Source organism: Leptolyngbya sp. UWPOB_LEPTO1 (assembly GCF_017302695.1).
GTDB classification, from domain to species: Bacteria; Cyanobacteriota; Cyanobacteriia; order Leptolyngbyales; family Leptolyngbyaceae; genus Leptolyngbya; species Leptolyngbya boryana.
The window spans coordinates 461,374-576,716 of the sequence record NZ_JAFLCJ010000001.1 but is presented as its reverse complement, the minus strand read 5'-3'; the positions used below and the strand labels follow the sequence as shown (position 1 = coordinate 576,716).

The window sequence follows — 115,343 nt, the reverse complement described above, 5'->3', positions numbered from 1 at the left end:
TCTAGAATCGCAAGATCAAAAGGACTGTGTAGACTATCTCACCTTGAAGCTACAAGACCTCTCTGTTCCAGAAATTGATGAGATTCTAGGGCTTACGCCTCGCAAGCGTGACTATCTCCAACAGCGCTTTAAGTACCACGTCGAAAAGTTCGTCACGTCTGGCAATTGGAAGCTGGTGCATGAATGGTTAGGTGCAGATTTAGATCAAAATTTGGGCTTGTCTCCGAATCAGTGGGAAATGTTTCTCGATACGCTTTCAGACGAGCAACAACAGTTGTTGCAATTAAAGCGATCGGGTGTGAGTGACCAAGAGATTGTGCAGATCCTCAAATGCACAACCAAGCAGCTTCAGAAGCGATGGGGAGCATTGCTTGATGTCGCGAGACAACAACGCAATCAAGCCAAGTAAGCTGCTCGTTCAAGTTTGGTCTAGTTCAAGTTTGGTAGTGCGATGGGATGGAATGTCAACCATCCCATTTTTTTGCTTTAGCGACAGGTACTGGGTGCTTTGCGAGGTCCGATATTGATGCGATTGAACTCAGACAAGTTTAGGGTAGAAGAACTAAACGCATTTCCCGCATTTGACCAAGTGCCTAGTTTCAGATATCCTGGCGGATCAAACGGTTTATTTTGCCGCGATCGTCCCTCTGCATCTGAAAATCGCACAGGCAGATTTACCACTCCTGAGATGGTATTTCCTTTCACAGTTCCGGTCATACATATTGCTAGATCATCAGGGCGGGCAAAGATTCCAACAATTCGATTGCCTGCTTTAGTAAACAGAAAAGTAAAACTTCCGGGTCTGAGCTGCTTGTCAGTAACATTCATCGAAGGCGCACCGTTCCAGTATCGATATGAGCCATCGACGAGATCAGCGATCGCTGCACCTGGCTGAGGCGTGCTTGATTGAGGTGGACTTGATTGAGGCTTATCTGCTCCAACTGATCGGCAAACGAGCAAATCGTTAAACGGCTTAAACCCTTCGGGGTCAGAAAATCCGCGCAGTTCAGTAAAGAAGGTCGGATTACTCAACATTTGCTGCCGAACAGCGGGAATCGTAGAGTTGTAGAAAATCATTTTACGCGTTTGTTCGATCGTCACGGGCTGACCTACACCTACTGGAGAGGGCAAATTCGTGTAAGTGACTGCTACATTTCCGTCTGAAGTAGACTCTAGTGTGAACAATGCCCGCATGGCTAACGGACTAGGCTGACCTTCGCGAGATTGAATTTGGCACTGAGTCGTGACAGCAGCTTGAGCCGGGGTAGATAGAGCGATCGCAATGATTCCTGAAAGGAAAACACTAACCTTGAAAAAATTTGACATGAATGATGATGGATGATCAAAAACCTCTGTGATAGTAAGAGATTCTAAGATCGATGTGTTGAAATTGATAAATCTCAACACATGCAATTCCAGCTTATCAATGTGCATGTCCAGCTTTTGGGGCTTGCTATCTATGCACCTAAATTAAGGCTTAGGCGTGCCTTTCAACGCTTCTTGAGCCGAGATGCCATCGCCTTGAAAGCCGAAATACGAGAGAACTGCAGCAGCCTCCGCACGGGTTACAGGGCGTTTCGGTTGAAACAGAGTCGTGTAAGCAAATGCTCGGCGGATATTCGCTTGATCGCCATTCTGAAAGTCAGCATAGATAGCTCTCAATGCTTTTGCATCAATTTTGTTCGCATCTTGGAAGCCCCAGGATTGCTTGACAGATTCGATCGTGGCATTGGGCAAAACTTGACGAGTATCGACCGGAATCTTCCACAAAATCAAATCCTCGCGCGTCAGTGGTGCATCGGGACGAAACAGACTTGCGGTTGAATCGCCAGACAAAGAGCTTGGAATCAATCCTGCTTCAGCTAAGCCTTGAATTGAAGCAAAGTCAGGATCTTTTGTGGGAACGTCTTTAAAAGCAGGCGTTGAGGATTCAACTGCTAACCGAATTTGACGAGCAGGACGAGTGCTGTAAATGCGGTTATTCGCAGCAACGAGCCATCGCGCATAGACCCGTCGAGTCACATTTTTGTTTGGTTCAAATACAGTTGATTCATTGGCTTTTGCTGAATTGCTATGCGTGAGAATCCCTAATTCAGCCGTCTCTTTGACCGCTTGGCGGAGGGCTTGTGGTGCTTTATCGAGATCTGAGAAGGAACTAGAAGAATCAACAGTCGGAGCCGGAGTGGCAGAGGGAGTCGGACTCGGCTCTGTCGTTGTTTCAGGGGAAGGAGTTGGAGAGTCAGAAGGCGAAGGACTCGGAGAAGCTTGTGGGCTAGGCGAACTGTTTGTCAGGCGCGGATCTGCGGACAACGCATCCCGAACTGAATTCGCAGCGGGTGTGTTAGAACAACTCGCGAACAAACATAAGCTTACAAGTCCAAGCGTAATCTTTTGCAACGACAGCACGATCGATTAAATCCATGACCACGTTTCAACACTAGCGCAAACTGCGATCGATGTGGGGATGATCTCTATTCGCGATCGTCATCCAAGATTTTTTGTAAGCGCGATCGCTCCAAAACGTAATAGTCTGAAAGTCCCGTGCGCGCTGCTTCGATCTCTTGAGATTCTTCAGAAAAGATCTCAAATTTTTTGATCCACCAATCGAATGCACTGGGAAATTTTACCTTTTCTTGAGCAGCTTGCAAGAGTTCTAACGCTCGCTCTCGAGTCGGGCTAGCATCGCGATCGCAGCCTGCTTCTTCAGGATGTAAGATTGCACAGGCTTGTTCTCTTAATTTCTGACGAATTTCGGAAGAAGAGAGTCTTAAACAATCCGGTGAGATATCACCGAGCAACAGTCCGCGATCGGTATAGAGGAAAATGCGAATATTGCCAACTTCAAATGCGGCATTGGTAACAGTACAGAGAAGCAGTTTGGGGCAAGAAGGCAGCTTCCGGTCTAGTCGAATTTTCATATAGAAGAGAAGGGCAAAACGATGAGAGGCTTCTAATTCTTTTAACTTAGCGGATTTAGTTTAGGAGATTGGATTTATTTTGCAAAACTCCATATTAAAAACTGTTCATTTAGATTCAGATTTTTTTATTTTCTGGCGTTTGTCTGACATTTTTGCCCTATGATCTCTCTGACGATCGATTAAAATTTCTGTCCAATTGCCCGATGCCTGACATAATACGTGACGGAATATCGTGTATTTAAGGATACTAAGTAGGTATGCAACCTGTCTCTCGATCGGATGTGCTTTATGTAATCGATCACTGCTGGATGGTCGAAGATCCAGTGATAGATGAATATGCGTATCGATTCCGATTGATTCAAGATCGGCATTGGGCAGAGTTTAATCAAGCGTTTGCCTGTACAGATGAAACTCAGTACGAAGATATGGCGCGGCATCTAGATCAAATTCGTGAAGAACGCGATCGAGCCGAAGAGATTTTGTATTGGTTATTTCTGGATTCAGAATTGCGTCGGCAGGGGAAGACTGTGCCGGATTTGTGGGAAGCACAGCAGGCGCAGGCATAGGCGTTTTCGGGAATTGGGGAGATTTTGAAAATTTAGTTGAGAATTAGGGCTGATTTGGGTGTAGCCTTTCTCGGATTTGATGGATGATCGGATGTTTGCCGTGCTGTTGCTCTAGGTGGTTGAGCAGTGAGATCAGGTCTACAGTGAGCGGAACTCCGAGTTTTAGGTGGTCTAAAATCGATTTCTGAGCGAAAACAGTTTGCGGAGTTCCTTCTAGGGCGAGGGTTCCTCGATCGAGCACAATCACCCAATCTGCCCAGCGATAAACCCACTCTAGATCATGCGTTGCCATCAGAATGGTTGTGCCATTGGCATGAATGGTTTCTAAAGTCTGCGCGAGCATTCGAGTGTGGAGTGGATCGAGATAAGCTGTTGGCTCATCTAGTAGCAATAACTCAGGCTTGAGAACCATGACATCTGCTAGGGAAACTCGCTTTTTCTGCCCTAGGCTCAAGTGATGAATCGGATGATGAGCGAGTTCGGTTAAACCAAATTCGGCTAGAGATTTCGCGATCGCAGGTTCGATCTCTGATTCTGTCCAGCCTAAGTTACACAATCCATATGAAATATCTTCTGCAACGGTTGATGCGATCAACTGCTGTTCGGGGTTTTGAAAGACTAAGCCTACTTTTTGCCGAAGTTCGATCAGCGATCGGCGATCGTAACTCAACGTCTGACCTTTCCAAGCAATCGTGCCGCGTTGTGGCTTGTATAAACCATTTGCCAGGAGAAACAATGTGGTTTTACCACAGCCATTTTGCCCAATCAAAGCCGTTCGTTTTGCGGTCGGAATCTCTACCGTCAAGCCCTGAATCACAGGGCTTTTGGTTCCGGGATACGTATATTCGACTTGATCAAAGGCTAACGACATAGGCTGATAAGAAGCAATATGAGACATCCTAAACTAGCTTCGATCGCATAGCGTCGAGAAGGGCGATAGGTTCGTGGCGAATAGACTCGAAATTCCCCATTAAACCCTCTTGCTGCAGTGGATAAAACGAATTGTTGATAGTTCTCCATTGTTTTACGAAAAAGCTGACTGATCAGCAGACTCAAGCTATAAAACCAGCGTCGGACACTGCGATAACCATTGCGCGAATGTTGAGCAATCCAAAGTTCACGAGCAGTTGAGAGCAAAATAAAGATGAATCGGTACATCAGCATCAGCAGTTCTGTGAGTACCTCTGGACATCTGATTTGTTTGAGAACTTGTAATATTTCTGTAAATGGGGTTGTGAATAAGACGAAATATAAGCACGAGACTGTCGAAAGTGTCCGAGTCAAGATGACGACAGCTTGTAAAATCCCTTGCTGGCTCAAATAAAAGTAAGTCGATCCAAGTGAGAAACCCAAAACTGCATCGCTTGCCGAGCGATCCGCAATCCCCAGGATCAAGGCTGGAATACTGATCAACCAAAACCCGATCGCAAGACTGAGCAACCGTAAATAGATACGACAAGGAATTTGAGCATAGATGACAATCCAAATTCCTAGCCAGACTGCGATCGCGATCTGAATGATTGGAGTTGCAATCAGAGCAATCAACAGTACGATCGTTGCAAATAGTAATTTATGTTGCGGTGGTAGTTGTCGTAATCGATTGCGATGAGAAAGCGTATCCAGCCAAAGGTGCATGGTTTTATTTACCTTGCGATCGCCCTTTATACAGCCCGATGACATATCCAAGCACACCTGCACCCAATGCTGCTTGCGATGCAAAGAGTAAACTTGCAACTTCTGTACTCGCAGGCTCAAACATGGGCTTAAACCAGGGTTCATAAGTCGGATGGCTCTCTTCGATCAGTTGTTGTGCCTGTCCATCTGCTCCATTAAACTCTGCTCGCACAAACACCAAAGGAGCCACAGTGAGGAGAATGACTGCGATCGCAAGGAACCAATTCTGTCGCGTCGATGATTGTCTCATGTCTTCATTAAGTTTAAGGTTTCCAATTCAGTCCGATTGTAGGTCTGTAGCCAATTCCAGACTAAGACCGTGAGTAAGCCCTCGCTAATGGCTAAGGGAATTTGAGTCAGCGCAAAAATTCCAGCAAACTTTAGAAATGCAGCCCATACTCCACCCGTTGCCGCCGGAAACGCCAATGCCAACTGGATCGAAGTTGTGACATAGGTTAAAAGATTCGCGAATGCTGAAGCTAGGAAAATTGCAGCTTTTTGATTCCCAGTTCTCAGCACTAAATGATAAATACCGTATGCGACGAAAGGTCCCACGATCGCCATTGAAAACAAATTGGCTCCGAGCGTTGTCAAGCCTCCATGCGCTAACAAAACGGCTTGAAACAGCAGCACCAATCCCCCTAAAACGGTCATTACCGCAGGTCCAAATAAAATTGCGCCGAGTCCAGTTCCCGTGGGATGCGAGCAGCTTCCTGTCACGGAAGGAAGCTTTAACGCAGATAAGACAAATGTGAATGCGCCAGCTAATGCTAAGAGCAGTTTCAATTCAGGATTTTGGCGTGTAATCCGCGTCAGCGATCGCAGTCCAAACGCAAAGAACGGCAGCGAGATCGCCCACCAAAATGCTGCCCACTGAACAGGCAAAAAACCCTCTGCAATGTGCATTGCTTGGGCTGGAGTTGCTGATCCCAATACTAAATACAAACTCAGCCCTGCCATTGCAGCAAGGCTCATCCATTTCCGAGTCCTCATTCTGTACCTCGCAGAACTAACAACCGTAAAGCTGGTGGGCATTCTGGCTTAGCGAAATCTCGCTTTACAGTTGCGGGACAGCGGCAGCTTTGCACTACACTTTCCCCAATCCAACTTTATTTAAGGTGTGACTCACTGTATCACTATTAGTCGAGTTTTTTGGTAGAGTTTTGTCGAGATGTAGAAATCTTTTAATCTATGACTCCAGAGGTAGACCATCCTGTAACTGGGCTGATAATGTACAAGCACAGGAGTTGCCAGTCGCCTTATGTTAGAGCCATCTACCTTAAAATCGCCGCTGAAGCCCAATTGTTTACCTGTCTTTTTTGCATCCTCATCTTTATTTCCTGATCTTCCAACGTTCCAGCAAGCAAGTAGAACGCTCACGTTCGATCAAGCACGACTGACAACAGACTTACAACCCCCTTCGGGCAACACGCAAGTGACTAGTGCGATCGCTCAATTGCCCCCTGATTTCTCGAATTCCCTAAACCGAGAAATTGTCACGAGCGGTTTAACCGCTTCCAGCGGCGATCAAACAGATTCGGTTCAATCTGCTCAAGATATCGTTGTCTCCATCAGCAGGTTGGTCAAAGAGATCTCAGGCACAGTTCCATTCGCAGATGGCACAATCGACGTCGATCTTTCAACTTCAGCAGGAGCAGTCCAAGGCTCGATCGAGTTTGGTAATGGGGCACTTATATCTAATTTAACAACGCCTTTTGGAAGTTATTTTTCATCGATCGACTTCAAATCCTCTGATCAATATCCATTCAATTTCAACGGCACTCCAGGCATTGTCAATCTAGACGATGGTTTAGTCATCTTGGATTTCCAGCCTGAAATTCAAGATGACGAAATCGCAATTCCAATTAATGCACTCAGCGGCAATGTCACCTTCAACGATGGACAAGCGATTCTGAATATTCCAACTCCTTTTGAAGCATTTGCAACAAATTTTGATCTATCAGCATTAGTCAAACCTAGCACCCTGCAAGTTTCAGGAACTGTGACTATGCAAGATGGAACGCCTCCGATCGAGATGACGGGCGATTTCGGCATCATTCAGACCACGCTTGACGTTCCAAAATTAGTTCAAAACGCTGGCTCAATCTTTGCAACCGTAGGAGGCACGATTCAGATGACGAATGATGCGATCGTCTACGATTTCAAGACCTCCATTTCGTAAGGCATTGAATTTAGCAAATTCTATCAATAGAAAACGAGGAATGTTGTTTGTAGCTCTATTCGCTAAATTCTTAAAGAGAGATTAAAAACAGCGTAAATGATTATGGTGAATTTGAAAAAAACGATAGGAGTCTTCCTCGTGAGCGTTTCCCTCTTAATCGGAGGTGCTGCACTTACAAGTTGTGGCAGTGGACAATCTGAGACTGAGGCAAAAGAAGAGTCATCCAAGGAGCAAGAAGCCTCAAATCAATCTGAAGATGGCGATGAAAAGCGCCAAGAAGACAAAGCTAAGGATAATGATAGCGATGATGAGAAAGATGGCGAGAAATCCAACGCTCGCAACAACAACGATCGAGAGAATGATCAAGAAGATCGCAAAGAGAGCAAAGATAAAGACGACGGTTAATCTATTGCTCACATGAATACAATAGTAGGAGTATAGAGCAATCAGTGATGATGCACGAACCCCTACTATTTTGCTTGGGTACAGTTGTCTGGATACAAATTGGATCGAATTCTCCTCAACCGTTGCTTATGAATCCGTATCCATTCCTAAGCGCTTCTGAATTTGCTTGATCGCTTTGTACATCTCAGACAAGTGGCTATAGACAGCAGACGATCGTAGAAAAATTCGATGATCGACCGCAGGATAACCCGATACTGTTTGTCCTGCCGCCACGCTGGCATGAACTCCAGTTTTTGCAGAGGCAACCGAACCATCGCCCATCCGGCTCTCATTGCCCACACCGACCTGTCCTGCCAAAATCACGCGATTGCCCAGTACAGATCCCCCGGCAATCCCAACTTGAGCGGCAAATGCACAAGCCTCTCCAGTTTTGACTCCATGCCCAACCTGCACACAGTTATCAATCTTTGTATTACGCCCAATTCGAGTCTCACCGACAGAAGGGCGATCGATCGAAGAATTGCACCCTACTTCAACGCCATCTTCGAGCACGGTACAGCCCGATTGCTCCATTTTCAGCCAGCCTTCACGAGTCGGCACAAAGCCAAACCCTTCTGAGCCAATCACTGCTCCTGCATGAATCACACAGTCTGCACCGATTTGAGCGCGTTCGTGAATCACACAATTGGCATGGAGAACTGTACGATCGCCAATTATCACGTCTGGGTAAATGACAACACCCGGATGAATAACAACATCATTGCCAATTGTCACGTTGGCTTCAATCACAACATGCGCGCCAATCGCAACGTTTTGACCAATCTGAGCAGACGGATCAATGATTGCAGATGGATGAATCGTCGCGGCAGGTTTGTAAGGTTGGTAGAAAAGCGCGATCGCTTGAGCAAACGCATAGCGCGGATTGCCTACAATGATCCAAGCTAAACCGCGTTCTTTCGCGATCGCTAGTAATTCCTCATTTGCAGGCAAAATCACCGCAGCAGCTTGGGTTTCTCGAAGCTGCTTTGCAAATTTCAGGCTTTCAGAATAGGTCAGCGTATTCGGCTTACTATCAAGTACTGCGGAAACTCCTGAAATTTCTAGATCAGGTGTTTCGCTACTACTCTTCACGGATTGCCCTAACTTTTCTACCAGATCCTTAAACAGCATTTACTCCTCCACTCGGTTTAAAAAAGCAGCACATTCAACATGAGCCGTCTGCGGGAAAAAGTCCGCAGGCTGAACTCGTATCAGTTGATAGGCATCATCTGCACATAACAATTTCAGATCTCGTGCTAATGTCGCAGCATTACAACTGACGTAAACAATTTGCTTAGGTTTCTGTTGTCGAAGCGTCTCCAAAACAGTTGCATCACATCCTTTACGAGGTGGATCGAGCATGACTAAATCCGGGTGAATCTCAAGCGATTGTAAAACTTTTTCAACCGCTCCCACTTCAAATCTGACGTTCTCGATTCCATTCAAACTTGCGTTCTGTTGAGCTTGTTCAATCGCTTCCGGTTGAATTTCTAATCCGATCGCAGTTTTGACACGTTGTGCGATCGGTAAAGTCATTGTTCCAATTCCACAATAAGCATCAACAAATGTTTCGTCACCTTGTAAGTTTAACTGTTCTAAAACAATGTTTAACAAAGCTTCAGTTTGCTCAGTATGGACTTGAAAGAAAGTATCGGGTCGGATGTGGAACGTCAGATTTGCGAATCGTTCTGAGAGGAAAGGCTGACCTGCGATGCAATGTGTCTCTGAACCAAAAATGGCATTCGTGCGATCGCGCTGTACATTCAGCGACACACCGACTAAATTCTCATAGCGTTGCAGCCATTCCTGAGCCTGAGCTTCTAAGTTCGGCAAGTCTGGATCAGCCGTAATCAACGTCAGCAAGATTTCACCTGTGCGCTGCCCAATTCTTAAGGCTAAATGCCGCAATTGACCGCGATGATATTTCTCATCATAGATTCGCCATCCCTGCTGCTGAATGTCCTGTTTGACTTCAGCCAGTAAAGGATTCAATCGCTCATCCTGAATCGGGCACTGATTCAGATTTACAATCTGATGCGTGCCTTTTTGATAGTATCCCGCTTGAACTTGTCGCGTGTTGGAACTTCCGAGCGGATAAGTCGATTTGTTGCGATAGTGCAGAGGTTCGCTCACATTCAGAACGGGATCAACTGCAATGTTACGAAATCCGCCAATTCGCTCTAATGCCTGAACGACCTGATTCCGTTTCGCCTCTCGTTGATAGTCATAATCGACATGCTGCCACTGACAGCCGCCGCACTTGTCAGCAACAATACATCCGGGTCGAATCCGATGGGGCGAAGCTTCGAGGAGTTTGTATAACTTCGCATGAGCAAGATTCGGCTTGACGTGCATCAATCGGACTAAAGCGCGATCGCCGGTGACCGTATCGGGCACAAAGACGACGCGTGAGCCTGCGCGACCTACTCCATCACCGCGATCGCTCAAATCGGTAATCGTGACTTCCAGCAATTCACCTTGCCGCCATTCCGTAGTGTTATCGCTGAATGATGTGTCTAATTGTGTGGGCACAGTAATGTCTCGCTAATATTCTCTTAAGTGTCGCTTCTCTTTCTGTCCTATGACTGATTTCACAACCGTTCTTCAATTTATCAGCGATTTTGAACAATCTCACCCTGATGCTTCGACTTACGAGATTACAAATCGTTTACGCGGCTATACGAAGCCGAGCTATACGACGAAAGTCTGGACGGTTGTGACAGGGTTTGAGCAAGCATTTATTGAAGGTAAACTCAATCAAGATGTGATCTTAGCAGGTGAAAACATCGATTTTGGACATTTCATTGCGTCTTTGTCGGATCAAATCAATCAGCCAGGGCTGCAATGGTCAGATTTGACGCGCTGGACAGGAGATCATACCTCTTGGGCGGGTGATATTGGGTCTTCGATCGAGACGTATCGCGCCACTCCAGAAAAGTTCAAAGGCTTAGGGGATGCGCTCGATCGGTTTGCTTCAGAGTCAGATTATGCGGCAGATGTTGCTGCTTGGGTGGTTGGCGCAATGCTCAATGGAAATTCCAAGATGCTTTTATCTGAAGCGATGCAGAAATATCATGCTCAGCCTTATTCGGAGCATGTAAGAACATTCATTCAGCGCAGATTTAATGGCATCCTAGATGGTCAGAGAATTACGAATCCTGCCAAGATTGAAGCTGAAATTCGCAGTGCTACGTTTGCGTATTTAGAATTGTCTCAGAATGCAAGTTTTCTCAAGAAATTGATGAAATCGTTTACACAAAAACTACGATCGACAAATTTAGAACGCGATTTACTCAGCGCAGATTTGCTACAAGGTTCGCTGCACTTTATGGCTCACCTCATTCGCAACGCTGATCTAGCACCTTTGAAGTTCAAACCTTATCAGCAACCTCAAGCTCCTTGGCTCGGAGTGGTGAACTATGAAGTGACGATCGACAATCCGAAGTAGGTTACTCTCTAACCCCACTAGCCCCAACTGTAGAGGTGCTAGAGGTGCGTTCATACAGGTTCCATCCGACCGCGACACTCTGTCATTAAATCCAGGCTCGTTCATATTGCACGGGATAGACTTTTTCCTGACCTAGTTCTTTTGCTGCTTGAAGTGCCCAATAGGGATTCCGCAAGAATTCCCGCCCTATCAAGACAACATCTGCTTGACCTGCACGGATAATATAATCTGCTAGTTCAGCAGAGGTGATCAATCCCACTGCACCCGTTTGAATTTTGGCTTCTCGACGAATTCGTTCAGCAAAGGGCACTTGGTAGCCCGGAGATAGAGGGATTTTCACGCCAGGGATCGTTCCACCCGAAGAACAGTCAATCACATCAACGCCAAGAGATTTGATCTTATCGCTCAGAGAAATGCTTTGTTCAATGTCCATCCTTGCTCTGCCCAATCGGTTGCTGAGATGCGAACCCAGAGCGAATCGCGTTCTGGTACAATCTCCCGCACTGCTCGAACGACCTCTTGGAGAAATCGAGTGCGATTTTCAAAGCTGCCACCATACTCATCTTGTCGTTGATTCACCAAAGGCGAGAGAAATTGATGCAGTAAATACCCATGTGCTGCGTGAATTTCAATGACTCGAAATCCAGCTTCTACTGATCGACGCGCGGCTTGAGCAAATGCCTCAGTCGTTTGCTGAATTTCTTCGACAGTCAAGGCTTCTGGTGTTGGATGCTTGGGACTAAATGCAACGGCACTACTCGATACAATCGGTCGCCATCCTCCCTGAGACTCATCGATCGCATGTCCCCCTTTGCTCGGTTTTGCAGTACTTGCTTTTCTGCCTGCATGGGCGAGTTGAATGCCTGCAACCGCACCACAGTTATGAATACTCGTGACAATTTTTGCTAAAGCTTCAATCTGATCATCTGACCAAATTCCTAAATCTTCGGGGCTAATGCGTCCCTGGGGTTCGATCGCGGCTGCTTCAGTAAACACTAATCCTGCTCCACCAACAGCACGACTTGTTAAATGAACCCAGTGCCAATCATTGGCATATCCATCAATGCTGGAGTATTGGCACATGGGGGAGACGACAATGCGATTGCGGAGAGTGACATCTCGAAGGGTAAGGGGTTCAAACAAATGCGACATTGAGATATTCCTAACGATCAACGCTGATCAAATCTTAGAAAATTTCCACGATCGTAGTGATCTAAGATTCTCAAAGTTCCCCAAAATGGGGAATTTAGGGGGCGGAGTTCTGCCCCTTTACAAATTGATTGGCTATGAGTTCTGTCTTTTCTTCAGGTATTGCCGAATCGAACTGACTACGCTTCTCAAGATTTCTTCTGGAGATGTCGAATTGCTTGACCGACTCGTAATTTTTAGTCATGCGATCGACATCTCCCACCGCTGCACCTCGCAGCAGAACGCTCGATGGTCAGACATTGAGTGCAAACCGACTTAAGGAGCCGGATTGGGATATTGCGTGTAAACTTCCTCAATGTCTTTGAGAATGTCTGGAGTTAGATCAACTTTGATGCTATCGATATTTTCTCGAAGTTGGTCTAGGGTTGTTGCACCGATAATAGTACTGCTCACAAACCAACGACTCCGAACAAATGCTAACGCTAATGCTGTCGGACTAAGGTTGTGACATTTTGCAACCTCAGCATAAGCCGCAACCGCTTCCTTGACTCTAGGTTTAAGATAACGCTGTCCAAACTGCTCAAACAAGGTAATTCGAGTCGTTCCAGGATCGCCTTGTAAATACTTTCCAGACAAAAATCCAAATGCTAAAGGACTATAAGCTAGTAAACCCACATTCTCGCGGTACGAAGCTTCTGCCAATGCAGAATCAAAGACCCGATTCAATAAGTTGTAAGCATTTTGAATCGACACCACTTTCGGTAATCCTAATTGTTGAGCAAGATAGCTAAACGTTGTAATGCCCCAAGGGGTTTCGTTGCTCAGTCCCAAGTAGCGAATTTTTCCAGCCTTGATCAGATCTGCAAATACTTCCAACTGTTCAGCAATGGGAACTGTTTCCCGCTCTTGCTTGGGATCAAAAATGGTTTGTCCAAATTGTGGCACATAGCGATCGGGCCAATGAATTTGGTACAGATCGACATAATCAGTTTGGAGCCGCTTGAGGCTATCGTCGATCGCTTGTTTTACACTATCGCGATCGACTTTGTTCACCCCCTCACGTACCCATTTGAACCGTCGTCCTGCACCAATCACTTTCGTGGCGACAATCACTTTGTCTCTTTGCTGGTGTTTTAGCCACTCACCAATGTAAGTTTCAGTCACGCCATGGGTTTCAGCACGTGGTGGAACAGGATACATTTCTGCGGCATCAATAAAATTAATGCCACGATCGAGAGCGTAATCAAGTTGTTGATGGGCTTCTTCGATTGTATTTTGCTGCCCAAAGGTCATCGTACCTAGGCAAATTTCAGAAACTTTGAGGTTACTTTCACCAAGGGAATTGTATTGCATAAATTCTAGTTGTGACTTGAAGGAATAATCAAATAAAGCTTGATCGGTTTGACCAAATTAACGGAATTTGCTCAGCAAAAACTAACATTTGGCGATTTTATGAAATACTACGGTGAGTCGGCCGATTCACCGTAGTATTATAGCGAAGAAATCACACAAAGATAGCATCTACTCAAAAATAGACCTGATACCGAATTGAAGAATGTTTGCGACAAATGCCGTGCGAATGGAATTCGCGGCTACACAAACGAAGTCCGCGCAGCATTTAGCAACGCTAAAGAGCGAAGGTCTCCACAGGTTTTATATCTTCAGAGTTAAGCTGATAATGCTCTCTCTTACTATGCACGTGACATAGCACAAGTCTTTTCAAGCATTCATATCTATGTATATCTATGATCGACGCTCTAATCTGAGTTAGTTCGGTAATTGGCTATAATCCTAATTAGTTATAAAATTACCCTAATTGATTGCTGAATTACCCTATGCCAAAAACTAAACCATCAAAAGCAGATCCAGCGATTCTTGCTGCTGTTGCCGACTATTTCAAAGTCTTGTCAGAGATGAGTCGGCTTCAGATTCTGACTTGTTTGCGATCGGGCGCGATGAATGTGATGGAAATCTCCGAAGCAACAGGTTTAGGGCAGGCGAATTTATCAAAGCATCTCAAAGTGCTCTATCAAGCCGGAATCTTATCGCGGGAGGCGAAAGGTACAAGTGCCTACTACGAAATCGCTGATCCAATGATTTTTGAGTTTTGCGAGCTAGCGTGCGATCGCATCAGTGAACGAGTCCAACAGCAAGCGGCAAGCTTAAAGAGTTTACGGAATAAAACCTCTATTTTTTAATCTGCAATTCACTGCTTGCAACAGCCTTCCATTCCTGAATAATCAAAGGTGAAACTGAGAGACGAACCGACTCGTCTTGAAGCGTTGGGATTGAAAGTTTGAGTGGGATTTCTGCCTGCATCTGAGGGAATACAGCCTGTAAATCGTATTGACCAACATTCGGTTCGGGATGAGTTTTATCGGTAAAAATTGCTTGATCATTTGCGTGAGCAGTCAAATTTGCGCCCAAAGAATTTGTGAGCATCAAAGGCTGAGAGTGATCAATGTTGGCAATTCCCGGAAACCCCACAAGCCTGAGATCAAAACTGGTTTGACCATTGGGATAACTGCGTTGAAATGCGATCGCTTGCCAGCGATTTCCATGCTGGTCTTGCAGCAATTGTCGAGATTGGATCACACTTTGTCCCGGTGCTTCTTCTAACTGCCGAATCTCTGCCCTTGCAGGTGAACTCATCAATACTCCTAATCCTAGTGAGATCACCATTACCCAGGTACTCAGCAATGACCAGAAAAAGAATTCTCGGATGGGGGATTTCATTCAGGCTCTCCTAAAAACTCTGGCAAGAAAGCGTCCTGGTTAGAGGACGCTCGTTGATGAAGGAAGATCAGACTAACTCTGGATGGTCGGGGCTATCAGTGCTAGCGGTTGAGCTGCACCTGATGCTAAATCAAGCGGAAAATTGTGAGCATTGCGCTCGTGCATCACTTCAATCCCAACATTTGCTCGATTGAGCAAATCTGCCCAAGTCTCGATCGTTCGCCCTTGACTATCGAGAATCGAACTATTGAAGTTAAACCCATTGAGATTAAACGCCATGGTGCTAATTCCCAGAGCAGCAAACCAAATTCCCATCACTGGAAAAGCAGCAAGCACGAAGTGTAGCCAGCGCGAATTGTTGAAGCTCGCATACTGGAAGATCAATCGCCCAAAATACCCGTGTGCTGCGATGATATTGTAGGTTTCTTCTTCTTGTCCAAACTTATAGCCATAGTTCTGAGATTCCGTTTCTGCTGTTTCGCGAATCAAAGAAGATGTCACTAACGAACCATGCATTGCGCTAAATAATGCACCTCCAAAGACCCCGATCACCCCTAGCATGTGAAACGGGTGCATGAGAATGTTATGTTCAGCCGTGAACACAATCATAAAGTTGAACGTTCCTGAAATGCCGAGCATCAAACCATCAGAAAAGCTTCCTTGTCCGATGGGGTAAATCAGGAGTACAGAGGTTGCTGCTGCGACTGGAGCAGAGAATGCAACTGGAATCCAAGGACGCATTCCTAGGCGATAGCTCAATTCCCATTGCCGCCCCATGTAGGCGAAAATCGCAATCAGGAAGTGAAAGACAATCAATTCATAAGGACCACCATTGTAGAGCCATTCATCCAATGAAGCGGCTTCCCAAATGGGATAAAAATGTAAGCCAATTGCCGCAGAAGTTGGCACAACGGTCGCTGTAATAATGTTATTTCCGTAGAGCAATGACCCAGAAACGGGTTCTCGAATGCCATCAATATCTACCGGAGGAGCCGCAATCATCGCAAGAATAAATACGATCGCGGCGGTCAGCGCAGTCGGAATCAACAACACCCCAAACCAACCAATATAAAGCCGATTCTCGGTACTCGTAATCCAATCACAGAAGCGATCCCAGAGGGGGACACGATCACGTCTTTGCAATAGCGTTGTCATGAGTTGATAAATCCGTATGGATGAGTAAAATACAAAGTAGTCTGAATAATCAGCTATCTAACTTAATAGCTAGACAGTTATAAAATGTCAAGCCCATTTGTTGATTTTTTCGAGAGTATAGTCATGCTCGAAGAAACATCGTATCTGGGGTGGGCTGTATTCCAGCACTCACAGCATAAGATGAAGAATGAAACTACGATCGAGGAAGAGTGAACGCGATGAAAGTAGATGAGCTACTCAAACGATATAACACTGGAGAACGCAACTTTCAGCGCATTGCTTTACAGGATGCTGAACTAACCAATGCGAACTTGAGCCGAGCCGATTTTAGTCATGCAGATCTACGTCAGACGCGACTCGGCAAAATTAACTTTCATCAAGCTTGTCTGCGCGAAGCAAACTTAAGTGAAGCAATTCTTTGGGGAACTGATTTAAGTGAAGCAGATTTATATCGAGTCAGTTTACGTGAGGCTGATCTCACGGGAGCCAAGTTAGTTCACGCTCGATTAGATGAAGCCAATTTAGTGAAAGCGAGTTTATGCGGTGCAAATCTCACTCATGCCAAGCTCTCACACGCATTGTTAATTGAAGCGGATCTTCGTCCTAGTTCTGACCAGCGAACGGATCTCGGATTTGCAGTGTTGAGTGGTGCAGATTTGAGCTATGCCGATTTGGGGGCTGTGGTACTTCATCATGCGGATCTAGATGGTGCGAAGCTATGTCGAGCAAATTTGAGTCGCAGATTGCTCTGGGGAGATTTGATTACGGACTTGAGTGCATCAAGTTTGCGCGGGGCTGATTTAAGTTATGCGAACTTGAGCGGCGCAAACCTATGCAATGCGAATTTGCAAGGTGCAGATCTGACGGGAACCGATTTGACCGATGCAGATTTGCAAGGCGCAATTATGCCCGATGGAAGTGTGCATGATTAGAGCCTTTCTAGCTCGTTTGATGATTTAACGCTTTGTATTAAGTTTTGAAACAGTTTTGTAGTTAGTCAGTTTAATAACCATAGAGTGATTAAAGCAACTCACTACCCCTGCTATGGCTAGAAATACTCTTTTGCAATCCACTTCTTTGACAAACTCTCTGCCCCCTGTAGACTCACGGCAGAGAGCAAAACAATTTGTCCAGAACCTACAAGATGAAATTTGTGCTGCACTAGAGCAACTAGATGGAGAAGCAAAATTTCAAGAAGACCATTGGGAACGCACCGAAGGCGGCGAGGGAAGGACTCGCGTGATTCGCGATGGGCGAGTGTTTGAACAAGGTGGCGTGAACTTTTCTGAGGTTTGGGGTGAAAGTTTGCCCCCCTCTATTCTGGCACAGCGTCCAGAGGCTGCTGGACAGCCTTTCTTCGCCACTGGAATCTCAATGGTACTGCATCCTCGCAACCCTTATGTTCCGACTGTTCACCTCAACTATCGCTACTTTGAAGCAGGTTCGATTTGGTGGTTTGGCGGCGGTGCAGATTTAACACCGTACTATCCTTTCGCAGAAGATGCCATTCACTTCCATCAAACCCTAAAAAATGCCTGCGATGCCCATCATCCGGCTTACTATCCTGCCTTCAAACTGTGGTGTGACGAGTATTTTTACTTGCGTCATCGTCAAGAGCAGCGAGGTATTGGCGGCATCTTCTTCGATTACCAGGATGGTAATGGATCGCTTTATGTTGGATCACAATCAGAGTCACTCGCTGCACAATATAGTCAGCAAGTTGGTTCTGTTCCTCGGACTTGGGAAGAACTTTTTGCCTTCGTTCAAAGCTGTGGGAATGCGTTTCTTCCTGCTTACTTACCGATTGCACAAAAACGCCAATCAATGAACTATGGCGATCGCGAACGCAATTTCCAACTTTACCGCCGAGGACGCTATGCCGAATTTAATTTGGTCTACGATCGTGGCACTGTATTCGGCTTGCAAACGAATGGACGGACTGAATCGATTCTCATGTCATTGCCACCCCTGGCTCGATGGGAATATGCCTACGAGTCGGAACCGGGTAGCCCAGAAGCTGAACTGACCGAAGTCTTTCTCAAGCCGCAAGATTGGGCAAATCAAGCACCAGAATCGACGCTGGCACAAAAGCGACTCCAAGCCCAGCAACTTCGATTTAAGTTTGCTCATCAGCTTCGGGATGTTTATCATCAGTTTTTTGATGAGCTAGCACAAGCAGACTTACCAGACGGCGAAATTGCACATCTGAGCCAGGAACTTCTGCGATCGCGTCAAGAAGGACTGAAAAATCTGATTACTGTCGATGAACTCAATCGCTATAGCAATCTCTATCCAGAAGATGTCTAAGCGCTAAGCTTAATGCAAAAGATCATGGAGTGATGAGCATTCCATGATTCTGCTGCCATTCTTTACTGGCTAGTGATGCAGTGAATTAATGAGTTCTGAACGAGCTGTTCGCTATCCAGCGATCTCAGCACTGCTACAAGCTTCAGTAACGTCATAGGAATGGCTCTAATTGACTGATAGTGTGGTTGAGGAAGAACGTTATGTCATCTGAATCTTTATTGTCAAGGTCTAATCCGCCTTTGAATTGGGGAACCGTCGCATTTTTTGCCCTGATTCATGCCCTTGCACTGCTAGCACCTTGGTTCTTTTCATGGTCAGCTTTGGGGACAATGCTAGTGCTTCATTGGTTCTTTGGCAGCATTGGGATTTGTCTGGGGTATCATCGCTTGTTGAGCCATCGAAGTTTTCAAGTTCCGAAAGGGTTGGAATATGCGATCGCACTGATTGGTGCTTTAGCTTTACAAGGCGGACCAATTTTTTGGGTAGCTGGGCATCGCTTACATCATGCTCATACAGAAGATGAAGAGAAAGATCCTTACTCTGCTCGGCGAGGCTTCTGGTGGAGTCATATGCTGTGGATCTTCTATCCTCATGCTGAGTTTTTTGACTATGAGCAATATAAACGCTTTGCGCCAGATCTCGCGCGCGATCCATTCTATCGCTGGTTGAATCGTTACTTTGTTCTCCTACAGCTTCCGCTCGGACTCTTGCTCTATATGATTGGCGGTTGGTCGTTCGTGATTTATGGCATGTTTGTCAGAGCGGTGCTGCTCTGGCATAGTACTTGGTTTATTAATTCTGTGACGCATGTTTGGGGATATCGATCGTTTGATATTCCCGATGGCTCTCGAAATTTATGGTGGGCAGCAATTCTGACCTATGGTGAAGGGTGGCATAACAATCATCATGCTTATCCTCATGTAGCGAAAGCAGGATGGCGCTGGTGGGAAATCGATGTAACGTGGTGGGCAATTTGGCTGCTTAGACAGGTTGGGTTAGCTCAAAAAGTTATCCTACCCCCATAGCTGCGGGAAATTCTTCCTCACAGGCTCCTTATGTCCCTCTTCTGTTCCTCTGGGAATGAAAAAATTGACGAAAATTAAATAGGTCTGCTGAGTCTGACTTTCGGGGGTGAGTTCTTACACGGATAGGGTTAGGCTATAGGTTCAGCCCATCGCGCCCTTTGATGCCTTGATTGATTGTCGATTTCAAGTCAGAATCAGTCAAAAAGATTAAGTAACCCGAAAGAATTGCCTTAACTAAAAACGCCATAACATCGGATGGATGTAAATCGGAAGTGTTAAGAAGTGTTTTGATTGCGGGGCGTATGACAACAGGTAGACGCTTTTCGTCGTGAGAACCCATACACTCAAACTTTACAAAAGCCGAAGAAAGCGACATAAGGGGACTAGGAGGTTTGCGATGGTACAACCGATAGACGTTCAGCAACTACAGCAGCGGTATGAAAGTGGCGATCGCGACTTTAGTAACGTCGATCTCGCAGAAGCAGATTTATCAGGGGTGAATCTCAGCAATGCCGTGTTCGCAGGTGCTAACTTAGAAGGCGCGAGCCTAAGAAATGCGACCTTGATCAATACTGACTTCAGCAGCACCGACCTGAGTGGGGCAGACCTAGCGGGAGCCGATTTGACAGGGGCAAATCTCAGCAATGCCATGCTAGGAGGCACGATTTTAGAAGGCGCATTGCTCGATCGTGCGGATTTGAGCAATGCCGATCTCGAAGTAGCAAATCTCATTCAAGCGACTTTAACCCAGGCAGATCTCAATCAAGCCATACTGAGTGGTGCAAACTTAGAGGCTGCGGATTTGAGTGAAGCAGACCTCGCCAATGCTGAACTAGAGCAAGCAAATCTAACCGATGCGGCTCTAGAGAATGCTAACCTGAGCGGCGCAGACCTCAAAGACACGACGCTCAAGGGCACGATGCTAGAAGGCGATGATCCTAGCCTCGCAACCTGAATGCAATTGTGATTTCAATGTGCTCTCTCGAGCAGTTCTCGAAATGAGAATTCTTGAGGTAAGCCCTTGAGAGAAAGAGTGGCTTACCTCGGAGGATAAGTGATGCTTAGAAGCCCCTCGCAGCGCTTTTCGCCGAAACCGCACGAAGATCATAGCGATCGAGGTTCATCACCTTGTTCCACGCTGCCACGAAGTCCTGCACAAATTTCGGTTGCGAGTCCTCCGCGCCATAGACTTCTGCAAGCGCGCGAAGCTGAGAATTTGACCCAAAGATAAGGTCAACGCGGGTCGCAGTCCATTTGGGTTCACCCGTTTTGCGATCGCTCCCCTCGAACTCATACTCATCTTCAGAAGTCGCCTTCCATGTCGTGCCTAAGTCGAGCAGGTTGACGAAGAAGTCATTAGTCAACGTCTCGGGTCGATGGGTGAAGACACCCTGTTTGGCTCCTCCAAAGTTCGCCCCCAAGACGCGCAAGCCGCCCAAGAGAGCCGTCATCTGAGGGGCTGATAGAGACAACAATTGTGCTCGATCGACCAGCAACTCTTCGGGCGATTCGCTGTGGTTGCCGCTAGAGTAGTTGCGAAACCCGTCTGCCGTTGGCTCGAGCACAGCGAAGGACTCGACATCTGTTTTCTCTTGCACCGCATCCGTGCGTCCCGGCTGGAAGGGAACCGTTACGTCGTGACCCGCATTTTTTGCAGCTTGTTCAATGCCTGCACATCCGCCCAGAACGATCAAGTCAGCAAGCGAAACCCGCTTGCCGCCAGACTGCGAGGTGTTGAACTCCCGTTGGATCGCTTCTAACGTTTGGATTACTGTTGCCAATTGGGCGGGTTCATTGACTTTCCAATCCTTCTGCGGCGCGAGACGAATGCGCCCTCCGTTCGCTCCACCCCGCATATCAGAGCAGCGAAACGTTGATGCTGATGCCCAAGCCGTTGAAACCAGTTGGGAAACAGATAGTCCCGAAGCCAGAATCTTGCCTTTGAGAGTGGCAATGTCCGACTCATTGATCAATTCATGGTCAACTGTGGGGATAGGATCTTGCCACAAGAATTCTTCCTCAGGAACTTCTGAACCGAGATAACGCGATCGTGGTCCCATGTCGCGGTGTGTCAACTTGAACCATGCTTTGGCGAACGCATCTGCAAACTCATTCGGGTTCTCATAGTAACGCCGCGAAATCGGCTCATAGGTAGGATCCATCCTCATTGCCATGTCGGCTGTGGTCATCATGGGAGCATGCCGTTTTGATGGATCATGTGCATCCGGCACTGTATTTGCACCAGCACCATTCTTAGGCACCCATTGATGCGCGCCAGCGGGACTCTTTGTCAATTCCCACTCATAGTTAAATAGGTTCTCGAAGTAGTTGTTATCCCACTGAGTCGGATGAGTAGTCCATGCACCTTCGATCCCACTGGTGATTGCATCGACACCGATACCTGTGTTGAAGGTGCTCTTCCAGCCCAGTCCCTGATCGATGATAGTCGCACCTCCAGGTTCAGCACCAACATGCGATGGATCGCCCGCACCGTGACATTTGCCAAAGGTATGTCCGCCCGCTACCAGCGCGACTGTCTCTGCATCATTCATCGCCATCCGACCAAAGGTCTCGCGAATATCGCGACCTGAACCCACTGGATCAGGCTCGCCGTCTGGTCCTTCCGGGTTCACATAGATCAGACCCATCTGAACAGCGGCAAGGGGATTCAGCAGAACTCGATCGTCTTGGTAACGCTCATTGCCGAGCCAAGCTTTCTCAGACCCCCAGTAGATGTCTTCCTCGGGCTGCCAGACATCCACGCGCCCGCCAGCAAAGCCCAACGTTTTGAAGCCCATCGACTCCAGAGCGCAGTTGCCCGCAAAGACCATGAGATCAGCCCACGAGATTTTCTTGCCATATTTCTGCTTAATCGGCCAAAGCAACATGCGCGCCTTATCGAGGTTGGCATTGTCTGGCCAACTATTGAGCGGCTCAAAGCGCTGACTACCCGAGCCTGCGCCACCCCGACCATCGCCAATCCGATACGTACCTGCGCTGTGCCAAGCCATTCGGATGAAGAGCGGTCCATAATGACCGTAATCGGCTGGCCACCAGTCCTGAGAGGTCGTCATCAGCTCGTAGATATCTGCTCTAAGGGCAGCTAAATCAAGGCTCTTGAACTCCTCCGCGTAGTTGAATTCCTCACCCATAGGATTTGCCTGGGGGGTATGCTGATGGAGGATGCTCAGATTCAAATAATTCGGCCACCACTCTCGGTTTGTCGGTACATGACGAGGTTGAAGTTTCTGACCTCGACCCATAAATGGGCATCCACTTTCGCTGCTCATAGTGTTTTCCTCCTGAGGTGTGTGAATAGATTTTTTTGATGAATTGCCAGTGTTGTAGACAAATAGCACAGATGTAATTACTGGGATAATAGATGAGAAATATAATTGGAGAAGAATATAATTAACGTCATGATTCGAGACGATAGATAGTAATTTGAAGCCATTGTTTACATGAATAGCTAAAGAGCTAGCTTACCTGTGCTTTAGTTGAGCGCAGATACTACTCCGTTAAGTAGCGTTAAGACTCTCTACAAGTAGGAATAGAACTAAAGCGCAAGCAGAACATGACCTTCAAAGATGCAAAGAAGTTTGAAGATGGGACGATTCGGTATTAAGTTTCTAATGCTTCTATCTCAGCTTTTGGCGTTGCTGAATGATGGCATGAATTCTGCCCTCATCCCCTAACCCCTTCTCCCAATTTGGGAGAAGGGGAACTAGAATTCTGGCTCCCTCTCCCAATTTGGGAGAGGGTTAGGGTGAGGGCTGCAACCGATTCAAACGAAGAAAACATACTGTGATTCAGCAACGCCCAACTTTTTTGCTGCAACTCTTGGCTTGGGCACATCAAAGCTGGACGATCGAGCAAGCTTATCAGCACCTAAAGGAAGAACTAGGACTGGATCACTTTGTAGGGCGATCTTGGAGAGGGTTGAATCATCTAGTCCTGTGCTTCATGGCATATTGCTTTGGGTCAAGACGCAGGGATTTACGCAAGAGGGCTATTTTTCTCCGCCTTAACACGCGCAGCATAGGCAGCGATGCGATCGACTAGCCCCGGCGCGATGAGTTTTACCCACGGAATTGCTTTGCCTTTCAAGGTCATCAAATGCTCTCGTTTCCGTTTTTCCATTGCACCCACAATTTGCCGCACACATTCCTCTACAGACATTGTGCCTTGTTCTTCATCGCGAGGACTCTGCCCTAGTAGTTGCCCCTTCCCATCGAAAGCACGTTCTCGAATGTCAGTTGCAACAAATCCCGGAGATACTACTAATACATCGACACCACTCCCTTGCAGTTCAATTCGGAGTGTATCGAAAAAACCTTGCATTGCATGTTTACTCGCAACATACCCTGTGCGAGTCGGAACGCCTGTTTTACCGCAAAGAGAAGAGATCGCAACTAAAAGTCCTTGACTGTGTTTGAGATGAGGTAAAGCAGAATGCGTACAATACACAGCTCCTAGATAGTTCACTCGCATAATCTGATCAAAAGTTGTCAGATCCGTGACTTCCTCAAACCGACAAATCATCGAGATGCCAGCATTGTTAATCAGACCATCAATCTGTCCAAATCTTGCGATCGCAGATTCAATCAGTTTTTGACAGGCTTCCGGTTGAGTCACATCGGTCGGGACTGCTATTGCTTGCCCTCCCTGTGCCATACACAACGCAACCGTTTCTTCTAAAGCGGCTGAATTCCGAGCAGCAAGCACCAAATTTGCGCCCTTTTGAGCGAGGGAGCGCGCTAGCTCTTTCCCAATTCCCGCCGATGCTCCGGTCAGAATGATCGTTTTGTTCTGGAAATTCACGGTTTATGCCCCAAGATTGTGCGATGGCGAGGATCACTCGCCACAGTTTTCACTTGCTCAAACCCAACAGATTCTAGAGCCGCTTCAACATTAAACGTGTAGTAATCATCTGACCAAGGCTCAGTACTTTTCATCAGCGTAAAGAGTACAGGCGGTAGATTCTGAATGACTGGAGACTGGGGATTGTTATCGACAATCGCCAGATGCCCGCCCGGACGCAGTAATCGCAGTGCTTCTTGAAAAATCACGATCGTCGCATATCGCGGCAACTCATGCAGCACAAACTGGATCGTGATCAAATCCAATGAGCAATCGGGCAACTCGGTTGCTTCAGCATTGGCATGAATCCATTGACTGATCTCGCGATCGCCATCCCGATACTGAGCGACTGCCAGCATATAAGGGGATAAATCTAGCCCAACCGTGCGAACTTGCTGCTGCTGCCGATTCTGATAGAACCGATGTAAAGCTATAGTAGACAGTCCAATCGAGCAACCGATGTCGAGAATGTCTTGCACAGGCTGTTGAATATTTTGATCAAGTACCTGATGGAAGCTCCCCCGCAGTCGAGCTTGAGCTTCCTCCCACGTCAGCGGTTCATCCTTCCAGACTCGGAGTGCCATCGCATGAGTCGCAGGTTCTGCCTCAAACGCAGCTTGCCAGCATAGATTCCCGTGCTCGTAAGCATGAAATGGAACTTGATAATAATCAGGATAGCTGACCTTCTGATTTGTAAGTTGAGCAGCAGATTGTTCAATTTCAGCCGCCGCAAATTCTTCAACTCGTTTCCGCCAGGGCACACCGTTTCGTTCAGCCGTTTTAATCAAGACTTGGCGCGCCTGCTGTTTCATCACCGCGTAAACAGGCTGAGTCTGAATCAACAAATTGACACAGCGCGAGAGAAAATCATCGCCAGCCCAGGCAGGCTTACTTTGGAGAGTCATGGTCTTCGAGGTCGTAACGTCCACTCTCAATTAAACCGCAAAGCGCGATGCTGCAATATTAAGCCTCACAAACGAGCTTCAGATCCGGAGTGTCTACGGTGACAAACCGTTTGCGGAGTTTATGAATTGCCGCGATCGCATGTTGATGTTTCGCCTGATCGCCTTGTACCGAAAACAACCAAGCGGCCTCTTTCAAATCCCGAATCGCTCCAGTTTTATCACTCACTTTACTACGAGCTAGCCCTCGATGAAAGTAAGCCACAGCATTCATTGCATCAATACAAATCATGGCAGTAAAATCATCGATCGCACCGAGCGTATTCTCAAATTTCATCCGTGCCAAGCCTCTTTGAAAATAGGCATTCAGACAAGCCGGATCGACTTGAATTGCATAGCTAAAATCATCGATCGCGTTATTTTTCTCACCCATGTGTGCCCAAATGACACCCCGATTACAGTAAGCAATACAGTTGCCCGAATGACTAATCACAGCCCGATTCAAATCTGCGATCGCTTCTGCGTAATTCCCCAATTCAAACTTAATCAGCGCCCGATTGTTATAAGCAATGTAATGGTTTGAATCGAGTTCAACGACTTTAGAATAGTCTTCGATCGCACCTTGAAAATCGCCCATCTCATACCGGGTGATCGCTCGATTCAAATGCGACGTTACATCTTTTGCATCGAGCATCGGCTTGTTAAAGCGATCGACTAATCCCTGAATCACCGTTTGATTTTCAGTCCGAATGCCAAATGCAACTTCAGGAAAGGCAACGCTAGCGGTCGGAATTGGTTGAATTCCAACCACGCCATAGCTGGAATCACAAACCAGGAAATTTTCATTCGTGCCTAAAATCTTAAAATGAAATTGCTCAGAATAATCGCGCTTGAGTTGGGTAAGCTGTTGCAGAATTTGCTTAATATAGCTCTTGGAGGTTGAAGGAGCTTCGCGATCGGAGATCAGTTTTGCTTGTTGCATCGCTTGCCGATCTCCCAAATGTCCCCAACCAATATCAAGCTGTCCTCCCCGATTGAGAAAGTCTTGAAAGCTTTGCATCAGTTCTGCATCTAGCGTTGCCTGGTCGGGGTAAGGGAATACCACAATCACACGAGACTGAGCCGAACTTAATGCTTCTTGTAGCACAGCGCGAGTATTTGAAAACGGATCAGATTGTGCCTGAGATAGGTTAAACATCAATTCATACTCAGATTTTGGCGTATTCACCAGGTCTGAAAGCTGAGCTTCAGTGACTTCTAAACGGGAAGTGAGATACTTCATCTGATTTTGCAATGCTTTTGCATCCAACATTTCAGGCAAACGACCCATCCATTCAGCAAGCTGTTTCTGTTGGCGATCGAGACTGCGGGTATGCTGCTGAACGCTTTCAAATTGCTCTTGCAAATGGCTCAAATGCCCATTGAGCATGGTTTCCATTTCGGTATGCATATCTTTGAGATTTGCACTTTCTTCTAACCGCGCTTCGAGTTGAGCGACGGTATTCTGCAACTGCTCAAGATTGATATTGCTCCCAGGCGAAGCCGGATGTCCGGTTGTCATCCAAGACGATAAAGTTTCCATCTGCTTTCGCATAATGGTATTTACCGATCGCATCGGAACGACTGTTTGCTCTAAAGCTTGATGTTGATGGCGGATTTTTTCAATTTCTGCCATCAGCTTTGCTATATCTCGCCGAGATACCAAATCTCCGACAATTTTGACGAGTCCATCTACTTCTTGCTTTAAAGCAGTCGCATCAAAAGGCGAGGGCAAGCTATTCAACCGCCGATGAATTTGATGAATTTCATCTTGCATCAGCCGCGGAATTACTTGCTTCTGACTGGTCGAAACCTCGCTGAGTTTCGACGCTAATTGCTCCACTTCGGTGCGTAATTCGGCAATCTCACTTTCGGCACTTTCGACGCGATTTGTGGTCACTAACCGATTCAAATACTGCGAAACGGTTGCCATCGATTCTGCTAGCTGAGAGTACTTCGTCTTCAGGTACTCTAATTCTTTTTCAAGCTGTTCATGATCCCGACTTTCGATCGCGCTCAATCGGCTGGAGACATTGTGCTGTAATTGAGCGATCGCGTTATCGTGCCTCTGCTGAATTGTTTTGCGAACGCTGGCAAGATCAACAAAGGTGGGCAGTGTTCGCACTTGCTGATCTAAAGCTTTGATATCATCGGAGAAGCGCTGGTCAAGATGAGCAATGTTACGATTTGCCGCGTTTAGGGTTTCTTTATCAAGACGACGGCGATTTGCAACGTTCAGAAGTAACAGAAAAGACACGGGAGCAGCAGTGAACGCTAATTGTTGAGATGCGATCGATGCGATCGCTCCAACTCCTGAGCCAACTAACGTTAAGGATTCAGCTAGGTTCAACCATTTTCCGTTCTTCATTGTTTTCGCCCCTGAACAAATCACTGAGTAATTAAAAGCACATCTTGATATTGTTCTCTACAGTCGCATCTTCGACGAATCAGGAAATTGATTACAAAATTCTTATGGCACTTAAGGCTCTAATTTTTGACGTGGACGGAACGCTGGCTGACACCGAACGGGATGGACATCGCATTGCGTTCAATCGTGCCTTCGCGGATTTTGGCTTGGATTGGAATTGGTCGATCGACCTGTATCACGATCTCCTCGAAGTTGCAGGAGGCAAAGAGCGCATTCAGCATTATGTGAAAACGTATGATGTGCTATCTCCTGAAGCGGATCTCAAAGCGTTTGCGGCACAGCTTCATGCTGCGAAGACTGGGCATTATCAAACGCTGGTCAAAGAAGGGCTGATTCCATTACGTCCCGGTGTCCAGCGCTTGATTCAAGAGGCAAAAGACGCAGGCGTGAGATTAGCGATCGCGACAACGAGCCAATTTGAGAATGTGATTGCCCTGCTCGAAACAACGCTTGCGCCCGATAGCCCGAATTGGTTTGAAGTGATTGCAGCAGGGGACATTGTGCCTCAGAAAAAGCCCGCACCTGATATTTATCTGTATGCGTTGGAGCAATTGAATTTAGAGCCTGAAGACTGTATTGCGATCGAAGATTCCTATCCAGGCTTACAAGCGGCTCTGCAAGCTAATCTCAAAACGGTGATCACGATGAATGATTACACCTGCCGCCACGATTTTTCTGGGGCTGCACTTGTCGTTGATCAATTGGGAGAACCGGATCAGCCTTGTTCTCTCATTTCTGGAAGCGTGGACAAGTTCTCCTACTTATCTCTAAAGACTCTCCAAGCGATTTAGCACTCCAACGGATTGAAGCAGTGGGAGTGCTAAATCGCTGATTGCTTTTACCAGTTTCGCCAGCCGCCGATCGCGGGTTTTTCTGACCGCTCACTGATTAACTTCTGATACTCTTGCGAACTCGCCCAGCGATCGATTTCCCGTGCTCGCAAAACTGGAACCGGATGCGATAGTTGCGCCGTCTGCAACTGCTTCAACATCTCTCCAATCTCCGTCTTGCTCACCTCGTCGTAAGCCCGCGCTTGAGCGATAAAGGCATCGAGATTCAACTGATTCGCCAACTTGGGCGATCCTCCCGTCAGCTTCATCATCACCGACATCGTAATTCTCGGATCTTGAGTCGCAAGCAAGGCTGCACGATCGCAAGTAAACTCCGCACAGCGCACCCAATTCATAATCTGCGCTTGCAATCCTTGGGTCAAAACGCCTCCCATCGGCAACTGACCTGCCGCCAAAATCAGCAGATTTGCCAACGTCAAATAAACGCTGTGATCGCACTTCAGATGCCCTAATTCATGCGCGATCACGGCTTGAATCTCTTCAAGTGTGAGCAGATCAATCAGCGATGTGTGCATCACAATAAACGGTTGCTTCCCTCTCATCGCGAAGGTATAAGCATTCGGTACAGGATGTTGACGCACATAAAGCTGCGGCACGTCTAAATCTAAAACTTTACAAGCTTCAACCAAAAGCTGGTGCAACTCAGGGAGTTGCTGCTCGCTCACCAAAATGCTGGAGGCAATATTTTCAAGATAAAAAAATTGTTCCGCCACATTCCCCAACAGAGCGCGAATTGCCAGATCCAATCCGGGCAACTGTTTCAACGCTTGGGTCGCCTCTAAATCTAGAGGGTGACGGAACTGATCAGCTTTTAGCCCAATCAGGGCTGACTTTGAGAATGACATGTTCAGGCGTACAGAATCTCTCAAAGCCAGTATAACGAAAACGCCTGAACTTAGAGGGTGACTTTCATGGGAGCGCTGACAACAGAAGTATCGAGCGCACGCTGGATTTTTGCACCCAGTCCTCGCAGTTTCGCCTCAATGTTGTCATACCCACGATCGAGGTGATTCAACCCTTTTACAGTCGTCATGCCATTCGCTGCCAAGCCCGCAATTACTAAGGCGGCAGAAGCTCTCAGATCTGTACCTTGGACAGGCGCACCAGACAGTTGAGGCACACCGCGCACGATCGCAATATTGCCTTTTAAGCGAATATCTGCGCCCATGCGATTCAGTTCTGCCACATGCTGAAGCCGATTCTCAAACAGCGTCTCTGTAATCATGCTGTCTCCCTCGGCTAAGGTCAGCAATGACATAAACGGAGCTTGCAGATCTGTAGGAAATCCAGGGAAAGGCAAGGTTTCAATATCCGTACCCCGGAACGTTTTGGCAGGCAACACTCGAACACAATCGGGAGCATCAATTGCCACATGAATTCCGATTTCGCTGAGTTTCGCGATCGCTGCACTCAAATGATCCGGCACAACAGGAGATAAGCTAATTTCCGATCGCGTAATTGCACCCGCCATCAAGAACGTTCCCGCCTCAATCCGATCCGGGACAACCGAATAATCAATTTCGTGCAATTTGGGAACGCCGTTGATCACAATCCGGTTAGTTCCTGCACCTTGAATCTTTGCACCCATCGCATTACAGAAATTCGCCAAATCGACGACTTCCGGCTCTTGAGCGGCATTTTCAATAATTGTTTCGCCTTCTGCTAAGGTCGCTGCCATCATGATATTCTCGGTTGCACCCACGCTTGGGAAATCGAGATAAATCCGTGCGCCTGTCAAGCGTTTGCGATTTCCACGCACGTACGCATTGACAACCCCATGTTCGATGATGACTTCTGCACCTAGGGCTTGTAAGCCTTTTACGTGCAAATCAACGGGACGATCGCCGATCGAGCATCCACCCGGCAACGGCACTTGAGCAACGCCTAAACGCGCCAGCAAGGGACCAATGACAAAGAAGCTTGCCCGGAGTTTGCTAACGATTTCGTAAGGCGCTTTGGATTGGTTAATATCAGAAGCATCCAAATCAAGAATGCCAGCTTCTTGATCGTGGATTACTTTAACGCCCAAGGCTGACAAAATCTCGCCAATGCGAGTGATATCAAGCAGCGAAGGGACATTTCGTAACCGACAAGTTCCTGAGCAAAGAATCGACCCAGCCATGAGGACAAGGGCGGAATTTTTAGCCCCGCTGATCTTGACGTGTCCACTCAGGGGTTGTTGTCCCCAAATGTGTAGTACAGAGTGACTTTCTTCAGGTGAAGAATCTTGAGACAAATTGGGCGCGAGAGTAATGGGTCTGTCCTCCTGGGTCGGCATGTTGAAATTTACGCTAAGATTTGGGACTTCAAAGTTGGTTTAGATTCTACCGGAAAGCAGGAAATTGTCCAGCATCACTCTGCACTGCCCCGCATTCCACGTCGCCCGTTTTGCGTAAACTCAGAAAAAATCAATTTCCAAAAAGATTGACAATTTCAATGCGATCCACGATACTTGGAGATCGCGACCGATAAATGCGGGACTGGCGGAATTGGTAGACGCGCTAGATTCAGGTTCTAGTGTTCGCAAGGACTTCCGGGTTCAAGTCCCGGGTTCCGCATCTAAGATAAGTGGGCTGTTCTCTTCGGAGGCAGCCCATTTTTGATATCATCCCAAGAATTTAATCTCCGGCAAATTACGGGAAATTGATCAATATATACTTATCAATTCACTGGAGTCTATGGATGAAATTTAATCGATCGAGCAGTCTATAACTGCCCCGAAATTGGTTGACAGGTATTACTTCCCAGCGTCGGTTGGATGGGAATCGGCTCGTCTCGTTGCAAGATCTGATTATCGGTCCCTAAAGCCCGTACATCGCAGATACCCGTCGCTCCAGATCCGACCAGCAGTAGCATTCCATTCGTGCCTGTATCTCGGAGAACCTTACCGTTATCAAAGACAACCTCGACGGCTGCAACATCGGGAGAAAAAATTTCACCATAGAACACCGTATGGCGCTCTTTAACGTTGGGATGAGTCCGTCCGACGTGGTATCGAATCAGTTTTTGCTGTTTTCCAGCGGTGGGTTTGTCAGGATTCTGATTGAAGGAACTGCCCGTCGATTTTAGGCTCCATTCCATGCCATTGCGTTTGACAACTCGATAACTGAGGGCAGGCTGAACTGAAGCTTCTTTTTGCAACGATTTGGCTTCACTCGGACAATTTCCACGCGACAAAGCTACAATGCCTTTTTCCCATTTTCGCACTGTCAAGACCTGAAAATCCTTTGCTTCAGCTTTGGATGAGCCAGGACAACTAAATGGGCGACGTAGCATTTCTTCAGGCGTTGCAGCCACGATCGAGACTGTGTATCCAACGGTTCCAAGACAAATCAGACCCACTATGCCCATCAGCCAGCGACGATTCATGTTCTTCGGTTCCTTGCGGTGACAAAAAGTTGATGAATTTCCTTTCGATAGTTTGCACTGTTTCTAAATGTTCAGACTCCCCCTACAGCGGGGTTTTTCAGCATGGTTACACTGTAGCTGCTAAAAGTTGATTTGCACGATCAATATTTTCTCGAATCGATTTTGCTGAAGTATGAAGTGCTGTTAACTCAGAATCTGTGAGATTGAGTTCGATGATTTTCTCGATGCCACCGCATCCTAATCGGCAAGGAACCCCAATGAAGACCTCGTTCAGTCCATATTCTCCTTGAAGGTACGCGGCGATCGGTAACAGGCGAGATTTGTTGTACAAAATTGCTTCAACCATCGCACAAGCTGAAGATGCAGGTGCGTAGAATGCGCTTCCGGTCTGCATTAACTCAACGATTTCTGCACCGCCATTACGGGTGCGTTCGATGAGTTTGTCGATCGTGGTTTCGGGTAAAAGTTCTGTAATTGGAATTCCATTGACAGTCGAATATCGAGGCAATGGAACCATGAGATCGCCATGCCCGCCTAGGACGGTGGCATTAATGTCTGACACTGAGACATTCAGTTCCATTGCGATAAAGGTTTGAAACCGAGCGGAATCGAGAACGCCTGCCATGCCCATGACTTGTTGAGGCGGCAGATCGCTCACTGCCCAAGCGAGATGCGTCATGACATCGAGTGGATTCGTAACGACGATAATCACCGCATGAGGAGAATGTGCGATCGCTTGTTTCACTACATCGCGCACGATTTTGGCATTGGTTAAAAGCAAATCGTCTCGGCTCATCCCGGGCTTGCGCGGCAGTCCGGCTGTAATCACAATGACATCGGAATTCGCTGTGTCGAGATAGTCGTTGGTTCCAAAAATGTGGCGATCGTGTCGTTCTACCCCACGCGCTTCCATCAAATCGAGCGCTAATCCCTGCGGACGACCCCGAACTACATCAAGTAGGACAACATCTGCTAAATTTTTCTCTGCAACTCGCTGAGCTAATGCACTCCCAACATTGCCTGAGCCAACGATCGAAACGCGGAATTGGGAGCAGGTTGGAAAAGAAGAAGACATGAAAATTGCCGCCAGTGCTTCTTGATTTCATCTTAGCGCTGTCGATCAAGAAACTAGCGGCACAATGGGAATCCTTTAAGAATCGCGCCTATTTGAAGGATTCAAGCTGGTCTTGACGCAGCCAAATATTAGGAGTGGGCACTTTGCCAAATTTGACGAAAGCATAATCGCCCTTCAAATCGACGACTTCACCCTGGGTTTCAAAGATATAGCTAGGGAAGCGCGGATCGCTGGCTTTTGCTTCGACGCTGTTTTCTAATTTCTCACGCACAACGCGCACCATCTCGCCTTTCTTAATTGGCATACCTTACCTCAGTGTTCTCTAACGGATCATTATGTTGCAAAAGCTGAATTGATTATGATGCAAGTTTGTAAGGATTTCCATAGAGAACCTTCGTATTCATCAAGTCGTTTTTTGTATAGAGCCGTCTCCCGCTTTGGGTAGACGAATTCTTACCGAGAAAATTTTTAGTTTTACGGGAGGTCATTCGCACGATCGAGGTCATGCATGAGTTCATCGAACAAGCTAGAGCCAGTCGAATCTTCTCCAGAATCTTCTCTTGAGTCACACCCGAAACGATTGCCAGTTCGCGCGATCGCGCTATTGCTAAGTTTGATCTTTTTTGGCTTTCTGGGGTATCAGGCTGAGCTTGTCTTACCGATGCGACCGCCGAATCTCGGCAGTACTTACACTCCAGTGACTCAAGCGCCGCCCAGTAGTCTCGGTTCCTACGATGTCTTGGGTCACGTGGTCAGCGCATCCGATGCAGAACAACTGCTGCAAACCGAAGCCGGAAAAGAACAACTCTCCCCAGAACAAGGTGCAGTCGAGATTAATCAAGACTTGCTGATGCTCGGACGAGATACCTTCTATCGCGAAACCTTTGGCAATGAGCGCTTTCTGACCGATGTAGTAGGAGCGTTAGATGGACCAATTAATTTAGCAAGTATTACAAAAGCGATCGTCAAACTCGCAGGACAACCCACCACGAATTTACAAGTTGCAGTTGATCGAGATGTCACTCTCGGTGGGCGAGAATTCAAAGCAGGGACCTTGTTGAATACGGGGTTAGATATTCCGGCTCGATCGCTTTTACCGCTCGGAATGCGGACTGAATTATCTCAAGGTAAAGTCCGAGTTGGAATTACCTGTGCGTTTTGTCATGCAGCAGTCGATCGTCAAACAGGCAAAATTCTAGAAGGTGCGCCTAACAATGATTTGGACACGGGGCTAATTCTGGCATCTGCATCAAATTCAGCAGCAATGTTCCGACATACAGGTATCAATCCGACTCAGTTGCAATTCGGCGATCGACGTTACATCAATGCTCAAGGCAACGAAGCTCAGCTACCCGATGCGAAAGCAGTAGAAGATGCGGTAGATGCAGATTTTCTCAGTTGGGCACCCGGTAATTTCGACTCAACGGGAACCATGACGAATAATCCTTCTCAAAATCCTTCGTCTTATACATTTGAGGCTTATCCTTACGGTTGGAGCGGACATTCAGCGATTGGCTGGTTTCACGGACTCACGACGCTCAATAGCAATGTTCATGCAACCAATTCTGATACGACGACTGGAGCAGATGGGAGTCAGGCATCACTTGGGATTGATAAAGAGACCTATCTCGGCATTCTGCTGCAAAATGCTTCAAATCCGAAATTTCGTCTACCCGATGGTGTGAATCCGGCTGAATTTTTCGATCAAATTGATCCAACTCCCGGCGAACCTGCAATCAATGAAGTGATTCGGATGCCTGGTTATCCGAAAGGCTCACCATTTATGTTAGATGGCTTAATGGCAAGTTCTCCAGGGTTGCCTGTAGGTCAACAACTGAATGCGATGTCTGCTTGGCAAAATACCTTAGCTCCACCTCCCTACTCTGAAGCTCAAAATTTACAGCAGTTGCAGCAAGGCGCAAAAGTCTTCGATCGAGCAGGCTGTGCAGAATGTCACAGTGGGCGAATGTTCACGAATCACCGGGTCATTTCTCAGCAAGAAGTCAAAACTCAGCCTTCGCGTGCTCCTGCTTTGAAAGTCTTTGCCAAAAGCTTCGTTGCACCTAAAACGTATCCCAATGGGGAATCCGTTCCCCTGCCTGAGAATCCATCTGTTTTGCCTGTTCCAACGGATATTACGCCAAAGTCTGATCAACAAAGAGCATTTGCGCTGAATGATTCATCTGGAGGGTATAAAGTTCCTAGCTTGATTGGCTTAGCAGTCACTGCTCCTTATCTGCATGATGGTGGAGTCGCAGCGAGTTCAGAAGCATTGCAGCCTGACGTGACCGGAGCTTATCAAATTACTCAAGCTGATCAAATTGGGATGGCAGGAACATTGATGCAGCATGTTTTGCCTGATCCAGCGGCAAGCTTGCGGATGTTAGTCGATCGCAATTTACGCAAACCGATGATTGAGGCAAATCGGGCAAATGCTGATTTAGTGCGATCGAACATAGATGGTAGTGGACATGAGTATTGGATTGATCAAGCTGCGGGATTCACCCCAGAGGAGCAGACTGCTGCGATTGAGTTCATGCTTTCGTTAGATGATGATCCCCAAGTCCTTCTTAACTGATGAGAATTCGATGCACCTCAAGTCAATTGGTTTAGTCCTAATCTTTCATTAGCAAGAGGAACGGTCTATTTTCGCTCGTTACAGTAAGCCTGCAAGAGTGGTTGAAACGCATCCACCGTGTCCTCGCTCTGTTTTATTCCGGGGGCGGGTGAATGCAAGGAACGATACGTTTCAAAAATCCTCTGAAATTCATCCTAATCCCGTTTCTCCTAACATTATGACTCCCAATCAAGTTACTCAAAGGAAGATTCGCTATGCTGTTGTCGGCTTGGGTTGGTTTGCTCAAGCTTCCGCACTTCCCGCTTTTGCTCATGCTGAAAATTCTGAACTCGTAGCTTTGGTTTCAGACGACCCAACAAAGCGAGAAGAAATTGCTAAACAATATGGAGTTCAGCATACCTATGCTTATGATCAGTACGAAGACTGCCTAAACAGTGGTGAAGTGGATGCCGTCTATATCGCATTGCCCAATCATCTGCACTGTGAGTATACGGTGCGTGCTGCAAATGCAGGCATCCACGTCCTTTGTGAGAAGCCGATGGCAGTGACAGAAGACGAGTGTCAACAAATGATTGATGCGTGCGATCGCAATCAAGTCAAGCTGATGATTGCTTACCGTCTGCATCTCGAAGAAGCGAATATGCAGGCAGTCGAAATTCTCAAGTCTGGGCAAATTGGCGAACCACGCATCTTTAACTCTGTGTTTACTCAGCAAGTAAATGCGGGAAATATTCGCGTTCAGAAAGCAGTTGGTGGCGGCACGCTAGATGATATTGGCATCTACTGTATCAATGCGGCTCGCTATCTCTTTCAGGCAGATCCGATCGAGGTTTTTGCAACAGCAGCTAGTAAAGACGAACCTCGTTTTCGAGATGTTGCAGAGATGTCGAGTGCAATTTTGCGTTTCCCAGACGATCAACTCGCTTCGTTTACGGTCAGCTTTGGTGCAGCAAAAACTTCGAGTTATCAAGTGGTCGGGACAAAAGGCGATTTGCGAATTGACCCAGGTTATTCAGGGCAAGGTGAGATGAAGCATATTTTAACGATCGACAACGAAATCCAAACTCAAACGTTTGAAGGTCACGATCAGCTTGCAGCTGAGTTTGTTTACTTCTCAGATTGCATCTTACAGAACAAAGAGCCAGAACCTTCAGGTCAAGAAGGGTTGATTGATATTCGGATCATTCAAGCGCTCTATGATTCGATTCAATCCGGTCGCTTTGTTCAGCTTCCCACAATGCAGCGAGAGCAGCGCCCTGGGCTACATCAATCGATTCAGCGCCCGCCGCTTGAGAAGCAACCTGAACTCGTCAATGCCGCTGATCCATCGGGTCAATCTTAATTGCACAGTTCGGAGTGGGGACAGGGAGCAATCTGAGTTTGGATTCTTCCCGTCTCTCCGTCAGATTTACTAGCGCTTCCTGTCTTTACCTCTCAGCGAATCTGTCTAATTTGCCGAGTTTCCTCTAGAATGCTCTCTACATCTTCCTCACTCAATCGCCGCACATAATTGACTTTGATCTCTTCGAGTAAATCTGTTGCTAAAGACTGAAGCTCTTGCAGCGATCGCTGATCTTGTAATTCTGTTGCTAGATTTTGACCAAAACTTTTCACGAGTTGACTGATCAATTCACCACCTTTTTTATCTTCTAGTGCCAGCACGATCGCATCATAAACCCCGCTTGTGACCTCTGCTACGAGTCTCTCATTGATCTGACGCGGTAGATCCCCTACTAATGGCATTGCTTTCAAGCCTTGATAAGCAGGCGACTGGCTGAGAATCATATCAACATTATGTCTCAGCACTGCTTCTAGCTCAGGCTTGATCTTTGGCAAAACATTGTAGACGGTCGTTTTGACTAAATGCGTTGCAAGCTCTTGAACCTCATCGCGCTGATTGAGATCAATGTAAGGACGATTCACAGATTGAATCAGCCAGCGTGAAATCTCACCGCGCGCGATCGCATCTTGAAAGCGATCGATAACCTGTATGACAACGACTTCTGCCATATCTTCAGAAATGTTCGCGACAAAGCCTTGACTTGCTTGAGTCCGCACCCGCGCAAGGTTAACCATCCCGGACTGATCCAACCGAACCACAGTCGGGATCACCCGTAACCATCTGAGAAAAGGCAACAGCAAAAAGATGTCATACCATCGCCATAGCATTGCATCTAACCAAGACAAACTTTGATAGCGACGGCTGAGATAGAACGTTCGAGCAATGAATTCTAAAGCGAAAATTCCAACGAATGGTGCATCAATGAGCCAAAACCAATCAACAAATTCGCCATTCTCTCCAATGGGTCGATAGTAGTTCACAGCGATTAAAGGACGAATCTCTTGATTGAAAAACTTCTGTTCTGTGGCTACGCCTCGCTGTGCTAAATTTTCCTGACTCCAGAATGTTGCAAACGCTTGCTTTGCCGATTCTCCTCGACGCTGACCAAACACATGCTCTCGCATACGATTCTTGATTCGTTCAAGCGTGCCGCTTTTATTCGCAACGGCAAAAGGATTCGTGCTCACAAGTTCTGAACTGCGATCGCGCAAATCTTGCAATCGAGTTTGTACCTGCACACTTTCTAATCCAAACTGTTGAAGTTCTTGCTCTAAAGTGTCTACCGTACTTAGATAGGCTTCCGTATCGCGATGCGGCTCGATTCCCTTTATCGGATCATAGAGGCGGGTGACGGCTGGAAAGTTGCGAAACCAGAAATCCCGCCAAGGAATATACGCAAAGTCAAAGGCAACAAGTCCCAAATTTACAAGTGCCAACCCTGCCATCGCTCTCTCAAACCAGAGATTTCGACGAGGTGGGAAACGAGAAGGAGACGATCGCATAAAATTCCAACCAGCATTCACCTTCTGAATTTTAAGCGCGATCGCTTCACAATGATAAAGACAGCAACATTTCCGTAAAAATACTCCCGCTGCTATTTCAACTTGGCTGATATTAGGTTTTAGTGTTGTGGAGACTTCAGCACGTTGAATCCCTTGAAAATCTTGAATAAAGGTAGAGCAACCTGACCTAAACGGCTCTGAGTAGAGATAATCTGTTTCGGTTTCTGTACATACTTTAGGGGACTTCCCCATAAGAAGCCAGTGTTATTACGGATAATTTATTAGTTCTTCACAGGTGGATTTGAAAAATACGGACGTATCTGACCACGTTTTCAGATAGTTCCGGCATTATTCATCACTCTGAAGAATGAAATATAGAGTGAAAATGGCTCAAACCCTCGAAAATTCGTTTTTTCTTTTCGATCGGCTTAAATCAGTACGGGTATTCGTATTTTCACGGAGATGCGACAGTCTTTACAGACTTGAATATAAAGCTTCAATGAAGTTTTATATTGTTTACGGATCGCAACGCTGCTTATCGAATATTTAAACCTCCTGAGTTTTAGCCGAAAGGCTTATCCTAGAAAAGGACTGTTGACGCGCACTTTTTTCATATGACTGAACACTCTCCAATTCACGTTATCGGCGGTGGCTTAGCAGGCACAGAAGCTGCTTGGCAAATTGCTCAAGCAGGCGTTCCTGTTGTGCTGCACGAAATGCGTCCAACGCGCCAAAGTCCGGCTCATCATTCTGAGTATTTGGCAGAATTGGTGTGCAGCAATTCCTTTGGAGCGCAGGCAACCGATCGCGCTTCGGGACTCTTACACGAAGAATTACGGAGATTGGGGTCGATCGTCATTCAGAAAGCCGATGCTCATCAAGTTCCGGCAGGTGGAGCGTTAGCGGTCGATCGCGGAATTTTTAGCCAGGATTTGACTGAAACGCTCTCGGCTCATCCGCTGATCGAATTGCGGCGTGAGGAAATTACGGAGATTCCCAAAGACGGAATCGTGGTACTGACGACCGGACCTTTAACAACCGATGCACTAGCTGAAGATTTGCGCCAATTCACAGGCATGGCGTACATGAGTTTCTTCGATGCAGCTAGTCCGATCGTGGTGGGTGAATCGATCGATTTTGAAACGGCATTTTTGGCATCGCGCTACGATCGCGGCGAAGCTGCTTATCTAAACTGTCCGATGAGTAAAGAGCAATATCTGCATTTTTGGCAGGAACTTTGTCAGGCAGAACAGGCAGAATTGAAAGATTTTGAGCGCGAAACGGCGAAGTTTTTTGAGGCATGTTTACCGATCGAGGAAATGGCGCGTCGAGGTGAAGATACGATGCGCTACGGCCCATTGAAACCTGTGGGATTGTTCGATGCGCGATTAGGTGACTTTCGAGATCCCGAAAATCGAGAAAAACGCCCGTATGCAGTGGTGCAACTGCGGCAAGAAGATAAAGCGGGGCAACTCTGGAACATGGTCGGGTTTCAGACCAATCTGAAATGGGGCGAACAAAAGCGAGTCTTTAAGCTGATTCCTGGCTTAGAGAATGCCGAGTTTGTTCGCATGGGTGTAATGCACCGCAATACGTTTATCAATTCACCAGAATTGCTATTGCCAACGTTGCAGTTTAAATCGCGATCGACGTTACTCGCAGCCGGACAAATCAGTGGAACCGAAGGCTATACTGCCGCTTGTGCAGGCGGTTGGCTCGCTGGAACTAATGCCGCTCGAATTGCTTTAGGGCTAGCTCCTTTAGCCTTACCTGTAACGACCATGATGGGAGCGTTGTTTGATTTTATTAGTTCTGCTTCTCCCAAGCATTTCCAGCCAATGCCACCCAACTTTGGTATCTTACCGGAGCTACCCAAGAAGATTCGCAACAAGCAAGAGCGGTATGGACAATATCGCGATCGCGCTTTTGCTGATCTCGATCAGTGGAGCGGAGTTGTGAACAACGTCAGCGCGATCGCAAGCTGATTGCTTTTGTCACACCTCGATCGTGCTAGACGGTAACAGGATATTCGTCATCGATCGAGGTGTGAAAGAAGAAGCGACATCCGCCATTTGTAAAAGGCGCATGACTGGATCCGGGTTGAGAGCGAATGTAATCGCCCGCTCCGTAGACTTCATTGCCAATCACCAGATCGCCTTCCATCATAAAGATTTCTTCGGTCGCGGCATGGCGATGCCAAGGATAGCAAACCCCCGGTTCTGCCTTCAAAAAGCCAACGAGTTCGCGCGTTGCTTCATCTCGATGCACGATCGCAATCATCACACCTGGAGTAGGATGAGGTTGCCAGTCTAATTCCTGAGCACGAATTGCGAGATGAGGCGCAGAAGGCGTAGATTGTGGAACAGGGATAGTCTCTAATGGTGGAGAGTCTAGACCAAGGCGATCGAATAAGCGATCTTTCAGCTTGTCTGACATTGGTAAGACTGGAGTACTATAAGGCAGTGCAGTAGCAGCAGATTCGTAACTTAACAGTTCTTCTGCTAAATCAGGACATTCGGCAATCTGCTGCTCGACCCACGCTCTTTCCTGCTCACCTAGTAGATCTAAAACGTAGAGGGGAGCTAGTTCACAAAAGCAGTAGTTTTCGGTGTCCATGTTCTCGATCGCCTTTCGTCGTCCATTTACGCTTACAAGTATTCGCTTGAACCCAGAGCAGACTTTAACTTGCTTAATCCTAACCGAATTCTCGTTTTTACAGTTCCCAATGCTAATCCAGTGTGAGCCGCAATTTCACCTTGGGATAATCCCTGGTAGTAAGCAAGCTCAAGAACAAGTCGTTGCTCTTTCGGTAAGGTTTGCAAGGCGATTATGACTTGGCTACGTCGCTCTTTTATTGATGCCTCCTCAAATAGATCTACGCAATCTGCCTTCGGTTGGATCTCTACGGCTTCGATTGATACGACTGCGGTGGAGTTCGATCGTTTCAGTTTGCGAAGTCGATCGAGAATGCGGCTGCGTGCAAGCGTAAATAGCCAAGTATCAGCTTTTCCTTTTTGGACATCATAGCGCTCCGCGATGCGCCACACTTGCGCGAACACATCTAGCACCGCTTCTTCACTTTCTTCGGCTGAACGCAAGCTTTTGAACGCTAGCCCATAAATGATTCGGGCATAGCGATCGTAAAGTAGGGACAAGGCGGTTTGATCGCGCTGAGCAATCTGGGTCAGCAACGCCACATCATCTACCGCAGAAGAAGGCTTCATCCCAATTTTCTTATCGGAATTATATTTGGCAAGTATACTGATCTTCTTGCTCAGCTAGAAGAAATCTTTTCAAGTCTCAATATTTCAGCCCCTCAGCTTTCGAGAACAATTTCGACGGTTCTACGTTTTCCGAAGCTAGCAATTCTGTTTGAAGCCGTTGTGCCAATCCTTTCCCACCTTGCTGCATGATGATGTTGTGGTTCCACTCCAGCAGGGGACGAGCAATGACTGCGAGAGCATTCATCCAGCGTTTTGTCGTGCGAACTGTCCAAGTGTAGTAGATTTCTGTGCCGCGATCGAGCGTTGTAAGTTCCCATAATCCGCGTCCTTCTACATCTCCGATCGCGATCGCTTCCATTACGATCGGAGCTTCGAGTCGAATCACACGAGTATTAAAGGTCAGTGTATAAGAGAGCGGTGTTTTCCAGACAAATCGCTGAACGGTTCCCACTCCATTTGAATCTCCTGCTTCGAGATCAACAACAGAGTCAACTGCATCCCACCAAAGATGCCAGGATTTAGTGTTGAGAATCTCTTCCCAAACCTGTTCGATGGGTGCAGCAATGAGCCAGCGAGTCACAAATTGATATTCTGCCATCGTGTTTTTGGAGTTAATGTTTCAAAGCGTGAGCAGTTTGTGTGAGATGACCATTTTCTATCCTTAAGCTTTCCACAGTGAATCGCGCTGTGTCTGGGTGTAAAATCACAGTTTCTAGAAGCTGCATCGCCTGTTTTACAAGCATTGCTTCGGATGTGTGATGCACGATCGTAAAAAACAAGCGATCGTTGAGCGTTGCGACTCCACAGACTCGTTCTTGCTCAAATCCTGACAAGACGATCGGCCCATAAATCGCGCTCAAAAATAGATTGCCATACTGCTGAGGAATTGATAAGCGTCCTAGATTTGTCACCATCACATCAGATGCGTACTGTTTTCTAAACAAGTGATTCACAAATTCAGGGCTAGGATTAGCACAGATCAGGGCTGTGTGTTGCTGCACGAGTTGTTGTACAGATTGCTGTACATTCTTCGCTTGCTGCATCAAATCCAAATTCAGCGATCGTACAAGTTGCCAGAATTGAGTTTGGTGAGTAATCGTGTACGCCGTCCGACCAGAAGAGATATACAATCCACACTCTGGCAGGTTAGCAAAATAGGGACGGAGATTAATTGGAGATAAACAATGAAGCAGTTGTTTAGAATCGCAATGCTGTGCAATCGTCAATAACCAGGCAGCACAAATTGCAGCATGAACAGTTGTTGCTTCCTGACGACAGTATTGGATCAATTGAGTTGTTATTTCCGGAGAGAACTGTCCTGCACTGACTTGGAGTGAAGAATTTCTAGACAAACTATCATTCTGTCTGGGTTTCATGCTCTGCCAGAACTGTTGCCAGTAGACCATTCCAGTTGCTAGAACTTCCTGAACGTTAGAAATCGGTTGGTGATCAGGTAATAACGATTCTAAAGAAGGTGGAACAGAATGATTGAGGACGGCTTGCTGAGGACACGCTAGTAGGGACAGAATTTCCTCAATCAGTTTTACCGTGGTCATTCCATCCGCGATCGCATGGTGACAGACAACGATCAGGTCGGAAATTTCTGGAGAATACAACCACACAATCCGAATCAGTGGCGCTTCTGCCCAATCAAAAGGCTCTGTCAGTTCTCTCGCTGCTTCTGTTTGCCAGTGTGTTTCTCCCGATCGCGCAATCATTCGATAGGGAATCGCGTTCGAGTGTTCGACAAAATGGGGTGTAGTATTCTGCTCTAATGAAATTTTGACGCGCAGTAAGGGATGACGCTGCTGTAATTGCTCCAGCGCATAGGTGAGAGCAGCAGAATCAATGGTTCCTCGAACTTGAGCCGTTATAGCAAAATGGAATGGAATCACGCGATCGCGCAACCATAGCAGTTGTTCCAGTGCGCCTAACCGTCGGTAAGCAGATGGCATTATTGTTTCTCCTGGAGTTGAGCCAACATTGTAGATGGATTCCAGTAGGCTTTTAGGGTCTGAATCATGCCATCGGCATTAATTTCAAACACATCAATGCCTTCAAAGTGAACCTCAGCCCCATTTTTACTAATACCGTGACCTTTCCACTTAACGGCTGCTGCTTGACCATTGATTGAAACAAACTCTTCGGTCAATTCGACAGACAGGAACAGATCGACGATCGCTTGAAGAAATTGACGAACTTCGTCACGGCTTTTCAAAATCGGTGCTTCAGCGGGATCTTGATGAATGCAAGTTTCAGCAAAACAATCTGCCATTGAATCTGCTTTATGAGGAGAACGACTCGCTGCAAAATACTGCTGAACAATCGTCTGAACCATTTGAGGTGAAACTGTAGTGGAATTAGACATGAGGAATTGAGTAAATGTTGAATCTCCTCTAATTACGCAGCATGAAGTGAGTTGGATCTGTTTGAATGACTTTAAATTTGCGATCGCCAAATTGCTACCAGTTGGTACAGATGCTTTTATCAGGCAAGTGACCTTCATTGAACTTAATTTTTTTACTTCACAGATCCAACTATGAGGATCAGGCGTAATCAGGATCAACAGAGCAATCCGATAGAGGACAACTCAATATGTTGACGAATACGAAATCTCCAGCTTACGACCTCTTTTCACCCGAAGCGCTTGCCAATCCCTACGAACTTTACAAGCAAATGCGGGAAAGCGATCCAGTCTACTACTCAGAATCGCTAGGCTACTGGATCTTAACTCGCTATCAAGATGTAGAAGCAGCTCTCAAAGATGAACGATTGAGTGCCGATCGTCGTTCTCTGTTCATTCATCAAATCGGCGATCTCGACATTCGCTTAATTCAGAATTTCTTGCAGTTGATCGGCAATATGATGATCGAGAAAGATCCGCCAGAGCATAGCCGTATGCGAAAACTCGCGAATCAAGGCTTTACTACTCGTGCTTTAGAAAGTTGGAGAAGCATCATTCAGCAAACGACCGATCGTTTACTGGATCAAGTTCAAACCCAAGGTTACATGGATATTGTGGACGACCTTTCAGTACCTTTACCTGCACTGATTATTGCTGAAATCTTTGGTGTGCCAGAATGCGATCGCGCAAATTTGATCCAGTGGGCAGCCGATATCGGAACCTTATGGGGTGCTCCTAGTGGTCAAAATATCGAGAAATTGGCGCGAAAGGCGGATGCTGCTGCAATTCAATTTACCAATCTGATTCAACATTTAATTGAAGAACGTCGTCGCCAGCCAGGAACCGACCTCATCAGTTTGCTCACGATCGCTTATGAAGCTCAAGGATTAGACTTTGCAGAATTGCCTTCACTTTGTATCCTGATTCTCAATGCTGGACATCTCACCACGACTGATTTAATCCCCAATGGAGTAGCCGCTTTGCTCACCCATCCAGAGCAACTGCAAAAGCTCATTGCTCACCCAGAATTGATGCAGTCTGCTGTAGAAGAAATGATTCGCTACGATTCCCCGGCACCGTTTGTATTTCGCATTGCAAAAGAGGAGATAGTCATTTCCGACACGACGATTCCAGCAGGAAGTGTTGTTGCTTTAGGATTGGGAGCAGCAAACCATGATCCAGCTAAATTTACTCATCCTGATCAGTTTGACATTGCCCGCACTCCTAACGAACATTTAGGATTTGGCCCCGGAGTTCACTACTGTCTTGGAGCCGTACTCGCCCGAATGGAGCTAGCAATTTGCTTTACAACATTGCTGAAACGAATGCCAAATCTACGATTTGATGTCGATCGACAAGCAATTCCTCGCCACACCAGCCTTGTTTTCAAAGGATTTGAATCCCTCCCCATTCTCTTCTAGTGCCCTACTCCCCCATTCCCCTACTCCCCCATCTTCCCCAAGTTAGGCTACAAAAAATCCCAGGTACGCTCGAATGGTGTACCTGGGATACTTCAGTTTTCAATTCAACTAAACGACTTCAACTTCAACTTGAGGCTGAGGTTGCTGAGGCTGGAATTGGAACAATGAGTAAACTACATCTCGACGAATGTTGATCATCATTTCCAAGAACAGCTCATATCCTTCGCTCTTGTACTCGATCAACGGGTCTTTCTGACCGTATCCTCGCAATCCGACCGACTCACGCAAGCCATCCATTGCTTGGAGGTGTTCACGCCAGAGGGTATCAATTCGATTCAGAATAAAGAACCGCTCTGCCTGACGCATCAATCCAGGCTGCACCGAATCTACTTCTGCCTCTTTCAAGTCATAAGCAATTCGTGCCTGCTCATGTAAGAATGCCTTCATTTCGCTCAAGGTCATGTCTGCCAAATCTTCTGGCTGCATGTCCTGAAGCAAGTAAACAAACTCTTGCACCTTGCTGACAAGCTTGTCTAGCTCCCATTCTTCCGGCGGTAGCTCTGGATTGATATAGGCTTCCACAATGTCATCCATTGTACGTTCAGCATATTCAATCACTTTCTCTTTCAGGTCTTGCCCTTCAAGAACCCGACGGCGTTCAGCGTAGATAGCACGACGCTGATTGTTCATCACTTCGTCATACTCAAAGACTTGCTTCCGAATGTCGTAGTAGTAAGTCTCGACTTTCTTCTGCGCACCTTCGAGCGATCGCGTAAGCATCTTCGACTCGATCGGCATATCTTCTTCCACGCGGAAAGCATTCATCATGCCTGCAACGCGATCGCCGCCAAAAATCCGCAGCAAGTTATCTTGCAAACTTAGGAAGAACTTGGTCGAACCCGGGTCACCTTGCCGTCCTGCCCGTCCTCGCAACTGGTTGTCAATCCGGCGCGATTCATGACGTTCTGTCCCGATGACATGCAGCCCCCCGAGTTGAACCACTTCTTCGTGTTCGCGATCGGTAAAGGCATCGTACTCGGAGCGAATCAGCTTGTAGACTTCTCGCAGCTTTTGAATTACCAGATCAGTCGTCGGAGCTTTTTCCGCCGCCGTTGCAATCTTATCTTCTGCTTCGAGTTCCGGCAAACTGCGCTCACCATATTGCTGAACTGCAACATGTACCGCATCTTTGAGAGCTTGCTCTGTCTCTGCCGAAAGTTCGACCGGATAGATATCCGATTTGGCTTTCCAAGTTTTGATCTTGGTTGCCAGCCCAAATCCTTGACCGCCACCGCGCTGATCTTGGGCAAAACCCATGCCCGAAAAATCTTCGTCATCTTCAGGCTCAACAATGCGCGGCATGAAGTACTCACGAATCTTCAGACGTGCCATATAGTCTGAGTTTCCACCCAGAATAATGTCTGTTCCGCGTCCTGCCATGTTGGTCGCGATTGTCACTTTGCCCTTGCGACCTGCTTGAGCAATGATTTCTGATTCTCGCTCGACGTTCTCAGGTTTCGCGTTCAGCAAGTTATGGGGCACATTCAACTCTTGCAGCAGTTGAGAGAGCAATTCAGATTTCTCAACGCTGGTCGTTCCAACCAGAACCGGACGACCTGTGCGGTGCATCTCATCACATTCGAGTGCGATCGCGCTCCACTTTCCGGTAATGCCCAAAACAAACAGCCCGTTTTCACCTTCTGGCACCCCTTGGCGAATCATCCGGTAAACTTCGTAGCTATTCGTCACGGTGATCATGCCGGGATGTTTTGCCTGCCGCAGAATTTCTTTGGCTTGCTCTTGGCTTTGGGGTAATCCTGGGCAAAGATTATGGGCAAGACCCTGTTTATCGAGCAGTTGAGACAAATTACTCAACGCTTCCAAGTTCATCACCCAAATCAAGACGGGGCGACCTTGCTCAGATTTCTCGGCGGCTTCGCGCGTAAAGACGGTTAAATCCCCGGCTTCGGTTTTGTACACCACATCTGATAAATCCACCCGACGGCGTTCCCGGTTGGTTGGAATTTGGGTGACTTCTAGCTTGTAAATCTTCTCAAGTTCAGCTTCTTCGGTCTTCGCCGTTCCGGTCATGCCTGCAAGTTTCGGATACAGCAGGAAGAAGTTTTGATAGGTGATCGTCGCGAGTGTTTGCGTTTCGTTTTGGATGTCCACGCCTTCTTTTGCTTCGATCGCTTGGTGCAAGCCATCACTCCAACGGCGACCCGGCATGACGCGACCTGTAAATTCATCGACGATCACGATCTCGCCGCTACGGACGATGTAGTTCACATCATTGATAAACAGTTCTTTTGCTTTAATCGCATTAAAAACGTAGTGCGCCCAAGGATCATTCGGATCAAAGAGATCCGATACACCGAGCAGTTTTTCTGCTTCGATAAAGCCTTCATCGGTGAGAAGAATGTTGCGCTGTTTCTCATCAACTTCGTAATGATCATCGCGTTTGAGCGATCGCGCGACATCTGCCGCCTGCAAATATTTCTCAGTCGGACGTTCAACCTGACCAGAGATGATCAGCGGAGTCCGAGCTTCATCGATCAGCACCGAGTCCACTTCGTCAATCACGCAGAAGTTAAAGGGGCGCTGTACAACTTCTTCCATCGAAGTTGCCATGTTATCGCGCAAGTAATCGAAGCCCAATTCGCTGTTGGTGGCGTAGGTGACATCGCAGGCGTAGTTTTTCTGACGTTCCGCCGGAGCCATGTTTTGCTGAATCAGACCCACGCTCAAGCCCAAAAAGCGGTGCACCTGCCCCATCCATTCCGCGTCTCGTTTTGCCAGGTAATCGTTCACCGTGACGACATGAACGCCTTTACCAGAGAGTGCATTCAGGTAAGCTGGCAGCGTCGAAACTAGAGTTTTTCCTTCACCCGTTTTCATTTCTGCGATTTGTCCATCATGCAGCACCATGCCGCCGATTAACTGCACATCGAAGTGCCGCATCCCCAAAACGCGCTTTCCAGCTTCCCGCACGACTGCAAAGGCTTCTGGCAGAATATCGTCGAGAATCTGCTTCTCCTCGTCGAGATTTCTTGCCTTGGCGAGTCGCGCTCTAAATTCAGCAGTCTTGCCTCTCAGTTCTTCATCTGAAAGTGGCTCAATCTCCTCTTCCAAAAGCTTGATGTCATTAACGAGTGGCTTATATTTTTTGAGCTTACGCGCATTGGGATCGCCCAGAATAGATTTAAACATGACGGGGGAAAATCAGAGATCGCTGAATGTGGGTATGGGTTCGTATCGAGACAAGAGACGCATTTTAACGTTTCCGTATCGATTTTAATCAAAGGTATTCCAATCCTATCACCCAGAACGAAACCTGAACGGGCAAGGGGATCGGGGGAAAGCCGAACCAGTAGGTATTGTAATTCAATTCACTCGATCGACTGCAAATCTAGATAAGCAGCGAGAATACGTTGAACTTGCTGCATCTGTTCTGGCTTGACTTGCCAGAACAGGGATTTTTGAATTTCTGTTCCAACCGAAGATTCAAACGTTACAAACCACCAGATGCTTCCCAATCGGTAATGGCTGCTTGTTGCCATTCCTCCTCCCAGTTCCCCTTTAGTTCATCCAGTGCAAGAGAGGCTTCGACTAAGGCTTGCTGTTCCTGTTCCCTGCGCCAGTGTTGCAGAAGGGATTCAATGAGTTGGCTTCGATCTTCTACATGCTGATCGATATCAGCAATCAAATCGTCAGGTAAAGAGACGGAGACTTTCATGCAGAACTTTCCGGAGAACGCCGACTATTACTTTTTTACTACAGTGAGAGTATGGTTCAATCCTTACGGAGCGTTCTCCCAGTCAGCGCTGAGCTTGCGGAAATTATATTGATTTGTTCCAGGATGGCAGGTAATACAGGTTGAAAGATTGAGCGGTTTCGGAAGCTCGACTTTGGGGTGAAGGATTTTGAAGGCTTTAGATTCGTTGACGCGGTAGGGAATGCGTTCGCCTTCGACGACTTGACGCGAGAAGGTTCTCAGATAGCGCCAGACGAGCGATCGCGTTGGATCGACAAGCGGAGTCAGCGTCGCGCCGTAATGCTGGGAATCTTGCAGCAAGTCGCGCCAGGTTTGAGTCGGGAAAATCGCAGGTGGAATGCCGATATGACAGGTGGCGCAATTTTGTAAATAAGCGTCTTGTGCGAGTTTAAGATTGCCAGTCACAGCATCGACTGTGCCAATCTCGGCTGGCGCATTGGAGACAGGGGGGGATTCCATTGCTTGAGAAAAACCCCATCCTAAAATCAGACTCCAAATCAACAGAATTCCGATTAAAATCACAGGAGATCGTCTGCGAATCCGACGGCGCTTAGGTGAATTTGACATGCGAAGACCTTTACTGCATTGAGTCCGATGAAAGGGTGACTTAAAACAAGATTAAATTGTTTCTGAGTACTCACCTTTCACAGAATAGTTTTTAAAGTGACAAATTTGTGACTGTTACTTTTTGCCAATTCCGATACAACAAAGTTTCAACTCAGAATTTAGGACATCAGGATGGATTGCAGTCAGGTTCAGTTTTGCGATCGCAAAACTCAGATCGATCTCCAACAACTTCAAGAATTATTTCAACTTAGTGCATTTTGGGCGCGCGATCGCAAAGTCGAAGATTTAGCGATCGCCATTAAGCATAGCGACCCGGTGATTTCGGCTTGGGATGGCGATCGGTTGATTGGATTTGCCAGGGCGACTTCGGACGGAATTTATCGCGCTACGATTTGGGATGTGGTCGTACATCCGGACTATCAAGGCGCAGGATTGGGACGAAAATTAGTCCAGACGGTGCTGAGCCATCCGCAGGTGTCGAACGTAGAACGGCTTTATCTGATGACGACGAATCAGCAGGAATTTTATAAGCGCATCGGATTTGAGGTGAATCAGACAACAACAATGGTGTATTTCAATCAGCCCTTGTCGTTACCAAGTTCTGCCATTTCAGTTGAAGTCGAATGCGATATTGGGTGATTGAATCATTCAAGCCAAAAAAATTGCCCAACGGTTAGACTCGATCGTTGGGCAATTTTCTAGCATCAATTTACAATCCGTAGACTAGCTTGCGCTACCTTCAACACCTGCGCTGTAAACATTGTCATCGGGATGACCTTTGCGATGCCAGCTTCCATCTTCACCTTTCTCAAAACCTTGCTTGACACTGTTCCAAGCTACCTGCATCGCAGCCTCACGGCTCAAACCATCACTTTGAGAGTTCTTGAACGCTGCCATAAAGACTTGATCAGCACCGTCCAGTAACTTATCGGTTACTTCAGAGGGCAAGCTTTCGTTTTGCTCATCAACATCATCTCGCCCTGCTGCCATCTTATCCGCAGTTGATTTCGGTTCAGCAAGTGAGGCTTGATCTTCACCGCTACTGACCGTATTCACCTGCTCAAGCTGTTTATCTTCTGCATCGATTTGCGGATTGGCTTGAGTCCGTTCGCTTCCTGTTGGCATATGAATAACTCCTAGAATATTAAATCTGGAACTATCCTAGTCCTGTCCCACCGCTGAGGCATCTTTCAAAAGAAAGCTTCGGTGATCTATCGGGATGAGGATGCTAGCAGAATGTAGCCTGCGCGATCGCGCAATTCTACCTGTTCCCCAAGGGTGAGTTCTCCATATAGAACTTTCTCAATTTTAGGGAGGGCAACTTTCACGGGAACTGTGCCAACATTCACTGCAATGATCACGGTTTGATCCTCCAGCGATCGCTCAAACACATAAGTCGTTCCCTCGGCATGAAGCACTTGATAAGTTCCGGTTCTCAAGGCTGGATAGGCATGACGAATTGCAATCAATTGACGATGGACTTTATCAATATCTAAGTTCCAATTTTCCTCAGTTGGAAACCCCCGACGAGAATCTGGATCAATGCCACCCGGTAAGCCAACTTCATCCCCATAGTAAATACTAGGTGCGCCCGGAAAGGTCATCAGTAAGAGTGTACAAAGTTCAACACTCGCATGATCACCTCCTGCAATAGTGAGTAATCGTGCAGTGTCATGGCTGGCGAGTAAATTGAGTTGCGTAAGCTGAATTTCCCAGGGATAAAGTTCGAGTAAGCTCTGCATTTTCTGAGCGTACTCACCTGCGAATAGAGGCGGATACGGGTGATAATCGCGATCTTGAACTTGCTCTAAAACAACGCGATCACCTGCTGCAAATGCGATCGTTGGACCTGCAAACAAGTAATTCATCACGCCATCAAACTGAGTTCCATCGAGCCATTCGCGCGAATCACCCCACACTTCACCAACAATGTAAGCTTCTGGATTAATCGCTTTGACGCGATCGCGAAACTCCTGCCAAAATCCGGGAGCCTTAACCTCGAAGGGGACATCTAAACGCCAACCATCAATCCCGAATTCGATCCAATATTCAGCAATCTCCATGATGTATTCGCGCACGGCTGGATTGTCATGATTAAACACAGGCAGCGCCCGATTTCCTGCCCATCCTTCATAGTTTGCCGGAAACTCGCCCGTGTAAGGATGCAGCGGAAATTCGTGAATCTTGAACCAATCGAGCCAGGGAGAATTGCTCCCATTTTCTAGAACGTCATGAAAAAAGAAGAAGCCGCGACTGGAGTGATTAAACACACCATCTAGCACGACTTTAATATCGCGATCGTGCGCTGCATCTAGTAAATCGCGAAACGCCTCATTGCCACCGAGCATCGGGTCAACCCGATAGTAATCGTGCGTATGATAGCGATGATTACTAGCAGACTGAAAGATCGGCGTAAAGTAAATCGCATTCACGCCCAAGTCTTGAATGTAATCCAACCGTTCCATTACGCCCCATAAGTCTCCCCCTTTGTAACCTTGCAGTGTTGGGGTCGCATCCCAGTCTTCCCAGGGCATCTGCTTGAGGAGTTTCTTATACGGCTGAGTCGCCCGGGAAAAGCGATCGGGAAAAATCTGATAAAAAATTGCGTGCTTCACCCAATCCGGCGTTTGAATCTGCATAACTTCTATGGATCACATCACTTAGTAGCGTAATGATCCCCACGCAGATCGCGCTCTAACTATTGACAGAATATTACAATCCTCTTGCGGAAACCTGAAAACCGTAGTGTATAATACAAACATAAACGTTCATCTCTGGTAACTAGAGACGGAAGTAAGGAGTTCTCCTGAAGGAACGCGCCTCAAACTCACTTCATTCTTACTTTTCGAGGCGGTTATGAGACTGATTTACCGTGGTGTTGAATACGAATACGACCCAACCCAACCGCGAACCAATCCGGTCGATCGCGTTTTTAGTTCTCGCGAGCCGATTACATTGACCTATCGCGGCAATCGCTACCAAATGGATCCGACTCAACCTGCCCAACCTGCCGAAGCGCGCCGTCCGCATGAGTTAATTTATCGCGGCGTGCGATACTGGGTTGGCGCATCGGGGGATCGACCAGTGACCTCTAGATTGAATACGATCGCCAACTTGGCTGCAACCCACCACGCGAACTTGCAACGCAATTTGCAGCACCGCATCGAAGTTGCACGTCAAAATGGCGATTACAATCTCCTCTCTCTGCTTGAAGCAGAACGCAATCAGCTTGTCTAGGTCGCTCGTTTTAACTTCGCTGAACGAGTGCTAGACGATTCACTTCAGGTGTTCACTTTTCACGCAGCCCGGAGTCTCAACAATGAGACTCCTTTTTTATGAAAAAGCTGCATATGATACTGACACAATCTCACAATTGTGAATAAATCTACCCCAAAAAAAGCCCTGTGTGATTTACGCTAGAACTTCTAGCGTTTTTTGCGAGGGGCGTATGCCGAAATGGACAGTCACTACAGAATTTACGTTCAATGCCGCACATTGGATTCGGGATTATGACGGACCCTGTGGGCGTATGCATGGACATACTTACACGGTGAGAATTAGCGCGATCGCATCTCAACTTCATGCCTCTGAATTCTGTCCCCATCCGGTCATGGTGGCTGACTTTAGAACCTTAAAATGGGCGAAAAAAGATGTGCTCAAAGGTGGCTTGGATCATTGTGTATTAAATGAAGTTTTGCCAGAAGGATACGAAACGACGGCTGAAATGATCGCCAAATACATTTACGACAAAACCAAGAAAGACCTTCCATCTGAAATTAAGCTCAAAGTTGCAGTATCAGAAACCCCAAATTCTTGGGCAGAGTACGAAGATGATTAGCACAGAAGCACAGACTTTACCGATTGTGGAGACGTTTCACTCTGTCCAAGGAGAGGGCGCTTGGACAGGAACCAGTGCGTTGTTTATTCGATTAGGCGGTTGTGATGTTGGTTGCTGGTTCTGTGACACGAAAGAATCTTGGGTCGCAAAACGACATCCCCGTCAATCCATTCAAGAACTCGTGAACCTGGCGATCGAGGTGAAAAGCGCGATCGTCGTGATTACCGGAGGCGAACCTTTAATGCACGACTTAACTGAATTAACCAAAGCATTAAAAGACGAGGGATTAAGGCTCCATCTCGAAACCTCTGGCGCACATCCATTCAGCGGGACGTTTGATTGGGTGACGCTTTCACCGAAGCAATTTAAGCCGCCGCATGAGAGCGTTTATGCTCATGTGGATGAGTTGAAAGTTGTGATTACTCAGGCAGCAGATTTTGAATGGGCAGAACAGCAATCTCAGCAAGTCAGCGATCGAGCAATGCGTTACCTGCAACCCGAATGGAGCAGTCAAGAAAGCACAAGTTTAATTTTTGAATACGTAAAGCAGCAGCCAAAATGGCGAATGGGATTGCAGACTCATAAGTTACTCGGAGTCAATTAGCAAGGCGCGAAGATCCGAAAGATAAAATTGATTGACTTGTCACGTACTATCCAACATGCTATAAAAAATCCTGGATAGTACGAAATATATCCAGGATTAGTCATATAGTCTCCTAGTAGCCGTTGAATGACGATTTGACTTTTTTCAGTCAAACAATACAAGCTACTAGGAGTATGCTTTACTCTACAGTGACACTTTTCGCTAAATTTCGGGGCTGATCCACATCTAAACCGCGTCGTGCTGCAATGTGATACGCCAATAACTGCAACGGAATCACCGTTAAGATCGGCGATAGGATCTCATCGACATGAGGCACTGGAATCAGTGTGTCAAATGTATCTGCTGCTTCCTGCTCATCCATTGGGGTAACACCAATCAAGCGAGCATCCCGCGCCCGTGCTTCTTGAGCATTCGACAACACTTTCTCAAACACAGTTCCTGGCATTGCGATCGTGACAACCGGAACCTTAGCATCTAATAATGCGATCGGTCCATGTTTCATCTCACCCGCTGGATAGCCTTCTGCGTGAATGTAGCTGATCTCTTTCAATTTCAGCGCCCCTTCTAACGCGATCGGGAAATTGATGCCTCGTCCGAGGAAAATGAAATCCTGTGTTTCTGCGAAATCATGCGCTAGTTCTTCGATATAGCGCTCTTGGCTTTCTAGAATCAATTCAATCTGAGCAGGGAGCTGCCGCAATCCGTCAAGCAACTGTTCTAAAGCTTCAGATGATCTTGCTTGGCGGCGGTACGTCAGATCGATCGCCAAACTATAAAATGCCATGACTTGTGCTACAAAAGTCTTTGTAGCAGCTACGCCAATCTCAATCCCTGCATGAGTCTCAATGATATTGGGAACGAGATGACCCAGTGAGCTTTCAGGACGATTTGTAATCCCCAAGAGTCTCGCCTCAAAGCCTGAACTTAACGTCGATCGACGTTCTTGTTCCATTGCTAACGCTGCTAAGGTATCAGCCGTTTCGCCGGATTGAGTCACCCCGATCGTCAACGTATTTTTAGTTAACGGCGATGCCGAATAGCGGTACTCAGACGCATAGTGTACTGAGGTGGGAATGCCTGCTAATTGTTCGAGCAAGTATTTTCCGACTAAGCCTGCGTGCCAACTGGTTCCACAAGCAATGATCTGAACTTGTTGTAAATCATCCAACACAGCATCCGAAAGTCCAATCTTCGTTGGAGAAGAAGCTTTCGCCGCACTCCATTCTGTGTCAAAGTAAGCCTCTAAACAGGCGCGAACTACACCAGGCTGTTCGTAAATTTCTTTCAGCATGTAGTGTTTGAAGCCTTGCTTCTCCACCATGACGGGATTGACATCCAGGGTGCGGGGTTTCTTCTTCAAGCGTTGTCCTTCAAAGCTGTAAATTTCCACCCCGATCGGTGTCATTCTTGCTAATTCCCCGTTCTCCAGATTCAACACGGCACGGGTGTAGGGAATTAATGCAGGCGTATCAGACGCACAGTAGAATTCACCTTGCCCAAAGCCGAGAACGACGGGAGCCTGTTGACGGGCGACGATAATTTCATCGGGATAATCGGCGCAAATCACTGCGATCGCAAAGGCTCCTTGCAGCTTATTCACAACTGATCGAACGGCTTCGAGCAAGGGAAATTCGGCAGATTTTTCCGCTTTACTCAATTCTTCTGCGATGAGGTGCGGCACGACTTCGGTATCTGTTTCCGAGCGAAACTCACAGCCGCGTGCTTTTAGTTCTTCGCGCAATTCGCGATAATTTTCGATAATGCCATTTTGAATCACCGCAATCCGCTGTTGCATATCCATGTGTGGATGGGCGTTATATTCTTCGGGTTTCCCGTGAGTTGCCCAGCGTGTATGCGCGATTCCGGTACGAGCGGGATTGGTTTCGCCTGCTAATTTTTCTTCAAGATTGTGCAGTTTCCCTTTTGCCCGTACACAGTGAATTTCGCCCTCTAAAATCGTTGCGATTCCGGCAGAATCGTAGCCGCGATATTCTAATTTGCGAAGCCCTTCCAGCAGAATTCCACTGGCTTCTTGTGTCCCGATGTAGCCGACAATTCCGCACATATGACGTTCGCTCCTAAATGAATCGTGACGTTACCCGATAATTTATCCTGAGTTTTGTTAAGATACCAGCCAAATAACAGACTTTTCGCATTTCAGGGGTGATTTTATAAAGGCGGACGATCGCAACAGTTCAGTATATTCCGCAGAAAAATCGAATGTGTCCCAAGCAGTATTGGATGTCTGCATCAGGCTTCTGCCTATTTCACACCAAAGATTTGATCTGCGTAGCAAATTTCATCGCGAGCAAAGAATATTTCATCTGTTGGGGCAAGAGGATGCTGGAGCGATCGCGAATCGTTTACATGACGACCTTAGATGAAGTGCGGCAAGTTCTTGCATCTGAGTACGCTGATCGAGAACCCAGAGATGCCTGACCCTTGGGTGCGAATGCTCAACAGCAAGCGAGGGTTGCATCTGGTGGTGTTGTATCTCAATCTGGGCGATTGGCGCATTCCGTGGAGTGTTCGGGTTTGGCGCGGCAAGGGTCAGACCAGTCTCGCTCAATTGGCATGTAAGTTACTCGCAACTGTGCCAACGGCTTTAGCTCTAGATGCGCCTGTGATTGTACTAGCTGACACGGAGTTCGGCACGATTGAGTTTCTCCAAGCGGTGCAGCGTCGAGGATGAAGAACAGTTGTCGGTGTGCGCTGCACCCGGAATCTGATTGCTTACCTCTTGGTGTATTGGGTTTACTATCTACCTGGTGATGTTGTAGCAAAAAACCATGCTGAGTTTTTGGCTCTCGAAGAAGCTCACTGGTGAAGAAGCACTCCGATTGGCGTGATCTTTAGTTTAGAAATACGCTCTTAATCTCAGTCTTCTTCAATTCCGGAATCGTCAAGTTTGTTATTCATGCAACAAAGCCGTTTTCTCATCAAGTTCTCAGCAATTGCTCGAACTCGGCGAGATACTGTTGCGCGATTTTCTCGTAGCTATATTGCGCTGCCTTTTGTGCTGCGTCTCTAGCAATTTTGCAGGTGCTCGACCAATTCGAGAACGCGGTCTCTAAAGTTAGCGCTAATTGATCGGCAGGCTGAGAACTTTGGTGATCAAAGATATAGCCTGTGTGCTTGTGTTCAATAAAGTCCTGAAAACAAGCTAAGTTGGAGACGATCGGGACTAATCCACATGCCATCGCTTCTAGGGGCGCAACACCGAAAGACTCACCTTTCTCAGCAAGTGAAGGATAGCAAAATAAATCTGCGGCTCGATAGGTCTCTGAAAGTTGATGGGGGTCGAAGATCGGACCGACAAATTTGATTTTGAGTCCGATCGCTTTCTGTTTGAGTGTGGCTAAGTAGTTCTCTCCACCACCGCCTTGATTGCCTTGTGCAGGACCGATAATTTTTAGCTTGACATCGGGAAATCGCTTGGAAAACTTGGCAAATGCATCAATAAGCAAGTGAATTCCCTTCTCTGGGTGAAGTCTACCGACATAAAGCAGGACCTTTTCGGAACGTTCGATCGAGGAAATTGAAGGGTAGAAAACAGAAGTGTCGATCGCATTCGGAATCACCCGCATTCGATCCGTAATAGCAGGATATTGCCTAGCAACGGCGGTTTGGATCGGACGCGATACGACTGCAAACTGATCCACATACTGATAGAGTCGAAATTGCCCTTTAGGAAAACGAGCGACATTAACAACGACCTTATCTACTAAAGGATGGAATTGAGCAAAAGCAGGGAGCCAAAAATCGTTGATCACCAACACATCTGTTCGAGGCAACATTGGCGTTGTGGTAATCGCATAGACCAAATCTTTGACGAGATCTAGCCAGATGTTCGGACTCTGAGGAAATCCACCCCGTCGCACATATTGAACCCTATTGATGACTTCATAATCGGGCTGTTCAGGATGACTCCGACAAAGCATCGTCACTTGATGCCCAGAAGCGGCAAATTGCTCGGCTAACCCTTGCCAAAATCGAGGAACAGCTCCGCCTTGAATAGCGGGAACGGGAAACCAAGGACCCATCGCGATCGCAATTTTCATAAAAACACCCAGGTTGCTTTTTGATCTTGGTTAATCGAATCGAATACTTTCCACAGGAATTCCACCCTGCATGATCCAGCGGTAGACGGCGGACATGGTTTGAGCGATCGAACTCCAGGCATAGTTTTTTGTGACTAATGCCCGTCCGTTGAGTCCCATCGAGCGACGGTCTGAATCGGAAAGTTGCATTCCTTCAGTTAATGCCTGAGTTAATGGCTCAGTCTGATTTTCAATCCACCACCCACAGTTAGCGCGGTGCAAGTCTTGCCAAGGTGTACCGTGGGTTGTGATCACTGGAACGGCGTAGGACAAGGCTTCTGCCACTGCAATGCCAAAATTCTCAGAGTGAGAAGGTAGTACAAATAATTCTGAATTGCCTAATGCGGCTGCTTTTTGATCACCTGACAACATTCCTGTAAACGTAACGCGGGACTGAAGATTTAGCTTTGTAGTGAGCGCAATCAGTTCCGCTTGATAGCCAATCAAATCTGGACCTGCAATCACGAGTTGCCACTCTGGAAATTGTGCTTCCAACTGATGCCAAACCTGAAGGAGTCGATCAAGTCCCTTTTTCGGATGCAGTCGCGAGAGAAAGAGGAGCCAGCGTTTGTTTGCTAAGGTTGGAAACTGTGTGGTGAGTACAGCTTTCGTTGGAATCTGTTCGAGATTTGGAATCGATACGCCGTTGGGGATTAATGCGATCGGTTGTTGAAATCCTAGTTGTCGAATCGCTTGCACTTCCATCTCAGATGTGGCATGAAACAGGGTGGCTCGCTCTAAGTTTTCTCGCTCATAGAGCCACCATGCGACTCGTTTTCGCAGTCCACTCCACTGAAGCGCCCAAGGCTCTAACATTCCCCGTGGCGAAATTACGAGCGGTAGATCATAACGCTGAGCAGCTTGACGGGCGTAGCGGTTAGGAAACATCCACACCCCATGATTGTGAATCAGGTTGAGGTCTTGTGCGGCTAATTTATGCAAGGCACGATCGGCGATCGGATGAAATCCTCGACCATGTCTTGTGAGAAAGGTGGCTGGATAACTATGAAACTGAACTCCAAAAGGTTGGAGTTGTGAACCATGCTCAGGATAGTGGAGGGTCCAGAGATGCGGCTCGATTGTGGTTTGGCTCAGAGCTTCGGTCAGATTGGTGACTGAGAGAGCAGGTCCACCAATGTTTTGATTAATACAAGCAATCACATGACACACTTTCAGAGCTTGAGGGTCAAGTGATTGATGTGCTTTGGCTTGATCGAGCAGTGCCGCCGGGAATTCATCGGACATCTACTTACATTCTCTGAAACAAGGGGCTACTTAGAAGTACAATTTGTTGATCGCGAATCAGGACAGATTGAACTGCCATTTTGGATTGATCGTTGAAAGCATATCTGAAAGGTGTAAAAAGCTTCCTCGCTCCGTTCTATTTCGGAGGCGGGAATGCAATAAACGCTATTTACACCCTCTAAGACATCAGTAAATCAGTCAGCGTGGCTTGAAATTTCTTGAACCCAAATGTCTCAATCACATGCTGTCGGAGTAGATGAGGCTCATATAGAAGCGGGTTTGGATAGTGTTTTTGTAAGATTTGAGTGAGTGTTGCTGCAATTGTGCTGATGTCTTCTGGATCGACTAACGCCCCTAATTTACCTTGGCAAAGTGCATCGATCGAGCCGTCTTGATTTCCGCCCAACACAGGTTTTCCACAAGCCATCGCTTCTAGATAGACAATTCCAAATCCTTCTCGCTTACTGGGCATCGCAAATACATCACAGAGGTTGTAGTAATCACACAACTCTTGATCAGGGACGAAACCTGCCAGCGTGACACAGTTTTGCAGATTTAGGTCTGAGATTAATTGTTCAATTCTTGATCGATCGCTACCCTGACCGACAATCATGTAATGAACATGCGGAATTGCTTGACGAATCAGAGGCAGTGCTGCGAAAACTTGGTCATAGCCTTTGTAGCGTTCTTGAGGAGCTAATCGACAGACCGTGAGAATGATCGGCTGATCCGGCTGTAACTGATATTTTTTTAATAGATGAATTGGTTTCTCACTGATTTGAAAGCGATCGCTATCGAAAGTATTGGGCAGTACAACGACTTTTTTCGGATCTAATCCTTGTTCTTGAATCAAGCGATCGCCTGTGTAGCGACTCACTGCCAGAATGCGATCAGCGTGGTGCAAAGCAGTTCTGAGTGCAGGTTTGTTAATATCCCAAGCTTCGATACCATGCGCGACTGTCCAATAAGGAACATTTGCGAGGCGTTTTAGCACGTTGGCAGCAAGGGTAAAGTTGAGATGCGTGGTAATCACTAAATCGGGACGGTGTTGAATGCCATACTTCAGCAGTTGAGCCGAAAATAGCAGAGTTCGCAATGAAGTGGGATAGTGACCTGCACAATGCCATTGGGGTTGCGAAGATAGAGGTAAATTTGCGATCGCATCATTTTTGAGAAAAATCTCTAGCTGGGTGGGTGGAATACTCTGCTGTAAAGCAGCGAGAAAGTAAGCGGAGTAAGATTGAATTCCTCCTTTGGATGTAAACAATTCAGGAATCCACAGGTGCAATTGGGTGTTAGAGTGTAGCATCTTCAGGTCATTCCTATGTTTCAGGAAGCAGTGTAGTCATGGCAGTCTGCAAGCCAGCAGTTGCAGTTTCATAGCAATATTGAGTAATCCGAGTCCTGCTATTTTTGCCCCAGGTTTTAAGGCGATCGCGATCCGAAAATGCTTCCTGTAAACATTCAGCCAACGCTTGGACATCTCCTGCCGGAAACATCAACCCTGTTTCAAACGGAGTCACTAAGTCTTGAGCACAGCCGACATGAGAACTGACAATCACTGGACATTCAAGGCACATCGCTTCATTGACCGCAAGACCCCACGTTTCCCAAGCACCATAGCTCGGTAACACCATCACATCTGCGATCGCATAAGTTCGCGGCATCTGACTTTGATTCTGAAACGGTGCAAAGTAAATATTCGGGTGACTTGCAGCAGTTGTTTTCAGTTCGGCTTCTAGCGATCCTGCTCCCACAAACAAGAGCGCAACTTGAGAAAGGTTGGCTTTGAGAAAGGCGTGTAGAAGATCGAGCGGACGTTTTTTTGGTTCAAACTTTCCGGCAAACAGAATGACTGAATGATCCAGTGGAATCCCTAACTGTCGTTTCCAATCGATTGCTTGATTTTGGGCGGCTTGTGAAATGAAGCGATCATTGTCGATCGCATGAGGTGAGAAAAATAATCGCTCTGGAGCAACCCGATGAAACCGAAAGTACTCATAGTTTGCTTTCCCCACATACAAACAAGCTGCGAACCGACGATAGATCGTGGAGATGATCTGTCGTCTCACAGTTGCTTTCAGCCCAGTTGCGGGGATCAATCGATGCGAGTCGCCGCGAAACAAAAGCGGTGTATCTGTCCAACTCCACAAGAATCGATACAAACTGGCATGGTTATAGTTCATCAGCAATACTGTATCCGGTTGGTATTGCTTCACTTGCGCGAGTAAAGATGGATTTTGTAAGCCCCAAAAATGATGGGTTCCTGGATCAGAACTGATATTCGGCACAAACTCATACTCATAGCCTGAGAGCAATGGAATATCCCACTGAATTGCCTGCTGAAATCCTTGATCCAGCGTTTTAGTGACACCAAAATCCCATAGATAAAACACTCGAACAGCAAACACTGTACTAAGGTGCCGAAACCAAGGAGCGTAGTACTGAATGGGGTGAGAAGTAATAATCGCGAGGCGTTTCATTCGAGTCTTGAAGCCTCCAGAAATGCCACGATCGCAGAAGGTGGAACGCGATAGTTTTCCATAAAGACGATCGCAATTCCTAACAGAAGATAGCTCGCTTGTGCCAATGCTGCTAGATAAGTTCCCGCCGTCCATTCGGTTTGAAAAGCAAACGTCACTAACAGAATTGTAAAGAGCGATCGGATGGATAAGAGTGGTGCATTAATGCTTAATTGTGTTGCCTTTCCATAGAATGCGCCTAACACGATCGCGAGTCCTGCACAGCCGAGCAAGCCAAAATTACCGTAAGCCTCTGCTAACAATCCCCAAGAAATCGAAGTCACTTGGGTTGCTTCCTCGGTTTGTAGTCCATAGTGAACGCTTAGCATATGAGTTCCTTCCTGACTCCGAATGCGATTTTCAACAAAGATTCGAGGAACTAGAATCTGAGGAATAATCGCGTAAGTTGCACCATTGAGATAAGGCAGCTTTTCTGGACTTAGATTTTGTGCGAGCAGCAGCATGTGGATGACGCTGGCACGCTGTGTAAACGATCGCTCTTCCTCAGTTTCCTGCTTTTCCCGCTTCTGAACAAATTTCCAAGAATAATCAATCCATTCCCCATATAAGGCTGGATATTCCCAAGGGACCACGTTCGGCTGAACATCCGAAAACCAGTATTTTCCTCGCATATCTGCTTTGCCATAGTTCAGAAACGTCAGCAACGCAAAGAAAACCGCGATCGCAATGATCGGCACTTTTTTTCGTCCGATCGTGTAAGCTGAGATCGCGATCATGGAAATTGAAGCCGTTCCAATTAAGAGAAAGCTCAACGCATCGGTCAAAACAAAGCTTAAAATTAGCCCGATTAAGAGCGTGATTTGCCGTCGAGACAGCGACTGAGCGCCGAAACGATAACACAGCACAAAGGTAGAAATTGCAGTCAGTCCTAACGTTGAATTCCGAATAATCGAAAAGAGCGGACCTGTAATCGTGATCCATCCTGCCGCATTACAGATATTAAAGACAACGCTAGAGGCAAGAGCAACGAGAAAAAACTGATCTCCTTTCCGAACTCCTAAAGCACGATAGTAGCTCGGTTGTGGGGGAATAGCCGTGACAAATCGATACCACACCCAAGTGCCAAGTAAAAGCGTTCCTGCAACGGTTACAGCAGCAAATAGATGGCTCTGAGGCGTATACGTGATCACAACCGGATGATTGCTAATCAATGGAAAAGCATAAGTCCAAACAAAGGTCAGAGCGAACATCGGAAAGACTGGCATTCCTAACACTCGACCCGAACACCACAAGTAGAACGGGATCAATGAGACGATCGTAATCAAGATGGCACTCGCCTGGCTCCAGATCGATCCGGTCTGCACTCCATAAATTTCATACAATAAAATCGCGATCGCACCACACCAAAACACACTCAGCAGTTGGTCGTGGCGTTGGCGAGAGAGTTGGATGGGAAAAGATTCGAGAGCAGCTTGGGTCATGAGGGCACTGGAGTAGGTAGAAGACAACGATCGAAGATGGCACATTGTTGCCGCGTCATTTCTTTAGCGGTGTAAGGTGCAAACGCAGACCAATCTGTAGCGGGCTGAAACGAACGAGGTAAAGCGATCAAAGTATTGAGTGCTTGTGCGATCGCAGGTTGCAACTGTTCGCAAGTGGTTTGGGCATTAAAGGTCACGGCTTGTCCTGCTTGGGTCGATCGCAGAATCGAAACGACGGAACTTGCCTCGTGAAAGATCGCCAGAATCGGCTTACGAGCGAGAATGCAGGGATAAAGCTTAGAGGCGGTATAGCTCGGATCGTCTGAGCCAATCAGCACAATTGTATCGCTGTCTACTAACGTTTGGAGTGCTTCAAAGTAGGGAATTCGTTCCGTATGTTCTCGAACTAAATCACTGATACCAAGTTCCTGAGCAATCGGCTCGATCGTTTTCTCAGCCCGATCATCGGTTGCGTAGCTTGTTCCGACAAAGTGAAGTTGAATTGATTTCCAGACTTCAGGATTGCGATCGCGTTCTTGTCGAATGGTGGAAAAGAGCGATCGGAGTGAGAATGCCATGTCTGCTCCACCGCGTCCCACATAAACCCAATGCCGTTTCCCATCCTTAGGATCAAAGATACGCTGCTTGATTCCCAAAGTCGGTAATTGTTCAAAATCCGCTTCTGGTGCACCAAACGGGAGCACGGTAAACTGGTCATCTCTCAGCCATGAATAGCGTTGTTTCAAGGTTTGAGGATAGGCAGCCGAAACGCTAATCACATGACTCACCTGGCGCATGGCTCTAGGTTCTAGAGTCTTCGCAACCGTTTGAGCAAATCCGTATTTGAATCGTCCACCGGGGCGCTTGGTAGTGGGAGCATTCTGATAATAGTTACTGCGCCAAGGATCTTGAAAATCTAGAACATAAGGAACACCAAATCTTCGTCGCCATCGGGCTGCAAGTCCCATGGTTAAAAATACGGTCGTGGAGAAATAGATCAGGTCAAATTTCTGTTCCTTGATTAAGCGATCGCCCATTTGCAGAAAATACGGCAAGCATCGCCATCCAATATTTCCCAGTCCGACTCGTTGTGTGAGCTTAATCGGAAGTGCTGGCGTCTGCGTAATGGGTATCGTTTCTGGCACTGTTCTCAGCAACCACGGATCTTTTGTTCCTCCGATCGTTTCTGTTTCGACGGTTAAAATCCACGGGTTCCAGCCAAAAGCCTCAAAATACGGCAAAGACATTCTAATCCGCTGATGATCTGGCGCATTAAAGGGCGGAAAATGAGGGCTGACTATTAGAACTCGACGAGCCAAAGCATATCTCCATCACGGAAAACACCACCTATAGATACGGCGGATATGCAGCTTGATCAGGAATAAATTTATACTTAATGCTCTCATTCTGAATGAGACTTTTCTTCGCTATCTTTAATCTCAGCATTGCTGTTTCTGTCTCAAGTTCTTGAACTGAATCTGTTTTTGATAAAGCTGTTCATACTGAGTGACGATCGCAGGTGCAGCAAAGCATTGTTCGACTCGTTGACGGCACTTTGATCGATCTAGCTTTGAAACTTGTGCGATCGCATCACATGCTGCATCGATTGAATCGATCAAAAAGCCATCTATTCCTGGACGCACAATCTCCGGGAGTGCCCCCCGTGGACAAGAAATCACAGGAGTTCCACAGGCTAAAGCTTCGGTAAATACAATTCCAAAAGGTTCATCCCACTCGATCGGGACGATCATCGCGGCTGCCTGACCAAGCAATTCGTTTTTCTGCTGGTCATTTACCGCACCGACATACTCAATCCCGTCTTTACCTAAATGCGGCTCAATCTCTTCGCGCCAGTACTGTCCTGCTTCTCCAGTTGTGCTGTAGTTTCCAGCAATCAGTAAACGACGATTCGATCTCCGAGCCGCCTCGATCGCCGTATGTGCTCCTTTAATTCGTTCAATTCGACTCAAAAACACAAGCGGCGCATCTTCATCCACAGTAGGACGAAAGGTATATTTCTCGAGTTCTACACAGTTGTGAATCGGATGCCAGATGCCCCCAGAAGCGCGACCTGCTCGACAAATATACTCACTACAGCCTGTGAAGGTCAGCGATTCTCCAGCCAGTTTAACTGCCCAACTCGTGGTTCGTGCACTGGGATAGCGCTGATACGACATAATTTTGGGAATCGTCGATCGTAGTAGTGGGAGTAGGTAGAGAATGCGCGAAAAGCTATGAATGAGATCCGGTTGAAAGTCACGAATCGCTGATTTGAGCAGCAAAGTATTCTGAATCGCATCTAATTTGTCCTGCGATCGTTGCCCTTTCCAGACAAATTGTCGATCGGCAAGCGTGTTTGAATCTCGGTGCGCGACTAATCCAACCGTATGTCCACGCTGTTTGAGTTGCGTAATCAACAAATCAACAATTCGCTCAATTCCTCCATACAGTGTGGGTGGAACTGGAAGCTCAGGGTCAGCCGTTAGTAAAATTCTCATTGCAAAACTCTGTGAACGCCCCGGCTAGGATGATAAACCAGCAACTCGTCAGCACTCTCTAGCGGTTTATCCCCAATGACCTGAAATTGATATCCTATCGCCGTTAATAACTCGCGGCACTGTTGCTGAATCTCATCACCGTGGGTTGCTAATACGATCGTAGGATGTGCTTGCTCTAGAATCGTTCTCATTCCCTGTAATGCAGCAACTTCCGCACCTTCAACATCCATTTTGATGTAATCAGGCAGAGGAATTTCGCCTTGATTCAGTAAACTATCTAGACTGATAGTTCTGACTTGTAAGCTACCTTGTGCAGCTAAATGTCCATGAAAACTACTTGCAGCTAGATCAAATGATGCAACTCCATCGGTATCAGAAATGGCAGCCTCAATCACGGTGACATTCTGAATCTGATTCATCTTTAAGTGCTGTTTCAAATAGTGTAAGTTCTTCGGCATCGGCTCGAATGCAAAGACACGACCGGATGAACCTACGAGCGCCGAAGCTAACAGGGTGTGGAATCCTACATGCGCACCCAAGTCAAACACAATACTGCCTGCCGCAATCGTCTGTTCTAACAATTGCTGCTTATCGTATTCGTAACTTCCCAACCAGCAACCATGCTGACTCGATCCAACTGTCCAGCGTTTGCCTTTGAGCTTGCCTTGTAAAATCGTCATTTGCATCTCTTTAGGCAACCACTGTAACGGCGATCGTAGCAGTTTACCAAGAGGAGATTGATAGGAAATTCCAGAAAAGTTCATAGCAGTGCTCGGTGGACAACAGATAAAAAGCGATGCTGTTCGATCTCCCAGTTATAGTGGCTTTGCCCTAACTGCCAAGCCTGCTGACGAGCTTGAGTCAAGTGATCCCGGTTCGATAGCCAGTGATCGAGCGTGTTCGCGATTTTGGTTGGATTATGGACATCTATTAATACAGAGGCAGATCCGAGTCGTCGGGATAATTCTAGCTGTGCTTGCGTTATGCTCATTAGCACGGGTAACCCTGCTAACAGATAGGTAAAAATTTTGTTAGTCAGACACAAATCGCGATTGCGAGGAGTGGTCAGTTCTAGCGACAAACCAATGTCATGTTGTGCAGCAAGTTTGATCATGTCTGGAGGGGGAGCAGACGGAAGAAAGTGAATGCGATCGCACAAGTTCATGGTCTCTGCTAACTGCATCAGTTGATCTCGATAGCCATTGGCGAGAATTCCACGCAAATGTAGCTCGACAGGCGTTTGCATCTGTCCCATTGCCTGCACAATCGCTTCAATGCCACGCCCTGCTCCGATCGTCTGCGAGAACCAATAGAGAGAAGGAACGGGTCTGGACTGTTTTGGTGACGAATCCGGGGCTTCAGATAAAGGAAAAACGTTTAAGATCGGCTCCATCTCAACCCCGTATCGTTTTACATAGGCATCTGCGATCCTGGGTGAAGCTGCGGTGAGATGATCACAGTGAGGCAATAAAGTGCGTTCAATGTGATCGCGAATTTGAATTTCTGCCTGGTTTTCGGGAGTATCTTCTAGTTCGCCCGTGTGAAAATCTTCCGCATCAAATCCAAAACGAGCCTTGTGATGTCTAGCCGCGATCGCAACCGCAGGAAGAGCCGCTAAACAATGAGCGATATAGAGATCAGCGGGTTCTGCCATTGCCGCTTTTGCAAGTCGATCGCTCATTGGACTATGCGCCCAGACTGCCCAAGTCAGATGAGGCATTTTCTGAACAATCTTGCGAGCTAGTTCTTGGCGAATTCGACGGCTGGAATAGTCGATGAGAGATCCAAGTCCGACTTGTACCCAAGACCACTCTGCCTTAGATAAGATTGCGGCATCTAATGGGCGGACTTCTGCCATGTAATTTCCCGCCACGACTCGCACCTGATACCCTGCCGTATGAAGACTATTTGCTTCTTTTACCAATCGAGGATTAGAGCCAACATGACCAGGACTGACTAAACACACTCGCTTCATAGCGTAAATCCTGCGGCACTCAACCCATCTCGTAAGTTCTCAATCAGCGATCGACGATAATCTGACCATTGCCATTTTTCGGCAGTCTCCAAAGCAGCTTGGCGCATTGCTTGCAGTTCTGAACGATGAGTCATACACCAGTTCAATGTTTCTGCCAGCGCGTCAGGATCACCTGCGGGAACAATTAGTCCATTCACTCCCTGTTGAATCAAATCTGCTGCACCTGCTCGATCGGTCGTAATCACAGGTAAGCCTTGAGCAAATGCTTCGGTCACAACCATTCCAAATCCATCGCAGAGTGTGGGGAAAACAAGGACATCCGCTTGGCGATATCGTTCGTAAAGCACTGTGCGCGGTACGGTTCCAGAAAGGTGGACAGAGTCAGGAAGATCAGCTGTTAAGGTAGCAGGTAATCCCATTGATCCCAAAACTTGGAGCTGAGCGTGCTGGGGTTGTAGTTGTTGCCATGCCTGAAGTAAATAATGTGCTCCTTTGCGGATACTGAAGGTTCCTGCCCATAAAAACTGTATCGGAGTAGACTGCGATCGTGGTTCTTTCACTGCCGCTAAGTTTACAGGTGGTGCACCATAAGGAACGACTCGAACTTTTGTCACATCCAATCCAGCTGCAGCATAAGACGCTTTCGTAAATTCAGAATTTGCAATCACGACATCTGCAAGCTCCCATTCTCGTCTACGTCGCTGTGTGCGTTCTGCCTGGCGCTGTCTCACATATTTGCGGTAGGGAGTTTCTAGTTCGGGATAGCGCTGAAGTTCCTGAGAAAGTAGATTTTCGACAAATTCATGTTCTGGTGCTGGAACATCATAGATACAAGCAATTCCCTTTTGTTTTGATGCCTCAAATGTCGCAAGGCAAGCCGTTTCATATCCATAAACTGCCTGACTCGAGCGCACTGTTTCTTGAGCAACCCAATGATCGTAAGCATTCAGCCCACGATGAAAAAACCAATCGCTGACTCGTCGATCGCGATCCACTCGACCGATACATAGTTGCAAAATTTCGTACCAAGGATTGTCTTTGACTAGAGTCAGCGGAAACTCTGTGATGGCTCTGCGAGAGAGTTGTTTTGCGAGATCGAAGTGAATACGATCGCTCAAGGTTGTCAATGTTCTGGTCAGACCGCGATCCGGGCGATAAACGATCGTCGTTGCGAATTGACTGAGAAGATTTGCTTCATAGAGTGCTCGTCCCACTTGTTGCACAAATGGTGTGGGAGCGGGATGGGCGAGAGTAATGGTGTTGAGAGCAGCAGTCATGTTCAACAGATCAGCAGTGGGGTGAGTTTTTTGCGAATCATGGGCTGTAGAATTCGCTCTAGTAGAATCGACAACCCGATCGAGAGTCCGAACCAAATAATCAATCGCAGCAAATAGCTCCAGAGCGTTCCTTGAATGGGAAAGAATTGCTGAATTGCTTCCATCACAGGTAAATGAATGACATAAAACGCATAAGAAATTTGTCCAATTGGAGCAAAGATTTTCAGAATAGTAGGAGAAATTCGGACTCGCCAAAGCACAATCGCGAGTAGCGAAATGACTGCCAGTAAAATCCAAAAATCTTGCTGAAACAGACGACCTCTCAGAATGATTGGAATCAGATTAGTGATCGGAACCAATAAACAAATCAATTGCAGCCACTTAAATCCGGGAAATTCTCGACGTGCAACGCCCGCAATTAGCAATAGACAAATTGGCAACCATCCAACCGTCGCTAAGTTGACACGCCCAATGTGGGAATTAGACCACCCTAAAACTTGAAACAAAATTCCAAAGGGTCGAACGTGGAAAAATGCGATAAACAAACAGAGATAACTGAATAGAGGAATTTGCTTTTGATCAGAAGACGGTTCGACTTTCCAAGCCAGCCACAAGCCCACGAGCCAAAACAAGAACCCGGTCGAGAAACTTGCTAGAATTTGTATCCCAAACGCTGAAGATGGAATCAGCCATCCGAGTAAGCACAATCCAGTAGCGATCGCAAAAACTGTAATCACTTTCGGTCTCAGCCACCAAATGAGGAGAAAGAGTAAGTAAAATACGACTTCATAACTCAAGCTCCACAATGCACCGTTTCCAGTAATGACAGGGACGGTAAGCCCTTGTAGGAAGAGCGCATTGCCAAGGATGGTTCCCCAACTATCTCCAGTTGCAAAGGGAATCGAACAGACGATCGCGATCCAATAAATTGGTACGAGTCGAATCGTGCGACGGATAAGATAGCGAATCATTTCCTGACGCGAGAAATCAGCCGTTGTGGTTAAACCAATGACGTATCCAGAAAGTACAAAAAAGAGTAAAACACAGGCTGGACCTGGATTAAGATATCCCCAAAGGCGATTGGGCTGAAATCCTGGATCAAGCTCTGGACCGAGCACATGATAAAACCCAACAGCAAGCGCAGCATATCCTCGTAACCCTTCAAGTGCCCAATCAAAAGCGCGACGGATGCGATTCGATGAATCAGGCACAAATGGACTGAAAAGCTGGAATTCCTTTAAGCTTGGGTTAGTAATCATAAGCGCGACTTTGGCTGAACGTAGGTGAATGAGAAATGTCATACCAAATCGATTTTTAAGTGCGACAGATCTTTGACCTCCCCCAACCCCTCCTTAGCAAGGAGGGGAGCCAGAAATCCCACGTTGGCAAGGGGGAGTGCCGTAGGCAGGGGGGCAAGAATCTGTGGCGATGAAAGATCAAATTCGTATCAGTCAATGCCCTGATTTCGTGACTTTGGATAAAAGCGTTCCGATTTGTCGATGAATCTGCCGTTGTAGTTGTCCTTTTCGATGACGGCTCAAATATCGAGCGATGATCAATCGTTGCTGCCAGCTTCGCCAGAAATACGATCGCTGAGGACAGGTCTGTTGGATCGATTGGATTAGCTTCCCGATCGCATGAACTCGAATGGCTGGATCAAACCAAGTCTCCCAGGCTTTTCGAGCCAGTACACCCGTTGTTTGAGCTTCGGGTTCGTATTGAGCCAGAAGCTGTGGAAGTTGATGAATCTGACGTTCATCGATGCGTAGTGAAAACTTCTCCCAATTGCACCCTTCAGGAAAGACCCAACCTTTTGCAAGAATGACTGGCACTCGACCTGCCTGCATGGTTTCAAACAGTCGGTAAGAAGAGACTCCATTCCCTCTTGGACAGAGAACAAAGCGACTTCGCAAGAGTAGCTTCGCATATTCAATCTGTAAATCTTGATGTCGATCGTCGGTTAATAGTCTATCCCAAAGATTCAGACTCTTCTGAATGAACACATCCGATCGCTGAAAGTCGATTTCAAACAATCTGGCTCGAATCGGTGACGAAATCGACCCGACAAAACTAACGAGCAAATCAGGCTGAATATCATTGCGCTGAACATGCTCCTCAATGTAGGGATTCGTAGCAGAGGAATAGCAAAACGATCGATGTTCTCGCGAGTCAAAATCCCGTTGATGCAGTGAAGCGTATAGTCCTGGCAGGATTGGGAGCGGAAAATCTTTATCATCCCAGAGAACACAGCGATCGGGGAATTTTTTGACCAGTAGGTGTTTTCTCAGATTCAGATAGCAATGAGAACTTAGCGGATCAAATCCTGCAACATGAATCACAAACAGGAAGACGTTCGCCTCCGCTGGACAAGAAACAATCTGATGCTGAGATCCTCCTGATCGAGTCTGCTGCTGGAGCGATTCGATGAACTGTATCACTTTCTGTTGTTGCCAAGCTTCTGGGCAATGATCAGTCGGAAAGAAAATGTTCATAGCACACCACACTCAATGCTCTTAGGGGTGGAATCGCTGACTTCTTGAGCGCGTTGAGCCGTTTGCTCATCTAGAAACTGCCAAATTTCTGGATGTACCTTAATCGCGTTGAGACTGCGAAATGTTTCGATGGGATGCTTGAGACTTGATGCAATTAGAAACAGCCAATCCGCGAATGTGGCATAGCGCAGCAGGTTACGACACTTTTTGCAGAGAAAGGCAGCAAAAAATAAACCGTTCGTCGATCGGGCAGGCTTCGATCGAGCTGCTTGCCAAACTTGCTGAATAAACTCTGGCTCAGTCTGCGTATGTTTGAAGAAACTCGCAGTCAAAAGAGTTTGAACTTGTGCCCATTCCGTCAATTGACTGGCTCGTGCTGTACTCTGAGTTATTGCGAAATTCGCGCATACTTTGGAAACGAGCAAAATCGGAAAGCGGAATGTTCTTTCCCGCACCGCTTCAATCGGCGCAAAGGGTGTCGTCTCAGGAATCGTATAATCAGCCGCAGACTGCGATCGCATCATCATTGCACCATTAGAGTGAAGTGCGCCTCGAACCTGCTGCATCTGTCCCCAATCAAATAACTGAATGACAGAGGACTCAGCCCAAACCGTTTGTTGAGTATCAAGCCAAGTGCCGTCTTCGCACTCTTGCCAGAGCCGCATATTTGTCCAAGCAATTTGTACGCTCGGATTCTGCCCAAAAGCAGCGAGAAGTGTTTCTAGAAAATCAGGCTCCCACCAGTTATCGTCTTCTAGTAATGAAACAAAAGGCTCCGCAACAGGTTGAAAAACCAGATTAAACGTGCGTGTTGCTCCCAGATTCTCAGCGTGATCCACGATCGTGATTCTAGGATCAGAGATCGATTCAACGAGTTGACGTGGGAAAGGGTTAGTCGGGTCATCATTGTGCAGTTCACAAACCCAATCGGTGACGGTTTGCGCTAGTAGGCTTTCTAGTGCACGTGGCAGTAAGTGATCTCTACGGTAAGTGAGTAGATAGATTCGACAACGTGCCATTTAGCTCACCTTTTGATAGATGCGATTGTGTCCCATGTTGAGAATGTTGACTAGCCCAAGTGAGGGAATGATTTCGCAAGCTCTAGAGACAGGCTCATGCCCTTTCCAAAAAGCGGTTCCAGGCAGGTAGTAGGAAGCATCGTCCATTACTAGAAATCCGCCTGGTGCAAGCTTAGGGGCATAGTTTTGAATATCCGACTCCACGCCATCAAAGGTATGATCTCCATCCACATAGATCACTGAAAACTGCTCTTCTTTCAGCGTTTCGAGAATTTCAGGATCATTCGAGTAGCCCCTGAGCAAATGAACGGTGTCAAAATCGAGATCAAAGGTCTGAAAGAGTTGAGCGATCATGGCATGATAGTTCTCTTCAGGATAAAAGTTTCCAGCTTTCAGTTCTTCTGCAAAACGAGGATTGACCAGAGCTTTCCAGCGGCGACTCCACTTAGATTTTGGCAGTGGATTGCCTTCGAGCGGTGAGACAGCAGAAATCTCAAGTGACCAACCTTGCTGGCGAGCAATCAGCGCCCATAATGAAACAATTTGCCCTTTGAATACACCAATTTCTAAGAATCTAGGAGTTTCAACCTGATTGATCCAGTGCGATAAGATCAGATACCACATATAGTGAAATGCTGGTCCTCCATAGCCTAATTCGTAAGTTTCAATGTGGCGACGATGCTCAACGAGGAAGGGAATCTTCTCGAATTGCTGAGCAAAATCTTGATAAAGGGCATCGTTGCATTCAGCAGTATTGGTATAAGCTGCGATTCGAGTGGAGAGTGAGTCCATTAGTAACATGAGCAATTTAAGCAGGGTGATGTGACCGGAGCCTCTGAGTTTTTTTGACTGACGAATACCCCCAACGATAGATTTGGGATTGAATGCGTTTCGCTTGCTTCCAGCCTACAAATCGAGAGAGTAGCTGAAATGATAAAGTACCGGGTGGAGCAAGGGTCGAGCCACCGTGTCGTTCGACATGAACGATCGCATTTTGCTGAATATCGGGCGCATCAGGATAAATCTCATAGACAAATCGCTGAAACAGATCAGCACAGACTTTTCGCGATCGCGGACTATTTTCGTGAGCTAAAAGATTGTGGGTGCCTAATGTCAGGGCATGAAAAGCAGACTGCCAAGCCGCATACGATTTTGAACCACTCAAACTTTGAGGATTTCCAGACCGATAGTATGTTTTTGCACCCCAACAGAATTTAACGCCTTCGCTGGCGAGAACAATGCGGCTGAAGTAATCGAAGTCATTGATTAGCGATAAGCTTTCTGTCCATTGACCTGCTCGATCGGCGATCGATCTCGGAATCAACCAAGCTGCACCGTGCATCATATAATGTCCATCCCAAACACAGAGCAGCCAATCGACCGGAGCCATGTCTGCCCACGGCGGCTGAGGTGTAAATTTAGCTTCTGATAGAGTGTGATAAAACCGCGTCCATTCTCCTGCTGCCACATAGGGGGAGTTGCTATCTCCAAGAAGTTGAATTTGCCGCTCGATCTTATCGGGAGCCAGTAAGTCATCTGCATCTAGGTACTGGATAAAGTCACCCTGAGCCGCTTCGAGTGCTCGATTCTCAGAGGCACTTTGCCCTTGATTCGATTGGTGAATGATTTTGACAATCTTCGACTCGTATTGTTTCGCGATCGCCAATGTATTGTCTTGAGAGCCATCATCGACAACAATGATTTCGAGATTGTCCCAGGTTTGTGCGAGAGCAGAATCGAGTGTTTCTGCTAAGTATTCTTCGGCGTTATAAGCAGGAATCAGAATCGAAACGAGCGGTTTCATGGGAGTTATGCAGGTGAGACAGAGTAGCGGCGTTTGAGTCGTTCGTACCAACAATTAGGGCTATACGTCGCGTTTTTATCGATCTGATTTTGTCGCCAAATTTCATTCCATAAATGGAGTGCATAGCTCTTATGAGTCACTCGCCCTGGGTTGGTATAGGGACGAACGATCGGGCGAATTTGAGCTTTAACGGCTTTAACAAATGTTTGTGGAGTGAGAACAGAATCGTGGCGAACAATCTTGTCAACAGCTCTCCAACTAATCGGACAAAAAGCTTTAGAAGAAACAATAGCATCTTCATAGTGCAATTCGCGAATTGAAGTTTGTAGCAAAATGGGACCAATATCGCCATATCCAATCTCGTTTGCTTCTTTCTCTTCGCATTTTTCAATCAGGTAGGCTAGCAGGCTACTGCCAGTAGGAGCTTTCAAAACGCAAGTATTCGCGCAATCTCCCCACTGTGCCTCGTAGCTTGATGAAATAACATGCGCGGGCGAAAAATCGAAAAACTTGAGGCAGATGACATCTGTGTCAGCCCACCATCCACCTTTTTGGTACAGCAGATGGAAGCGAAACAGATCAGCAAAGCCTGCATAACTGCCCTTACCAAAGCCAGATTGATAAGTGAAAATGCGATCTCCAGACAAAATCTCGCGCCCATCTTTCACGATCGTGCCTTTTGGGATATTTTTAACAGGCTCATAAGTATAGAGGTGATACTCATGACCGTTCTGAAGAAAGGACTGAATTGAAAGCTGTTCCATTGTAGAAAGCTCTCCTCCAATCCATAACCCTTGAATGACTTTATTTGTATCTTTCATAGTGCAGCAATATGTTTCCAGGCATAACGGAAGTACCAAGGCTTAGAGTCTGCAACATAGTGGTGTAAGACCGCTTGGGGATCGATCGCTTCTTCGCGATCGGGTTTCACAATGTAGTCCTGTATGGGTGCGATCGTGCAAGATTTTCCCGCCATCAGCATTGCGACTAAGGCTTGTTCCTGGTAGTAATGTGTTCCCTGCTGTTCAATCAGTGTTTTGCACCAAAACTCTAGCTGCTCCCAGTCGATCTCATTGCTGTTTAGCCCACAGATGCCAACATTGAGTTGATCCGCGATCGTGGCTTGAGCGAGTTCGGTCATGAGTGTTTTGGAGTAGCCATACGATGGCTCAATATCAATCATATGACATGGATGCTGCGGAGATTGTAGCCAGTCTGTCAGTAAAGTTGGAGAGCGAAAGAACAACATATCTGAATCTAAAACGAGCTTCCAGCCAGTTGAACCTGCGTGGATGTCTGTGATCTTCCGCATGTGGGGATAGTTCGATCGTCGCTCTCGTAGAGAAGGAAATTTCGCAATCGGCAGATAGGATTCAATGCGGTCTTCAATTTCTGAATGCAAGATAATTTGGACATTCGGAAAAATGCGGTGCAGTTCGTCTTGGTAAGCTTGTGCTAAAGAACCATCATCATGAATCACAGGACGAAGCGGAATCGGACTATATTGCGCCATTGAATAGGCACAGAAACAAGTCTGATACCAAAATTTTTTGCCTGTGAGAAAGTGAATATCAAACGCTGGAGCAGTCGAAATTGGTAAGGGTTTTAAACTATAGGCTGCTCTCTCCATCTGCGTTCTGGCTTTGTTGTTGATTGCACGATCGAGGAGTCCTTCACGCATGAGCGAGGTCACAAAACCTTTGGGTGCGTAGTACAGGCGATAGAACAACACACCCAGTTTTAACTGTTTTGAGAATTGGCGCGAATTTTGATTGGGGGTGCTGGTCATCATGGAAGTTAGAGATTCGAGAGAGGTTGCATGAGCGTGTTGAGTGTTTGACGATCGAGGGTTTGAATCTTGGAATAGTCTGGTCGTTGAATCCGCCTGAGTAGTCTTGCTGTATTTTCGATGCCAATGAGTTTGGCGAGCTTTTGGAAAAGACGACTGCCTAAATTCTCGATCGAGGTTGGTGGCGCAGTTTTCCAGATTTCTAAAACTTTTGATTCAAACTCAGCATGAAAATTTCGCGGCAGTTTGCGCCATGACACGAGAGCAGACTCACCAATCTGTCTGCGGACGGGTAAAGTAGACTCTTCATTGGGACAATGCTTGAGAAAGATCAGTGTCATCAATAATGAAGCAATTCCGGTCGCTTCCCAACAATTTGAGTAGCGATCTTGCTCATGCTGAATGTAGATCGTGTAAGGCTGATCGACTTTGACGATTTTGGCAGGATAAATCATCAGATTGTAGTAAATCCAAATGTCTCCAACCGGGGATAACGATCGCTGTGGTGGCACGATCGGATTGGCAAAGTGCTGGGTGATGTACTCTCTCCGAAAAATCAGATTGCCTGGAGTGGGTTGGATTTTCAGATAGAGTTCAACCGGATCAGGAGTAAACGGGAGCGATCGCTCACCTATGATCGAGAGTGTAGACTGCTCAGCATTGATGGTTGCGACACATTCATCCGAGTAGCAAACATCTGCTTGATGCTCCTCAAGACAAGCAATTTGAACCCGAAACTTGTCTGGATGAACCTGATCATCCGAATCAATGAAAAACACATATTTGCCGATCGCATGAGCTAACCCATGATTTCGAGCGATTAGCGATCCCTGATTCGATTGGCGAAGGAAGCGTACTGGAAAATCGATCGTACCGGATAGCTGTTCTTCTAAAGGTTCTGCTGAGCCATCATCAACCACAATGATTTCGGCTCTGAGGGTTTGCAAGGCTTGATTGAGACTACAAAGCGTCTGTCGCAGCAGTTCTGCTCGATTGTAGGCAGGAATGATTAATGATAAATCAAGCATCATGGTCTTTCCGGGGGGCGAGGATAGCAACATCAGTTTAGAAGCTTGGTTGATTCAGTCAGGCAGTAGGCTTTGTCCTTCAAAAGCTCCACACGCTCCTTGCCAGCGAATGTACTCAATCGGACTTTTCCAAGGTTGATAAGACACAAATGCTTTAAGTTGTCTGAGAAACACGCTCCAGCGCGAAATCTTGCGCCAAGGTCGAATCTGATGTGCATCCAGCACTTGTATCCACGATTTCGCGATCGACCGATTTAATCGTGCTAAGTACGCTTTTGTTAATCGATTGGCAGAGATGAGATGGGTGAGTTCGAGTTGCGGAAAATACCCCACGCCCCAGCCCAGATTGATCAACGTGAGATTGATATCACAGTCTCCGCCTGACTGTAAGCTGCGTCCGGTACGATCGAGTGCCAATCGAGCAGGACTATCAACAATGGTCTGAACATATTGGAGTGCGGCTGTTCTCTGGAGTGCCATTCCTGCCCCGATCGGCGCAAAATCTGGATGCTGCTTTGTGTCTCCGGTTTTGGGGTCATAGAAGTAAACTTGTTCTGTTTCTCCTAAGTCGCGGAGTGCTAAACATCCCCAAAATGCTTTAACCCAAGGTTCTGGTTCGATTTCAAATTCTGGCAGCGACTTGCCACCGATCGCGCCGAGTGTGAAATGCGCTTGAAAAATGTCAACAATTTGGTTGAGATAGTTCGCCTCTAGCACATTGTCATCATCGACAAAGACGAGATACTGTCCTCGACTTGCTTGAATTCCAGCCAGTCTGGCGCGGGTGAGTCCAAGCTGATTTTCCTGAATAATGCGGACATTTGGATGCCAATCTGTATCGATCTCGATCGGGCAATCGGAAGCATTATCAACAATCAGAAGTTCCCACTGAGTATTCGGCAGAGACTGCGATCGCAATCCCGCGATCGTACGCTCAAGTCGTGCGAGATTCGGATTATGCGTGGGAATGATGACTGAAATCAGGGGATTCATGCTCGTGTCCTCACGACTTTTACAGGAACACCTACTGCGATCGAATAAGGTGGCAAATCTTTCGTCACAACTGCTCCTGCCCCTACGACACAACCATTTCCAATCGTTACACCTCCTAACACGGTCACACCCGCACCGAGCCAAACATCTTCCCCGATCGTGGTTGGCAGATGGACATCCGATTCCCAACGAATTCTGCGCGATCGATCAGGAATCGTATGATTAGAAGAGAGAATGCGACAGTGCATCGCGATCAGTGAATCCTTTCCGATTGTTACGCCGCCATGCCCATAAATGACCGTATATGGCCCAATGAAGACGTTTTCGGAAATCGTGATTCTGCCTCCCCAAGCGTGTAGTAATACGCCCTGCTCTAACTGTACCTGCTGAGCGAGTTGAATTTGTCCGCGTGCTCCATTGGCGGATCCTAGCTTCGCTTTCACTTGCTCTTTGATGAGACAAGAAGGATGTACTTCAACCCCGACCTGACCAAGGTGAAGTTGCTGCCAAAGCGCTGAGAGCTTATCTTGCTGGTTGAGAAGTCGTTGAAGCATAGGGAAATACTCGATTAAATTGAACTGCCTCTGAGCAACTTGCGAGCTTTGCTACCCAACCCTAAGCGAAATCGCATCTGCGTAACTAAGTCAGGCTGACAAATCAGGGGTGTGTTTTGCCAAGGAGTCTTCTTCAAAAACTTGCGGTAGTCGTCCTTGAATGGATGAGTGCAGTAGAAATGCCAGGGTTTAGCACTGCCGCCTCCAACAAAATGCACGATTGCAGGTTCAGCGATCGCAGTTGCACTCTGAAACAATTTATAGAGTGCTTGCGGGCGCTGGTGGAACTCTTCGCTGTAGAGAAAGGGTTGAGCATTCCAAAGTAAATCTAGCGGCATCCAGTGATCGTGCAGCAGAATGTTGAGAACATCTTGATCCCACCAAGTAATTCGATCTGAACTTTGGCGAATGATCTCACAACCCCGATCGAACACTCGAAGGTTGCGCCAAGCCTCAAGATTGATTAACAATAATCCTGCATTAAAATACAGCGAATTTCTTGGAAGACCAATTTGCTCAGGATATTCATCCATGCCTGCCGCGATCGTTGCCGCATGGCTAAATGCATGGATATCTTTGTCCCAAAGTTCATCAATGGATTTGCGAACAATCATATCAACATCGAGAAAGAGAACTTTCTGAAGGGTCTGAGGCAGAACTTCGGGAATGAACAGACGAAAGTAAGTTGCGAGGGAAATATGGTGCGTCACAGGAGCATCTCCTAACGCAGTTCTATCGATTTGAATTAGCTCATATTCTTGCTTTTGATCTTGCAAAAACTGTTCAAGCCGCTCCCAAATACTCATCTCCAGTCCATCTGTGATCAGAAAGACTCTGAATTGTCGCTTCGGATTGTGATGAAACAGCGATGCCAACATGACTGCACAATGTTGGGCGTAGTGATTGTCGATCGTGCAAACAATGTTAATGGGAGATGGAAGAGTTGAAAGGTGCATAAACATCAAATGAAGTTATTGGTGATCAAGCGCAGACTAATTTTCCTAAATGCATTCACTTGCCGCCGCAACCGTTGAGTGATGTCCGTCCACCAAGAAGAGTCGCGTCGATCGAATGATGCTAACAAGGGGTTAGAAGCAGGAAGAGTTAACGCTTTAGGACAAACTAGAGACTGTTTCGTTGATGCTTTCTGCTGAAGTGTGAAGAAAAGGTCTGCCCAATCAGATGCACAGGAATCATTAGCGTAGGAACTCACCACTTTAGCGCGAGCGGCTTGAGAAAGACGTTCCCAACATCCCGCCTCAGTGGCAATATGTCTAATTGCCGCAATAAACTCCTCTTCTCGATTGTTCACGAGCAGCCCAGTCACATCATGTTCAACTAATTCTGTAATGCCACTGCGGATGTTGAGACAGACTGGAACCACTCCACAAGCCATTGCTTCCATCAGTGCCACAGGTAGCCCTTCATAATCTGATAACAATACCAGAACATGGGCTTTTGCTAGTACGTCTTGAATTTTTGAATTATCTACAAAGTCGCCTAGACAGATCGGTAGTCCTTTTCCCTCAGAGGAAAGAAGGGCTTGAACATTTGCTTTTGCAGGTCCCTCTCCGAAAATAAGTGCCTCTGTGTTGGGAACTGAGCGCAACGCGCGACATAGAGCGGAAGTCAGTTTTGAAATCTGCTTCTGTTCCTCAACTAAGCGTCCAAGGTAGATAAGGCGGAGGCTATTAGTCGGTTTTTGAGCTATAACAGAGGGTACTGGAACACCGCAGGGAATTTTGATAACTACACTCGTGGTGCGTCCTGAATTCAAAACGGTTTGTGTCAGGAAATCCGAAACGCAGACCACTGCGGAAAGTTGATAAACTTCTTCACCAAAGATGAACTCCTGGGTTACTCCTGTATAAAAATCATCGTCGGAATGTAAAACGCCAACGGTCGGGATACCTGCTTCCTTAACCCATCGACTAGCATACAATGCTCCTACAATGAGGTTTGGGACAAAAATATCTGGTGGGTTTTGCTTCAGCTTTGACAGAATCCAACGAACTTGCTGCGGTGTTGTAGATTGAAAGGGAAATGAGTGACAGGTGAAACCTTGCTTTCTCAGTGCCGACAAACAGGGACAGTCCGCAGGCAATGGGCTATTTATAAAGAATAAAACCTCTGATTCAATTCCTAATGTTCTTAGAGTAGGCAAAAGCCTTCTAAGCCAGGAATTTGGTCCCCCGGTAAACGTAGGCGCATCATATGTGCAGAAAGTAACTTTCATAGAGCCATACACTCCTCAGCAGTAGAAAGCTGTGCGTCTCTACTAATCTTTTTGTATACAGCTAGGATTGAATGACCAGGAATGAATGGAGCGCATAGTGGAAGAATCTTTAATGACGGACTACGCAGAACTGATACGCCTATACGCGCAACTCTTTGAACCACTCGATGATTTGGCAGTTTTGCTAATAGTTGCTGTGTTTGCAGGTAGTAATACCAGGCATATGTCGTTAGAGGCTCAGTATAAATTTTCTCTAAGTTTAATGGGAAGACGTTTTCGAGATTTTGTAAAGCTGCTTTGCCCCATAATCCCATATGATGGGGCGGCATATTCGTAATCCAGACTGATTCATGCCGAACAAATGAGTCATTGTTAGGAACACAAATGATCAGCTTTCCACCGACTCTTAGCGCATCCACAGAAGCTTGAATAAAAGATCTAACGTGACTAATATGCTCTGCAACCTGGAAAGAGCAGACCACATCATAATGCCCAGATTGTAGGACAGAACATTCCTGAATCGTCTGATTCCGCATATCTAATCCTATGTTCTGTGCAGATTGGATCGCTTGTTCGTTGAGTTCAAGTCCTGTTGCTGTAATCCCCCTTTCTTTCAGATGTCGAAGGAAAGCGCCCCGTCCACTTCCCACTTCTAGCACACGATCACTATTGCTAATCAGCTTGCTGGCTAAATTGAATTCCCATTTCCAATCTACATAGTACCAAGGGATATCTTGCAAGGCTTCGTAGAAGTTGCTGTCGCCTTCTAGATTGAATGGATAGTAAAAACGATAGCCAGTGTCTAAGCAGCGATAAATTTCTATGTGCTGTAAATTTGTGAAATATTTCTCTACATTGATATTGAGCTGATCCTGGTAAGTTGCAATGATGAGTTCACAATCTATTGTTCTCTCTAGAATTACATTGTCTGTACCTGTGATGGGACTTTTGATCGCGATCGTTATGCTCATTTTTAATCCTCAAGTTAGATTGAGATAGCTAAACCTTCATCCCTAGGAACTAAAGCTCCATTGACATGTGGGGAATACAGGACCGACCAGCGCAGAGGGTAACTGATTCACATCTGCCATATTGATGACCTCTAGCGTTAGGCAGTCTTGCTGATGAAAGAAGTCCTTTCTTCCATCGCCAAACCATAGTGAGATTCGATAAGTGCCATTCAGCAGCTTAGGAGATTGGATAGATGCCTTGACGATGCCGGATTTGCTGGGAGTTGTAGGCTGAGTGGGTGGAGATACAACAGGGTTACAGCCGAGGATTGGATTACCCAAATAGTCAGAGATGACAAACCCTAGAGAAGGAAGAGTAATTTCACGATCAAGCTCGTACTCAGCAGTAATTTCAATGACTTTGCCGACTTGATCCGCTGTTGCTCTCCGTACCGGGCTATTTTTGAAGATGGCTACATTAGATTCAATCTGACCCATGTAGTATTGTATCGCTTGAGTAATGCTGGCTGTTTCGATTAAATTCCCGTGCTTTAGAAAAATACCTTTATTGCAAAGCTTCTCAACTGTTGCCATATTGTGACTTACAAAGACCACAGTGCGTCCTGAATTCTTTGAGACATCTTCCATTTTTCCAAGACACTTTTGTTGAAATGTTGAATCACCAACTGCGAGAACTTCATCAACAATCAGCACTTCAGGCTCTAAATGAGCCGCAACTGCAAAAGCTAAGCGAACATACATTCCAGAAGAGTATCGTTTCACAGGCGTGTCGATGAACCGCTCTACTTCTGCAAACGCAACAATTTCGTCAAACTTCCGATTAATCTCTGCTTTACTCATTCCCAAGATTGCACCGTTGAGGAAAATGTTTTCTCGTCCGGTCAATTCAGGATGAAAGCCCGTGCCAACTTCTAGTAAGCTCGCGACTCTGCCTTTGATCCGAATTTCACCATGAGTTGGGGCAGTAATGCGGCTGAGAATTTTCAGCAAAGTTGATTTTCCGGCTCCATTGCGTCCGATGATCCCAACCCGATCGCCTTGTTGAACCTCAAACGACACATCTTTCAGCGCCCAAAACTCTTCTAGTTGACCGCCATTTGGCTTTGAAGCAGAGCGCCGAAAAGGATTAGACAGTCGTTGGGTCAGAGCATCCCGAAACGTGCTGGCTTTTTCTTGATGTGAGAGCGTGTACTTCTTCCCTAAATTTTCAACACGAATGATCGGATGGCTCATATCAGATTAAACAATGTCCACAAAGGTTTGCTCGATTTTGCGGAAGTACCAAATGCCGCTGAAGAGTATAAGCGTGACTAGGATGAGCGAGAGCACAAATCCAACAGGCTCGATCGCACTATCACCGCCTAGAATTGCCCATCGAAACCCATCAATGACTCCGACCATCGGATTGAGAGAATACAGCAGTCGCCATTGTTCTGGAATCACGCTCGACTTGAAGCCGACTGGGGAGAGGTAAAGTCCGAACTGAATGATAAAGGGCACGACAAAGCGCAAATCGCGGTATCTCACAATCAGTGCCGCCAGCCAAAGCCCTGCTCCTGTCGCTGCCGCAAACGCGATCGCAATAAATAACGGGAGAGTCAGAATTCGCCAACTTGGAACAAAGTTATACCAAGCCATTAGCCCTAATAAAATGATCCCGGAGATCAGAAAGTCTACAAAACTAACAATCACAGACGCGATCGGCACTAGGAGTCGGGGAAAGTACACCTTTGAGAGCAGGTGAGCGCTGCCGACGAGACTATTGCTACAGTCACCCAGGGCGCTTGAGAAGAATTGCCACGGTAACATACCCGCAAAGACGAGAATTGGGTAAGGGACACCATCTGACGGAAGTTTGGCAACTCCGCTGAAGATGACGGTAAAAACAACCATTGTCATAAAGGGGCGGATCAGTGCCCAGGCAACGCCGATCGCGGTTTGCTTGTATCGCACCAGTAGATCCCGCCACGCAAGGAAATATAAGAGTTCTCGGTAACGCCAAAGGTCTTGCCAATATTGACGTTCGACTCGATTTGCGGAAATCACTAACTCGGCTGGGGGCGGACTACTCATAGATTCAGAAGGGATCACAGCACGGGTATGCCATTTCTCTTTCTTATACAGGAGGCGATAGGCAAGTCAGGAGAAATTTCGGAGAAAATCGTGTATTCTTTGTAAAAGATTAATGAATTGAATGGGGCAATTACGGAGGCTTTGCCTTACAGTGTTGGTATAAAGTTTGCGTGAAGTTCGATTTTACACGTGAGCTTCTGGCACATACTGATATACAGTATTTCAGGATATGTGATATGGGTGTCAGCTACATAGATACGCTGTAATTATACTGAATCGGTTTTTGCGGAACTGCGATCGCATCGCGGTTTCACGCTCAGGGTGATGCTAGGCGAATGACCTCTGCTCATTGCATCTATTCAGCAGGGACGTTCACGCAGATGCAATTTAATGATCATCACTTAGGGCAAGTTATGTCTTTCAATTTGTCAACTTCAATTCAGCGATTCGGGCTGGCTGCGGCTGGAACTGCGATCGCGACGCTTGGCTCGATCGGTTCTGCTCAAGCATTCTCAGTTACTGAGCTGAGCGCTGCTAATGGTCTTCCCAACCTTGTGGATGCAGGTCAAACTGTAAACACAGCCCGCACCCTTCCAACCCCAGATCCTAACAATTCAATCACGGGAGCAATTCTGGCAAACGGAAATATCGTTTCTGGCGTAAGAAGAGAAGATGGTGCTGACCTGTATCGATTTGTCGTTTCTAGTCTGAATCAGCTTTTTACGGCATCTGTTGCCCCGACTGGAAGTTTCTCAGGCAGTATTTCTTTTGGAAGTTTCAATGTTAATGTTCCAACGATCAATGTTGGGCTTACTGATCCGAGAATCTATCTCTTTAGAGCATTGAATAGTGGACAAGTGGAACGGGTTGCTGGAGGCGCAAATGCAATCTCGCAAACCTTGATTACCGCTGGAACTTACTTTTTGGGAATTGCAGGTCCAAATTATGTTCCGACATTCGGAAATGGCGCAAGCGGCGTTTTAGGTTGGACGGGCACGCGCACAACAGGCGCTTACATTGCTAATTTCAATTTGGCTCCTGCTCCGAATCCTGTGCCTGAACCATTCACGATGTTGGGGGGTGCTGCTGCTTTGGGTGTCGGTGGCATGATGCAGCGGAAGCGCAAAAAGCGTCAATTGGTAGCCCAGAAAGTGGACTAACTCGATTGAATCATTGCGATCGCTTCAACTATTTGCGATCGCACATCAGGGTGTTCTATCAGGCGAATAACAGATCGACGATCGTGTTCCAAACTTTGCAGCACGATCGCGATCCTATTGCGGGTTCATCCTGATGTTATCTTGGTTTGGGGAAATCTCATGAGGGTTACGTTAAAGCGATCGTTAATGTCGATCGCGCTGTCTCTATTTACGATCGGCAATCTCAGTTCATTCACTGCGTTAACTGCTGTATTAGCAGGCATTGGGATTCTCAGCACACTGCAAAGTGCGTCTGCACAAACAATTAGTGGAGATGGCTACACGGCAACTAGGTTGACCTATAGCTTTGAAGATATTTCTTCAACTGGTACTGGTATCTTAGCGAATCAGGACAATAACACTAGTTCGATTAAGCTGCCATTTGTCTTTAGGTTCTTCAACGTCAACTACAACACACAAACAGACCTCTTCATAAGTACAAATGGATTGCTATCTTTTGGTAGCGCATATCCAAATGCAAATAATGAGAGCTTGACTAGCTTATCTACACCTATTCCACCTACAATCGCAGTACTGTGGGATGACTTGACATTTAACACAGCCACTAATCCCGATGCAAACCGAGTCTACTATCAGACACTTGGCTCAGGAAATAGCGAAAGACTTGTCATTCAATGGGATAAGGCAGGAGTTGTAGGTGAAACTGGAACGAATAAGTTGATTACATTTCAGGCAATTCTCTACAAGAACGATGACAAAATCCGGTTCAATTACTTGGATACACTTGTGAGTCCTGGTTCACCTGCTAATGCTGCGGGTCTAGCGACTGTTGGAATCAGTCATGGTCAAGTCGGCGGACAAAGGCTTCAGTGGTCTTACAATACTCCATTCTCTAGTTATCAGACATCCATTTGCTTTAATCGTGGTGTCACCAACCCTGCCACTCCTGCAACTTGCCCATAGTTCAGTCATTTCAGCAGATTTTCTACGCCAAGTCGCGTAAGTGTCCCAGATTGACCCTATCCGCATCTGCACTGCTATCTAGCAGCCTGTTCTCGGTGAGATTCCCTCATGAAACTTGTACTCTCTGAACCTACTCAACTACTGCGAATTCCGAAGTACTGGCTCCTCGCGATCGGTGCAGGTCTGATGGCAATCCACCTCTCGCTGGTTTGGCAAGGAAACCTACCTGAATTTCAAGGGAATGCTTTTGTATTTTGGGCGGCGGCTGTTTCACTGGTGTGGCGAAAACGTGACGATTTAGTATTCAACAGTAGTATTCTTGCTAGTTTGGTCGGATTTGGGTTAATCGCGATCGCACTTCTCCGGATTCACATCTTACCCGATCTAGGACTGTTCCTGAGACTGTTCCCACTGATTACCGGACTCGGTTTAGCGCTGCTTGCGTCAGGATTCAAACATCTGCGATCGTACTGGCGGGAATTTGTTGTCTTTATTCTGTTAGCATTGCCGCCGACTGCCTTAGCATTTATCGAAATTTCTCCAATCACTGCCCGATTTACAACTCTCCTGCTCTGGATTTCAGGCTTTGAAGTACAGCGGCAAGGAGTCTATATCATGCTGTCAACCGGAGCCTCGATCGAGGTTTATCACGGTTGTTCTGGCATTGTTGTGATTCTGCAAGTACTCAAATTCGTCGGTTTAGCTTTTTTGATGTTTCCAACCACTTGGATACAGCGAATGATCTTGCCAATTGTTGGAATTGCGATCGCGTTTCTCACCAATGCGATTCGAGTTGCGATCCTAGCAGTACTCTCGGCTCCCGGAAATGGTGAAGCTTTTGGCTACTGGCACGATGGCAATGGATCACTGGTCTTTTCGATGATCGCAGTCTCGATCGTCGGAGCAATTTGCTATTTCTGGCTGATGCAAGAAGAATCTGATCCTGAAGAATGGGAGGACTGGTAATCATGCAAGATCGTATTCCTCAAAACTCGGCTCGCATCGGATTATTAGCACTCACATTCTTAGCCATAACTTTAACATTCGGCAGAACTTTAATCCTGACGAAACCAACGGCTCCCAGTATAAATAACCGGGCGATCGAACTACCCAACACGATCGCGCTTTCAGGGTGGCAAACCATTGACAGTCAACGCATCACCATTCCTAACCTCAAAGATCAAGATGCGATTCCGAATCGGCGCTATCGCTATCTCAAAGATGGCACTCCGATCGAGGTAACGGTCTACAACTTTGCAAGCAGCAATGGCGATGTCAAACCCACCCTACAATCTCTCACTGATTACCTCAAAAGCAAAGCGCAACTTGAACTCGACATCCGACACAAATCCCAGGTTGGATACTATGGAGTCTTTGTCGAGCAGCAACAAGCGCACTTGAGTAGTTGTATCAACGGTCGAGGCGAAAGTACCTTCACTCATTTGCAGTTTCAGCGCAATCGCAATCTCGATGTTTTCTCAGAGCGTCCCTTTCTCTGGTTAGCCGGACTGTCCGAACTGCGCGATACTCGCTGTTTGCTGGTTCATTTCCAAACCCCGATACAAAACAAGTCCCCAGAGCAAGCCTATCAACTGCTCGAACAAGCTTGGACAGAGTGGTATCAGTGGTGGCAACCTCGCCTGCAAAGTTTTTAGGGCTGCATTCTCACTCGTTTATTCTCAAAAACTCTAACCTATGAAATCTCAAGACTCTTCAGAATTATCCTCGATCGCTGCCTTTCGTATTGTTGGTTACGGTCTGATCATTTTCGCGATCGTCGATTGGCTCAATATTCTGTTTCCGGTTCGCTGGCTTGATGTCGCTTGGACGTTTAACTCTATTGGTGCGATCGTTGAACGGGTCGCTGTCCCCTTGCTGGCATTACCCCTGGTGTTTTTTGGCGAAACCGATTTGCGGCAGCGCTGGGAAAAAGCGATCGTCAAACTTCTATCCTGGGGATCGCTAGTTGCAAGTGTTGTGTTCCTCTTGATGATTCCGTTGCTCTTGATGTTGACCTTGCGCCTCAATGTTCAAAATGCTGCCCAACTCAACAATCAAGTCAATTCCCAAATTAGTCAGCTTCAACAGCTAGAACAACGAGTCGGTAGTGCAAGTTCACAAGATCTGAACGCCCTGCTTCAAAACCTCAATCGTCAAGGCAATCCTCCTGCCAACGTCAACACACCGACAGACCTTAAAAATCAGCTTCTCACCGAGGTGGAGCAAGTTAGAAATAACGTGAAATCTCAAGCTGAGACAGCAAAATCGAATCAATCTACTGCCTTGTATAAGAGTGCCATCAAATGGGGTATCGGTGCATTTGTTTCTAGCGTCTTATTCTTCTCACTATGGCGCTTTAGTAGCTGGTCAAGACGCAAACGCCGTACAGGATTGCGCGCTACTGCGAATGTTGGCGGTTAAAAGAATTTTAGTCTCAATAGTTCATGTAAGTTACGAAATAGTCAACTGCTTGATCGCCCCCATATACAATAATAATGATGAATTCTCCACACTATTTAGCGGTCTTTCATCAACTGAACCTGAGTTCTGATGAACAAGCATTGTTACACGCTGTTGTTCATTCCGCGAATCTGAGATGTCCCGAAACAGTGACTCAGGCTTCGCTAGTAAGCGCGATCGCGACTTTCTCGCGACCGACTCGAATTCTACAATGCTCATTCCGCGAATTGTTACAGATTTCGGATAGTCTCAATTTAATTTTGCAGCAGCCAGAACATTGGGCACATCACCAAATCTGTCGGAATCGCCATCAGCAAGTTTTTCACGAAATTCAAGCACGACAGACGCGGTTTGAAAAGCTCGGTACTCGCCTTCAGACGAATTTACAAACCATTCGATCGTTGAACATGAAGCTTTACGATCGCGTTTTTGCCAAGATCAACTTTGATTTACTGTTAGAACGAGTGTTAGACGGCGACGAAACTTCGCTTCGTCAGGAATTATCGAACTATCAACAAGTGATTCACGAGTTCTACGAGGAGCTAATGCTGCGACAACTTGCTCCGATCGCTTGTCATAAGAACAGACTTCTTCGGAGAACCAAACGATTAGAGTTCTTCTATGAGTATCTTCCAGTTTTGAGTCTGATTCTCACAATGTTTGCTCTAAAACCTTGGTTCACTTGGACTTGGGCATTCATCGCCGCAATGTTTATTGTGGGTCCAATGATGATTTGGTTTGCTTATCCAAAGCGGTGTGCGCTAAGGACTTGGGCGAAGCAGTCGCTTGAAGCTCAGCAAACGACGATCGCTCAAGGCAGAAGTGATTTGACTGCTCAAGAAGCCCAAGTTCTAAATCTACTACGAATGACCGTAGAGGGTTCAATTTAGACAGTATTTTCGCACTCAGATTGTCATACGTTTTGTCACGTTCCGCCCCAGTTGATTAGATTTCTCGTTCCCAAATAAGGTTTGATTGTATGACAAGAAGAGGCACGACTGTCCCAGCGCCCGCTCGTTCTTTGGAACTTCCACCTACTCAAGTTCAGTTTTCAATTCTGACGCAGTTCTTCCCTCCAGATTTTGCTGCAACCGGACAGCTAATCGAGGAATTGTCTCGTAACTTGCAACCAGAAGGATTGTCGGTGCAGGTGTTTACTGGACAACCTGGTTATGCGTTTAGTCGATCGCAAGCGCCTGCGATCGAGCGATCTCATCAGCTTTTAGTCCGTCGATCGCGAACGGCTCAACTGTTTCCCAATCGGATTCGTGGCAAGGCTTTGAATGGGTTAATGTTTGTTTTGCGATCGGCATTGTATTTACTGCGATCGCGCAATCGGGGCGATTTGTTAATGCTAACGACTGCGCCACCCTTTTTGCCCATTCTTGGTTTCCTAGCAAATTGGTTGTTTGGGATACCTTACATCTGTTTACTTTACGATCTTTATCCAGATGTGGCAGTGGAGCTAAATATTAAACCTGCGAATCATTGGATTGTGCGGGCATGGGATGCAGTGAACCGACGAGTTTGGAAACGTGCGACCCGAATCATTGTGTTGAGTTCTTCGATGAAAGCGCGAATTGTCGCGAAATGCCCTGAAGTAGCTGACAAAATTGCGATTATTCATAGCTGGGCTGATCCGAGTTTGATCACACCGATTCCGAAGCATGAGAATTGGTTTGCTCAAGAGCATGATTTAGTAGATAAATTCGTGGTGCTGTATTCGGGCAACATGGGGCGGTGCCATGACATTGAAACGATCGTGGCAGCCGCTCAAGAGCTTCGGGATGATCCAGTTCAGTTTTTGGTGATTGGCAGTGGTGCTCAACGCGATCAATTGATTGAAAAGCTCGATCGATTAAACCTGCACAATTTTAAGCTCTTACCCTATCAAGATAAGGCGGATCTTCCGTTCTCATTGACTGCGTGCGATTTGTCGCTCGTGAGCGTGAAGCCTGGAATGGAAGGGATTGTAGCGCCGAGTAAGTTGTATTCTGCTTTGGCTGCAAGTCGCCCGATCGCGGCAATTTGTGAGGAGCATTCTTATCTTCGATCGATGCTGGATGAAGCGGAGTGTGGAGCTTGTTTTAGTAACGGGGATGGAATAGGACTCGCGAATTTTATTCGGAGTTTGGCGGCGAATCCGAAGTTAGTTGAACAAATGGGTCGATCGGGACGACGCTATATGAAAGCTCGGTTTACACCTGAGATCATTGCTCGACAGTATGCGAATGTGGTGTATCAATCCGTTCTCGATCATGAAGACTTGAAGTATTCTTTGCCATCGGTTCCTTCAGAAGCGTAATTTGAACGATCGCACCTCTACAAGACTCCGCGATCAATCATTTGGCACAAAAGTTTTCAGGGTGAGTTTGCCATAGGGAGCATCAATTAAACAACATGAAATGGAGATTCATTTATGAGATTTAATTCTGTTTTGCCGATCGCGGCAGCAGCAGTGAGCATTGCAATGACCACAGCAGTGAAACCTGTCTCCGCATTTACGGTTGGCTTTGGTAATATCACGACCAATAATGGTACAAACTCTAGTGCTGTTTCTGGGCAGTTCACTGCTGACATTACTAGCATTGCTTCAGGTGTGCAGGTTCTCTTCAAAAATGCTGGATTGATCGCATCTAGCATCGCAGAGATTTATTTTGATGATCAAAAGGGCTTGCTCAGTGCGCTGGCTCCATCAGGTATTAGCCCTAGTGCAGGTGTCGAGTGGGAAACTGGTGCTAATCCAGGAAGCTTGCCGTCTCAAAATACTGCGAATCCACCTTTCAACACAACCAGTATCTTATCCTCGCAAGCCTCTGGCAACAACCAAACTGGTATCAATCCTGGCGAGAGCTTAATTCTTCGTTTTGCTCTGTCAGGGTCAAACACGTTTAGTGGAGTTCAGGATGCTTTTGGCACTGGTGCTCTGAGAATCGGACTTCATGTGCGTGCCATTGGTGGCGCGGGTAGTGATAGCTATGTATCAAATCCGAATGCTGTACCTGAACCCTTCACAATAGTTGGTTCTGGTGTTGCTCTCGGTGTCGGTGCCATGATGCGGAAGAAGCAACAGAAGAAAGAGAAATCAATCGGTTAACGCTTCTCTGAAAATTGAACAGTTGGAAGGATCTGGATTTCCAACTGTTTTTCGTTGCAACTTTGTAGCGTATTTACACTCAGAACCCTTCTGTCCCTTCATGAAAACTTTGTAGTTTTTCGATCGCTTCATCCTGATAAACCCGGATCACCCTTGTATCAGTACCCAGTGAGGAAAGTCAGTATCAAACTTTGCTTATTTCGCTCAGGCTTAACGAGTGGTTGAATCTATGCAGTCTACTCCTGTTCGTGTTTCTGTCGCTGTTCTCGGTACTGTCACCGCCCTGACCGCTTATGGTTTGGGACGTACTAGCGCGAGTACTGCGGACACTTCTCAAACTCCATCAAACAGTCCAACCAAACCGAAATCCTCAGCGGTGTCCGTTCAACCTGTTGATTCGATCGCAATTCCAGAAACGATCGCGGCTATTTCTGAAGCCCAAACGTTTCAGTTCACTCCACTTCCATCCACTCATAAGCAAAATCAGCCGCCACTCAAACCCGCCTCACAGCAAAATACACCAGTTCAACCGAAAATTTCTCGCATCCGAGTCGATCAAATCCCGATCGATCAAATTATCGCTGCATCGTTACCCTCCCAATCCGTACCAAAACCCAAAGCAAAACCCAAAGCAAAACCCGCAAAACCCCTCGCCGTTCGACCCTCAAGTCCGCTTCCTGTTCAGAGCACTCCAGAAGTTCCCGCCACTCAAATCGATGATGCGTCTTATACCCTCGGAGCAGGCGATCGCATTCGAGTCGAATTGTTCAACGTTCCTGAATACAGCCGCGAGTATCAAGTCCTCGTCAATGGCATCGTCAATCTGTATCTCGTTGGACCCTTATCCGTGCGCGGAATGACTCCACTCCAAGCCCAAGCCGCGATCGCTGCCAAATACGCCCCGATCGTTGATCAGCCGAGAATCGATGTGACTTTACTCGCAGCACGTCCTGTAAGAGTTGCGATCGCAGGAGAAATCAATCGTCCTGGTACTTACGTCCTCACCACTCAAGAGAACAGTAGCTTTCCTACACTCACACAACTGATTCAGCAAGCAGGCGGCATTACCCAAGCGGCAAATGCTCGTAAAGTCGCGATTCGCCGTCCTCAAGCGGGTGGCACTGCTTTGACCATTCAAGCCAACCTCTGGGAACTCACACAAACCGGCGATCTACGGCAAGATCTGACCCTGCGAGACGGCGACAGCATTGTGATTCCCACCAATACAGACATTAACCTCGCAGAAGCCTCACAACTCGCAACCGCTAACTTTGCAAGCGATAGTAAACAAGCACTCAATATTACTGTCGTTGGTGAAGTAATGCGACCGGGACCGATCGTTCTCGCTGCCACGACAGGAGGACTACCTACACTCAGTCAAGCCATTCAACAGGCTGGAGGCATCACCGCCCTTGCCAATGTGCGCGAAGTTGAAGTTCGTCGATCGACTCGCACTGGAACCACTCAAACCAAGCGCCTCAATCTGTGGCAACTCTTATCTAGTGGTGATGCCACTCAAGATCTCGTGCTGCAACAAGGAGATACGATCGTCATTCCAAAAGGAACTGCGCTCACTGCTGCGGAAGTCACTCAAGTTGGTGGCTCTACCTTTGCGCCAACTGCAATTCGAGTCAACATCGTCGGAGAAGTCGAATCTCCTGGAGCCGTCCAAGTTCCTCCCAACAGTCCGCTCAATCAAGCACTCTTATCGGCTGGAGGCTTCAATCGTCGCGCCAATCGCCGATCGGTTCAACTGCTCCGACTCAATCCAGACGGCACGGTATCGCGCCAAGCTATCGCGATCGATTTCGCCCGTGGTATAGATGAAAAAGGCAATCCCATTCTGCGGAATAACGACGTGATTTTAGTCGATCGTTCTGGTGGCGCAAAACTCGAAGACAGCTTGGATCGGGTCGGCGGGTTTCTTGGAAAAATCTTACCGTTCGGCTTTTTCCTACGTTAGTTCACCTGTGCAAATGCTCATGTTCCACCTTTGTGAATTGTTTATCCATCTTGCCCCGTGAAAAACACCAACTCCTCCCCCGCATCTGCTGAGGCGAATGGGAAGTTACTGCCGATCCTGACTTATCCCTCGACTTCTGCTCCCCCGACTGAAGAGGGAGGTTGGAGCCTAGCACCCATTCTTGATGTTGTGCGACGACGTGCGATCGTCATAGTTGGGGTGGCAAGTGTCGTCTCTGGCATTAGTTGGTATCAGTCCTTTACCAGACAGCCAACGTATAGCAGTGCTTTTCAATTGCTGGTTGAGCCGATCACTGATAATCAGGCATTGCCCAGACTCACAGGAGCAGCTAATCCTAGCGGCTTGGACTACCGATCGCAAATCCAAATTCTTCGCAGTCCCAAAATTCTAGAGCCGATCTCACAAAAAATTCAGGCACAGTATCCCGGATTTAACTATGGAGTATTGGTGTCCGGACTCACAGTGACACAGCCTCCACAATCGAAACTTATCGAAGTCAGCTATCAAGACTCAGATGCTCAAAGAGTCAAGTTTGTACTGGATAAAGTTGCCGAAGGCTATTTGCGGTATAGCCAGCAAGAGCGACAAAGTAACTTGCGTCAAGGCGTTGAGTTTGTCAATGATCAACTCAAGACAACACAAAATCGCGTTGATGTCCTACAGCGTCAACTTCAAGCTTTTCGTCAGCAAAATACGATCGTTGATCCTCAAACGAAATCGGGTCAGGTCGATAGTCAACTGACTGCTTTAGAACAACAACGATTAGAAGTGAGTAATCAGCTTGCGGAAGTGCAGCAGGCTTACAACAGTCTTGCAGATCAATCGGGTGCAAGAGTCGCGTTATCTCAGGCTCAGTCTTATCAACAATTTCTAAGTGAACTTCAAGCGCTAGAGCGTCGAATCGCGATCGAGCAAGCTCGTTTCCGAGGTGATAATCCTACCTTAAATGCCTTACAGAAACAGCGCGATCGATTGTTACCCCTGCTTCGTCAAGAAGCGGGTCGGGTGTTAGGCGATCGACTTTCTGCGATCGAGAGTCAAATGGCAATTCTACGAGTCCGACTTTCTGCGATCGACAATGCGACTCAGTACTGGCAGCAACAAGCTCAACAACTCCCAATCACCTCGCGTCAATTCACCGATCTTCAGCGCGAACTGACAGTCGCTACAGAAAGCCTTAATCGCTTGTTGCAAATGCGAGAAATGTTCCAGGCTGAAGTCGCTCAAAAAACGGTTTCCTGGCAGTTAATTACTCCGCCTGGCAGTCCCCAAGTTCCGCTAACGTCTACCCCTCAGAACTTACTGGTCGGTGCACTGACCGGATTACTTGCAGCGGCAGCGGTTGCCTTTCTGCTCGAAAAACTCGACAACACATTCCGATCGTCCTCTGATCTAAAAAGGCAAGCAAAACTACCCCTACTCGGAGCAATTCCTCACTATCCCTCGCTATATGAAAGTTCAGGTTGGAGTGCTATGCTCAATCGCTCCAATGCTGCTAACTCTTCAATGCAGTTTCTATTTTCTGAGGCATTTCGATCGCTCAACACCACAATTCGTCACCTCAACGCGAAATCGCCCAGAAAATCGATCGTCATTAGTTCAGCTCAATCCGGAGACGGCAAATCCACGATTTCTCTGTTTCTTGCTCAAGCGGCGGCAGCAATGGGACAAAGAGTTTTGCTCGTGGATGCGGATCTTCGCAGTCCTCAAATTAGCACCTTGTTAGACCTGCCCAATCAGATAGGCTTGAGCGATCTATTGCTCGACAATTTCGACTTTAACAGCGTGATTAACCCGATTACACCTCAAGCGCAAGACGGAAGTGCCCTAATGCGAATTGCAGGTCGGGGTGGATTGTTTGTGTTGCCTTCTGGACCAATTCCGGACGAACCCACTGAATTGCTTTCGAGCCAAAAAATGCAAGTTTTAATGGAGGATTTACAAGCTGCATTTGATCTAGTGATTTATGACACACCTCCGGTTCTCAACCTTGCGGATAGTAGCCTACTTGCCTCCCAAGCAGGCGGACTGATTCTGGTTGCGACTTTGAGAAAGACCATTCGCTCCGCTGTGATGGATGCGATCGAGAATCTAGAAACGGCTCACATTCCAATTTTAGGGATTGTTGCGAATGGAACACGCGGACAAGCTTATGGAATATCCCAAGGCTATACCGAACGTCCAGTTGCGACCAGTGAGATCGAGAATTAAACAATTCTCTGCTTCGATGCTTCTGAAACTCCCAAATATCAAGAAATTGTGACAGAAGTCATCCTAATCGATTGGGGGAAATTTGGGGTAAAAGCTTATATTAAGCGATGAAACCCTTGATATCTCGATCGATCTAGAGGTCTGCAAAACCTCTACCCCCAGTTTGAATCTGGATGCTGCCTTTGAAAATATAAGGCTCTAGAAATAGATTCTAGAGCCTTATTGAATGTCTATCATCCTACGCTTGCAGAAGCGCTTTAGCGATCGTCAAATCGAGTTTGCGATCGAACCTTTTCGACTTGCTTCGTTGCTTGCATTTGTCCAAACAGCCGTAATGCCTGTTCTAAAGAGTTCTGGCACAGTTGAGATCGACCACTTGCTTGATAAGTTAATCCGAGTTGGAAATAGGCGTTTGCTAAATCACACATTGCTCCAATCGTTTCAAGTAGGGCAATTGCCTGCGTGTGGTACATCAGTGAAGCATCTAAAGCATTTTGGCAGCGACAAAGTTCTGCAAGTCCACTCAGCGTCTTTGCTTTGACTTGGGTGTAATGACTTTCCTCTGCAAATTCCAGGGCGCGATCGTACATTGCCTTGGCTCGCTCAAATTCTCCTAGATTCGTATAGGTTTGCCCTAACATTTGAATGAAATAGGCGAATCGTCCGCTTTGTTCGACTAATTTCTCAGTGACGATCGATTGATAAGCTGCTTCTGCTAAGTGATAAGCCGCCTCAAATCGTTCCAAATAGGAATAGGTCAGGGCTAAACAGACGGCTGCTTTTTCTGCCCAGGGATGATGAGCGGTGTTCTGCGCCAGATCAATCACTTGCTGGAAGGATTGAGCCGCCATTTCTAATTCCCAAAGATCCATCTGATAGAGTCCGATGCTGAGCAGAGCATCAACTTTTAGCATTTGGAAGTAGTAAGCGGTGTGCTGACTGGATGGGGCAGCAGAACGTTTTTGCTCAGCAGTCCCAATTAGAGCGATTGTTTTTTCCTGACAAGCGATCGCGTCTTGAATGCGACCCGTAATCCAGTACAAATCTCCCAGAATATTGTGAAGTTCGCTGAGTTTGGCAGGATTTTCAAGATTCGGAATCACTTGCACGATCGCGCTTAGAACAGGTTGTAACAATCCCATTCGGTAAAGCGTACTGCCGAGGGGTAAAAATTGCCGCCATTGATTGGTGCGGCTTTTGAGAATCACACCCGCTGCCGCTTCAAAGTCCTGGATCTCAATGTAGTGGTAGTGGGCTTGCAGGGCTTGTAGCGCGTCTTGAACAGTCTCGATCGTCAAAACCTGAGTCGTCCAAAATTCTGCGGCTTTGCGGTGGGCGATTTCCCAATCTGAACTTTTTCGCAGTCGAGCGATGGCTTCGGCTTGAATGGCAGGATGCAGCCAGTATTTGCCATGTTCGCACTCGACTAGCGATCGATTTCGCAATGAGGTGAGTACCTGTCGTTGTTGATCCGGGGGCACATCCCAGAGCAAACAAAGCATTCCTTCAGAGGGAATGGCTGGGATTTCTTGATAGCGATAGCATCCCAATCGACAGAGCAACTGATAAGCAACCGGATCGAGAGCTTGCAGACGATTGATCTGACTAATCACAAGATTTTTCAGATCTCGCGTTGCCAGCAAGTCCTGCCGATGTTCCTGCCAGTAGGCTGCCATGTCTCGATCGAAGTCTTCGCGAATTGCACCGCATAAAATCCCCATTGCTTTGGCATTCCCGCCATAAGCTCGGTGCATCTGCTCAAGTGTCACAGCATCGATCGACATAGAGCGGCTGAAAAAAGTTTGCCATGCGGTGAGGTCGAGTCGAGGGAGACGATAGTGTTCGACTGCTAAATCAGGCTCACACAAACGATCGCGACTCGTGATCAGAGTAACTGCTTGCACTCCGGCATCGGTTAGAACTCGTAGCAATTCGACATAAGCTCGATGCGGTGGAATCAGTCGCCCTTCTGAATCGAGTGCAGGTTCGAGATTGTCAATCAAGATTCCGATGCGCCGTTGGTGCAGTTGGCGCTTTAAGCGTCCGAGCGAAATTCCGTATTCCGATCCGGCTTCTTGTTGAAAGTCTTGTTTTAACCACTCTTCGACAATTCGTTCAGCCGAAGTAATGTTCTGGCTTTCTTTAGCGATTAACAATTCCAGCACTTGTTCAAACCCCTGGGTCTGGAGATAGTGCTGTGCTAGCGTTGTTTTGCCTAAACCGCCTTCACCTTGAATGACAATGACTTTGCAGCCTTGCTGAATCAGACGATCGAGATCTGCGATCGCACCTTCACGCCCTAGAAGATTGCTTGATCTGCGATCGTCGATCGGAGACGGTGCAGGTAGAAATGTTGCCGAAACCTCAAATAATGGCTGCGAATACTGCGCTAGCACTGCTCGACAGGTACTTTTAGTAATTCGCTCACCCAATAGCCCAGACAGCAATTTCCAGAGATGGGCACTCACATCTTTAATGTGTCCCTCTGTGTAACCCGAGTGCGCTGCAATCTCCAAATATTTTTGCCCGCGTAGCACCTTGCTCAGAATGTCTCTTTGTAAGACGCTAAGACGTTTCCCGGTTTTTCGAGCGAGTAGCTGATCCACCCACGCCAGTGCAGTTTCAGCTTCCATTGCGGAATCATTGATCAAGAGTTCTATCCATTCTAATCGGTCGGGCTAGTCTCTGTCTCTCCCTCCAACTTTCCGACTTTTCCGACTTCTGCACAGATTCAATTCCCGACTCTCACCGACTGACACGAACCAGCGGGATTGCTTAGGCTGTAGGCGACCGAAACTGAATCTACTACAAAATTACTTTATGACAATTGATTCTCCACTGCTGCATCACACTCCATCAAGTTCTGATCTTCAGCCGCATTTACGGGAACTGCTCAATCATTATTTTTCGATCGCTCACTTAAACGATCGGCTTCAGGACTTACCCCATCAGTTTCATCATCCCCAACCTCGCCCTTGGAACTCGATCGATTGGCAGGCGATCTCTGTTAATCAAATTGTTGGCATCGATCCTGAGGTATTCCTGTCAATTTTAAGGGGTGCAATTAACACAGAAGCGCCGATTCGAGACTACACCCAAACCAGTCGCCAGTATTTAGAACCGATCGATGCTCGGATGGCTCGCTTTGTGGGCGGAGTTGTGTCGGCAGACGGGAAATTGCTCGAACCAGGTCTTTGGGAAAAAGAAGAGCGGCAGCACACGCCTGCATTGCTGAAAGTTTATACACAACTCACGTCTGAAAAACCGATTGTCGAGCCTCACACAGTTCGAGCTTATCAATCGGTGAGTGATCCCGCGATCTCGCTTTACCGTCACGGATTGCATCGAGTGGCAACAGAATACGGGGCAGCGTGTCTTTACCTTTGGCTGATGGCACAGACGACCGGAGCTTTACACGCTGTACTACATGAACTGTTACTCGACGAAATCAACCATATGGCAAAGTTTTGGGGCTTTGGTGTTTGGGCATATCCTAACTCATCGTTACCGCGAGTGGGATGGAGTTTACTTCAAACCACAAAAGGACGAATGACGTATCAACGCGATCGCAGCAGTTTAGTCGGTACGCTCGATCGCATGACTCAGGTACTAGCCTGGCAAACTTGGTCTGCGAAAAATCGATGGACGTTTGCATTGACCTGCATCCAAGCGCTCCATCTCTTGGGTCGTTGGAATCGAACGCTTACGCCCACATTCTTGCAAGATGTACTGGGTGCAAGCCCGTGTTACTAGGGAGATTGAACGATGAGTAGTCAAGACTTTTCAAGCTTACCTAAGAATTTAGATCCGACACGACTGCCTTCCCATATTGCAATCATTATGGATGGGAATGGGCGTTGGGCAACGCGACGGGGGTTGCCTCGCTTCGCTGGACACCGTAAGGGAGCGAATGCTCTAAAAGAACTACTGCGCTGCTGCAAAGATTGGGGAATTCCCACTCTGACTGCTTATGCCTTTTCTACCGAAAACTGGAACCGTCCCCGCTCAGAAGTTCAGTTCCTCATGAATTTGTTTGAACAACTCCTCTGTCATGAACTGGCAGAAATGCAGCGCGAAGGAGTCAAAATTACCTTTATTGGGGATGTCTCCAGTCTTTCTGCCTCGCTCCGCCAGGAGATGCAACGGACTGTACAGGAAACGGCTTGTAATTCTGCGGTTCATCTCAATGTTGCAATCAACTATGGAAGTCGTCACGAACTGGTGACTGCCTGTCGTCAGCTTGCTCAACAGGTGCAGCAGGGAACGTTAGATGCTTCAGATATTGATGCTTCTCGACTAGAGGAACAGCTTTACACGGCAGGAATGCCTGATCCAGATTTACTGATTCGTACGAGCGGCGAAATGCGGCTTAGTAACTATCTGCTCTGGCAAATGGCTTACACGGAACTGTATTTTACTGATGTGCTGTTTCCCGACTTCGATCGATCAATGCTGCATGATGCTTTAGTACAGTATCAAAACCGCGATCGTCGATTTGGAAAGATTGCCTTGACTGTGCCGCAAACCCTAGTGAATGCGGTCTCAAACTGAAGTTCGATTGTTAACGCTCACCTCTTCGTATCAGCCTCTATCAACTTGTAGCCCCGTAAGGTCACAACACTCAATATCACAAGCACCGCAGCAACCAGAAATACAATCCGAACCCCTGTTGGATTCTCCAGAGAATAACCATATTGAGAAAAAATGAGCGGTATGATCAGAGTTGAGAACGAGAGTCCCATCCCGATCGAGAAAGAGAAAATACTGTAATGAAAAGCTTCTCGTCGCTGTCCTGTCACCTTAGCATCCTGCTCTACAACATCTCCCATCATGGCGTAAATTAAGACAAAATATCCGCCCAAAAAAGGTCCAAGAATACCAAAGACGATCGCAGCTTGGAGCGTACTGGAAACATTGATAAACCATCCTACTCCGGTCAGTAATGCGCTGGTTATCGCGAACCCTAGCAAAGAGACTCGCAGCAATGCGCGATCGCGGTAGATTCGGCTCAACCGATTCCAAATCGGCGCAGCAATCAGCATCGCAATCACCACGATCGCTTGATATCGTCCTACTGCTGCCTCTGGCTCGCGCAGAATCAGAGTGACAAAGTAAGGTAGATTCGACAGCAACATTGCATAAGCAGTCTGTACTAGAATCGTCGAGCTACAGAGAATCAGAAAGGGTCGATTTTGGAACATTGCGCGAAGACTTTGCCCAAAGCTCATCGTCACGGTGGCATTGTGTTTTGGATGCTCTGGGAGTACCTGCACCGTGAGTCCCGCCGTCACTAGCCCGATCACTCCAATGACCGCCCCCATTGCCACTGCACCCCAGCGACCATAAACCACACTTGCGATCACTGCACCTGCCAACACACCAACGATGCCAAAAATGTTCTTCCACATACTGAGACGAACCCGCTCCGCTGCCGTTGTTGCGAGTTCAGCCAAGCTGCCATCGTACGGAACACCAACTAGACTAATCCCTGTATAAAAGACGATCGTCATCGTAAGAAAGTAGATCGCATTCAGCAGACTAGGCTGTGCAGTCGGAGGCATCCAAAGCAACAGCAGCGAGAATAGTGTGATGACGCTACCCACCATCAAAAAGGGTTTACGTCGCCCCCAGCGACTGCGAGTAACATCGCTCCAATGTCCAATCCAAGGGTCAATGATGGCATTCCAAACTCGACCGATCGCCAGCAATGTACCGACGACTGCAACCGAGAGATATTGCACCCCTGCGGTATCGGGTGGCGCGTAGTAATAAAGCAGCCAAGTGGATACAGAAGTATTGATCAGATTGATGCCGATCGAAGTGCAACTATAGAGGAGAGTTTGCCGCAGCGTTAGAGTAGAGGGCATGAAAAAGCTCGCGAGAAACTAGAAGTTGTGTTGCCCAGCAGGAGCTAGGTTTCTCAATAGGATATATTGTTTTCTGGCGGCAGGGTGGCAATTCCTAGCTCTAGTAGCTTCGTTTCAATGCTTTTAATGAAGGCAACATCGGTTTCAGGCAACGTCACGAGATTGATTTCAGATGGCTCTAAAAAGGTGAAGGCTTGTCGGAACTGAGAGGGTGTTGCTGCAATGGGTGCGTCAAAATGGCAAGGAATAATCCGGCAAAACTCCCAAGTAGCAATTTGATTTGCCCACTCAATCACCTGCTGCGGGGCTTGCGGCAAAATTAGCGTCTGTAAGATGGGAGCCACAAAGGGCCGTCCGTTGGCGCGGAGTGCCTGAAACGATCGCTGCCAATCGGCTTGCCATCGCCAGGGAAATAACCCAAAATAGGCTTTTCTTGTGCGATTCGGTGCTTTCAGTGCCTCGCGAACTGCTTGCTTGAGTCCAATCGGTTCGAGCGTTGCGGGACGGAAATACACGGCAAATAGAGCAATGCGCTGCCATCCTTTGCGCCGATTCGCTTCCGTATCTTCGATGGGTTCCGCCGCATCTTCTCTGGCATGAAAGAGTAAGGGATAGGGATCGAGTTGAGCGATCGTAGGTGGGTCTTCGGAGATTGAAAGAAGAGTATCAGTCAGCAACAGCGATCGTGATACTTTGTGTAGCACTGCTACTTCTACAAACGATCCCCGACCGAGATCAATATCGAGGACTGCATAATCAAATTCGTCAGCAAACGGAGCAAGCTTGCTATCTTGCGGCAGAATCTGGGTGCGATCCTTGGGAAAGCCTAGCCAACTCAGGGGAAGATTTACCGGAAAGCTCCACTGATGCGGCGCAACGAACACTTGAGCCGTTGGAAAACACCGCGCAAACGGGCCGACAAACACTTTATGCTCTAGCCCTGAAGCGGTCGGCAGCAGAATATACTTCACATCACCGTGCTCTGCGACCAAGGCTTTGACCAAACGCAAACATTCGGGCGTGGGAGCAACAGGCGCATAAACGAGTAACCCTCCAGCTTCGAGACGCACGACCGTCATCCGAATCGGAGTCACCGTGTAGAGAATGCCATGAAGTTGTTCAAAGCTCCAGATTGTGTTCTCCACAATTTCCCGACAACTGGTTCGGCGCTTACTGTAGGGATAAAGGGGTAAGGTGAACCAGAAGAACCAAGACCAGTCGCGCTGATCCGGTGGTGAATGGTGGAGTAGTTTTTTTGATTTGGCTCCCCGACCGGGCATCATGCGATCGCTCCTGTAACACGTCCTTTTCTATTTTTACTGCCCTGATTGCAGCAATTGAATTCCTTTAGCTCTAAAGTTTAGACAACTTTGCGATTCTTTTGAAAAGCGTGCAGATAGTGTCTGTGGCGGAGATCCCTCGCCATCTTCGCAAAAACGGGCAGTAGGCAAGTCTGATAGCGCAATGGGAGCCTGTGTCCACACAATTTGCGATGACGATCGAGCTTCAGACGATTTCAACTCGCACTTGCATAAGACAAAAAATAAATCGTAGAGAGCATTAGATACACATTCTGAAAAGCTGCCTCACTCAACTCACTTAGGAGAACGAAAATGAAAATGTTGAAAGCTGGTGCTCTGTTGACACTGCTGATGGGTTTAGGTTTATCGTCAAGTCAAACTGTGATGGCTAGTAACCCTCGGCTTTGCCCGGTTGATCAACCCTGTTTCACAGAAAGTTATCAGTCAGGGAATCAGGTAATTTTCCGATTTGACGGAATTTCGGGGTGGGACTTTTACAATGTTCGCTACCGCGTGAAGGGAGGCGGTGAGAAACAAGTCGTTAACCGTTCTGGACGCTTCACGTTTAAGAATGTTCGACCCAACCGAATCTATACGATCAGTGTCCAAGGCTGTAATTCACGCTTTTTAGCTCGCTCGATCTGCTCACCTTGGGTTCAGGAATCTGTTGAGACGAGATGACCGTTGCAGTACGATCGCAAATTATCGCTGCATAATTCCCAAATTTGAATCGTACTGGTTGAGTAGAAACCACTGACACACATTCCCAAACATCCCCAAACTATGAAATCTCTACATCAGCTTTTCCAAAAACGCACGCTTGGTGTTGCTCTCTTACCGTTTACTGTTTTGCTGACTGTTGGAACGGCTCATGCCAGCCAAGTTGTTTCTGAATGGTACTTCGGTAAATGGAACTGTCGAATTGATGGACGACCTGCCCAAATGCAATGGAAAGTAGTAGATGCTCCAAACACACATTGCCAAGGCGGAGTCTGCTCCACGACTTCGGGAGTAAAAGTGGTCGGGTGGTTTAGCGACAGTGGGAGTGCTTGGGTTCCTTTAGCAAAGCGCTACAGTCGCGGCAATGATTTTGGCATTCGATATCAAGGGAAAGAGCAGGATAATTGGTTCCTTCGCTACGATCCGCAAACGCGATCGGCAACAGGTTGGACAACGTGGCGCGGGAATCGCTATCCCTTATCATGTCAGAAACGGTAGAAGCTCATCAATTTACTTGTTGGGCGAAGGTTTGAGACGCAGGCGAATCGAGTTGAATAGACTTTAGCAGGAAATCTCGCAGAATTGATTCCACCGCTGTTCTTGTGCTGGCATTTCCGCTCCCCAAACGCCTGCCTTGCGAGCCTAGTCAATTGGATGACAAGTATACGTCCACTGTCATCCCCGCACCTCGTAAGCGTTCTGCTAAAACTTCGCCCAGTCCAGTTGCGGGTGTGAGAATTCCTCCTCTTGCTGAACCTCCTGGGAGTTCATCTGCCTGAAGTGCTAGACACAAGGCAGACTCGCAGACGAATTTGACCGTTGCACGATTGCCCGGATCGCCCTGATCTCGAATCGTGACTTGTACCTTTCGCCCGTCGCTCGCAGTTCCAATTAATTCACACGAGAACCAGCCATCATTCATGGTTTGCTCAGATGGACCACTACCAGGTTGCGGCAAGATGGGTTTTATCAGCGATCGCAATTGTGGTTGTTGGAGCACTCCGACCATCAATCCCAGTGCTGCCGTCAGTCCAAAAGCAGACAGTGGCTCGTTAAACTTCAGATACTCTTGATAGCTAAACTCTGCACCATATGACTCCTGCCAGTCTTCATACAGTCCAGCACTGCGGCGCACAATGCGAGTGTTGACGACACCCATGAAGAAAGGTGCTACCCAAGTTTTCAGGTCAGCATCAAAGAAGGGCAGTTGCGGGTCATGGCTGCGCTCAATTTGGGTGGGAGACTGATTTGCAGATGGATTCAGCAAAAAAGGGCGATTCATCTGCGCCAATCCTTTTGAATCGTAGAGATTGAATGCCGATGCCAAAGTGCCCCCATTAAAACCGCCCGCCGCTTGAAAATAAGCCTTCACTTGCTGACAAGGAAGATGCAATTCGCGTTGCAGGTAGCGAACAATCAAGTAAGCGCCTAAATCCGATGGAACCGAATCAAAGCCACAGCAGGGAATAATGCGAGTTCCGTCGAGGGCAGCTTGAGAATGATAGCGATCGATTAACGTTCTTACCCAAGGCGTTTCTCCTGTGATGTCTACATAATGCGTTTTGTATCGTACACAGGCATCGACTATTGCATCGCCATAAAGTGCAAATGGGCCTGCTGTAGTGAGAATCACTCTGGTTTGAGCCACGATCGCATCAATCGCCTGCTGATCCCGACTATCAGCAACCAGTACATCGACATTCACCCCGACTTGATCCCGAACTGCTTCTAACTTTTGCCGATTTCGTCCTGCGATCGCCCATCGTACGGTCTGAGATGCGGCATGTTTCGCAAAATACTGCACAGTCTGTTTGCCGACGAAACCGCTAGCACCGTAGAGAATGACATCATAAGACCGTTCAGACATAGGCGCAAAACTCTATCAATTTATAAAATTGCTCACTGAATCATAAGCAATCGAACTAAGACTGTGTCATAGGTACAAAGTCTCAGTTCGATCGCGACAGATTGCCAATCTGAAACTGATCTTAATGCGTGCGTCGATGTCCATCCCAAGAATTCGGCTTTCCTTAACAGACAATTTCAAATCGTATCAAACCAAATCTCGAAACGATCGCGCTACAATGATATGCTGCCTTGAATCAATTCCATTTCAAACATTATGTCATTGCCGATCGTTGCCATTATTGGTCGTCCGAATGTGGGTAAGTCTACCCTGGTAAACCGCTTAGCTCAGGTACAGGATGCGATCGTCTTTGACCAGCCTGGAGTCACCCGCGATCGCACTTACAAAAGGGCATTTTGGCGCGATCGAGAATTTCAGGTGGTCGATACCGGTGGATTGGTGTTTGATGACGACACTGAATTTTTGCCCTTGATTCGAGAGCAAGCCATGGCGGCACTTGCAGAATCAAAAGCAGCGATTTTCGTCGTCGATGGGCAGGCGGGATTGACCCAGGCAGATGAAGAAATTGCTCGATGGTTGAGACAGCAACCTGTTCCAGTCCTGATCGCTGTGAATAAGTGCGAGTCCGTGGATCAAGGATTAGTGCAGGCAGCAGAGTTTTGGGAGTTAGGACTGGGTGAGCCTTTCGCAGTTTCCAGCATTCATGGCAGCGGCACAGGGGATTTGCTCGATCGGGTGGTTGAACATTTTCCACCGACTGATGAGATCGAGGAAAGTCCTGAAATTAAAGTTGCGATCGCGGGTCGTCCGAATGTTGGTAAATCCAGTCTTTTGAATGCGTTTGTCGGTGAGAATCGCTCGATTGTCAGCCCGATTTCTGGCACGACACGAGATGCGATCGACATGCTCGTGGAACGCGATGACAAGATGTATCGATTGATTGATACAGCCGGGATTCGTAAGAAGAAGAATGTCGAATATGGCCCGGAATTTTTCGGGATCAATCGGGCATTTAAAGCAATTGATCGATCCGATGTGGTGTTGCTTGTCATTGATGCTTTGGATGGCGTGACCGAGCAGGATCAGAAATTGGCAGGGCGGATTGATGATGAAGGGCGTGCCTGCGTCGTAATTGTGAATAAGTGGGATGCGATCGAGAAAGACTCGCACACGATTTATGAATACGATCAGCAAATTCGCGATCGCTTGCATTTCGTCGAATGGGCGGAAAGCATTTTTATCAGTGCGAAAACCGGGCAGCGGGTCGAAAAGATTTTTGAACTCGTCGATCGCGCTGCTGAGCAGCATAAGCGACGCATTTCGACTTCTGTGATTAATGAAGTACTAGAAGATGCGCTCTCCTGGCATACACCGCCCACGACTCGCCAAGGGCGACAAGGGAAGATCTACTACGGTACGCAGGTCAGCTCTGCGCCTCCAACGATCGCGCTATTTGTCAACGATCCGCATTTATTTAACGACAACTATCGGCGTTATATCGATCGTAAATTCCGCGAATCGTTAGGGTTCCAAGGCACTCCGTTGCGGCTATTATGGCGAGGTAAGAAACTGCGGGAAGTGGAACGGGGAAATAGCCCGAATCGTGCAACCAAAGTTTAAGACGGTGGTCTAAAGCATGGATTTACTGCGATCGTTGCCAATCGGGTTGTATTTGGAGCAGCCCATTACCTGGATGCACCGACTCGATCCCCGGGTAAAAATTGCCTGGTTGATGAGTTTTTTGGCGGCTCCAATTTTGGCGACAGCGGAATGGCGATTGGCGATCGTGGTGGTGCTGATTCTGCTGACGGTGGTGGCGCGGATTCCGATGCGCGTATGGCGACAGCAGATGGGATGGTTGCTAGCTTTGGCGCTGTATGTGTTCTCGCTAGTGGCGATCGCTCCGGATGGGTTGAGTGTGGAACCGCGACCGAGATTGCCGGAGAATGAATTGGCGTTTGTGCAACAGCCTGCGACGATACCGGAACCCGCACCGCAAAAGCCCTGGTTTAACCCGTTTCAGCCGACTCCGAAGGCGCAAGAAGAGTTTGCGAAAAGCCAGAGACGACCGGAATTAAAGCAGCCGACAGATTATCGGTATGTCGTATTTCAACGCGGTCCAATTCGGGTGACTCGGCGATCGCTGGATTTGGCAATTCGAGTCAGTACTCTGCTGTTTACGCTGATTTATAGTACGAATTTATTTTTGCTGACGACTGCTCCAGAGGAAGTGACCGCAGGTTTGGAGGATTTGATGCGTCCGTTGCGACGGTTTAATCTGCCCGTGACCGAGGTTGCATTGACATTGACATTATCTTTGCGGTTCATTCCGTTGGTGCTAGAGGAATTTCAGAATTTAGTGCGATCGGTGCGAACCCGAGCGATTAACTGGAAGAAATTGGGCTTTAAGCGGACGGCGCAGGTGTGTTTGTCGGTGGCGGAGCGGTTGTTGCAGAATTTGCTGCTGCGGGCGGAACAGATGGCAAATGCAATGAAGGTGAGAGGATTTACTAGCCCAAATCAGCATCGGGTGCAGTGGCATCATTTGGTTTTGAAGCGATTTGATTGGGTGGCGCTGGTGTTGCTAGGTGGATTTTGGGTGGCGAGATTAGCGATCGGGTGAAGTTTCAGGATGATGAAGTATAAAATCATTCTTGACTGAAGCGAACTCCAAAAGATTTAAGCGACTCCATAACCTGTGTCAGGTCTAGCATAAGCAGGCTGTAACCCCAGGACGATATCCTCTCTTGGCACGCCCATCTCTACGAGTTCTTGAGCAATTAATCGATCGGTTTGATTACGTTGAATCCAGATCTTTCCACCCTTGATATCTAAGTGCATTAGACAGCTATAAAATCGTCGCTGTCCCTGCCAGCCTAAACTTACCAACTGATAATGATCATGCTCTTGATCAAAAATGACTTGAGTCTCTAAATCATCTTGATTTTCATTAGTGGCATACTCTTTGAGTAATGACCGAATTGCTTGCCGATACTGTTCTAATTTCTCCATTGCACAATCACCTCTGTCAGCACGTCATATATCAATAATTTAACTGCATACTTTTGTACCGAAGCGATCGCTAAAGGACGTTGAAAAAACTCTTCATATGCTTTTAGGGGAACTGCCAAGTAAAGTACTCGCTCAGGCTCCAACGTTTCCAGTACTAATCGATAATTGAGAAACTGCCCTAATGCCGCATGATAATCAAAAAGTGCTGACTCACTCAAAAAGCTCTTGATCTCAACTGCGATTTTCTGAGTTCCTTTCTGTGCTGCAAGAAGCTGTTCCGCACCTAAGTCAATCCTAACTTCATCCTTGTCTTCAAATTTTAATCTGAGTGGATCATCTGTAATTGTCCACTGCTCTTTAAGGAGAGCGACCTTTACAGCATTGTGATATCGATCTCTGGCAGACATCCTTTTTCTTTTGATACTGGTCTAATTGTATCAAAATCACTTGAACTGAGATTAATTCAACAGTTCAAGGATTCGGAGGAGAGCGATTTCGATTTTGTCCGATCGCTCATTTAATTCTTTACCTAAAGATGCGATCGCTTTTTCTAGTAAATAGTGATTGAGCAATCGCTTTAATTCATCACTGCTTTGAGGTAAAAATTTCCCCGACTGTGCCGTCTCAAAATATGACTTGAGGAAAGTTCCGCCTGCCCAATACTTCCAATGCTGTGCCCCTTGTTTCATCTTCTTGAGTTGGCTCGGTGAATGCTCAGCCGTGCTGATCTCATTGGCTAAAGCAATTTCAGCCGCAACATGAAACGATTGCATCATCCCCGCAGCATCTCTGAGCGGAGAACGTTTAATTCGTCGATCGCTTAAGCTCCGCAACGAATTCCCCTCGAAATCGATCAGAACAAAGTCTTTGCCCGTATAGAGCGCTTGACCCAGATGATAGTCGCCATGATATCGAGTCCGCAAAGCTGTAATCTTCTGATCTAAAATGCCGCGAAACTGTTCTAGACAAGGCTCGTATAGCTCTAAAACATCGCGCGCTAGTAACGGATCAGCAATGTGATGAAGTTGGTTTCTGAGTGCTAAAAAGACTCGTCCTGTGAGATTGCGAGCGTATTGGTAAATCGATCGCTGATACAACGACGTAAAGGGTTCTGGCTTGAAGTCAGGATGTTCAGACTCAGTAGCTAGTGCAAGATGCAATTCAGCAGTTCGTTGTCCTAGGAGTTGAATATTCGCGAGATAAGTTCCGATCGCAGTTTGAATAAAATCAGGAATATCCTCTAGCGTCGCAACTTCAGGAACTTCATGATTGTTCAGCGACTCGAAGTAGGTGCGAAGACTGTCGAGAGTATAGTCCCAAGTGCTTTGCGCTCCTGCAATGAACTCTTGAAGAACCGCGATCGTCATCGGAGCACGTCCAGGAATTTGATACTCGATCGAGCCTAGAATTCGGGGAATATGGTTGAACTTTGAATCGAGAAATCGACGGATTTCGAGATCCGGATTCATCCCCTCTTCAACGTGACGGAATATTTTTAGAAGAAGTTCAGCTTCTGCCCCAGTTTTGACAGATTCGCCGTAGAGAATCGAAGTATTGTTATGCTCGCCTTTAAGTAAACAAGCTTCGAAAGAATTGGGAAGATTGACAGTCGTTGACTTCAGTTGTCCAAACTCTCCCGTTGCTTGCACACCATGTCGCAAGAGGCTGAGTAAGATAGTCAGAAAAGTTGGATCAGTCACCGCTTCAAATAAAACACCCTCCTCAAGCTGAGCAATCACAGAAGCATCGAGTTCGCGATCGCCATGCGCAATAAACATCACATACGTTTCGGGTTGCTCTTGAATGTAGCTTACTTGCAGCCAAATGAGTTGAACCTCAGGGGAGATCGGAATCATTTCAATAATTTGAGCCGATTGAACCGATTGCGTTCTCGCCTTGAACCAACGATATTGTTTAAAGTGATCAACTAGAATATTTTCTAGCTTTGCTCTGCTACTAGAACGAGCCAGCAATGTCTCCCAGGTGCTTCTAATTGTGGGAAGTTCTGTTTGAGTTGAAGAATCAACAGGCTTTAGACTGAACCAGTAGAAAGCGTAAGCTCCTAAGCTCAAGAAGTAAGGAGCCTCTTTCACCGCTGGAAACTCAGTCCGTCCAAACACTTCAACTGGAATCGAACCTGAGAAAGCAGAGAGATCTAGCTCAACCGTTTGCACAAATCGTGACAGATTTGCCACAACCAGAATACATTCATCTTTATACGTGCGAGTGAAAGCTAGAACTTTGCGATTTTCTGGGTGTAACAGTTGAAAGTCACCCCGTCCGAATGCCTGAAAGCGCTTACGAGTTGCAATGAGGCGGCGCATTGCACTAAGCAGAGAGTTCGGATTCGATCGCTGAGCTTCAACATTCACCGTCGTATAGTTGTACTCAGAATCCACAATGATTGGTAAGTATAGTTTATGAGGATTCGCGCGACTGAATCCGGCATTGCGATCGTCACTCCACTGCATCGGAGTTCTCACCCCATTGCGATCGCCCACATACACATTGTCCCCCATACCAATCTCATCGCCATAGTACAGCACAGGTGTACCCGGAAAAGTCAGTAAGAGACTGTTGAGCAGTTCGATCTGTCGTCGATCGTTACCGAGTAATGGTGCTAATCTCCGCCGAATTCCCAGATTCACCCGCATCTCTTTGTCTTGAGCATAGACCCGATACATATAATCTCGGTCTTCATCAGTCACCATTTCCAGCGTCAGTTCATCATGATTCCGCAAGAAAATGCCCCACTGACAGTTTTCAGGAATCGGTGGAGTCTGTTGCAGAATGTCATTGATCGGAAAGCTATCTTCCATGCGTACCGACATAAACAAGCGCGGCATCAATGGAAAATGAAAATTCATATGACATTCATCGCCATCGCCATAGTAGGCAGCAGCATCTTCAGCCCACTGATTGGCTTCTGCAAGCAACATGCACTCTGGATAGTTCGATTCCACATGCTTGCGTAGCTTTTTCAAGAAAGCATGGGTTTCAGGGAGATTCTCGCAGTTGGTTCCTTCTCGTTCGTATAAGTAAGGCACAGCATCCATGCGCAAGCCATCTACGCCCATCGCCAGCCAGAAATCGAGCACCTCAAAAACGGCTTGCTGAACAGCCAGATTGTCATAGTTCAAATCAGGCTGGTGAGAGTAGAAGCGATGCCAAAAGTAGGCGTTTGCGACGGAATCCCATGTCCAGTTAGAAGTCTCGAAATCTTGAAAAATAATTCGAGCTTCCTGGTACTTATCTGGGGTATCGCTCCATACATAAAAATCTCGTTCGGGTGAACCGACAGGCGCACGTCGCGCCCTTTGAAACCAGGGATGTTGATCAGACGTGTGGTTGATAATTAGTTCGATGATCACCCGAATTCCACGCGCATGAGCCGCTTCTAGAAACGCTTGAAAATCCTCGATCGTGCCATAAATGGGATTGACGCTCGTATAGTCCGAAATGTCATACCCATCATCTCGCAGAGGCGAAGGAAAGAAGGGCAGTATCCAAAGGGCAGTTACTCCTAAACTCTGGAGATAATCTAGCTTTCCAGTTAAGCCGACAAAATCTCCAATGCCATCATTATTACTATCTGAAAAAGCGCGGACGGGAACTTCGTAGATGATTGCGTCTTTGTACCATTGCGGATCGTAATTGAGTGTGGAGAACTGCATCATCGTCAAAGTTGCCTAAACTTTATCGTATAAAGCTAGTCGGTTTTGTCGGTCACTGTCTTCATCCTGAGAGAGGTTTTTAATTTCTGTCTGTGGGAGCATGACCAGTCCGCCAAAGTCGAATAGCGTTTCGATCAATGAACCAGTGATGATTTTATGTTTCAGCGATCGAGCGGTATCTTACTTCAGCCTACCAGTTTACCCAGCAAGTTTGGCATCGGAGATTTAGGACAATCCGCCTACGAATTTGTGGATTTTCTGGCAAAAAGTGGTCAGTCGCTTTGGCAAATTTTGCCTTTAGCGCCGACTGGATATGAGCATTCACCCTACACGATGAACTTCAGTGTGTTTGCTGGAAATCCGTTGCTCATTAGCTTAGAACAGCTTGCAGAAGAAGGATTGCTGAAGTCAGATGAGTTAGTTCCGCTCGAAGGCAGCGTTGAAAAAGTCGAGTTCGATCGCGTGATCCCGTATAAAACAAAGTTACTGCAATTGGCATTCAACCGCTTTGCTCCGACTCCTGAATTTGATCAGTTCTGTCAGCAGCAAGCAGCGTGGCTCGATGATTTTGCATTGTTCATGGCATTGTTAGAAGCGAATGATGGCAAGAATTGGAATCAATGGGATCGCTCGATCGCACAACGCGACCTTCAAGCGATGCGAAATGCTCAAGATGCCTTAAAACCAGCTATCCAATTTCAGCAATTTTTGCAATTCAAGTTCTTTCAGCAATGGATGAAGCTGCGCGAGTATACCAACTCGAAAAACATTCAGCTCATTGGAGATATCTCGATTTACGTTTGCTTCAATAGCGTCGATGTGTGGGCACATCCAGAGATTTTTAAGCTCGATCCTGAAACGTTTGAACCTACTTTCATCGCAGGTGTGCCACCCGATTATTTCAGTGCGACCGGGCAGCTTTGGGGCAATCCTGTTTACGACTGGGATCAACTCCAGCGTAGTCAGTATGAATGGTGGATTCAGCGCTTTCAAACCACGTTACAGTATGTCGATATTGTGCGAGTCGATCACTTCCGGGGATTTCAAGCTTACTGGCAAGTTCCGGCAGGCGAAGAGACTGCCATCAATGGCGAATGGATCGAAGCACCCGGAGCGGACTTTTTTGAAACCTTAGGGCAGCGATTAGGACAATTGCCCATCTTGGCGGAAGACTTAGGGATCATTACGCCTGAAGTGGAGGAATTGCGCGATCGCTTCAATTTTCCCGGCATGAAAATTCTCATGTTCGCATTCAGCGATGATGCGAGTAATACACACTTACCGCATCATTATGTTCACAATAGCGTGGTCTATCCTGGAACGCACGATAACGATACGGCGCTCGGATGGTGGAATACCATATCTCAGTCGGAGAAAGATAGGTTAGCGGCTTATGTGGGTTACCCAATCGAAGAAATTCACTGGACATTGAATCGGATGGCATTAGCTTCGGTCGCAAATTGGGCGATCGTCGCTTTGCAAGATGTGCTTGGGTTAGATGGAAGTGCCAGGATGAACGATCCGAGTCAAAACGCTGGAAATTGGCGCTGGCGATATCGCAGTTCTGAATTGCTAACAGATGAACTGGCGGAGAAGCTACGAGCGCTGACGATGCTGTATGGTCGAATTTAATGTTGAAGTGGCTGAGCCTAGCTCCTGGCTTCTGAGGCTCAGTTAACGCGGTGATGTCGCGAGCGTAGAAATAGTATCAACGATCGCATTCGGCGAGTCTAATTTGGATAAAAAATAATCAAATCCAGCCGCGAGTGCAGCATCAGCATGAACATCTCGATGGTAAGAGGTTACACCCACTGCTGGAAGAAAGTGAATCTCTGGACGTGGATGGTTGCGGATCTGTTGAATTAACCAGATTCCATCATGCGATGGTAATTTGATGTTGGCGACTAAAATGTCAGGCTGAAAGGTTTCTAATACCGCTAGTACAGATTCGGCTTCCATGCACAGTCTGACTGTCGCACCTGCACCTTGGAATATGACTAGGAGTAAATCAGCAATATCCAGTTCATCCTCGACGAGCAGAATTTGGATGCCATTTAGGGATTGGTGTGGGGGCGCAGTTATCGAGCGACTTTGGTGTGAAGACATGAGCACCATCCTCAGATGAGGTTGACGAACTTAGTACACCATATTTCGCTGATTGAGACATCAGACTAAATTGGTATCCGATCGACTGGCAATTTGAGGTTATTCATTTCGCAAAAAAGATTGGAACTGGGAATCGATGCGGCTATTTACAGAGCAATCATTTTCTATCAAAAAGTAGTGATTGCTATCTTTCAGCCAATTCTACGGTTAAGATTCTCTATTTTCCTGTTGCTTTTATTGAAAGTTGACTAAGCTAAAAAGCAGCAGGCTGTAATTGAATCATTGCTGTCTAGAACGGTAAAACACAACAACGACTGTCAAAGCGCGATCGCAATCTTTCCAGTTTTTCAAAAATCGAGTTCTACGTCTCAACGCTTTCTAGTTCATCAACCTAAAAGTGTAGTTCCTTATTCATGCTAACTATTCATTCTGCGAGTGGTGCCTCTCCACCCCTGACAATGACCCAATTAGAAGACTTGCTGATTTATCTCAACCAAGTTCATCAAATTGATCTCACAGG

105 protein-coding genes, 1 tRNA gene, 1 pseudogene and 2 riboswitches (2 of these 109 only partly in view) are annotated in these 115,343 nt (G+C 47.0%); of the genes and pseudogenes, 40 read left to right on the top strand and 67 right to left on the bottom strand.

What is annotated here, in order from left to right; translation table 11 throughout:
- Positions 1 to 409, top strand: partial view of a HetZ-related protein gene (locus J0L70_RS02530; RefSeq protein ID WP_206753989.1) — the end only. 818 nt of this gene lie to the left of the window's left edge; 409 of the gene's 1,227 nt are visible here — the last part of the coding sequence; its start codon lies off the left edge, out of view; it ends in the stop codon at positions 407 to 409.
- Between the two features lie 77 nt (positions 410 to 486).
- Here the strand turns inward: J0L70_RS02530 and J0L70_RS02525 are convergent, their stop codons facing one another.
- The 3 genes from J0L70_RS02525 to J0L70_RS02515 form a co-directional block, all read right to left on the bottom strand.
- Positions 487 to 1,326, bottom strand: coding sequence for a hypothetical protein (locus J0L70_RS02525; protein ID WP_287452957.1), 840 nt, complete (start codon positions 1,324 to 1,326; stop codon positions 487 to 489).
- A gap of 144 nt (positions 1,327 to 1,470) precedes the next feature.
- Positions 1,471 to 2,406 carry an S-layer homology domain-containing protein gene (locus tag J0L70_RS02520; RefSeq protein ID WP_268180882.1) on the bottom strand — a complete coding sequence of 312 codons (936 nt, stop codon included), beginning with the start codon at positions 2,404 to 2,406 and terminating at the stop codon, positions 1,471 to 1,473.
- A gap of 65 nt (positions 2,407 to 2,471) precedes the next feature.
- Entirely contained in the window at positions 2,472 to 2,918 is a 447-nt protein-coding gene (locus J0L70_RS02515) for a hypothetical protein (protein ID WP_017290310.1), read from the bottom strand.
- Positions 2,919 to 3,175: 257 nt separating this feature from the next.
- Between J0L70_RS02515 and J0L70_RS02510 the strand changes: the two genes are divergently transcribed.
- Positions 3,176 to 3,484: a hypothetical protein gene (locus tag J0L70_RS02510; RefSeq protein WP_017290311.1), complete on the top strand. Its 309-nt coding sequence runs from the start codon at positions 3,176 to 3,178 to the stop codon at positions 3,482 to 3,484.
- Positions 3,485 to 3,527: 43 nt separating this feature from the next.
- Here the strand turns inward: J0L70_RS02510 and J0L70_RS02505 are convergent, their stop codons facing one another.
- The 4 genes from J0L70_RS02505 to J0L70_RS02490 form a co-directional block, all read right to left on the bottom strand.
- Positions 3,528 to 4,355 carry an energy-coupling factor ABC transporter ATP-binding protein gene (locus J0L70_RS02505; RefSeq protein WP_287452956.1) on the bottom strand — a complete coding sequence of 276 codons (828 nt, stop codon included), beginning with the start codon at positions 4,353 to 4,355 and terminating at the stop codon, positions 3,528 to 3,530.
- Entirely contained in the window at positions 4,346 to 5,119 is a 774-nt protein-coding gene (cbiQ, locus tag J0L70_RS02500) for a cobalt ECF transporter T component CbiQ (protein WP_287452955.1), read from the bottom strand. The genes J0L70_RS02505 and cbiQ overlap by 10 nt, the downstream gene beginning before the upstream one ends.
- Positions 5,120 to 5,123: 4 nt before the next feature.
- Positions 5,124 to 5,408, bottom strand: a complete 285-nt coding sequence (locus tag J0L70_RS02495) for an energy-coupling factor ABC transporter substrate-binding protein (protein WP_190650730.1) — start codon at positions 5,406 to 5,408, stop codon at positions 5,124 to 5,126.
- On the bottom strand, positions 5,405 to 6,151 hold the full coding sequence (locus J0L70_RS02490; RefSeq protein ID WP_026148905.1) for an energy-coupling factor ABC transporter permease: 747 nt from the start codon (positions 6,149 to 6,151) through the stop codon (positions 5,405 to 5,407). Before J0L70_RS02490 ends, J0L70_RS02495 begins: the two co-directional genes overlap by 4 nt.
- A riboswitch (adenosylcobalamin (AdoCbl) riboswitch) is annotated at positions 6,140 to 6,279 on the bottom strand. Its footprint overlaps the gene before it by 12 nt.
- Before the next feature lie 140 nt (positions 6,280 to 6,419).
- Between J0L70_RS02490 and J0L70_RS02485 the strand changes: the two genes are divergently transcribed.
- Both J0L70_RS02485 and J0L70_RS02480 read left to right on the top strand, forming a co-directional pair.
- Entirely contained in the window at positions 6,420 to 7,340 is a 921-nt protein-coding gene (locus J0L70_RS02485; RefSeq protein WP_287452954.1) for a hypothetical protein, read from the top strand.
- Positions 7,341 to 7,478: 138 nt separating this feature from the next.
- Positions 7,479 to 7,745 (top strand): hypothetical protein, encoded by a 267-nt coding sequence (locus tag J0L70_RS02480; protein ID WP_190650733.1) that lies wholly within the window; start codon positions 7,479 to 7,481, stop codon positions 7,743 to 7,745.
- A gap of 126 nt (positions 7,746 to 7,871) precedes the next feature.
- On the opposite strand, the gene lpxD is transcribed toward J0L70_RS02480, so the two are convergent.
- A complete protein-coding gene (gene lpxD / locus J0L70_RS02475) occupies positions 7,872 to 8,915 on the bottom strand; it encodes a UDP-3-O-(3-hydroxymyristoyl)glucosamine N-acyltransferase (protein ID WP_268180839.1) in 1,044 nt (347 codons plus the stop codon).
- The gene (gene rlmD, locus J0L70_RS02470; RefSeq protein WP_287452952.1) at positions 8,916 to 10,316 is read right to left on the bottom strand and encodes a 23S rRNA (uracil(1939)-C(5))-methyltransferase RlmD; all 1,401 of its coding nucleotides are present in this window, start codon (positions 10,314 to 10,316) and stop codon (positions 8,916 to 8,918) included. It abuts the gene before it with no gap.
- Between the two features lie 49 nt (positions 10,317 to 10,365).
- On the opposite strand from rlmD, the gene J0L70_RS02465 reads away from it, so the two are divergent.
- On the top strand, positions 10,366 to 11,232 hold the full coding sequence (locus J0L70_RS02465) for a hypothetical protein (RefSeq protein ID WP_287452951.1): 867 nt from the start codon (positions 10,366 to 10,368) through the stop codon (positions 11,230 to 11,232).
- Positions 11,233 to 11,317: 85 nt separating this feature from the next.
- Here J0L70_RS02465 and J0L70_RS02460 read toward each other — a convergent pair.
- Positions 11,318 to 12,315 (bottom strand): annotated as a pseudogene (locus tag J0L70_RS02460) (NADH:flavin oxidoreductase/NADH oxidase).
- A 381-nt stretch (positions 12,316 to 12,696) separates the two neighbouring features.
- Positions 12,697 to 13,734 carry an aldo/keto reductase gene (locus tag J0L70_RS02455; RefSeq protein WP_287452949.1) on the bottom strand — a complete coding sequence of 346 codons (1,038 nt, stop codon included), beginning with the start codon at positions 13,732 to 13,734 and terminating at the stop codon, positions 12,697 to 12,699.
- Between the two features lie 482 nt (positions 13,735 to 14,216).
- On the opposite strand from J0L70_RS02455, the gene J0L70_RS02450 reads away from it, so the two are divergent.
- A complete protein-coding gene (locus J0L70_RS02450; RefSeq protein WP_017290325.1) occupies positions 14,217 to 14,579 on the top strand; it encodes an ArsR/SmtB family transcription factor in 363 nt (120 codons plus the stop codon).
- Here J0L70_RS02450 and J0L70_RS02445 read toward each other — a convergent pair.
- Together J0L70_RS02445 and psbA are read right to left on the bottom strand one after the other, a co-directional pair.
- Positions 14,569 to 15,117 carry a DUF3122 domain-containing protein gene (locus J0L70_RS02445; RefSeq protein WP_242044368.1) on the bottom strand — a complete coding sequence of 183 codons (549 nt, stop codon included), beginning with the start codon at positions 15,115 to 15,117 and terminating at the stop codon, positions 14,569 to 14,571. The two genes, J0L70_RS02450 and J0L70_RS02445, sit on opposite strands and share 11 nt — an antisense overlap.
- Positions 15,118 to 15,189: 72 nt before the next feature.
- Complete coding sequence (gene psbA, locus J0L70_RS02440; RefSeq protein ID WP_017290327.1) at positions 15,190 to 16,272, bottom strand: photosystem II q(b) protein; 1,083 nt, start codon at positions 16,270 to 16,272, stop codon at positions 15,190 to 15,192.
- Between the two features lie 218 nt (positions 16,273 to 16,490).
- Here psbA and hetL point away from each other — a divergent pair, with 218 nt between their 5' ends.
- From hetL to J0L70_RS02420, 4 genes are all read left to right on the top strand, one after another.
- Positions 16,491 to 17,204 carry a heterocyst differentiation pentapeptide repeat protein HetL gene (gene hetL / locus J0L70_RS02435; protein WP_017290328.1) on the top strand — a complete coding sequence of 238 codons (714 nt, stop codon included), beginning with the start codon at positions 16,491 to 16,493 and terminating at the stop codon, positions 17,202 to 17,204.
- Positions 17,205 to 17,316: 112 nt separating this feature from the next.
- Positions 17,317 to 18,579, top strand: coding sequence for an oxygen-dependent coproporphyrinogen oxidase (gene hemF, locus J0L70_RS02430; RefSeq protein ID WP_502711019.1), 1,263 nt, complete (start codon positions 17,317 to 17,319; stop codon positions 18,577 to 18,579).
- A gap of 200 nt (positions 18,580 to 18,779) precedes the next feature.
- Positions 18,780 to 19,604, top strand: coding sequence for an acyl-CoA desaturase (locus J0L70_RS02425; RefSeq protein ID WP_287452947.1), 825 nt, complete (start codon positions 18,780 to 18,782; stop codon positions 19,602 to 19,604).
- A gap of 397 nt (positions 19,605 to 20,001) precedes the next feature.
- Positions 20,002 to 20,559, top strand: a complete 558-nt coding sequence (locus J0L70_RS02420) for a pentapeptide repeat-containing protein (RefSeq protein ID WP_287452945.1) — start codon at positions 20,002 to 20,004, stop codon at positions 20,557 to 20,559.
- A gap of 106 nt (positions 20,560 to 20,665) precedes the next feature.
- On the opposite strand, the gene katG is transcribed toward J0L70_RS02420, so the two are convergent.
- The 4 genes from katG to J0L70_RS02400 form a co-directional block, all read right to left on the bottom strand.
- The gene (katG, locus tag J0L70_RS02415) at positions 20,666 to 22,894 is read right to left on the bottom strand and encodes a catalase/peroxidase HPI (protein WP_287452944.1); all 2,229 of its coding nucleotides are present in this window, start codon (positions 22,892 to 22,894) and stop codon (positions 20,666 to 20,668) included.
- A 706-nt stretch (positions 22,895 to 23,600) separates the two neighbouring features.
- A complete protein-coding gene (locus J0L70_RS02410) occupies positions 23,601 to 24,425 on the bottom strand; it encodes an SDR family oxidoreductase (RefSeq protein ID WP_190653409.1) in 825 nt (274 codons plus the stop codon).
- The gene (locus J0L70_RS02405; protein WP_287452943.1) at positions 24,422 to 25,369 is read right to left on the bottom strand and encodes a class I SAM-dependent methyltransferase; all 948 of its coding nucleotides are present in this window, start codon (positions 25,367 to 25,369) and stop codon (positions 24,422 to 24,424) included. The genes J0L70_RS02410 and J0L70_RS02405 overlap by 4 nt, the downstream gene beginning before the upstream one ends.
- A gap of 58 nt (positions 25,370 to 25,427) precedes the next feature.
- Positions 25,428 to 27,773 carry a tetratricopeptide repeat protein gene (locus J0L70_RS02400; protein WP_287452942.1) on the bottom strand — a complete coding sequence of 782 codons (2,346 nt, stop codon included), beginning with the start codon at positions 27,771 to 27,773 and terminating at the stop codon, positions 25,428 to 25,430.
- A 104-nt stretch (positions 27,774 to 27,877) separates the two neighbouring features.
- On the opposite strand from J0L70_RS02400, the gene J0L70_RS02395 reads away from it, so the two are divergent.
- Complete coding sequence (locus J0L70_RS02395; protein WP_287452941.1) at positions 27,878 to 28,624, top strand: HAD family hydrolase; 747 nt, start codon at positions 27,878 to 27,880, stop codon at positions 28,622 to 28,624.
- 47 nt (positions 28,625 to 28,671) lie between these two features.
- Here the strand turns inward: J0L70_RS02395 and J0L70_RS02390 are convergent, their stop codons facing one another.
- Both J0L70_RS02390 and murA read right to left on the bottom strand, forming a co-directional pair.
- The gene (locus J0L70_RS02390) at positions 28,672 to 29,529 is read right to left on the bottom strand and encodes a M48 family metallopeptidase (RefSeq protein ID WP_190653413.1); all 858 of its coding nucleotides are present in this window, start codon (positions 29,527 to 29,529) and stop codon (positions 28,672 to 28,674) included.
- Positions 29,530 to 29,579: 50 nt separating this feature from the next.
- Positions 29,580 to 30,962 (bottom strand): UDP-N-acetylglucosamine 1-carboxyvinyltransferase, encoded by a 1,383-nt coding sequence (gene murA, locus J0L70_RS02385; protein ID WP_287452940.1) that lies wholly within the window; start codon positions 30,960 to 30,962, stop codon positions 29,580 to 29,582.
- Between the two features lie 196 nt (positions 30,963 to 31,158).
- Between murA and J0L70_RS02380 the strand changes: the two genes are divergently transcribed.
- Positions 31,159 to 31,242 (top strand) — tRNA-Leu (locus J0L70_RS02380).
- 148 nt (positions 31,243 to 31,390) lie between these two features.
- Here the strand turns inward: J0L70_RS02380 and J0L70_RS02375 are convergent.
- The 3 genes from J0L70_RS02375 to J0L70_RS02365 all read right to left on the bottom strand — a co-directional run bounded on the left by J0L70_RS02375 (position 31,391) and on the right by J0L70_RS02365 (position 33,432).
- Positions 31,391 to 32,053, bottom strand: coding sequence for a hypothetical protein (locus J0L70_RS02375; RefSeq protein ID WP_190653415.1), 663 nt, complete (start codon positions 32,051 to 32,053; stop codon positions 31,391 to 31,393).
- A 106-nt stretch (positions 32,054 to 32,159) separates the two neighbouring features.
- Positions 32,160 to 33,128 (bottom strand): malate dehydrogenase, encoded by a 969-nt coding sequence (gene mdh, locus J0L70_RS02370; RefSeq protein WP_287452939.1) that lies wholly within the window; start codon positions 33,126 to 33,128, stop codon positions 32,160 to 32,162.
- Positions 33,129 to 33,216: 88 nt separating this feature from the next.
- Positions 33,217 to 33,432 (bottom strand): NAD(P)H-quinone oxidoreductase subunit O, encoded by a 216-nt coding sequence (locus J0L70_RS02365; RefSeq protein ID WP_017290342.1) that lies wholly within the window; start codon positions 33,430 to 33,432, stop codon positions 33,217 to 33,219.
- 204 nt (positions 33,433 to 33,636) lie between these two features.
- On the opposite strand from J0L70_RS02365, the gene J0L70_RS02360 reads away from it, so the two are divergent.
- The gene (locus J0L70_RS02360) at positions 33,637 to 35,706 is read left to right on the top strand and encodes a hypothetical protein (protein ID WP_287452938.1); all 2,070 of its coding nucleotides are present in this window, start codon (positions 33,637 to 33,639) and stop codon (positions 35,704 to 35,706) included.
- Between the two features lie 217 nt (positions 35,707 to 35,923).
- The gene (locus tag J0L70_RS02355; protein ID WP_287452937.1) at positions 35,924 to 37,048 is read left to right on the top strand and encodes a Gfo/Idh/MocA family protein; all 1,125 of its coding nucleotides are present in this window, start codon (positions 35,924 to 35,926) and stop codon (positions 37,046 to 37,048) included.
- A gap of 92 nt (positions 37,049 to 37,140) precedes the next feature.
- On the opposite strand, the gene J0L70_RS02350 is transcribed toward J0L70_RS02355, so the two are convergent.
- On the bottom strand, positions 37,141 to 38,802 hold the full coding sequence (locus J0L70_RS02350; protein WP_287452936.1) for a hypothetical protein: 1,662 nt from the start codon (positions 38,800 to 38,802) through the stop codon (positions 37,141 to 37,143).
- 362 nt (positions 38,803 to 39,164) lie between these two features.
- Between J0L70_RS02350 and trmFO the strand changes: the two genes are divergently transcribed.
- The gene (gene trmFO, locus J0L70_RS02345; RefSeq protein WP_287452935.1) at positions 39,165 to 40,535 is read left to right on the top strand and encodes an FADH(2)-oxidizing methylenetetrahydrofolate--tRNA-(uracil(54)-C(5))-methyltransferase TrmFO; all 1,371 of its coding nucleotides are present in this window, start codon (positions 39,165 to 39,167) and stop codon (positions 40,533 to 40,535) included.
- Positions 40,536 to 40,560: 25 nt separating this feature from the next.
- Here the strand turns inward: trmFO and J0L70_RS02340 are convergent, their stop codons facing one another.
- The 5 genes from J0L70_RS02340 to J0L70_RS02320 form a co-directional block, all read right to left on the bottom strand.
- On the bottom strand, positions 40,561 to 41,166 hold the full coding sequence (locus tag J0L70_RS02340) for a cupin domain-containing protein (protein WP_268180802.1): 606 nt from the start codon (positions 41,164 to 41,166) through the stop codon (positions 40,561 to 40,563).
- A gap of 32 nt (positions 41,167 to 41,198) precedes the next feature.
- A complete protein-coding gene (locus J0L70_RS02335; RefSeq protein ID WP_268180800.1) occupies positions 41,199 to 41,774 on the bottom strand; it encodes a sigma-70 family RNA polymerase sigma factor in 576 nt (191 codons plus the stop codon).
- Positions 41,775 to 41,850: 76 nt separating this feature from the next.
- Entirely contained in the window at positions 41,851 to 42,372 is a 522-nt protein-coding gene (locus J0L70_RS02330; protein WP_287452934.1) for an SRPBCC family protein, read from the bottom strand.
- A gap of 13 nt (positions 42,373 to 42,385) precedes the next feature.
- A complete protein-coding gene (locus J0L70_RS02325) occupies positions 42,386 to 43,729 on the bottom strand; it encodes a condensation domain-containing protein (protein ID WP_287452933.1) in 1,344 nt (447 codons plus the stop codon).
- Positions 43,729 to 44,142 carry a nuclear transport factor 2 family protein gene (locus tag J0L70_RS02320; protein WP_287452932.1) on the bottom strand — a complete coding sequence of 138 codons (414 nt, stop codon included), beginning with the start codon at positions 44,140 to 44,142 and terminating at the stop codon, positions 43,729 to 43,731. Before J0L70_RS02320 ends, J0L70_RS02325 begins: the two co-directional genes overlap by 1 nt.
- A gap of 227 nt (positions 44,143 to 44,369) precedes the next feature.
- On the opposite strand from J0L70_RS02320, the gene J0L70_RS02315 reads away from it, so the two are divergent.
- Entirely contained in the window at positions 44,370 to 45,599 is a 1,230-nt protein-coding gene (locus tag J0L70_RS02315; RefSeq protein WP_287452931.1) for a cytochrome P450, read from the top strand.
- Between the two features lie 108 nt (positions 45,600 to 45,707).
- On the opposite strand, the gene secA is transcribed toward J0L70_RS02315, so the two are convergent.
- The 3 genes from secA to J0L70_RS02300 all read right to left on the bottom strand — a co-directional run bounded on the left by secA (position 45,708) and on the right by J0L70_RS02300 (position 49,941).
- Positions 45,708 to 48,809 (bottom strand): preprotein translocase subunit SecA, encoded by a 3,102-nt coding sequence (gene secA, locus J0L70_RS02310; RefSeq protein ID WP_017290347.1) that lies wholly within the window; start codon positions 48,807 to 48,809, stop codon positions 45,708 to 45,710.
- A gap of 179 nt (positions 48,810 to 48,988) precedes the next feature.
- A complete protein-coding gene (locus tag J0L70_RS02305; protein ID WP_287452930.1) occupies positions 48,989 to 49,159 on the bottom strand; it encodes a hypothetical protein in 171 nt (56 codons plus the stop codon).
- A 239-nt stretch (positions 49,160 to 49,398) separates the two neighbouring features.
- Complete coding sequence (locus tag J0L70_RS02300) at positions 49,399 to 49,941, bottom strand: diheme cytochrome C (RefSeq protein ID WP_268180788.1); 543 nt, start codon at positions 49,939 to 49,941, stop codon at positions 49,399 to 49,401.
- 171 nt (positions 49,942 to 50,112) lie between these two features.
- Here J0L70_RS02300 and J0L70_RS02295 point away from each other — a divergent pair, with 171 nt between their 5' ends.
- Entirely contained in the window at positions 50,113 to 50,580 is a 468-nt protein-coding gene (locus J0L70_RS02295; RefSeq protein WP_017290349.1) for a GNAT family N-acetyltransferase, read from the top strand.
- A gap of 84 nt (positions 50,581 to 50,664) precedes the next feature.
- Here J0L70_RS02295 and J0L70_RS02290 read toward each other — a convergent pair whose 3' ends face one another.
- On the bottom strand, positions 50,665 to 51,066 hold the full coding sequence (locus tag J0L70_RS02290; RefSeq protein ID WP_017290350.1) for a ChaB family protein: 402 nt from the start codon (positions 51,064 to 51,066) through the stop codon (positions 50,665 to 50,667).
- Positions 51,067 to 51,152: 86 nt separating this feature from the next.
- Entirely contained in the window at positions 51,153 to 52,580 is a 1,428-nt protein-coding gene (locus tag J0L70_RS02285) for a glycoside hydrolase family 13 protein (protein WP_287452929.1), read from the bottom strand.
- A gap of 124 nt (positions 52,581 to 52,704) precedes the next feature.
- A riboswitch (Glutamine riboswitch) is annotated at positions 52,705 to 52,762 on the top strand.
- A gap of 35 nt (positions 52,763 to 52,797) precedes the next feature.
- On the opposite strand from J0L70_RS02285, the gene pirA reads away from it, so the two are divergent.
- From pirA to J0L70_RS02270, 3 genes are all read left to right on the top strand, one after another.
- The gene (gene pirA / locus J0L70_RS02280) at positions 52,798 to 53,178 is read left to right on the top strand and encodes an arginine synthesis PII-interacting regulator PirA (RefSeq protein WP_017290352.1); all 381 of its coding nucleotides are present in this window, start codon (positions 52,798 to 52,800) and stop codon (positions 53,176 to 53,178) included.
- 211 nt (positions 53,179 to 53,389) lie between these two features.
- Entirely contained in the window at positions 53,390 to 53,779 is a 390-nt protein-coding gene (locus J0L70_RS02275) for a 6-pyruvoyl trahydropterin synthase family protein (RefSeq protein WP_287452928.1), read from the top strand.
- The gene (locus J0L70_RS02270) at positions 53,772 to 54,383 is read left to right on the top strand and encodes a 7-carboxy-7-deazaguanine synthase QueE (RefSeq protein WP_287452927.1); all 612 of its coding nucleotides are present in this window, start codon (positions 53,772 to 53,774) and stop codon (positions 54,381 to 54,383) included. The genes J0L70_RS02275 and J0L70_RS02270 overlap by 8 nt, the downstream gene beginning before the upstream one ends.
- 178 nt (positions 54,384 to 54,561) lie before the next feature.
- Here the strand turns inward: J0L70_RS02270 and glmS are convergent, their stop codons facing one another.
- Positions 54,562 to 56,448 carry a glutamine--fructose-6-phosphate transaminase (isomerizing) gene (gene glmS / locus J0L70_RS02265; protein ID WP_017290355.1) on the bottom strand — a complete coding sequence of 629 codons (1,887 nt, stop codon included), beginning with the start codon at positions 56,446 to 56,448 and terminating at the stop codon, positions 54,562 to 54,564.
- 155 nt (positions 56,449 to 56,603) lie between these two features.
- Here glmS and J0L70_RS02260 point away from each other — a divergent pair, with 155 nt between their 5' ends.
- Positions 56,604 to 56,822 (top strand): hypothetical protein, encoded by a 219-nt coding sequence (locus tag J0L70_RS02260; protein ID WP_287452926.1) that lies wholly within the window; start codon positions 56,604 to 56,606, stop codon positions 56,820 to 56,822.
- On the top strand, positions 56,815 to 57,075 hold the full coding sequence (locus tag J0L70_RS02255) for a hypothetical protein (protein WP_287452924.1): 261 nt from the start codon (positions 56,815 to 56,817) through the stop codon (positions 57,073 to 57,075). The genes J0L70_RS02260 and J0L70_RS02255 overlap by 8 nt, the downstream gene beginning before the upstream one ends.
- Positions 57,076 to 57,322: 247 nt before the next feature.
- Here the strand turns inward: J0L70_RS02255 and J0L70_RS02250 are convergent, their stop codons facing one another.
- The 25 genes from J0L70_RS02250 to J0L70_RS02130 all read right to left on the bottom strand — a co-directional run bounded on the left by J0L70_RS02250 (position 57,323) and on the right by J0L70_RS02130 (position 84,401).
- On the bottom strand, positions 57,323 to 58,444 hold the full coding sequence (locus J0L70_RS02250; RefSeq protein WP_287452923.1) for a glycosyltransferase family 4 protein: 1,122 nt from the start codon (positions 58,442 to 58,444) through the stop codon (positions 57,323 to 57,325).
- Between the two features lie 30 nt (positions 58,445 to 58,474).
- On the bottom strand, positions 58,475 to 59,728 hold the full coding sequence (locus J0L70_RS02245) for a glycosyltransferase (RefSeq protein ID WP_287452921.1): 1,254 nt from the start codon (positions 59,726 to 59,728) through the stop codon (positions 58,475 to 58,477).
- Between the two features lie 178 nt (positions 59,729 to 59,906).
- A complete protein-coding gene (locus tag J0L70_RS02240; protein WP_287452919.1) occupies positions 59,907 to 61,037 on the bottom strand; it encodes a glycosyltransferase in 1,131 nt (376 codons plus the stop codon).
- 13 nt (positions 61,038 to 61,050) lie between these two features.
- On the bottom strand, positions 61,051 to 62,211 hold the full coding sequence (locus J0L70_RS02235; RefSeq protein ID WP_287452917.1) for a glycosyltransferase family 4 protein: 1,161 nt from the start codon (positions 62,209 to 62,211) through the stop codon (positions 61,051 to 61,053).
- Positions 62,208 to 63,692, bottom strand: a complete 1,485-nt coding sequence (locus J0L70_RS02230) for a hypothetical protein (protein WP_287452916.1) — start codon at positions 63,690 to 63,692, stop codon at positions 62,208 to 62,210. Before J0L70_RS02230 ends, J0L70_RS02235 begins: the two co-directional genes overlap by 4 nt.
- Positions 63,689 to 64,939 (bottom strand): glycosyltransferase, encoded by a 1,251-nt coding sequence (locus J0L70_RS02225; RefSeq protein WP_287452915.1) that lies wholly within the window; start codon positions 64,937 to 64,939, stop codon positions 63,689 to 63,691. Before J0L70_RS02225 ends, J0L70_RS02230 begins: the two co-directional genes overlap by 4 nt.
- Before the next feature lie 192 nt (positions 64,940 to 65,131).
- Positions 65,132 to 66,190 (bottom strand): glycosyltransferase, encoded by a 1,059-nt coding sequence (locus tag J0L70_RS02220; protein ID WP_287452914.1) that lies wholly within the window; start codon positions 66,188 to 66,190, stop codon positions 65,132 to 65,134.
- A complete protein-coding gene (locus J0L70_RS02215; RefSeq protein ID WP_268180756.1) occupies positions 66,187 to 66,954 on the bottom strand; it encodes an FkbM family methyltransferase in 768 nt (255 codons plus the stop codon). Before J0L70_RS02215 ends, J0L70_RS02220 begins: the two co-directional genes overlap by 4 nt.
- On the bottom strand, positions 66,951 to 68,165 hold the full coding sequence (locus J0L70_RS02210) for a glycosyltransferase (RefSeq protein ID WP_287452912.1): 1,215 nt from the start codon (positions 68,163 to 68,165) through the stop codon (positions 66,951 to 66,953). Before J0L70_RS02210 ends, J0L70_RS02215 begins: the two co-directional genes overlap by 4 nt.
- The gene (locus J0L70_RS02205; RefSeq protein WP_287452911.1) at positions 68,162 to 69,442 is read right to left on the bottom strand and encodes a glycosyltransferase family 4 protein; all 1,281 of its coding nucleotides are present in this window, start codon (positions 69,440 to 69,442) and stop codon (positions 68,162 to 68,164) included. The genes J0L70_RS02210 and J0L70_RS02205 overlap by 4 nt, the downstream gene beginning before the upstream one ends.
- A gap of 2 nt (positions 69,443 to 69,444) precedes the next feature.
- Complete coding sequence (locus tag J0L70_RS02200; RefSeq protein WP_287452910.1) at positions 69,445 to 70,701, bottom strand: acyltransferase family protein; 1,257 nt, start codon at positions 70,699 to 70,701, stop codon at positions 69,445 to 69,447.
- Between the two features lie 192 nt (positions 70,702 to 70,893).
- Positions 70,894 to 71,934, bottom strand: coding sequence for an exostosin domain-containing protein (locus J0L70_RS02195; RefSeq protein ID WP_287452908.1), 1,041 nt, complete (start codon positions 71,932 to 71,934; stop codon positions 70,894 to 70,896).
- Positions 71,931 to 72,953, bottom strand: coding sequence for a glycosyltransferase family 2 protein (locus J0L70_RS02190; protein WP_287452906.1), 1,023 nt, complete (start codon positions 72,951 to 72,953; stop codon positions 71,931 to 71,933). Before J0L70_RS02190 ends, J0L70_RS02195 begins: the two co-directional genes overlap by 4 nt.
- A complete protein-coding gene (locus J0L70_RS02185; protein ID WP_287452904.1) occupies positions 72,954 to 73,754 on the bottom strand; it encodes a class I SAM-dependent methyltransferase in 801 nt (266 codons plus the stop codon). It abuts the gene before it with no gap.
- A gap of 7 nt (positions 73,755 to 73,761) precedes the next feature.
- On the bottom strand, positions 73,762 to 74,757 hold the full coding sequence (locus tag J0L70_RS02180) for a glycosyltransferase family 2 protein (protein WP_287452902.1): 996 nt from the start codon (positions 74,755 to 74,757) through the stop codon (positions 73,762 to 73,764).
- 5 nt (positions 74,758 to 74,762) lie between these two features.
- The gene (locus tag J0L70_RS02175) at positions 74,763 to 75,578 is read right to left on the bottom strand and encodes a glycosyltransferase (protein WP_287452900.1); all 816 of its coding nucleotides are present in this window, start codon (positions 75,576 to 75,578) and stop codon (positions 74,763 to 74,765) included.
- Positions 75,575 to 76,549 (bottom strand): hypothetical protein, encoded by a 975-nt coding sequence (locus J0L70_RS02170; RefSeq protein WP_287452898.1) that lies wholly within the window; start codon positions 76,547 to 76,549, stop codon positions 75,575 to 75,577. The genes J0L70_RS02175 and J0L70_RS02170 overlap by 4 nt, the downstream gene beginning before the upstream one ends.
- Positions 76,550 to 76,554: 5 nt before the next feature.
- Positions 76,555 to 77,577, bottom strand: a complete 1,023-nt coding sequence (locus J0L70_RS02165; protein ID WP_287452896.1) for a glycosyltransferase family 2 protein — start codon at positions 77,575 to 77,577, stop codon at positions 76,555 to 76,557.
- A 51-nt stretch (positions 77,578 to 77,628) separates the two neighbouring features.
- Positions 77,629 to 78,567, bottom strand: a complete 939-nt coding sequence (locus J0L70_RS02160; RefSeq protein WP_287452895.1) for a glycosyltransferase — start codon at positions 78,565 to 78,567, stop codon at positions 77,629 to 77,631.
- A complete protein-coding gene (locus tag J0L70_RS02155) occupies positions 78,564 to 79,121 on the bottom strand; it encodes an acyltransferase (protein ID WP_287452894.1) in 558 nt (185 codons plus the stop codon). The genes J0L70_RS02160 and J0L70_RS02155 overlap by 4 nt, the downstream gene beginning before the upstream one ends.
- A 14-nt stretch (positions 79,122 to 79,135) precedes the next feature.
- Positions 79,136 to 80,077, bottom strand: coding sequence for a glycosyltransferase family 8 protein (locus tag J0L70_RS02150; RefSeq protein ID WP_268180732.1), 942 nt, complete (start codon positions 80,075 to 80,077; stop codon positions 79,136 to 79,138).
- 5 nt (positions 80,078 to 80,082) lie between these two features.
- Complete coding sequence (locus J0L70_RS02145) at positions 80,083 to 81,357, bottom strand: glycosyltransferase family 4 protein (protein WP_268180730.1); 1,275 nt, start codon at positions 81,355 to 81,357, stop codon at positions 80,083 to 80,085.
- Positions 81,354 to 82,328: a class I SAM-dependent methyltransferase gene (locus J0L70_RS02140; protein ID WP_287452893.1), complete on the bottom strand. Its 975-nt coding sequence runs from the start codon at positions 82,326 to 82,328 to the stop codon at positions 81,354 to 81,356. Before J0L70_RS02140 ends, J0L70_RS02145 begins: the two co-directional genes overlap by 4 nt.
- 42 nt (positions 82,329 to 82,370) lie before the next feature.
- Complete coding sequence (locus J0L70_RS02135; protein WP_287452892.1) at positions 82,371 to 83,561, bottom strand: ABC transporter ATP-binding protein; 1,191 nt, start codon at positions 83,559 to 83,561, stop codon at positions 82,371 to 82,373.
- A 6-nt stretch (positions 83,562 to 83,567) separates the two neighbouring features.
- The gene (locus tag J0L70_RS02130) at positions 83,568 to 84,401 is read right to left on the bottom strand and encodes an ABC transporter permease (RefSeq protein ID WP_287452891.1); all 834 of its coding nucleotides are present in this window, start codon (positions 84,399 to 84,401) and stop codon (positions 83,568 to 83,570) included.
- A 413-nt stretch (positions 84,402 to 84,814) separates the two neighbouring features.
- On the opposite strand from J0L70_RS02130, the gene J0L70_RS02125 reads away from it, so the two are divergent.
- The 10 genes from J0L70_RS02125 (at position 84,815) to J0L70_RS02080 (ending at position 96,276) form a co-directional block, all read left to right on the top strand.
- Positions 84,815 to 85,561, top strand: a complete 747-nt coding sequence (locus J0L70_RS02125; RefSeq protein WP_287452890.1) for a PEP-CTERM sorting domain-containing protein — start codon at positions 84,815 to 84,817, stop codon at positions 85,559 to 85,561.
- Between the two features lie 159 nt (positions 85,562 to 85,720).
- Positions 85,721 to 86,524, top strand: a complete 804-nt coding sequence (locus J0L70_RS02120) for an NIDO-like domain-containing protein (RefSeq protein WP_287452889.1) — start codon at positions 85,721 to 85,723, stop codon at positions 86,522 to 86,524.
- A 108-nt stretch (positions 86,525 to 86,632) separates the two neighbouring features.
- Positions 86,633 to 87,490, top strand: a complete 858-nt coding sequence (crtA, locus tag J0L70_RS02115) for a cyanoexosortase A (protein ID WP_287452888.1) — start codon at positions 86,633 to 86,635, stop codon at positions 87,488 to 87,490.
- 2 nt (positions 87,491 to 87,492) lie between these two features.
- Positions 87,493 to 88,179, top strand: a complete 687-nt coding sequence (locus tag J0L70_RS02110) for a cyanoexosortase A system-associated protein (protein ID WP_268180702.1) — start codon at positions 87,493 to 87,495, stop codon at positions 88,177 to 88,179.
- 40 nt (positions 88,180 to 88,219) lie between these two features.
- Entirely contained in the window at positions 88,220 to 88,945 is a 726-nt protein-coding gene (gene hpsJ-A / locus J0L70_RS02105; protein ID WP_268180700.1) for an HpsJ-like protein, cyanoexosortase A-associated, read from the top strand.
- A 74-nt stretch (positions 88,946 to 89,019) separates the two neighbouring features.
- Positions 89,020 to 89,874 carry a hypothetical protein gene (locus J0L70_RS02100; RefSeq protein WP_287452886.1) on the top strand — a complete coding sequence of 285 codons (855 nt, stop codon included), beginning with the start codon at positions 89,020 to 89,022 and terminating at the stop codon, positions 89,872 to 89,874.
- Positions 89,875 to 89,963: 89 nt separating this feature from the next.
- Positions 89,964 to 91,289, top strand: coding sequence for a glycosyltransferase family 4 protein (locus J0L70_RS02095; RefSeq protein WP_287452884.1), 1,326 nt, complete (start codon positions 89,964 to 89,966; stop codon positions 91,287 to 91,289).
- Positions 91,290 to 91,403: 114 nt separating this feature from the next.
- Positions 91,404 to 92,081, top strand: coding sequence for a PEP-CTERM sorting domain-containing protein (locus J0L70_RS02090; protein WP_287452882.1), 678 nt, complete (start codon positions 91,404 to 91,406; stop codon positions 92,079 to 92,081).
- A gap of 229 nt (positions 92,082 to 92,310) precedes the next feature.
- Entirely contained in the window at positions 92,311 to 94,044 is a 1,734-nt protein-coding gene (locus J0L70_RS02085; RefSeq protein ID WP_287452881.1) for a polysaccharide biosynthesis/export family protein, read from the top strand.
- Between the two features lie 57 nt (positions 94,045 to 94,101).
- Complete coding sequence (locus J0L70_RS02080; RefSeq protein ID WP_287452880.1) at positions 94,102 to 96,276, top strand: GumC family protein; 2,175 nt, start codon at positions 94,102 to 94,104, stop codon at positions 96,274 to 96,276.
- A 257-nt stretch (positions 96,277 to 96,533) separates the two neighbouring features.
- Here J0L70_RS02080 and J0L70_RS02075 read toward each other — a convergent pair whose 3' ends face one another.
- A complete protein-coding gene (locus tag J0L70_RS02075; RefSeq protein ID WP_287452879.1) occupies positions 96,534 to 98,927 on the bottom strand; it encodes a helix-turn-helix domain-containing protein in 2,394 nt (797 codons plus the stop codon).
- Positions 98,928 to 99,096: 169 nt separating this feature from the next.
- Here J0L70_RS02075 and J0L70_RS02070 point away from each other — a divergent pair, with 169 nt between their 5' ends.
- Both J0L70_RS02070 and uppS read left to right on the top strand, forming a co-directional pair.
- Positions 99,097 to 100,029, top strand: a complete 933-nt coding sequence (locus J0L70_RS02070) for a ferritin-like domain-containing protein (RefSeq protein ID WP_287452878.1) — start codon at positions 99,097 to 99,099, stop codon at positions 100,027 to 100,029.
- A 12-nt stretch (positions 100,030 to 100,041) separates the two neighbouring features.
- Positions 100,042 to 100,827, top strand: a complete 786-nt coding sequence (uppS, locus tag J0L70_RS02065) for an undecaprenyl pyrophosphate synthase (RefSeq protein ID WP_017290359.1) — start codon at positions 100,042 to 100,044, stop codon at positions 100,825 to 100,827.
- A 17-nt stretch (positions 100,828 to 100,844) separates the two neighbouring features.
- On the opposite strand, the gene J0L70_RS02060 is transcribed toward uppS, so the two are convergent.
- Both J0L70_RS02060 and J0L70_RS02055 read right to left on the bottom strand, forming a co-directional pair.
- Entirely contained in the window at positions 100,845 to 102,143 is a 1,299-nt protein-coding gene (locus tag J0L70_RS02060) for an MFS transporter (protein ID WP_287452877.1), read from the bottom strand.
- 53 nt (positions 102,144 to 102,196) lie between these two features.
- Positions 102,197 to 103,426: a DUF4336 domain-containing protein gene (locus J0L70_RS02055; RefSeq protein ID WP_353736602.1), complete on the bottom strand. Its 1,230-nt coding sequence runs from the start codon at positions 103,424 to 103,426 to the stop codon at positions 102,197 to 102,199.
- A gap of 330 nt (positions 103,427 to 103,756) precedes the next feature.
- Here J0L70_RS02055 and J0L70_RS02050 point away from each other — a divergent pair, with 330 nt between their 5' ends.
- Together J0L70_RS02050 and J0L70_RS02045 are read left to right on the top strand one after the other, a co-directional pair.
- Positions 103,757 to 104,125 carry a fibronectin type III domain-containing protein gene (locus J0L70_RS02050; RefSeq protein ID WP_287452876.1) on the top strand — a complete coding sequence of 123 codons (369 nt, stop codon included), beginning with the start codon at positions 103,757 to 103,759 and terminating at the stop codon, positions 104,123 to 104,125.
- A 102-nt stretch (positions 104,126 to 104,227) separates the two neighbouring features.
- On the top strand, positions 104,228 to 104,662 hold the full coding sequence (locus J0L70_RS02045) for a DUF6006 family protein (RefSeq protein WP_017290364.1): 435 nt from the start codon (positions 104,228 to 104,230) through the stop codon (positions 104,660 to 104,662).
- Between the two features lie 148 nt (positions 104,663 to 104,810).
- On the opposite strand, the gene J0L70_RS02040 is transcribed toward J0L70_RS02045, so the two are convergent.
- Positions 104,811 to 106,031, bottom strand: a complete 1,221-nt coding sequence (locus J0L70_RS02040; RefSeq protein WP_287452875.1) for a saccharopine dehydrogenase family protein — start codon at positions 106,029 to 106,031, stop codon at positions 104,811 to 104,813.
- A gap of 255 nt (positions 106,032 to 106,286) precedes the next feature.
- On the opposite strand from J0L70_RS02040, the gene der reads away from it, so the two are divergent.
- A complete protein-coding gene (gene der / locus J0L70_RS02035; protein ID WP_017290366.1) occupies positions 106,287 to 107,651 on the top strand; it encodes a ribosome biogenesis GTPase Der in 1,365 nt (454 codons plus the stop codon).
- A gap of 16 nt (positions 107,652 to 107,667) precedes the next feature.
- Positions 107,668 to 108,654 (top strand): energy-coupling factor transporter transmembrane component T family protein, encoded by a 987-nt coding sequence (locus J0L70_RS02030; RefSeq protein WP_190653431.1) that lies wholly within the window; start codon positions 107,668 to 107,670, stop codon positions 108,652 to 108,654.
- Between the two features lie 56 nt (positions 108,655 to 108,710).
- Here J0L70_RS02030 and J0L70_RS02025 read toward each other — a convergent pair whose 3' ends face one another.
- The 3 genes from J0L70_RS02025 to treS are packed head-to-tail and all read right to left on the bottom strand — an operon-like array spanning position 108,711 to position 112,720.
- Entirely contained in the window at positions 108,711 to 109,043 is a 333-nt protein-coding gene (locus J0L70_RS02025) for a XisI protein (protein WP_017290368.1), read from the bottom strand.
- Complete coding sequence (locus J0L70_RS02020; RefSeq protein WP_017290369.1) at positions 109,031 to 109,450, bottom strand: XisH family protein; 420 nt, start codon at positions 109,448 to 109,450, stop codon at positions 109,031 to 109,033. Before J0L70_RS02020 ends, J0L70_RS02025 begins: the two co-directional genes overlap by 13 nt.
- Positions 109,451 to 109,501: 51 nt before the next feature.
- Complete coding sequence (gene treS / locus J0L70_RS02015) at positions 109,502 to 112,720, bottom strand: maltose alpha-D-glucosyltransferase (protein WP_017290370.1); 3,219 nt, start codon at positions 112,718 to 112,720, stop codon at positions 109,502 to 109,504.
- 153 nt (positions 112,721 to 112,873) lie between these two features.
- Here treS and malQ point away from each other — a divergent pair, with 153 nt between their 5' ends.
- Positions 112,874 to 114,349, top strand: coding sequence for a 4-alpha-glucanotransferase (gene malQ / locus J0L70_RS02010; protein ID WP_287452872.1), 1,476 nt, complete (start codon positions 112,874 to 112,876; stop codon positions 114,347 to 114,349).
- A gap of 42 nt (positions 114,350 to 114,391) precedes the next feature.
- Here the strand turns inward: malQ and J0L70_RS02005 are convergent, their stop codons facing one another.
- On the bottom strand, positions 114,392 to 114,823 hold the full coding sequence (locus tag J0L70_RS02005) for a response regulator (protein WP_287452871.1): 432 nt from the start codon (positions 114,821 to 114,823) through the stop codon (positions 114,392 to 114,394).
- Between the two features lie 458 nt (positions 114,824 to 115,281).
- Between J0L70_RS02005 and J0L70_RS02000 the strand changes: the two genes are divergently transcribed.
- Positions 115,282 to 115,343, top strand: the 5' end (the start) of a protein-coding gene (locus J0L70_RS02000) for a CheR family methyltransferase (protein ID WP_287452870.1). 784 nt of this gene lie beyond the right edge of the window; the window shows 62 of its 846 coding nt (coding positions 1–62); the start codon lies at positions 115,282 to 115,284; the stop codon falls past the right edge of the window.

What these genes read in the sequence shown, in the direction of transcription:
- J0L70_RS02525 (WP_287452957.1), bottom strand. Translation starts at nt 1,326, where the DNA reads ATGTCAAATTTTTTCAAGGTTAGTGTTTTCCTTTCAGGAATCATTGCG.
- J0L70_RS02515 (WP_017290310.1), bottom strand. Translation starts at nt 2,918, where the DNA reads ATGAAAATTCGACTAGACCGGAAGCTGCCTTCTTGCCCCAAACTGCTT.
- J0L70_RS02510 (WP_017290311.1), top strand. Translation starts at nt 3,176, where the DNA reads ATGCAACCTGTCTCTCGATCGGATGTGCTTTATGTAATCGATCACTGC.
- J0L70_RS02505 (WP_287452956.1), bottom strand. Translation starts at nt 4,355, where the DNA reads ATGTCGTTAGCCTTTGATCAAGTCGAATATACGTATCCCGGAACCAAA.
- cbiQ (WP_287452955.1), bottom strand. Translation starts at nt 5,119, where the DNA reads ATGCACCTTTGGCTGGATACGCTTTCTCATCGCAATCGATTACGACAA.
- J0L70_RS02495 (WP_190650730.1), bottom strand. Translation starts at nt 5,408, where the DNA reads ATGAGACAATCATCGACGCGACAGAATTGGTTCCTTGCGATCGCAGTC.
- J0L70_RS02490 (WP_026148905.1), bottom strand. Translation starts at nt 6,151, where the DNA reads ATGAGGACTCGGAAATGGATGAGCCTTGCTGCAATGGCAGGGCTGAGT.
- J0L70_RS02485 (WP_287452954.1), top strand. Translation starts at nt 6,420, where the DNA reads ATGTTAGAGCCATCTACCTTAAAATCGCCGCTGAAGCCCAATTGTTTA.
- lpxD (WP_268180839.1), bottom strand. Translation starts at nt 8,915, where the DNA reads ATGCTGTTTAAGGATCTGGTAGAAAAGTTAGGGCAATCCGTGAAGAGT.
- J0L70_RS02465 (WP_287452951.1), top strand. Translation starts at nt 10,366, where the DNA reads ATGACTGATTTCACAACCGTTCTTCAATTTATCAGCGATTTTGAACAA.
- J0L70_RS02455 (WP_287452949.1), bottom strand. Translation starts at nt 13,734, where the DNA reads ATGCAATACAATTCCCTTGGTGAAAGTAACCTCAAAGTTTCTGAAATT.
- J0L70_RS02450 (WP_017290325.1), top strand. Translation starts at nt 14,217, where the DNA reads ATGCCAAAAACTAAACCATCAAAAGCAGATCCAGCGATTCTTGCTGCT.
- J0L70_RS02445 (WP_242044368.1), bottom strand. Translation starts at nt 15,117, where the DNA reads ATGAAATCCCCCATCCGAGAATTCTTTTTCTGGTCATTGCTGAGTACC.
- psbA (WP_017290327.1), bottom strand. Translation starts at nt 16,272, where the DNA reads ATGACAACGCTATTGCAAAGACGTGATCGTGTCCCCCTCTGGGATCGC.
- hetL (WP_017290328.1), top strand. Translation starts at nt 16,491, where the DNA reads ATGAAAGTAGATGAGCTACTCAAACGATATAACACTGGAGAACGCAAC.
- hemF (WP_502711019.1), top strand. Translation starts at nt 17,317, where the DNA reads ATGGCTAGAAATACTCTTTTGCAATCCACTTCTTTGACAAACTCTCTG.
- J0L70_RS02425 (WP_287452947.1), top strand. Translation starts at nt 18,780, where the DNA reads ATGTCATCTGAATCTTTATTGTCAAGGTCTAATCCGCCTTTGAATTGG.
- J0L70_RS02420 (WP_287452945.1), top strand. Translation starts at nt 20,002, where the DNA reads ATGGTACAACCGATAGACGTTCAGCAACTACAGCAGCGGTATGAAAGT.
- katG (WP_287452944.1), bottom strand. Translation starts at nt 22,894, where the DNA reads ATGAGCAGCGAAAGTGGATGCCCATTTATGGGTCGAGGTCAGAAACTT.
- J0L70_RS02405 (WP_287452943.1), bottom strand. Translation starts at nt 25,369, where the DNA reads ATGACTCTCCAAAGTAAGCCTGCCTGGGCTGGCGATGATTTTCTCTCG.
- J0L70_RS02400 (WP_287452942.1), bottom strand. Translation starts at nt 27,773, where the DNA reads ATGAAGAACGGAAAATGGTTGAACCTAGCTGAATCCTTAACGTTAGTT.
- J0L70_RS02395 (WP_287452941.1), top strand. Translation starts at nt 27,878, where the DNA reads ATGGCACTTAAGGCTCTAATTTTTGACGTGGACGGAACGCTGGCTGAC.
- J0L70_RS02390 (WP_190653413.1), bottom strand. Translation starts at nt 29,529, where the DNA reads ATGTCATTCTCAAAGTCAGCCCTGATTGGGCTAAAAGCTGATCAGTTC.
- murA (WP_287452940.1), bottom strand. Translation starts at nt 30,962, where the DNA reads ATGCCGACCCAGGAGGACAGACCCATTACTCTCGCGCCCAATTTGTCT.
- J0L70_RS02375 (WP_190653415.1), bottom strand. Translation starts at nt 32,053, where the DNA reads ATGAATCGTCGCTGGCTGATGGGCATAGTGGGTCTGATTTGTCTTGGA.
- mdh (WP_287452939.1), bottom strand. Translation starts at nt 33,128, where the DNA reads ATGTCTTCTTCTTTTCCAACCTGCTCCCAATTCCGCGTTTCGATCGTT.
- J0L70_RS02365 (WP_017290342.1), bottom strand. Translation starts at nt 33,432, where the DNA reads ATGCCAATTAAGAAAGGCGAGATGGTGCGCGTTGTGCGTGAGAAATTA.
- J0L70_RS02360 (WP_287452938.1), top strand. Translation starts at nt 33,637, where the DNA reads ATGAGTTCATCGAACAAGCTAGAGCCAGTCGAATCTTCTCCAGAATCT.
- J0L70_RS02355 (WP_287452937.1), top strand. Translation starts at nt 35,924, where the DNA reads ATGACTCCCAATCAAGTTACTCAAAGGAAGATTCGCTATGCTGTTGTC.
- J0L70_RS02350 (WP_287452936.1), bottom strand. Translation starts at nt 38,802, where the DNA reads ATGGGGAAGTCCCCTAAAGTATGTACAGAAACCGAAACAGATTATCTC.
- trmFO (WP_287452935.1), top strand. Translation starts at nt 39,165, where the DNA reads ATGACTGAACACTCTCCAATTCACGTTATCGGCGGTGGCTTAGCAGGC.
- J0L70_RS02340 (WP_268180802.1), bottom strand. Translation starts at nt 41,166, where the DNA reads ATGGACACCGAAAACTACTGCTTTTGTGAACTAGCTCCCCTCTACGTT.
- J0L70_RS02335 (WP_268180800.1), bottom strand. Translation starts at nt 41,774, where the DNA reads ATGAAGCCTTCTTCTGCGGTAGATGATGTGGCGTTGCTGACCCAGATT.
- J0L70_RS02330 (WP_287452934.1), bottom strand. Translation starts at nt 42,372, where the DNA reads ATGGCAGAATATCAATTTGTGACTCGCTGGCTCATTGCTGCACCCATC.
- J0L70_RS02325 (WP_287452933.1), bottom strand. Translation starts at nt 43,729, where the DNA reads ATGCCATCTGCTTACCGACGGTTAGGCGCACTGGAACAACTGCTATGG.
- J0L70_RS02320 (WP_287452932.1), bottom strand. Translation starts at nt 44,142, where the DNA reads ATGTCTAATTCCACTACAGTTTCACCTCAAATGGTTCAGACGATTGTT.
- J0L70_RS02315 (WP_287452931.1), top strand. Translation starts at nt 44,370, where the DNA reads ATGTTGACGAATACGAAATCTCCAGCTTACGACCTCTTTTCACCCGAA.
- secA (WP_017290347.1), bottom strand. Translation starts at nt 48,809, where the DNA reads ATGTTTAAATCTATTCTGGGCGATCCCAATGCGCGTAAGCTCAAAAAA.
- J0L70_RS02305 (WP_287452930.1), bottom strand. Translation starts at nt 49,159, where the DNA reads ATGGCAACAAGCAGCCATTACCGATTGGGAAGCATCTGGTGGTTTGTA.
- J0L70_RS02300 (WP_268180788.1), bottom strand. Translation starts at nt 49,941, where the DNA reads ATGTCAAATTCACCTAAGCGCCGTCGGATTCGCAGACGATCTCCTGTG.
- J0L70_RS02295 (WP_017290349.1), top strand. Translation starts at nt 50,113, where the DNA reads ATGGATTGCAGTCAGGTTCAGTTTTGCGATCGCAAAACTCAGATCGAT.
- J0L70_RS02290 (WP_017290350.1), bottom strand. Translation starts at nt 51,066, where the DNA reads ATGCCAACAGGAAGCGAACGGACTCAAGCCAATCCGCAAATCGATGCA.
- J0L70_RS02285 (WP_287452929.1), bottom strand. Translation starts at nt 52,580, where the DNA reads ATGCAGATTCAAACGCCGGATTGGGTGAAGCACGCAATTTTTTATCAG.
- pirA (WP_017290352.1), top strand. Translation starts at nt 52,798, where the DNA reads ATGAGACTGATTTACCGTGGTGTTGAATACGAATACGACCCAACCCAA.
- J0L70_RS02275 (WP_287452928.1), top strand. Translation starts at nt 53,390, where the DNA reads ATGCCGAAATGGACAGTCACTACAGAATTTACGTTCAATGCCGCACAT.
- J0L70_RS02270 (WP_287452927.1), top strand. Translation starts at nt 53,772, where the DNA reads ATGATTAGCACAGAAGCACAGACTTTACCGATTGTGGAGACGTTTCAC.
- glmS (WP_017290355.1), bottom strand. Translation starts at nt 56,448, where the DNA reads ATGTGCGGAATTGTCGGCTACATCGGGACACAAGAAGCCAGTGGAATT.
- J0L70_RS02260 (WP_287452926.1), top strand. Translation starts at nt 56,604, where the DNA reads ATGTGTCCCAAGCAGTATTGGATGTCTGCATCAGGCTTCTGCCTATTT.
- J0L70_RS02255 (WP_287452924.1), top strand. Translation starts at nt 56,815, where the DNA reads ATGCCTGACCCTTGGGTGCGAATGCTCAACAGCAAGCGAGGGTTGCAT.
- J0L70_RS02250 (WP_287452923.1), bottom strand. Translation starts at nt 58,444, where the DNA reads ATGAAAATTGCGATCGCGATGGGTCCTTGGTTTCCCGTTCCCGCTATT.
- J0L70_RS02245 (WP_287452921.1), bottom strand. Translation starts at nt 59,728, where the DNA reads ATGTCCGATGAATTCCCGGCGGCACTGCTCGATCAAGCCAAAGCACAT.
- J0L70_RS02240 (WP_287452919.1), bottom strand. Translation starts at nt 61,037, where the DNA reads ATGCTACACTCTAACACCCAATTGCACCTGTGGATTCCTGAATTGTTT.
- J0L70_RS02235 (WP_287452917.1), bottom strand. Translation starts at nt 62,211, where the DNA reads ATGAAACGCCTCGCGATTATTACTTCTCACCCCATTCAGTACTACGCT.
- J0L70_RS02230 (WP_287452916.1), bottom strand. Translation starts at nt 63,692, where the DNA reads ATGACCCAAGCTGCTCTCGAATCTTTTCCCATCCAACTCTCTCGCCAA.
- J0L70_RS02225 (WP_287452915.1), bottom strand. Translation starts at nt 64,939, where the DNA reads ATGTCTTTGCCGTATTTTGAGGCTTTTGGCTGGAACCCGTGGATTTTA.
- J0L70_RS02220 (WP_287452914.1), bottom strand. Translation starts at nt 66,190, where the DNA reads ATGAGAATTTTACTAACGGCTGACCCTGAGCTTCCAGTTCCACCCACA.
- J0L70_RS02215 (WP_268180756.1), bottom strand. Translation starts at nt 66,954, where the DNA reads ATGAACTTTTCTGGAATTTCCTATCAATCTCCTCTTGGTAAACTGCTA.
- J0L70_RS02210 (WP_287452912.1), bottom strand. Translation starts at nt 68,165, where the DNA reads ATGAAGCGAGTGTGTTTAGTCAGTCCTGGTCATGTTGGCTCTAATCCT.
- J0L70_RS02205 (WP_287452911.1), bottom strand. Translation starts at nt 69,442, where the DNA reads ATGACTGCTGCTCTCAACACCATTACTCTCGCCCATCCCGCTCCCACA.
- J0L70_RS02200 (WP_287452910.1), bottom strand. Translation starts at nt 70,701, where the DNA reads ATGATTACTAACCCAAGCTTAAAGGAATTCCAGCTTTTCAGTCCATTT.
- J0L70_RS02195 (WP_287452908.1), bottom strand. Translation starts at nt 71,934, where the DNA reads ATGAACATTTTCTTTCCGACTGATCATTGCCCAGAAGCTTGGCAACAA.
- J0L70_RS02190 (WP_287452906.1), bottom strand. Translation starts at nt 72,953, where the DNA reads ATGGCACGTTGTCGAATCTATCTACTCACTTACCGTAGAGATCACTTA.
- J0L70_RS02185 (WP_287452904.1), bottom strand. Translation starts at nt 73,754, where the DNA reads ATGTTACTAATGGACTCACTCTCCACTCGAATCGCAGCTTATACCAAT.
- J0L70_RS02180 (WP_287452902.1), bottom strand. Translation starts at nt 74,757, where the DNA reads ATGAAACCGCTCGTTTCGATTCTGATTCCTGCTTATAACGCCGAAGAA.
- J0L70_RS02175 (WP_287452900.1), bottom strand. Translation starts at nt 75,578, where the DNA reads ATGAAAGATACAAATAAAGTCATTCAAGGGTTATGGATTGGAGGAGAG.
- J0L70_RS02170 (WP_287452898.1), bottom strand. Translation starts at nt 76,549, where the DNA reads ATGATGACCAGCACCCCCAATCAAAATTCGCGCCAATTCTCAAAACAG.
- J0L70_RS02165 (WP_287452896.1), bottom strand. Translation starts at nt 77,577, where the DNA reads ATGATGCTTGATTTATCATTAATCATTCCTGCCTACAATCGAGCAGAA.
- J0L70_RS02160 (WP_287452895.1), bottom strand. Translation starts at nt 78,567, where the DNA reads ATGAATCCCCTGATTTCAGTCATCATTCCCACGCATAATCCGAATCTC.
- J0L70_RS02155 (WP_287452894.1), bottom strand. Translation starts at nt 79,121, where the DNA reads ATGCTTCAACGACTTCTCAACCAGCAAGATAAGCTCTCAGCGCTTTGG.
- J0L70_RS02150 (WP_268180732.1), bottom strand. Translation starts at nt 80,077, where the DNA reads ATGCACCTTTCAACTCTTCCATCTCCCATTAACATTGTTTGCACGATC.
- J0L70_RS02145 (WP_268180730.1), bottom strand. Translation starts at nt 81,357, where the DNA reads ATGAAAGTTACTTTCTGCACATATGATGCGCCTACGTTTACCGGGGGA.
- J0L70_RS02140 (WP_287452893.1), bottom strand. Translation starts at nt 82,328, where the DNA reads ATGAGCATAACGATCGCGATCAAAAGTCCCATCACAGGTACAGACAAT.
- J0L70_RS02135 (WP_287452892.1), bottom strand. Translation starts at nt 83,561, where the DNA reads ATGAGCCATCCGATCATTCGTGTTGAAAATTTAGGGAAGAAGTACACG.
- J0L70_RS02130 (WP_287452891.1), bottom strand. Translation starts at nt 84,401, where the DNA reads ATGAGTAGTCCGCCCCCAGCCGAGTTAGTGATTTCCGCAAATCGAGTC.
- J0L70_RS02125 (WP_287452890.1), top strand. Translation starts at nt 84,815, where the DNA reads ATGTCTTTCAATTTGTCAACTTCAATTCAGCGATTCGGGCTGGCTGCG.
- J0L70_RS02120 (WP_287452889.1), top strand. Translation starts at nt 85,721, where the DNA reads ATGAGGGTTACGTTAAAGCGATCGTTAATGTCGATCGCGCTGTCTCTA.
- crtA (WP_287452888.1), top strand. Translation starts at nt 86,633, where the DNA reads ATGAAACTTGTACTCTCTGAACCTACTCAACTACTGCGAATTCCGAAG.
- J0L70_RS02110 (WP_268180702.1), top strand. Translation starts at nt 87,493, where the DNA reads ATGCAAGATCGTATTCCTCAAAACTCGGCTCGCATCGGATTATTAGCA.
- hpsJ-A (WP_268180700.1), top strand. Translation starts at nt 88,220, where the DNA reads ATGAAATCTCAAGACTCTTCAGAATTATCCTCGATCGCTGCCTTTCGT.
- J0L70_RS02100 (WP_287452886.1), top strand. Translation starts at nt 89,020, where the DNA reads ATGATGAATTCTCCACACTATTTAGCGGTCTTTCATCAACTGAACCTG.
- J0L70_RS02095 (WP_287452884.1), top strand. Translation starts at nt 89,964, where the DNA reads ATGACAAGAAGAGGCACGACTGTCCCAGCGCCCGCTCGTTCTTTGGAA.
- J0L70_RS02090 (WP_287452882.1), top strand. Translation starts at nt 91,404, where the DNA reads ATGAGATTTAATTCTGTTTTGCCGATCGCGGCAGCAGCAGTGAGCATT.
- J0L70_RS02085 (WP_287452881.1), top strand. Translation starts at nt 92,311, where the DNA reads ATGCAGTCTACTCCTGTTCGTGTTTCTGTCGCTGTTCTCGGTACTGTC.
- J0L70_RS02070 (WP_287452878.1), top strand. Translation starts at nt 99,097, where the DNA reads ATGACAATTGATTCTCCACTGCTGCATCACACTCCATCAAGTTCTGAT.
- uppS (WP_017290359.1), top strand. Translation starts at nt 100,042, where the DNA reads ATGAGTAGTCAAGACTTTTCAAGCTTACCTAAGAATTTAGATCCGACA.
- J0L70_RS02060 (WP_287452877.1), bottom strand. Translation starts at nt 102,143, where the DNA reads ATGCCCTCTACTCTAACGCTGCGGCAAACTCTCCTCTATAGTTGCACT.
- J0L70_RS02055 (WP_353736602.1), bottom strand. Translation starts at nt 103,426, where the DNA reads ATGATGCCCGGTCGGGGAGCCAAATCAAAAAAACTACTCCACCATTCA.
- J0L70_RS02050 (WP_287452876.1), top strand. Translation starts at nt 103,757, where the DNA reads ATGAAAATGTTGAAAGCTGGTGCTCTGTTGACACTGCTGATGGGTTTA.
- J0L70_RS02045 (WP_017290364.1), top strand. Translation starts at nt 104,228, where the DNA reads ATGAAATCTCTACATCAGCTTTTCCAAAAACGCACGCTTGGTGTTGCT.
- J0L70_RS02040 (WP_287452875.1), bottom strand. Translation starts at nt 106,031, where the DNA reads ATGTCTGAACGGTCTTATGATGTCATTCTCTACGGTGCTAGCGGTTTC.
- der (WP_017290366.1), top strand. Translation starts at nt 106,287, where the DNA reads ATGTCATTGCCGATCGTTGCCATTATTGGTCGTCCGAATGTGGGTAAG.
- J0L70_RS02030 (WP_190653431.1), top strand. Translation starts at nt 107,668, where the DNA reads ATGGATTTACTGCGATCGTTGCCAATCGGGTTGTATTTGGAGCAGCCC.
- J0L70_RS02025 (WP_017290368.1), bottom strand. Translation starts at nt 109,043, where the DNA reads ATGGAGAAATTAGAACAGTATCGGCAAGCAATTCGGTCATTACTCAAA.
- J0L70_RS02020 (WP_017290369.1), bottom strand. Translation starts at nt 109,450, where the DNA reads ATGTCTGCCAGAGATCGATATCACAATGCTGTAAAGGTCGCTCTCCTT.
- treS (WP_017290370.1), bottom strand. Translation starts at nt 112,720, where the DNA reads ATGATGCAGTTCTCCACACTCAATTACGATCCGCAATGGTACAAAGAC.
- malQ (WP_287452872.1), top strand. Translation starts at nt 112,874, where the DNA reads ATGTTTCAGCGATCGAGCGGTATCTTACTTCAGCCTACCAGTTTACCC.
- J0L70_RS02005 (WP_287452871.1), bottom strand. Translation starts at nt 114,823, where the DNA reads ATGTCTTCACACCAAAGTCGCTCGATAACTGCGCCCCCACACCAATCC.